Raw genomic sequence first — 115,343 nt, forward strand, 5'->3', positions numbered from 1 at the left:
AGCCAAAGCTGCCCTCATCCGCCCCTTCGGGGCACCTTCTCCCAAACACGGGAGAAGGGATGGCGTCCCCCGTCACGCAGTTCGGCGTCGGCTTCGGCTCCTGAATCGATACTTTGTACATATCAATCCGTACGCAGCAGGTTATGGATCGACCTGTTCTACAGGTTCAAGCTTCCCGCATCTCCAATGAACCGGTGCGGCCTCGACGGCCTTGATGCGATGGAACTCGAACGCAACGGCGCGCCTGCCTGCCGTGAATCTCTTGCCCCGGCCGCCGCACTGACGGTGGTCGCCGAGCAGCCGCATATCCTGCAGGGCACCACCGAATTCCGTCGTGCGGTGCTGGCGTTGTTCATGGCCGGCTTTGCTACTTTCGGCGTGCTGTATTGCGTGCAGTCGCTGCTGCCGGGCTTCAGCCACCACTTCGGCGTGAGTGCCGGCAACAGTGCGCTGGCGTTGTCGGTCAGCACCGGCATGCTGGCAGTGGCAATGCTGGTGGCAGGCATCATTTCCGACCGCATCGGGCGTCGCCCGGTGATGGTGGTTTCGCTGCTCGGTTCGGCGCTGCTCACCCTGGCCACCGCGCTTGTCGACGATTGGAGCACGCTGCTGGTGCTGCGCACGCTGTTGGGCGTCAGCCTGAGCGGCGTGCCGGCGGTGGCGATGACCTGGTTGGTCGAGGAGATGGACAGCCGCTCGCTAGGGTTGGCGATGGGCCTGTACATCGGCGGCAACGCGGTGGGTGGCATGAGTGGTCGTTTGATTGCCGGTGTGGTGGCCGACCACTGGGGCTGGCGCATGGGCATTGCGGCGGTCGGCGTGATCGCGCTGCTGGCAACGGTGATGCTATGGACGCAGTTACCGGCCTCGCGCCACTTCCGTGCCAAGCGGGTCGAACCAGCGCAATTACCTGCGCGGTTCGCCGGCCTGTTCCGCGACGCCGCGCTGCCATGGTTGTTCGCGTGTGGTTTCCTGCTGCTGGGCGTCTTTGTCACGCTTTACAACTATCTCGGTTACTACCTGCTGGCGCCGCCGTACGGCCTGAGCCAGACCGTGGTCGGGCTGATCTTCACCGTGTACCTGGTTGGCAGCGTCAGCTCGGCGTGGATGGGGCAACTGGCCAGCCGCATCGGTCGTGGTCCGGTACTGGCATTGTCGTTCGGGTTGATGCTGTGGGGTGTGGTGCTGCTGATGTTGCCGTGGTTGGCGACGATGGCCTTGGGTATCGCGCTGGCAACGTTTGGTTTCTTCGGCGGGCATTCGGTGGCCAGCAGCTGGGTCGGCGTACGTGCCGGTGGCATGCGTGCCGAAGCGTCAGCGTTGTATCTGTTCTCGTACTACCTGGGCTCCAGCGTGCTGGGTGCGCTGGGTGGCGTGTTCTACACGCATTGGGGCTGGGCCGGAGTCTGCGGTTTCACGCTGGTGCTGGTGCTGCTGGGCGTGGGTGTTGCGTGGCGGCTGTGGCATCAGTTGCAGGTTGGAACGCCGGCACCGTTGGTGGTTGCGGGGCGTTGATTGCAGGGTATCCCATGCTCCTTGCGGGCGGCGGCTCAGCTTTTGGCAACAGGGCCCACTTCCCGCTTCAACAGGCCAATGAACTGCCGCAGCAGCGGTGTCACCGCTTCGCGTCGCCAAGCCAGTTGAATTTCCGATGCCGCGCCGCGGTCGGACAACGCCACAAAGCACGCACCCTCCACTTGGATATGGCTGCACGAGGACGGCAGCACGCACACGCCCAGGCCGGCCGCAACCAGGCTGATCAACGTCGAAGACTCGCCGGCTTCCTGCACGATGCGCGGGCTGAAGCCGGCATTGCGGCACAACGTGATCACATGGTCATGGATGCCAGCGCCGGCATCGCGTGAGAAGCCGACAAACGGGTCCAGTGCGAACTGGCGCAGCGAAAATCGTGCGCTGGCCGGGTCCTTGCCCGCCAGCGCCGGATGCGTGGCGTGCAGCACCAGCGCCAGCGGATCGTCGAGCAATCGCTTGGCCACCAGTTCCGGAGGCAGCACGCGCTTGCGGATGATGCCCACGTCCAGTTCGTCGGCCAGCAATGCATCGATCTGACGCAGGCTGTTCATCTCGCGCAGCTGCAACTGCACCTGCGGATGTTGCTGGCGATAGGCGAAGAAGGCGCGTGGAATCTGCGGCAACAGGGGCGTGGCGCGGGTCAGTCCAATGCGCAGTTCGCCGCTTTCGCCGCGTTGCGAGCGCTGCACCATGTCCATCGCTGTATCGACGCGCTGCAGGATGTCGCGCGCCTGCTCCAGCAGCACCTGCCCCGCCGGGGTGAGCTGCACGCGGCGATGGCTGCGCACGAACAGATGCGCGCCGATCAGGGTTTCGAGCTGGCGGATCTGTTGGCTGAGCGGCGGTTGTGACATGCCCAGGCGCTCGGCAGCGCGACCGAAGTGCAGCGTATCGGCCACGGCGAGGAAGTAGCGCAGATGACGGAGTTCCAGGGCCATGGGGACGTCCGGGAGAGAGTGAACAGATTGTAGTCAGGGCATGGCGCGAGGTGCGGAGCGTTTCCGGGCAGCTCGCAATTCGCCACTCCGCCTATGGACAGGGCAGCGCCGAACAACCAAGCGCCTACCGCTCCGAATGCCCCGTATCGTCGTACTGCCTCGGCGCAAACAGATCCGGTTGGATCAGTTCCACGAACGCCCGCGCCTGCGGTGACAGCACCTTGCCCCGGCGCACCACCACGCCATAACTGCGCGGTGGGAAGTACTCGCTCATTGCGCGCGTGGCCAGCTTGTCGCGGTCGCTGTCATTGAGGCACAGGGCGGTGACGATGGAGATGCCCATGCCCATCGCTACGTACTGCTTGATCACCTCCCAGCCGCCAACCTCCAGTGCCACCGTGTACGGCACGCGGTGCTGCTGGAATACCAGGTCGACCAGACGCCAGGTGATCTGCCGGCGCGGCGGCAGGATCAACGGCCAGGGCGACAGGTCCTCCAGGGTCAGATCCTTCTTCTTCGCCAGCGGGTGATCGGGCGGGGTGATCAGCACCTGCTCGAAGCGGTACACCGGCGCGTAACTGAGGTCGGCGGGCACATCCATCATCGAACCGATCGCCAGGTCGGCCGCGTCGCTGCGCAGCAGGTCGGTGCCGTCGGCGCTAATGGCGTTGTGCAGGGTCAGGCGCACGTCCGGATGCTGGCGACGGAAGTTTTCGACGATCTTCGGCAGCAGATACAGGATGGTTGACGAGTTGGCGGCGATGTTGAGCTCGCCCGCATCCAGTCCACTGATCTTCTCGCGGAACCGCGGCAGCAGCCCGTCCAGGTTTTCCACCAGGGGCTGGGCCATGTCGTACAGCAATTGGCCCTCGCGGCTGGGCACCAGGCGTCGCCCGCTGCGCTCAAGCAGCACCACGCCCAGCTCCCGTTCCAGCGCCTGGAGCTGCAGGCTCACAGCCGGTTGGCTGACAAAAAGTGCCTCCGCTGCCCGTGAAACCGACCCGAGCCGCACCGTCTGGAGGAAGGCGCGCAGTGGCTTGAGCCGGTCAGACTTGTAGGAAAAACGCGGAGTTAGCGAAGTCTTCTTGGGCATTTCAAGGCAATTATTAGCACAACTTATAAATAACATTGCAAAAACTGTTTTGTTAAATAAGTGCCTGCGGACGCACGTTGGAGTCCCACGAGCCCGCAGGAACTGCCCATGTCCGCCGTCGCCCAGGCCATCCCGGCACACACCACTCCCCGCCCGACCCCGGGTATCACCGTCACCACCCAGCTGGCCGGTCAGTCCGGCTTGCTGCCGGCTGGTGCACTGGGGCTGCTCGTGTCGCTGCACCGGGCGGTGGAGCCGGAACGGCAGAAACGGCTGGCGGCGCGCGGCCTGCGCCAGGCCTATTTCGACCAGGGTGGCGCGCCGGATTTCCGCACCGACACCCGCGACATCCGCGAGGGTGACTGGACGGTGGCGCCGATTCCGGCCGCGCTGCAGGACCGCCGCGTCGAAATCACCGGCCCGACCGATCCGAAGATGGTCATCAACGCGCTGAACTCCGGGGCCAAGGTATTCATGGCCGACTTCGAGGATTCGACCTCGCCGACCTGGCGCAACGTGCTGGCAGGCCAGCAGACCATGCGTGCGGCGGTGCGCGGTGACCTGGACTTCACCTCGCCGGCGGCCAACGGCAAGCCGGCCAAGCACTACACGCTGCGCCCGTTCGACGAGCAGGCGGTGTTGATCGTGCGCCCGCGCGGCTGGCACCTGGACGAGAAGCATGTGTTGATCGATGGCCAGCCGATTGCCGGTGGCCTGTTCGATGCGGCGGTGTTTGCCTTCCACAACGCCCGCACGCTGATGGACAACGACCGCGGCCCGTACTTCTACCTGCCCAAGCTGCAGTCGATGGAAGAAGCCGCACTGTGGGAGACCGCGTTGTCGCACATCGAGGGCATGCTGTGCCTGCCGCATGGGCAGATCAAGGTCACCGTGCTGATCGAAGCGCTGCCGGCGGTGTTCGAGATGGACGAGATCCTGCATGCGCTGCGTGACCGCATCGTCGGCCTGAACTGTGGACGCTGGGATTACATCTTTTCGTACCTGAAAACCTTCCGTCGCCACGCCGACAAGGTGTTGCCCGAGCGCAGCCAGGTGACAATGACCCAGCCGTTCCTGAAGGCCTATTCGGAACTGCTGATCAAGACCTGCCACCGCCGTGGTGCCCACGCGATGGGCGGCATGGCCGCACAGATTCCGATCAACCACGACGCCGCCGCCAACGAACAGGCCATGGCGCGCGTGCGTGCCGACAAACTGCGGGAAGTCACCGCCGGCCACGATGGCACCTGGGTCGCCCATCCGGCGTTGATTCCGGTGGCACGCGCCATCTTCGACGAGCACATGCCCACGCCGAACCAGCACCAGGTGCTGCGTCGTGATGTGCAGGTCAGCCGCGAGGAACTGATTGCGCCGTGCAGTGGCACCGTCACCCGTGCCGGCTTCGAGAACAACGTCGAAGTGTGCGTGCGCTACCTGGCCGCGTGGCTGGACGGCAATGGCTGCGTGCCCATCCACAACCTGATGGAAGACGCCGCCACCGCCGAGATCAGCCGCAGCCAGATCTGGCAGTGGCTGCACGCCGGCAACCAGCACCTGGACGATGGCACCGCGATCGACCTCGCCCTGTTGGAAAGCACCCTGCGCGCCTTGCCGGCACGGTTGGGCGACACCACTGCGCTGCCCGGCAGTGGCCGCATCCCCCAGGCCATCGGCCTGCTCGACCAACTCAGCCGGGCCGATGAACTGGCTGACTTCCTGACCCTGCCGGCCTACCGGCAGATCGACTGACCCTCCTTCCCCTTACGCACGCAATCTTCATTCGAGGACGACACGATGAGCACCTACCAGCAACAGATCGATGCCCTGCAGCAGGACTGGGACACCAACCCGCGTTGGAAGGGTTTGCAGCGGACCTACAGCGCCGCCGACGTGGTGCGCCTGCGCGGCAGCGTGCAGCCGGAATACACACTGGCCAAGCGCGGTGCCGAGCGTCTGTGGGAGCTGGTCAATGGCAGCGCGAAGAAGGGCTACGTCAATGCGTTTGGTGCGATCAGCGCCGGCCAGGCGATGCAGCAGGCCAAGGCCGGGCTGGAAGCGGTGTACCTGTCCGGCTGGCAGGTGGCTGCCGACGGCAACACCTCCGAAACCATGTACCCGGACCAGTCGCTGTACGCCTACGATTCGGTGCCGACCATGGTCCGCCGCATCAACAACACGTTCCAGCGCGCCGATGAAATCCAGTGGAAGAACATCATCGACGGCAAGGTGAAGGAAGAGGACGCCATCGATTTCTTCCTGCCCATCGTCGCCGACGGTGAGGCCGGCTTCGGTGGCGTGCTCAACGCCTACGAGCTGATGAAGAACATGATCACCGCCGGCGCCGCCGCGGTGCATTTCGAGGACCAGCTGGCGGCGGTGAAGAAGTGCGGCCACATGGGCGGCAAGGTGCTGGTGCCGACGCAGGAAGCCATCCAGAAGTTGTCGGCGGCGCGTCTGGCGGCCGACGTGCTGGGCGTGCCGACGATCGTGCTGGCGCGTACCGATGCCGAAGCGGCCAACCTGCTGACCAGCGACTTCGACCCGAACGATGCACCGTTCGTCACTGGCCAGCGCACGCCCGAGGGTTTTTACCGGGTCAAGAACGGATTGGAGCAGGCCATCAGCCGCGGCGTGGCCTATGCCCCGCATGCCGACCTGGTGTGGTGCGAAACCGGCACCCCGGATCTGGGCTTCGCCCGCGAATTCGCCCAGGCCGTGCACGCCGCCAGCCCCGGCAAGCTGCTGTCCTACAATTGCTCACCGTCGTTCAACTGGAAGAAGAACCTGGACGACAGGACCATCGCCAGGTTCCAGGATGAGCTGGCCGCGCTGGGCTACAAATACCAGTTCATCACCCTGGCTGGCATCCACATCAACTGGTTCAACACCTTCAAATTCGCCCACGACTACGCCCGTGGCGAAGGCATGCGCCATTACGTGGAGCAGGTGCAGGAACCGGAGTTCGCCGCACGTGAAAAGGGTTACACCTTCGCCTCGCACCAGCAGGAGGTGGGTGCCGGCTATTTCGACGATGTGACCACCGTGATCCAGGGCGGCGCCTCCAGCGTCACCGCCTTGACCGGCTCCACCGAAGAAGAACAGTTCCAGGCCGAAGAAGCTGCTTGAGCGCTTAGTTAAGGTCGTTTCAAAGGGGCTCTTACGAGCCCCTTTTTTTTGCCTGACCCAAAGTGCGGGTTTTCGCTGAAGTTGAGACCCGCATCACCTTATTTTGATGCTAATCTCGCCGGATGACTCGCCAACCATGGCGGGGATCCATGAGGCGAGGGATGAGCGGCATGGGAGTGGGGGGGCTGGCGTTGCAAGCAGAACTTCCTGTGGGCTCGACAGCCACAGGGGGAGCCGTACGCCGTGCGCAGGTTTCTGCCATGGAGTGCGCCCTGTTCGCCCAGTTCGGCCGCCGCCGTATCCTGACCACCGATGAAGTCCTGTTCCAGCGTGGTGACACCGGCTCGTCGATGTTCATCGTCATCAGCGGTGCCATCAGCCTGGATTTCGGCCCCGGCCAGGCACCCAAGCAACTCGGTGCCAACGATTTCTTCGGTGAGCTGGGCCTGCTGATTGACAGCCACTCGCGCTCATCGGCGGCACGGGCGTGTTGCACCACCGAGCTGCTTGAAGTCAGCTGCGCCAGTTTCCATCGCCTGATCGACCAGGATCCGGCGACCGTGGTGTTCTTCCTGCGTCGCACGTTATGGCGTGTGGTCTCCAGTGAACAACGGTTGATCAGCCAGCTCAGCCGTCGCAATGAAGAACTGGAAGTCGCACTCGGTAATCTGTACAGCGCCAGCCATGAGCTGCAGCACACCCGCGAGCTGATCTACACCGACGATCTGACCGGCATGGGCAATCGCCGCGCACTCACGGTGTATCTGCAGAACGCGCACCGCTCCGATCGTCGCCCGCAGGGTCTGCTGCTGATCGACTGTGATGACTTCAAAGGGCTCAATGATTCCCAGGGGCACCTGGCCGGCGACCACATGCTGCAGTGCCTCGGACGGGTATTGACCTCGGTAGCTGGCAAGGACGACATCGCCTGCCGCCTGGGTGGCGACGAGTTCTGCGTGCTGTTGCAGGAGGCGGACCCAGAGCGGCTGGCGCGCGTGGCCGGATTCATCCTTGAAGCCGTGCGCGGGCTGGTGGCCTTCCCCGGTGCGATGCCGGGTGCGTGCTCGGTCAGCATTGGTCTGGTGCTGATGGATGGGCGTGATCACTGGAACGATGCCTACTCGCGTGCCGACAGTGCACTTTACGAGGCCAAGCGGCTGGGCGGCGGCCGCATGCAATGGACACCTGGCTGAGCGGCCACGGGGGCTGACGTGGACGTTGAATCCGACAATCTGCAATCCAACCGTCAATTCAAGACGCTGATCCTCACGGACCTGTGTGACTCGGTGACGCTGGTCGAGCGTATTGGCGATACCGCCGCTGCCGATCTCTTCCGCAGGCTCGACACGCAGGTACTGCAATTGCTGCAGCGCTGGAACGGCCGTCTGATCGATCGCTCCGATGGCATGTTCCTGCTGTTCGATGTGCCGGTGGATGGGCTGGGCTTTGCCTTGGACTACGTCGACGAACTGGACGCGCTGGGCCGTGAGTTGAAGCTGCCGCTGCAGGCGCGCGTCGGTGTGCACGTGGGCTACGTACTGTCCTGGCTCAACAGCGAAGAAGCCGTCGCTGCCGGTGCCAAATCGCTGGAAGTGGAAGGGCTGGCCAAACCCATGGCGGCCCGGTTGATGGCATTGGCGCGCCCGGGCCAGATCCTTATGTCATCGGCCGCCGAGTCGATGATGCGCAGCGGCCAGCGTGAACTGGGTGATCGTGGCACCAACCTGCAATGGAAATCGCATGGTCGCTGGCGCTTCAAGGGCATGCCGACCGGGCACGAAGTATTCGAAGTAGGCCGCAAAGGGCGTGCACCGCTGCGCATGCCGACGGGCTCGGCCAAGGCCCGCCGCGAGCTTCCGCTGTGGCGGCGGCCGGTGGCGTTGATGGCTGAAGTGGCGCTGGTGGTTGCACTGGCAGTGACTGCCTGGGTGATGGTGCGACCGGAGCCGGCGATTGCGTTTGCCGAGCGGGATTGGGTGGTTCTGGCGGATGTCGTTAATGGCACCAATGAAACGGTGTTCGACGCGTCGATCCGACAGGCAATCATGCTTGGACTGGACCAGTCGAAATACGTGAATGTGCTGTCCGAGGGCAAGATCCGCGAAAGTCTTGAGTTGGCAAAAAAGCCGGCCGACAGCCAGCTCGAGCGCAGCTTGGCAGTGGACGTGGCTGTCCGCGAGGGCGCGCGTGCCGTACTGCTGCCGATGGTGACTCAGCAAGGCGCAGGCTATCGGATTGCCATTGGGCTGGTGGCACCCGATTCGGACACCGTGGTGCGGACGTACTACGCCGTTGCCAGCAGTACCGACAAGATGACGGCGGCAGTGGACAACGTTGTAGGCCAACTTCGCGGGGGCTTGGGGGAATCGGTTGCCGAACTGCAGAGATCGGTTCCTTTAGCGCGGGCATCCACCAGCAGTCTACGAGCGTTGAGATCCTATGCTTTGGCGGAAATCGCAATCGGTCAGCGTCGGTTCGAGGAGGCGCGTACCCTTTACCAGACGGCGTTGGAAATAGACCCAGAGTTTGCATTGGCCTATGCCGGTCTGGCGAAGCTGTATGCCCGCACTGGTGACATGCAGCCGGCTCGTGAACAGCTGAAGAAGGCGTTGGCATTGCAGTCGCAATTGCCACACCGCGAACGACTGTACCTGAAGGCTTGGCAAGCCGAACTGGAGCCAGGTGGATGGCCACTGGAGGATTGGCGGGTGTTGGCCACGCTCTATCCGGATTCGTTTGCAGGTCTTTCCAATACTTCCTGGTATCTATTCCAGGACAACCGTTTTGGAGAGGCAGAGGCATATGCTCGCGCAGCGACAGTCCCACAGGATCACCTACGGGTCTATCCGATGGTGCAGCTCGGCCAGATACAGATCGCGCTCAACCAGCCGGAACGTGCCCAGGAAACATTGAAACAAGCACATGAGCTTGGAGGCGGCAGAGGTGTGGACGATGCAGGAATAGACGCGCTGGTTGCGATGCGTCGTTACGAAGAGGCCGAGCAGGTATTGGCCGGGCTCGATGGCGGTGGTGAGTCACTGCAGGGCCTGATGAGTCTGCGAGCGCGTCTGCTGGTGGCTGCGGATCGTGGAGATTGCCGCGCCATGCACGATGCGCTGCGATCAGACCAGACGAAACCTACCGTGACTTATCAGAAGATTCATCTGCAATTGCAACACGTGGTGGCGGGAGTGGTTTGCGACGAAGCTAGTGATGTAAAACTATCTTCGATTGCTGCGACTCTTTCCGTTGTACTGCGCCAGGCCGATGATCCCGCGTGGCGTGACTACAATCTGCAGATGCTGGGCTTGATCTATCTTGCGCAACGACAGGGCCAGGACGCTCTGGCCTCCCGCCTCCTGCGGGAAAATCGTGAAGTATTCGAGTCGCAACGTAGCCCGGTCATTGCCAAGTGGTATCGCCTCGTCCAGGCAATGGAGCGTTTGCAGGAGGGTAGGGCGGATGCAGCGATAGCGATCCTTCAGCCGTTGCTGGACGGTAGCGAGCCTTTGCAGGTCCACGTGTTGTTGTTGAAGGCATATCGCCTGCAGGGCGACGCCGCCGGGGCCGATCGCCAGCAGCAGTGGTTGATTGCCCATCGTGGCCGGGCCATAGGTGAATTGATGGCAATGCAGTTGTTGCAGCCGCTCAATGTGCATGACGTGGCCAAGGCGGCACCGGCAATCAATGCGGGTGCCCCCTGACCCAGGATCAGTCGATTGCGTCGCTGATCTTGCCGGCTTCGAAGCAGAAGACCACGGTCATCGGCATGGTGCATGCGGAGGTGAGGTATGCCTCCAGTTCATCGCGCACCAGCAGCAGCTCTTCCGGCGATGCCAGAACATCGACTTCCAGGCACTTCCTGTGATCAATGGAGAGCCCGATGGAGGCCAGTGCGGCAACCGGGTCTGCGGTTAGCAGAGCACGGAATGTGGCGTCGCCGATTAGGTGATCCAAAAGGGTGGATGCTTCGGCAGGAGTCAACTGGCCTGAGGGCATGGTGATTTTCCAGAGAGAGAGCGTTGTATCGGCTGTTGTCGGTTCGAGTTGAGGGGTTCTTGCAGTGGGCGCGAACAAACCGGAGCATTGAGGTCTTAGCCATCCGTCCGGTGAAGGGTGGGTGGCTGTTCACTGGCCACCGCTGGAACCGGTGCTCATTGTGCCATCCGACAAACTAGAGTTTGAGAATCTCATGCGTGTCCGCCGTTGTATGCACCTGCTGCTGGAGCCAAGTGAGCAGATCTCGTTTGGTATTGCCGCCATCCTGCGTGGCCGGGTCGAGGTTGGGGGCGAGGTGACCTGGGTTGCGCTGGCTGCACACTTGGAGCGCGCGGTTGTCGTAGATGCGGCCGAACGTGCCCTGTTGTCTGAAGTCAGCGCATATCGCTGGCAGGAGCTGAGTCAGGACGTCAGCCGCTCGTCCGCCTGCGTGAAGCTGCTGGAATCAGGGTTGCTGCTGAGCGAGCAGGTCGAACATGCCGAGTATCTGTCCAGGGACCAGGCGGTACGTGAGGTCCACTGGTGGTCACCTGCGGCAATCGTGCATAGGCATTCGCGCTGGCAAGGCGTGGACAGCGTTGGTGACATGCGATCGCAAGGGCTCGTTACCGCCAATGATCTGCGACGCAATCTCGGTCCACCGCCGTCGGCTGTCCAGGAGTACGAGGGTGTTTATGCACCATTGCCAAGGCAGACGGATAGCGCATTCGACGCCATGTTGGCGCGGCGGACAACCTGCAGGAACTTCGATCGTGACCGCGCTTTGCCGCTGCAATTGCTCGCGCAGCTGATGCAGCGGGGAATGATGGCGCAGGCTGGGTTCGAGGCGGCTCCTGATACCGTATTCCTCAAAAAGAATGTCCCATCCGGAGGCGGATTGCACCCGGTGGAAGCTTATCTACTGGTCCAGAACGTGGAGGGGTTGGCGCCTGGCCTTTATCACTACCACCCGCTCGAGCATGCATTGCTCGCGTTGCCATCTCCACCAGCAGGTGAGATGTCCCGGTTGGCATGCACAGCACTTTCCGGTCAGGACTGGTTTGCGGATGCACCGGCGATGATTGTGTTGGCTCCTCGCTTCGAACGCTGTTTCTGGAAGTACCGCAATCACTCAAAGGCCTATCGTGCGGTACTTTTCGACGTGGGCCACCTGTCTCAGCTGTTGTACCTGTGCGCGACCGAGGCGGGTCTCGGTGCGTTCGTCACGGCTGCCATCAATGAGGTAGACGTGGACCGGGCATTAGGGCTGGATGGGATCCAGCAGGGTTCTGTGGCGATCTTCGGCGTCGGCTGGCGCGCGGGGCGGCAGGAGACCACTGAATTCGATCCGGCCCATCGTGTCTGGGCGTAGTTCACCCGCCTCGAAGTCCACCAGCAGCGCACCGTTGAGGCCTCTGCTGCATTCCAGCCACAGTCATCAATGAAGTCCAGCTGGGGCAGCCGTTCGGATTGCCTGCACTGTGGTCGCGATCATCGGTGGATTCCGCTACGCGCAGAGGAACAGGTGATGGCAGAGTTCGACCCCATGCGCACATCTGGTGAACGCATAGCCGCATGTGGGCTGTACCTCATGCGGCTATGCGGGTGACCTGGCTGTGTGATGCGACCGGCATGGCCCATCAGCGGTGGATCGACAGCCTGTCGGATCAGGAAAGTCGGAGGGTATCGTGGCCGTGCAGTGAGTTCGACGACGGTGCGTGGGTTCTGGGCGCTGCCGCCAAGCTGGCACGGCTCACGAAATTCGAACCCGTTGCTGCATTCAACTGGATGGGAATCATCGCCAGCCCTTGAGTGAGCATTTTGCGGATTTCCTCGCGGGACTTAGCGATGCACTCCTTCGTGGCAAGGTGCTCGACCGTAAGACTGGCGCGTAACCAGGCCAGTTCGACAGTAGCATCCTGCTTCGCCGGCACATGGCCAATCTGCAGCAGGGCAGTGGCCGGGTCCTTCTTGAAGGACCGGCGAAAACTGTTGTCCGTGCTCAGCAGGTCAAGGAGCCGATCGGCAATGGTGGGCTCTAGTGCAATTTGCGCTGTGGGCTTTCCGGATTTCGTCGTCATGTTGTCTCCTTCGCTGTAGATTTCAGCTGGATGTTATGTCGGGCGTCACGGATGGCCGTAGCGCCCCGCCCCAATCAGGGGTTCGTCAACTATACGTTTGATGAGAGGGGAGCATGAAGGTAAGACGCTGTTCGATTCTGCACGTTGAGCCGAGGGAGCAGGTGGAGTTCAACCTGGCCGCCCTGCTGTCGGGAGGTGACGGGCTTGCGCGGGGTTGCCGTTGGGTGGCTTTGGCACCCCATCTTGGCCATGAAGTGGTCGTTGATGAGGCCGAGTGCCTGCTGCTAGGCCGGATCAGTCCGGAGGCATGGGTTGAGGCGGGTGCGCTTGGTGACGAGATGGCCAGCGCGTTGCGCTCACTCTTACGGAAAGGTCTGGTTGTCGGGCGGCACGCGCGTTATGTGGAGATGCGCAGGAAGGATGAAGAGGTGCGGGCACGCCATTGGCATCCACTGGCCGCAACCTTCCATGCATTCACCCGCTGGAGTGGCGCCGACGCGGTGCAGGCGATGCAGGAGACCGGAACATCGACTGCGGCCGAGCTGAGGGAGCAACTCGGCACGCCGCCGCCCGAGACGATAAGCCGCGTTGCGGAGAATGACTCCATTCCACTTGCGGAGGATGCATGCAACGACTTCGATCGGTTGCTGGAGCTCCGTGTCACCTGCCGCAACTTCGATACGTCGCGTCGACTGCCGGGGCAGATGCTGTCCCGCCTGATCGGCCGTGTGTTCCGCGCCCGCTCGTGCGTGCGGGTAACGGACGATACCGTCTTCCTCAAGAAGAGCAGTCCGTCGGGGGGAGGGTTGCACCCGATCGAGGCCTATCTGCTGATCCGCAACGTCGATGGGGTTGCGGATGGCCTGTATCACTATCACCCGGTCGCGCATGCGCTTGAGCCACTGCCCGCCCCGGAGCTGCCACTTGACCAGCTGATGCTTGATGCACTGGCGCAGCAGCACTGGTTTGCCGATGCGCACGTGATGGTGGTGCTGTCGCCGCGCTACCTCCGCAATTTCTGGAAGTACAGGCACCACGCCAAGGCCTACCGTGCACTGGTACTGGAAGCCGGCCATCTGTCGCAGACGCTCTACCTTTCCGCGACCGAGATGGGGCTGGGGGCCTACGTTACCTGCGCGGTCAATGAGACCCTGCTTGAGAAGGCATTCGGCCTGGACCCGATGGCGGAGGGCGTGCTGGCCGTCTGTGGTTTCGGCTGGAGGGCACCGGAGATGGTGACGATGGAGCTCGATCCCGCAGAGCGGGTCTGGCAGGCATCGTCCGTCGAAGCCTGAAGAACCGGTCGCTGGGTCCCTAGGGCGTTGCCAACGACCTGTCCTGTTCGGGGATCAGGAAGCCTGGGTGACCTCGAAGTCCACCAACACCGCGCCATCGCCCACCTGATCGCCGGCCTTGGCGCGGAAGCCGTGCACGGTGCCGTCTGCCGGGGCCTGCAGGGTATGTTCCATCTTCATCGCCTCCATCACCAGCAGCGGCGTGCCGCGGGTGACGGTGCTGCCGGGCTCGACCAGCAACGTGACCACGCGACCGGGCATCGGTGCGAGCAGGCTGCCGCCATGGTCGTTGGCGCTATCGGCCTCGGCGACCGGGTCGTGCACGGTGAAGCGCTGCTGTCGCTCATCGCCGAAGACATGCAGGACGTTGCCATCGCGCAATGCGTTGCCGCGATACAGGCGATCGCCGATCTGCAGGGCGTAGCCGTTGGCATCTGCGTGGCCGGTCACTTGCTGCATTTCGTCACCGCTGCGCACCTGCCAGCCTTCGCTGCTGCGGCGTACCTGCAGCACGTGTTGTTGCTGTAGATGTTCCAGTGTGATTGAACGTGCGGCCGGGCCGGTCAGGCGCCAACCGTCGTTGATGGCCCAAGGCGATGCGTTGTCGCTGGCAGCCGCATTCTCGTTGGACGCCAGTACAGCGGCCAATGCCCAATCGGCGGTTGTCGCCACGCTGTGCTGGATGTCCAGCGCAGCGCGCTCGCGCTCGATCAGTGCGGTATCCAGGTTGGCGTGGCGGAACGAATCGGTCATCACCAGGCGTCGCAGGAACGCCGCATTGGTGGTGACACCAACCACCTGGCACTGCGCCAGAGCACGCTGCATGCGCTGCAATGCACTGCCGCGGTCCACGTCCCAGACGATCAATTTGGCGATCATCGGGTCGTAGTACGGGGTGATCGCATCGCCCTGTTCAACGCCGGCATCCACACGCACGTTGGCGTTGGTCTGCGGCAGTTGCAGGTGACGCAGCGTGCCGGTGGAGGGCAGGAAGCCGCGGTCGGCGTCTTCGGCGTACAACCGGGCTTCCAGCGCATGACCGTGAATCCGCAGTTGTTCCTGCGTCTTCGGCAACGGCCCGCCGAAGGCGACACGCAGCTGCCATTCGACCAGGTCGGTGCCGGTGATCATCTCGGTCACCGGATGTTCCACCTGCAGGCGGGTGTTCATTTCCATGAAATAGAAATCGCCATCCGGCCCGGCGATGAACTCCACCGTGCCAGCGCCCACGTAGCCAACCGCACGTGCGGCGTCGGTCGCGGCCTTGCCCATCGCGGCGCGGCGCTCAGGCGTCATGCCGGGAGCGGGGGCTTCTTCCAGCACCTTCTGGTGGCGGCGCTGCACCGAGCAGTCGCGCTCGAACAGATACACCACGTTGCCCTGGCTGTCGCCGAATACCTGGATTTCAATGTGGCGCGGGCGCTCGACGTACTTCTCCACCAGCACATGCGCATTGCCGAACGCCGACTGCGCCTCACGCTGGCAGCTGGCCAGGGCGGCCTCGAAATCCGCGCTGGCCTCGACCTTGCGCATGCCCTTGCCGCCGCCACCGGCGCTGGCCTTGATCAGTACCGGATAGCCGATGGCATCGGCTTGCGCACGCAGGAACTCCGGCTCCTGACGGTCGCCGTGATAGCCCGGCGTCAGCGGCACATTCGCCGCCTGCATCAAGGCCTTTGCCGCGCTCTTGTCACCCATCGCATCGATGGCGTTGGCCGGCGGGCCGATGAACACCACGCCAGCTTCCGCGCAGGCACGCGCGAAGCCGGCATTCTCGGAAAGGAAGCCGTAACCGGGATGGATGGCCTGCGCACCCGTGCGGCGCGCAGCGTCGAGAATCACATCCGCGCGCAGATAACTTTCCGCTGCCGGTGCAGCGCCAATGTGCACGGCTTCGTCGGCCAGCCGCACATGCCGCGCATTGCGGTCCGCATCGGAATACACCGCCACCGTGGCGATGCCGAGGCGCCGGCAGGTGCTGATGACGCGGCAGGCGATTTCACCACGGTTGGCGATCAGGATCTTGTTGAACATGGAAGGTCTCCGGTCGCCGTTACATGCGGAACACGCCGAAGCGTGTTTCCTGCGTAGGTGCATTGAGGCTGGCGGCAAGCGCCAGGCCGAGGACGCGGCGGGTATCGGCGGGGTCGATCACGCCGTCGTCCCACAAGCGCGCACTCGCGTAGTACGGGTGCCCTTGCTGCTCGAACTGGTCGCGGATCGGCTGCTTGAACGCATCTTCTTCCGATGCCGACCACTGCCCGCCCTTGGCTTCGATGCCGTCGCGCTTGACCGTGGCCAGCACGCTGGCGGCCTGCTCTCCACCCATCACGCCGATGCGTGCGTTCGGCCACATCCACAGGAAGTGTGGCGAATAGGCACGGCCGCACATGCCGTAATTGCCGGCACCGAACGAACCACCGATCACCACCGTGTACTTGGGCACGCGCGCGTTGGCTACGGCCATGACCAGCTTGGCGCCGTCTTTGGCGATGCCGCCGTGTTCGTATTTGCGGCCGACCATGAAGCCGGTGATGTTCTGCAGGAACACCAGCGGGATGTTGCGCTGGCAGCACAGCTCGATGAAGTGCGCGCCCTTGAGCGCGGACTCGGAGAACAGGATGCCATTGTTGGCGATGATGCCGACCGGATGGCCGTGCACATGTGCGAAGCCGGTGACCAGCGTGTTGCCGTAGCGCGGTTTGAACTCGTCAAAGCGCGAGCCATCGACCACGCGCATGATCACTTCGCGCACGTCATAAGGCTTGCGCGTATCGCTGGGAATCACGCCGTACAGCTCATGCGCATCGAACAGCGGTGCTTCATCTGCCAGCAGCGCAACGCCCGGCGTGGGCTTGCGCCAGTTGAGGCTGGCGATGATGGCGCGCACCCGCGCCAGCGCCTGCAGGTCGTTGTCGGCCATGTGATCGGCAACGCCGGAAATACGTGTGTGCACATCGGCACCGCCCAGTTCCTCGGCGCTGACCACTTCACCGGTCGCGGCCTTCACCAGCGGCGGACCACCGAGGAAGATGGTGCCCTGTTCCTTGACGATGACTGTCTCGTCGCTCATCGCCGGCACATACGCGCCGCCGGCGGTGCAGCTGCCCATCACGCAGGCGATCTGCGGGATGCCCTGCGCCGACAGGTTGGCCTGGTTGTAGAAGATGCGGCCGAAATGGTCGCGGTCCGGGAACACCTCATCCTGTAACGGCAGGAACGCGCCGCCGGAATCGACCAGATAGATGCACGGCAGGCGGTTCTGCTGGGCGATTTCCTGCGCACGCAGATGCTTCTTTACCGTGACCGGATAGTAGGTGCCGCCCTTGACGGTGGCATCGTTGGCCACGATCAGACATTCCACGCCCGACACGCGGCCAATGCCGGCGACCATGCCCGCGCCCGGAACCGGATCGTCGTACATGCCGTGCGCGGCCAGCGGCGCGACTTCGAGGAAGGGGCTGCCCGGATCGAGCAGGGCGTCGATGCGATCGCGTACCAGCAGCTTGCCGCGCGCGGTGTGCTTGGCCCGCGCTGCATCGCTGCCGCCGCGTGCGGTGGTTTCCAGCGTCGCGCGCAGATCGTCAACCTGCGCCTGCATGGCAGCACGGTTGGCTTCGAAGCTGTCGCTGCCGGGTTGCAGCTGGGTGGTGAGGATGGTCATGGCTGCGGAATCCTGGAGGTTCTGGAGCATGCCCGGGCTCGCAAAGGCGGGAGCAGGGCGGTTGCTTCCCTTCTTCCCGCTTGCGGGAGAAGGTGCCCCGAAGGGGCGGATGAGGGGAGCTTTCGGCTTTCGTTTGCCGTGAGCCTCCCCTCACCCCAACCCCTCTCCCGTTCACGGGAGAGGGGCTTGAGCGGCATCATGCGGTCTTCTGGAACAGCTCACGCCCGATCAGCATGCGGCGGATTTCAGAGGTGCCGGCGCCGATTTCATACAACTTGGCATCGCGCCACAAACGGCCGGCCGGGTATTCGTTGATGTAGCCATTGCCGCCGAGGATCTGGATCGCTTCGCCAGCGGCCCACGTCGCCTTCTCGGCGGAATAGAGAATCGCACCGGCCGCATCCTGGCGCGTGGTACGGCCTTGATCGCAGGCTTTCGCCACGGCATACACATAGGCGCGGCAGGCATTGAAGCCAACGTACATGTCGGCCAGTTTGGCCTGGATCAGCTGGAACGTGCCGATCGCCTCGCCAAACTGCTTGCGCTCATGCACGTAAGGCAGCACGACATCCAGCGCCGCAGCCATCAGGCCGAGCGGGCCGCCAGACAGCACCACGCGTTCGAAATCCAAACCGGACATCAACACCTTCACGCCGCCGCCGACTTCGCCCAGCACGTTTTCGACCGGCACCTCGCAGTCCTGGAACACCAGCTCGCATGTGTTGGACGAACGCATGCCCAGCTTGTCCAGCTTCTGCGCGGTGGAGAAGCCCTTCATGCCTTTTTCGATGATGAAGGCGGTGATGCCACGCGAACCGGCGTTGAGGTCGGTCTTGGCGTAGACGATCAGCACGTCCGCATCCGGGCCGTTGGTGATCCACATCTTGTTGCCGTTGAGCACGTAATGGTCGCCGCGCTTGTCGGCGCGCAGCTTCATCGACACCACGTCCGAGCCGGCACCGGGTTCGCTCATCGCCAATGCACCGACGTGTTCGCCGCTGCACAGCTTGGGCAGGTATTTGTGCTTCTGTGCTTCGCTGGCGTTCTTGCGCAGCTGGTTGAGGCACAGGTTGGAATGCGCACCGTAGGACAGGCCAATGCCGCCGGAGGCGCGGGAGATTTCCTCCATCGCCACCACATGCGCCAGGTAGCCCATGCCGGTGCCGCCGTATTCCTCTTCCACGGTCATGCCCAACAGGCCCTGCTCGCCGAACTGGCGCCACAGTTGATTGGGGAAGTGGTTGGTTGCGTCGGCCTCTTCGGCCAGCGGCGCGATGTGCGCGGCGGCGAACTGGGCCACGCTTTCACGCAGCATGTCGATCTCTTCGCCGAGATCGAAGGTCAGGGAGGGGATGTGCATGGGGCGACTCCAGTACGGCTTGGCGAGGGGGCGCTCCGGGTTGGGGGTGACGGATTGGGCCGTCAGCACGGGCGTTTGCGCGCAGCCTAGCGGGTCATGGCGAAAAAGTGAACACAAATTCAAAAATTGAACATAGAATCAACCCATGGCTTACAAGCGCTCGGAATTGATGGAAAAACGGCTCGCCGGCAACCGCGAGGCAATCCTTGCCGCCGCCCGCCGTCTGGTCGCCGCCGGCGGCTACCGCAACGCGCCGATCACCGCCGTGGCCGCCGAAGCCGGGGTGTCCACCGGGCTGATCTACCGTCACTTCCCCTCCAAGGCCGAGCTGTTCGTGGAGGTGCTCACCGCTGCGGTGGAGCATGAACTGGAAATCCTGTCGGCCATCGCCGAAGAGCCACTGCCGGCGCCGCAGCGCCTGCAGCGGGCGGTGGCCTCGTTCGTGCGCCGCGCGATGGCCGGCCCGGGTCTGGCTTATGCCTTCATCGCCGAACCGGTGGATCCGGAAGTGGAAGCCGAGCGCATCCGCTGCCGGCGGCTGTTCGGCGATGTGTTCAAACGCATCCTTGATGACGGCGTGCGCAGCGGTGAGCTGCCAGCGCAGGATCTGGAGGTGAGCGCGGCCTGCATCGTCGGTGCCTTCACCGAAGCGCTGGTCGGGCCCACTGCACCCAGTCGCGATGGATTGCGCGATGGTGAGCATCTGGTCGATGCGATCGGCGCACTGTGCCTGCGCGCAGCGGGGGCGCCGATCACCGCCTGAGCGCAAACGCTCGGCCATCACAGCACGATGCGGATGCTGCGTTGCCGCACGTTCTGCCGTGTCCGTGCCCATTGCGGGCGGTGGCATTCGCTGGTCTATACTCGCCGGCAGCCATGGTCCACCGACTACTCGCCAGGGGTGTTGAGACGTGCGGAATTACGACCTCGAGTTTCTCAAGCGTTTTTCGATCGTGATCGCCATTCTGGCCATCGTCACGATCGGTTTGATCATCTTCGCCGCCTACCTGCAGCGCACCATTCCCACCGAGGTCTCGCCCACGGCGCTCAAACGCGTTGAAGAACGCATTGCGCCGGTCGGTGCGGTGTACGCCGGCGCCACGGGTGCTTCCGCCCAGGCCGCTGCTGCGGCCGCTGCCACCGCCGCGGCGATGGCCAGTGGTGCCTACGGCGGCACGCTGGATGGCAAGGTGATCTTCGACAACCTCTGCACCGCCTGTCACACCACGGGCGTGGGCAAGGCGCCGACGCTGGATCACTCACATTGGGATGCGCGCCTGGCCCAGGGCAAGGACACGCTCTACAAGCACGCCATGGAGGGTTACACCGGCCCGGATGGCGGGATCATGCCGCCCAAGGGTGGCAATGCCGGGCTCAGCGAGGAGCAGATCCACGCAGCCGTGGATTGGATGCTCGCAAACCTGAAATAGAAAGCCGCCAGACTCGGCAGCGGGCAACCGGCCTGATTGCTGCAGAATATCCAGCGCCGCCTACTTGAGGCGGCGCTTCTGTTTTCGCTTCCCATGTTTCGTTTTCCTTCGGAGTCGTCCATGCGTTGTTCCCCTTCGTTCCTCGCCCTGGCCCTGGCTGCGGCATGCACCGGCCCGGCTCTGGCGGCCTCCCCGGCAACCCCGTTGCCCATCGGCAAGGTGCAGGGCAGCGGTGAGCGCAGCCCGTACGAAGGCAAGCCGGTGACGGTCGAAGCCATGGTCACCGCCGACATGCGCGACGGTCTGGGTGGGGTGTACGTGCAGGACGCCGGTGATGGCGATGCGGCAACGTCGGATGCGCTGTTCGTGCGCCTGCCCGACGGCCAGGCAGTGCAGGTCGGCCAATGGCTGCGCATCAGCGGCACGGTGCAGGAACAGGCCGCCGGCAAGGGTGGTCAATCGCTGACCACGCTGCAGGCCGACAAGGTGACGGCGGTCGCCTCGCGCGCCGCACCGGCAGTGACCGTGATCGAAGCCGTGCCGGCTGACTGGGAAGCGCTGGAAGGCATGCAGGTCCGGATCGTCGCACCGCTGACCCTGGCTGGGCAGGATGGATTGCAGCGCTTTGGCGAACTGACCGCCGCGTTCGGTGACCGTCTGTGGCAGCCCAGTGAAGTGGCCGCTGCCGGCAGCCCGGAGCAGGCCGCCGTGATCGCCGACAACGCCCGCCGCCGTCTGCGCCTGGACGATGGCAGCAGCAAACGCGACCCGGGTGGCGTGTCGTACCTGGCCGAAGGCGTGGTGCTGCGGACCGGCGCGCAGTTGAGCGAGGTGCAGGGCATCGTCGATCAACGCTATGACGGTGATTACCGCCTGCAGCTCACCGCGCCATTGAAGGTGAGTGGCGACCTGCGCCCGCTGCAGCCGCCGACCGTGGCCGGTGGCCTGCGCATCGCGGCGTTCAACCTTGAGAATTATTTCAATGGCGACGGCAAGGGCGGTGGCTATCCCACCCTGCGCGGCGCCAAGACGGCAGAGCAGCAGGCCGCACAGCAGGCCAAGCTGATCACCACCATCCGCAGCCTCGGCGCCGATGTCGCGGCGTTGATGGAACTGGAGAACGACGGCTACGGCCCGGGTTCGGCCATCGACCAGCTGGTGCGTGCACTCAACGAAGGGCAGGGCAAGGATGGCGACTGGAAGTTCGTCGATGCCAAACAGGGCCCCGGCGACAACCCGATCCGCGTCGGCATCATCTATCGCAGCGCGAAGCTGAGCCCGGTCGGCAAGCCGGCGGTGCTGGAGCGCGAACCTTTCGGCGAGCGCAGCCGCGTGCCGCTGGCGCAAGCCTTCCGCATGGGCCGCAATGGCGCACCGTTCGTGGTCGTGGCCAACCACTTCAAGTCCAAGGGTTGCTCCGACGCCAGCGGCGCCGATGCCGACCAGAATGACGGCCAGGGCTGCTGGAATGCCACCCGCGTCGCGTCGGCACGGTTGCTGCACCAGTGGCTGCAGAGTGACCCCACCGGCAGCGGCAGCAAGGACACGGTGTTGCTGGGCGACTTCAACGCCTATGCGATGGAAGACCCGATCCGCACCTTGAATACCGACGGCTGGCAGGATGCGTTCAAGGTCGCAGGCGTGGCGCAGCCGTACAGCTACGTCTACAACGGCCTGACCGGGCGTCTGGACCACGCCCTGCTGAGCCCGGGCATGGCCGCGCGGTTGAAGGGCGCGGCCGAGTGGCACACCAATGCCGATGAGGCTGACGACGCCGGTTACCAGGGGCGCAATGTGCCGGGCCCGTGGCGCAGTTCGGATCACGATCCGCTGCTGCTGGGGTTTGAACCGTAAGCTCTGGAGCTTGAAAGCCCCCTCCCCAAGCGCCCCCTTTGGTCAAAGACGAAGGGGAGGGCGGGAGAGGGGGTAGTTGCTGTTGGAGTCTTCCAACAGAAAGAAACGCTACAACGTCCCGCGTGCGATCAACCCTATCGCCACCACCGCCAGCAGCAGCCCTGCACGATTCAGCCGGCTGGTCTTTTCACCAAACACCAGCACACCGACCAGCGCACCCAGACACACCACGCCGATGTTCATGCCGGCGAAGATCGTCGCCGGACTGTGCGGCATCGCCTGGTGCGCACGCACGTAGAACAGGATGTTGCCGAAGTTGATCACGCCCAGCAGCAACCCAAAGCCGAGGTTGCTCGCCGTGAGTTTCGAGGTGCCGCTGAAGTGCCGCTGCAGCTGCCACGCCAGCATCAGTACGAACGCAATGCCGAAGCTGACCAGCAATGCCGCCGTCGAGGGTGTGCCGGCCAGCGCCACGCGCTTGAGCAGGATGTCGATCAGCGCGAAGCCGACCCAAACGCCCAGCAGCCAGCCCCAGGTACCGCGTGTGCTGCCGCCGGCTTCGCCGTTGCGTGCACTGACACCGACGATGGCCAGCAGTCCCAGCCCCAGGCCGGCCAGCTTCCAGCCGTTGGCATGTTCGCCAAACAGCAGGAACGCCGCGGCCAATGACAGCAGCAGTGACAGCCGTTGCGCCACATCGCTGCGCACGATGCCGGCCTCGCGCACCGCGCGTGCCAGCACCAGGAAAATGCCCGGCAACGCCACGGCCAGGCCCAGCAGTGCCAGCCACGGCGTGTGTCCGCCCTGCAGCGTCTGCAGCGAGGGCCGCAGCACCAGCAACGACAGTACGCTGGCGGCCAGGTAGTTCCAGGTCACCGCCTGGGCGATGTCGATACCGCGACGCGGGGCCAGTTTCAGCAGCACCGACACCAGCACGCTGCAGGCCACGCTCAGGATCAGGAAAAGCATCGTTTCAGCTACCGTGAAGGCGATGGCGGTGGAGCCGCCGGACAGGGCCGGTATTATGGCGGCATGCAAACGCCCTCATTCCCCCACGAATCGGCGACGTTGACCCTGGATGGCCCGGCCGGGCCGCTGGAGCTGAGCGTCGACTTTCCCGATGGTGAAACCGCGCCGCGTCCCATCATCGCGGTCATCTGCCATCCGCTGTCCACCGAAGGTGGCAGCATGCACAACAAGGTGGTGACCATGGTCTCGCGCGCGCTGCGCGACCTGGGCGTCACCACGGTGCGGTTCAATTTCCGGGGCGTCGGCGCTTCGGCCGGCATCTACGACAACGGTGAAGGCGAAGGCGATGACCTGCGAGCGGTGGCCAACTGGGTGCGCAGCCAGCGCCCCGACAGCGCGTTGTGGCTGGCCGGTTTCAGCTTTGGCGCCTATGTCTCGCTGCGTGCGGCCGCCGCATTGCAGCCGCAGGCCTTGATTTCGATTGCGCCGCCGGTGGGTCGTCGCACCTGGGATTTCAGCCAGGTGCAGCCGCCGTCCAACTGGTTGGTGGTGCAGGGCGACGCCGATGAGATCGTCGATGCGCAGGGCGTGTACCAATGGCTGGAGTCGTTGGAAAACCCGCCGCAGCTGGTGCGCATGCCCGATACTTCGCATTTCTTCCATCGCAAGCTGATCGACCTGCGCGGCGCGATCCAGCATGAAGTGCGGCGCTGGCTGCCCGACAGCAGCAGCTGAGGCATGGAAACGATGACCCCCTCACAACGCTACGCCGCCGGCGTGGCCCGTGGCGATTGGCGCGACGATCCCGACCAGCACCCGGCCCTGGCCGAGCTGGACCGCATCCATGAGGCGCTGGTGGATTCGGCGCAGGACGGCTGGCTGGACCGCCTGTCTGCTTTCTGGAAGAAGCCCGAGCCGGTCAAGGGCCTGTATTTCTGGGGTGGCGTGGGCCGCGGCAAGACCTTCCTGGTCGATCTGTTCTATGACGGCCTGCCGATAGAGCAGAAGTACCGCACCCACTTCCATCGCTTCATGCGCGGCATCCACGAGCGCCTGCGTGAGCACCAGGGGCAGAGCGACCCGCTGGCCAAGATCGCCCAGGAATGGCGCAACAACCTGCGCGTGCTGGTGCTGGACGAATTCTTCGTCACCGACATCGGCGACGCCATGCTGCTGGCGCGTCTGCTGGAGCGTTTGTTCGCCGAAGGCATCACCCTGGTGACCACCTCCAACACCGCCGTGGAGAATCTGTACCTCAACGGCCTGCAGCGCGACAGCTTCCTGCCGGCCATCGCACTGCTGCAGAAGCACTGCGTGGAGCTGTATGCCGAAGGCACCGAGGACTACCGCATGCGCGCGCTGACCCGCTCGCCCGTGTATCGCGCGCCGTTGGATGCCGACAGCGAAACGTGGCTGGGCGGACGCTGGAAGGAACTGAGCGGTGGTGAGGATTCGCGCAGCGGCAACATCGCCATCGAGGGGCGCAAGATCCCGGTGCGCGGGCGCGGCAAGAGCATCGTCTGGTTTGATTTCGCTGCCCTGTGCGAAGGTCCGCGCGGGCCGTCGGATTACATCGAGATCGCACGCGAGTTCAACACCGTGCTGCTCGGTGGCATCCCGCATTTCGACCGCATGAACGAAGACGCCGCGCGTCGCTTCGTCAACCTGATCGACGAGCTGTACGACCGCCAGGTCAACCTGGTCTGCACCGCGCAGGACGCCCCGCCGCTGCTGTATTCCGGCACCCGTCTGGCCGGCGCCTTCGAGCGTACCGCCAGCCGCCTGATCGAAATGCAGAGCGCCGAGTACCTGGGTACCGCGCACCGGAACGGGTAGGGCGGGGAGCGGGTGTTCGCTTTTCCCGCGTGCGGGAGAAGGTGCCCGCAGGGCGGATGAGGGGGAGCGGGACGAAGCCCGTTGCCGGGTAAAGCGAAGCCATGTGTCAGCGGGAACGCCCCAGCCGAGCATGGCTCGGCGCGTCGCTTAACCCCACTTCCCATCGCCGCCCGTTCCTGTTCCTGCACGCCGCGACACGCGGCACTCTCACGCACAGGAGCAGGGACCATGAACCACCGGAATGCACCCACATTGAAGCGCCGGCCGGTACGTACCGCCGCCTTTGCTGCAGTGGCGACCCTGCTGGTCGGTTTGCCGGTGGTGACCGCCGCGCGTCTGGGGCCGGCTTCGGCCTCGGTGGTCGAAGGCGACCTGCAGGCACCCTCCTCGTTGCGGGTGCGGCAGACCCGGCCGAACTTCCAGGCACCCACGGCGAGCGCCTGCAGTGATACGCCGGTGCTGCGCGAAGTGGCTGACCCCAATCCTCAGCAGCAACGGCCTCTGAGTACGAGCCGCAGCCGTCGCTCCAGCATCAAGGACAGCGACGCGGCAGTGATGGAAATGGTTGCTCCGCCTGTGATGCCAGCGCCTCCGCCGCCTTCGCCGTTGCCTGCCGACTTGTCGATGGTGGTCGAGGGAAAGAGTTATTCGACAGAGGGCATGCTGCTTCGCACGGAGCCGCTTTCCACGCCACCTGCCAGCGCCCCCATTCGCCAGCAGCAACAAACGCCGGTCACCGCGGGCATGGTCGATGACAATGCTGACTTCGGCGGTTTCCTGCAGTTCCTGCAGGGGCATGAAGAATCCAAGCGGTTGGGTCGCGACATCAGCGTGCGCCAGCGCCTGCGCGTGGTGGATGCGCAAGGCCGCCCGGTGCCCGACGCCGAAGTGGCGGTAAGTGCCAGCAACGGCGCGCGGATGTGGGCGCGCACCGATGCCGGTGGCCAGGTGTGGCTGCACCCCAATGCTTTCGATGACCGTGACTCGGCCAGTTACCAGGTGCAGGTGCGTCGCGGCGGCAGGACGGTGAGCGCGCCGCTGCAGCGCGGGCAGAAGAACACCCTGCAGGTGGTGATGGCCAATGCCGCACTGCCGACGCGGGCGAAACTGGACCTGGTGTTCATGGTCGACGCCACCGGTTCGATGGGCGATGAAATCGACAAGCTGCGCGATTCACTACAGGGCATCGTGCGCGAGATCGGCAAGTTGCCGTCCAACCCGGACATCTGCCTGGGCCTGGTGACCTACCGTGATCGTGGTGATGAGTACTTCGTGCGCGGCTGGGACATGACCCACAACGTGGCCGCGTTCCAGCAGGTGCTCGATGGGGTGCAGGCCAATGGCGGCGGTGACTACCCGGAGGCCATGAACGAAGCGTTCGATCATTCGGTGCAGGCGCTGAACTGGCGCGGCCCGTCTACCACGCGCGTGCTGGTATCGCTGGCCGACGCGCCGCCGCAGATGGGCTATCCGCAGCCGCGTTACGACCAGACCATGCTGGCCGCACTGGGCAAGGGCATCAAGGTGTTCAGCGTGGCCGCGTCCGGCCAGGACACCACTGGCGAGATCGTGCAGCGACAGATCGCCCAGTACACCGGCGGGCGTTTCATCTTCCTCACCTACAAGGATGCCGCCGACCCGAGCAGTGGCCCCGGCAGCGAGACCGTGCACGAGGTGGGCAATTACTCGGTTGATACCCTGGACAAGCTGGTGGTGCGGCTGGTGCGTGAGGAGCTGGCGCAGTTGCCGAAGAGCTGACACGTCACGACGGGTGATTCGAAAACATGGGCGGAAGCCCTGTTCCCTGCGTTGCAGGTGCAGGGAGGGGGCTGGTGGCCGTCTGCGGATAGCCACTGCCGCTGGCGGGGCAAGGCCCCTGACGCGGTTCCCGCCCGGGTTGTGAGATCGGAGCTGGGCTATCTCGGTGGCAACGGGATGCTGTTGTCCTGCCGGTAGTCGCGGGTCGTTGTTGTCGCGGCATTGCCCGTCACGCGCAGCATCTGCAGCGGCTGGCCATCGAGGCGGAACTCCAGCGCCGACTGCAGTCGGTCCAGGGCCTGCACCTGCGTGCACAACGCCTGCGCATGCTGCTCCAGGGCATGGGCGCGGTGCTGTAGACGCTGCTCCAGTTCGGCGTCGAGTTTGTCTGCGCGCGCATCCAGTTTGTCCCCGCCGCCGGAAAACACCGCCCACAGCATGCTGCGTGCGATGGAGCCGCTCAGGGTTTCGGCTGCATCCTGGACCCGGGCTTCGAAGCCTTCATTGAACAGGTCCTGATCCCAGCGGCCGCGGCCGATGGTCTGCTCGACAAAGCGTTCGGCCTCCTTGCGCAGCTTGCGGACCTTGCGTGAGTTGGCGTTGCCGGTCAGGCCTTCGTAAACGGAGTCCAGCGTATCGAAGCTGATGCCCACCGATTCGTTGGCGATGCCGGTGACTGCCGGCATCAGCTGGCGCACGCCATCCTCCAGTGCGCGCAGACGCTGCGCATCCGCGGCCGACACGGTCTGCATCTGGTCGTCGATGCTCAGCTGGCCATCGTGGAACACGATCTCGCGCATCGGCAGCACATCGCGCCGCAACCAGATGCCGCCGCCGTCGACCAGCACGTTGTAGTCGGTGGACACGCCGCATTGGTCTGCGGACAGATCCGGCGTCCTGGCGGGGCCGGCGTGTACCACCAGTGGTAGCAGCAGGGCCAGCAAAGTGGTGATGGGCAGCAGGCGCATGGCGGTGATCGGCTCAACACAAGGATGCGGCCAGCTTGGCGGTCGGCGGCAGCAGTGGCGCCGGCCGGAAGTCACCCTCGAAATTTCATCAGAAATTTACGTCATAAAGACGAGTGGTTTCCCTACAAAAAAAGTCTCCAAACCGCTTGACTGCGCAGTCCGTTCGGGCAGGCGCCGGCGCGCCGAACCGGCCTTGAAAGGCATAAGCCTTGCGCCGCAAGGCCTGACGAAAATTCACCACATTTCGTGTTGACCGTGTCATCTACCCCCACTATCTTGTGGCTCGTCGGTTCTGGTGGGTTTGCGCTCACCGGATTGAAAGGGAAGCTGGTGACGCCTTGACAGGCTATTCCAGCACTGCCCCGCAGCGGTAAATGGGAACGACCCCGTCAATGCACTGAGGCTCAGACCTTGGGAAGCGACGGAGTAGGAGAAGGCCCCCGCCTTCATGCCCATGAGTCCGAAGACCTGCCGACAGCCGCGCGAAGCACACCGCGCGGTGCCGGCTGCGGTGTCTTCGAGGGGAAGATGGCTGGCGACGTGGTGCCGTTGACGCCGACCGATGGTCGGGTGCGTCGCGGTTGCTGCGACGCCGTCCTTCCATGCTCCTGATCCCGCCACCGGCCCCGGTTTCCTGCGAGGGCAGGGGCTTGCGTGCACCACGCCATGAAGGACACACCGTCGTGACCACTTCCGCTACTGAAGTCGCCCCGGCCGAGGCCGGCTTTGAACTGACCCCGCCGCCCACCGCTACCGCCATGAGCGTGACCAAGCGCAATGGCAATACCGAGCCGGTGGACCTGAACAAGATCGTCCGCGCCATCCAGCGTTGCTGCGAGGGCCTGCATTCGGTCGACCCGATGCGCGTGGCCACCCGTACCATCTCCGGCCTGTACAACGGCGCCACCACCCAGGAACTGGACGAGCTGTCCATCCGCACCGCCGCGCTGCTGATCGGTGAAGAACCCGAGTACGGCCGCCTGGCCGCGCGCCTGCTGGCCAACTTCATCGCCAAGGAAGTATCCGGCCAGGAAATCCATGCGTTCTCGCAGTCGGTGGGGCGTGGCCACGAAGTGGGCCTGATCAACGACCGCCTGCTCAACTTCGTGCAGATCAACGCGCGCAAGCTCAACGACGCCATCGACCCGACGTTCGACCTGAATTTCGATTACTTCGGCCTGCGCACGCTGTACGACCGTTACCTGCTGCGCCACCCGCATACGCGCAAGGTCATCGAGAATCCGCAGCAGTTCTTCCTGCGCATCGCCAGCGCACTGAGCGAAGACGTGCCTGAAGCCCTGGCGCTGTACCAGCGGCTGGGCAGCCTGGACTACCTGCCGTCCAGCCCGACCCTGTTCAACGCCGGCACCAGCCATGAGCAGCTGTCCTCGTGCTTCCTGCTCGACTCGCCGCAGGATTCGCTCGAATCCATCTATGCCAAGTACGGCGACATCGCGCAGCTGTCCAAGTTCAGCGGCGGCATCGGCGTGAGCTACACCCGCGTGCGTTCGCGCGGTTCGCTGATCAAGTCCACCAACGGCCACTCCAACGGCATCGTGCCGTGGCTGAAGACGCTGGATTCCTCGGTGGCCGCGGTCAACCAGGGTGGCAAGCGCAAGGGCGCGGCCTGCGTCTACCTGGAAACCTGGCACGCCGACATCGAGGACTTCCTCGAACTGCGCGACAACGCCGGTGACGACTCGCGTCGTACCCACAACCTCAATCTGGCCAACTGGGTGCCGGACCTGTTCATGCAGCGCGTGGAGACCGACCAGGAATGGTCGCTGTTCGATCCGCGCGTGGTGCCGGAATTCACCGATCTGTACGGCCCGGCATTCGAGCAGGCCTATGTGCAGGCCGAAGCCCAGGGCAAGGCATCGCGCACCATCAGCGCACGCAAGCTGTACGGCCGCATGATGCGCACGTTGGCCGAGACCGGCAACGGTTGGATGACCTTCAAGGACAAGTGCAACCTGGCCAGCAACCAGACGCTGCGCCCGGGCAACGTGATCCACCTGTCCAACCTGTGCACCGAGATCCTGGAAGTCTGCTCCAACGACGAAACCGCAGTGTGCAACCTGGGCTCGATCAACCTGGGCAACCACTTCGACGAGCACGGTGATTTCGATTTCGACAAGCTGGCAGAGACCGTGCGCCTTGCCGTGCGCCAGCTCGACCGTGTCATCGACCTGAACTTCTACCCGATTGAAACCGCACGTCGCGGCAACCTGCGCTGGCGCCCGGTCGGCCTGGGCTGCATGGGCCTGCAGGACGTGTTCTTCCGCAAGCGCCTGCCGTTCGATTCGGCCGAAGCGCGCGCGCTGTCGAAGAAGATCGCCGAAACGATCTACTTCCACGCACTGGAAACCTCATGCGAGCTGGCCACCGAACGCGGCAGGCACCCCTCGTTCAGCGACACCCGCGCGGCCCACGGTGAACTGCAGTTCGACGCCTGGAACGTGGTGCCGGAAGACACCGCGCGCTGGGACGCACTGCGCGAGCGCATCAAGCAGCACGGCCTGCGCAACTCGCTGATGATCGCCATCGCACCGACCGCGACCATCGCTTCGATCGCCGGCTGCTACGAGTGCGTGGAGCCGCAGGTGTCCAACCTGTTCAAGCGCGAGACGCTGTCCGGTGACTTCCTGCAGATCAACCGCCACCTGGTCGGCGAGCTGAAGCAGCTGGGCATGTGGACGGCGGAAGTCCGTGACGCGATCAAGCTGGCTGATGGTTCGATCCAGAACGTGCTGCAGATTCCCGAAGCGCTGCGTCACATCTATCGCACCGCATGGGAGCTGCCGATGCGTTCGCTGATCGACATGGCCGCCGAGCGTGGTGCCTTCATCGACCAGTCGGCCTCGCTCAACCTGTTCATGGAAAGCCCGAACATCGGCGCGATGTCCTCCATGTACATGTACGCCTGGAAGCAGGGCGTAAAGACCACTTACTACCTGCGCTCGCGCCCGGCCACCAAGATCGCCAAGACCACGGTCAGCAGCTACACCCCGGTGGAAGCGGTGGCCTGCTCGCTGGAAAACCCGGAAGCCTGCGAGGCCTGCCAGTAACGCTTGAAGCCCCTCTCCCGTTCGCGGGGTGAGAGGGGCCATTTTGCGAACCACCGGTTCGCGGCCCATCGAACGCCCTTGCGCTAGCGCAGGGGCCGGGGTGCGAAGCGGGGGTTGGGGTGAAGGCGCTTTGGTAAGCAAGCGCCGCCCCGCCACCCCTCATACGGCGCTACGCGCCACCTTCTCCCGGCGGGAGAAGGGAAAAGGAGATTTGCCGATGTCTACAAAACCCACCCAGATGCTGCTCGATCCCGGTTTCGAGCTGACGCTGCGGCCGATGCGTTACCCGGATTTCTACGAGATGTACCGCAACGCGATCAAGAACAGCTGGACCGTCGATGAGATCAACTTCCAGATCGACATCACCGACCTGCACCAGAAGATGACGCCGGCCGACCGCCACCTCATCCATCGTCTGGTGGCGTTCTTCGCCACCGGTGATTCCATCGTCTCCAACAACCTGGTGCTGAATCTGTACCAGCACCTCAATGCGCCGGAAGCGCGCATGTACCTGTCGCGCCAGCTGTACGAAGAGGCGCTGCACGTGCAGTTCTACCTGACGTTGCTGGACAACTACCTGCCGGACCCGGAAGAGCGCTTCAAGGCATTTGCCGCGGTGGAGAACATCGACTCGATCAAGAAGAAGGCGGATTTCTGCTTCAAGTGGATCGACTCGCTGCAGGGCATCACCCGCATCGAAACGCGCGAGCAGCGTCGCCAGTTCCTGCTCAACCAGATCTGCTTCGCCGCGTGCATCGAAGGCCTGTTCTTCTTTGCCGCGTTTGCCTACGTGTACTACTACCGTTCGCGTGGTCTGCTGCCGGGTCTGGCCTCGGGCACCAACTGGGTGTTCCGCGACGAAAGCTGCCACATGGATTTCGCCTTCGAATGCGTGCGTACCATCCGCGCCGAGGAGCCGGACCTGTTCGACGCCAGGATGGAGCAGGAGGTCTACGACATGCTGGCTGAAGCGATCGAGTGCGAAGTGCAGTTCGCCGAGGACGTGCTGTCCGGCGGCGTGGCCGGCATTTCCACCCGTGACATGCGCGAGTACCTGCAGCACTGTGCCGACAACCATTTCGTCAAGCTGGGCATGGCGAAGAAGTACAACGTGCGCAACCCGTTGCCGTTCATGGAGCTGCAGGACGTGCAGGAGCTCACCAACTTCTTCGAGCGCCGCGTCTCGGCCTACCAGGTGGGCGTCCAGGGCGAAGTATCGTTCGACATGGCGTTCTAAGCGGTCTGTTGGAGGGCTGTTGCAGGAGCGGCCTTGGCCGCGAAGCAGACAGTCGCTCGGTTGCGACAAAACCAGCAATTGCATGCCCCAACGCCTCGATGCGAAAGCCTCGGGGCGTTGTTGTTCCTGAGCGGCCATGCCGGTCGTGTCCTGGAGGATCGCCAGCTTCACGCGTGAAGGCGCTCCTCGGCGATGACTTCAGGCCGTGGCTGCCTGTTGCAGGAGCGACCTTGGCCGCGAAGCCGGCGGTATCCGGCCAGCGTTATCCACACAGCACTGGCGCCTCATCACCCCGCATACACCGGCTGCACAGGAAGCCGGGCGTATCATCGGCACTCATCTGAAAGCCGGTATCGCCATGACCCCCATTCCCGAAACCAATCCGCCTACCGAAGTCCGCATGGCCGAGATCGTGTTTCCCAACCACACCAACCACATGGGCACGCTGTTCGGTGGGCAGGCATTGGCATGGATGGACAAGGCGGCATTCCTGGCCGCCGCACGCTATTCACGCCGCACGGTGGTGACCGCGCGTTCGGATCAGGTGGATTTCAAGTTGCCGATCCGTGTCGGGCAGATGGTGGAAACCATTGGCCGCGTGGTGCGGGTGGGGCGCAGCTCGATGACCGTGGAAGTGGAACTGGTGACCGAAGACCTGCATTCCGGTGAGCGCAAGCTGTGCACCAAAGGCACCTTCGTGATGATCGCGCTGGATGCCGAAGGCCAGCCGACCACCGTGCCGGCACTGCCGCGGCAGGACTGAAGCACCCGCCGATGAGCACGTCCTGGTCAGCTTCCATCGAGCGCCTGTCGCCAGCGGTGATCACCGAGCTGCCGGAATTCATCGCCCGGCACCGACGCTTGTTCGTGGTGACCGGCGCCGGTTGCAGTACGGATTCCGGCATACCCGACTACCGCGATGCCGACGGACAGTGGAAGCGCACGCCGCCGGTTACCTATCAGGCATTCATGGGCGAGCACGCCACTCGGCAGCGCTACTGGGCGCGTAGCCTGGTGGGCTGGTCGACGTTCGGCCGCGCCCAGCCCAACACCACGCACCATGCGTTGGCGGCACTGGAAGCCGACGGCCGCATCGAACTGCTGCTCACCCAGAACGTGGACTGCCTGCACCAACGTGCGGGCAGTCAGACCGTGATCGACCTGCATGGACGCCTGGACCAGGTGCGCTGCATGGGCTGCGACGCGCGTTCTTCGCGTGAGCTGCTGCAACAGCGCCTGCTCGACGCCAACCCGGGCTGGGGCGCGCTGGATGCGGGCATCGCCCCGGACGGCGATGCCGACCTTGAAACGGACTTTTCCAGTTTCCAGGTGCCCGCTTGCACTCAGTGCGGCGACATCCTCAAACCCGACGTGGTGTTCTTCGGCGAAAACGTGCCGCGTGAGCGGGTGGCAGCGGTGCATGCGCACCTGCAGCGCGCCGATGCGGTGCTGGTGGTGGGGTCGTCCTTGATGGTCTATTCCGGGTTCCGCTTTGTCGATACGGCGGCCAAGGCCGGCCTGCCGGTGGCGGCAGTGAATCTGGGGCGGACACGCGCCGATGCATTGCTGTCACTGAAGGTTGAAATGCCCTGCGCGCAGGCGCTGGCGTTCCTGCTCGACGGCACCAAGACGCAGTGATCCACCACGCCGGTTGAATCGGCGCGGGCAGAGGCGTCGAATGGGCGCATCCACTTTTCCGGATCACCCCACGTGAGCCATCTTTTCTCGCCCCTGTCGCTGGGCCCGCTTTCGCTTTCCAACCGCATCGTCATCGCGCCGATGTGCCAGTACTCGGCAGAAGAGGGTCAGGCCACTGACTGGCACACCATTCATCTGGGGCAGCTGGCCCAATCCGGCGCCGGTCTGTTGATCCTGGAAGCCACCGCGGTGCTGCCGGAAGGACGCATCAGCTGGGCGGACCTGGGGCTGTGGGATGAAGCCACCGAAGCAGCGCTGTCCAAGGTGCTGGCCTCGGTGCGGCGCTGGTCGAAGATGCCGATCGGCGTGCAGCTGGCGCATGCCGGCCGTAAAGCTTCCACCGCCAGGCCGTGGGACGGTGGTCGTGCGATCGCCCCGGAGCAGGAACATGGCTGGCAGGTGATGGCGCCATCGGCGTTGCCGTTCCTCGAAGGTGAGCCGACACCGCAGGCATTGGATGTTGCCGGTATCGATGCGGTGGTCGAAGCCTTCGCCGAAGCAGCACGACGTTCCGTGCGGTTGGGCCTGGACCTGATCGAACTGCATGCGGCGCATGGCTACCTGCTGCATCAATTCCTGTCGCCGCTGAGCAATCATCGAACCGATGAATACGGCGGCTCGCTGGAAAATCGCATGCGGCTGTTGCTGCGCGTGTTCGACGCGGTACGTGCGGCAGTGCCGGCCAAGGTGGCCGTGGGTGTGCGGATTTCCGCGACCGATTGGGTCGACGGTGGTTGGGACGTCGCGCAGAGCATCGAACTGGGCAAGGCGCTTGAAGCGCGCGGCAATGAATTCCTGCATGTCTCCAGTGGCGGGCTGGACCCGCGCCAGCAGATTCCGGTGGGCCCGGGTTATCAGGTGCCGGTCGCTGAAGCGATCAAGGCACAGATCAGCACGCCGGTGATTGCGGTCGGCCTGATCACCGAGCCGGCCCAGGCCGAAGCGATTCTGGTCGAAGGGCGTGCTGATGCCATCGCCCTTGCGCGCGGCATCCTCTACGACCCGCGCTGGCCGTGGCATGCGGCGGCCGCGCTGGGGACGCATATCAGCGCATCGCCGCAGTACCTGCGTTGTGAGCCGCATGAGGCACGCGGTCTGTTCGACGTCGCCCGCTGCGACTGAATCTCGCCGGTGCCGGTGCCAGCTGCCTCAGGCGGCCGATGCTTGCCGGGCAGTGAGGTCGACCCGCCACGCAGCGGGCAGGGCGGCGAGCAGATGCTGGAGCAGCGATCTCACCTTCGGGGTGAGATCGCGGCGGTCGCTCACGCACAGGAACACGCGCATCGGCTCGGGCGCGGCCTGGGCTTCATCAGCAGCGTTGTCTTCAAACAAGGCCTGCAGTTCACCGCGCGCCAGATACGGTGCAGCGACAAACGCCGCCAACCGGGTGATGCCACCGCCCCTGGCCGCCATCGCGGCAAGGGCATCGATGTCGTCACTGACCAGTGACGGCTGCACTTCGGCGTCGAAGCGTAGGCCCTCCCTCACGAAGCCCCAGCGCAGGTAGCGGCCGTCCAGCGGGTAGCGGAACAACAGGCAACGGTGCTCCCGCAGCTGCTCCGGCGTGCGTGGTGTGCCGGCATCGGCAAGGTAGGACGGTGCGGCGCAGAACACAAACGGCACCTGCGCGATCGGGCGTGCGACCAGGCCTTCTTCCAGCTGTGGTTCGATGCGGATGCTGACATCCACGTCCTCGTGCGCGTGGTCCACGCTGCGGTCGGCGAGCAACAATTCGATTTCAAGCCGTGGATAACGCTGCTGCAGCCCCGGCAGCAACGGCGCCAGCACATGCCGGCCGAACGCGGCGCTGCTGGCGATGCGCAGGCGCCCGGCGGGTGTCGCATCGGGGTCGGTCACAGCGGTCTGTGCGCGTTGCAGGTCGCGTTCGATATGCCGCACCTGCGCCAGATACAGCGCACCACGTTCGGTCAGCGCCAGTTGACGGGTGGTGCGGTTGAACAGGCGTACGCCCAGGTGGGCTTCCAGGCGGGCGATGTTCTGGCCCACGGCGGCGGCGCTGATGCCCAAGGTACGCGCGGCGCCGGCAAGGCTGCCCGCGTCGGCGGTACGGATGAAGCTGCGGATGGCGTGGAGGATGTTCATGCCGGGCGGCATTGTCCGGGGTGATTGCAAAGTATTTCTTTATAAAGCGCCAAGCCCGGGCGATCTAGTCGAAACCGGAAGTGCTGCCTATGGTGCCCGGCTCGCCATCGCCGACCGGCAGTTCAAGGAGCACGCACGATGCTGGAACCCCGCACCACCCCCGTCCCCGCCTGGAAGCTGCACGCGCGGGCCACGCCCTTCGTTTTTGCCTTCTTCATGGCCGGGATCATGGCCATGCTGATGTGCCTGGTGATCACCGCCGCCAATGCCGGCATTGATGGCCAGTACCCGATGCGGGTGTTGTCGGCATATTGCCTGGCCATGCCGGTGGCGTTCTGCTGTGTGCTGGTGGTGCGCCCGCTGGTGGTGCGGCTGGTCGGCTTGACGGTGCACCCGCACTGAGCCGGCTGCCGGCAGGGGGTGATTCGTGTCAGCTGCAACTGCTTTTGGTCCGACGCCGCAAGACCGGTTACTGTCCGCGACCCCCCGTGCAATGTTGTCGGCCATGCGCCCTGATTTCATCCTCACCCTGTCCTGCCCGGACCGTACCGGCATCGTCTACCGCGTTTCCGGCCTGCTGTTCGACGCCGGCTGCAACATCCTGGATGCGCAGCAGTTCGGCGATGAGGAAAGCGGCCGCTTCTTCCTGCGCGTGCATTTCGATATCGCCGACAAGGGGGACGTGCCAGGCGTGCGCATGCGGCTGCAGGCACTGGGCGAGGAGTTCGGCATGCAGTGGGAACTGCACGACGCGCGCCGGCGTGCGCGCCTGCTGGTGCTGGTCAGCAAACAGGGCCACTGCCTCAATGATCTGCTGTTCCGCACCCACAGCCGCCAGCTGAAGGTGGATATCGCAGCGGTAGCCTCCAATCACACCGATTTCGGCGCGTTGGCCGGTTCCTATGGCGTGCCGTTCCACCACCTGCCGGTGGACGCGGACAACCGCGAACAGCAGGAGCAGCAGATCATCGATCTGGTCGAGCGTGAACGCATCGACCTGGTGGTGCTGGCGCGCTACATGCAGATTCTGTCACCGCGGTTGTGCCAGGCTTTGGCCGGCCGCGCGATCAACATCCATCACAGTTTCCTGCCCAGCTTCAAGGGCGCACAGCCGTACCACCAGGCGCACGCACGCGGGGTCAAGATCATCGGTGCCACCGCGCACTACGTGACCTCGGATCTGGATGAAGGCCCGATCATCGAACAGGATGTGGCCCGTGTGGACCACGCCATGACACCGCGCGATCTGGTGCAGTTGGGCAGTGACACCGAATCACAGGTGCTGGCCCGCGCGGTACGGCGCCATGTTGAACACCGCATCGTGCTGAATGGCCACCGCACGGTAGTGTTCCGCTGAGGCGGGGAACGGGGGTTTTTATCCCTTCCCCCGCCTGCGGGGGAAGGCGCCCGAAGGGCGGATGGGGGAGCTTCTGCTCCGGCTCTGGCTTGCACCGTCGCCCTCACTCCTGGTCCTCCCTTAACTACAGAACCTCGATGCCACCTTCGCTCAGCGCGATGCGTACGGCCGCATCATTGTTTGCCGACACCGGCCGGGTCAGCTCCCACAGAAAGCGCACACGGAAACCGCTGATCGCGGCATCCTGCGCACTCCACAACACGCAGTAATCACGCGCCAGTCCGCAGACGTGGACTTCGGTGATGCCACGTTCGTGCAACCAACCGGCCAAGCCGGTGGCGGGGCGGTCACCACGTGGCCCGAAGTTCTCCCGGAAGGCGCTGTACGAATCCACCTGACGATCGCTGCCTTTGCGCAGGATGAGATTGGCGGTGTTCCAGTCCACGCGCGGATCCAGGGCGGCGCCGGCGCTGCCCTGCACGCAGTGGTCAGGCCACAGCGTCTGCGATTGGCCATGCAGGGTAATCACCTCCAGCGGCTTGTGACCGCTGTGCTGGCTGGCGAATGAGGCGTGGTCATGGGGATGCCAGTCCTGGGTGGCCACCACCGTTGCGTACTTCCGCGAGGCCAGCAGCGCGGCGATGCCCGGCACGATGGCATCGCCCTGGTGGCATGGCAGGGCGCCGCCAGGCATGAAATCCGGTTGCAGGTCCACCACCAACAGCGCTATGTCTTTTGCGTACATCCACGGCTTCCTGACGCAGGGGTGTGCACAGTTTACGACTACGGGTTGGCAGAGGCCGGACGAAGCGACAGGAACCGGCTTGCGGACAGGAGCGTGGATGATGATTTCATGGTCGGAGTTGGGGTTGCGGTTGTTGCTGGCAGCGGTGCTGGGCGCGGTGATCGGCATCAACCGCGGTCGTCTGGAATGGGCGGCGGGATTGCGCACCCATATGCTGGTCTGCGTGGGCTCCGCGCTGGCCATCATCGTTTCGGCGTTCGGCTTCGACGATGTGCTGGGACGCCCGAACGTCATGCTCGACCCCTCGCGCATCGCCGCGCAGGTGATCAGCGGTGTCGGTTTCCTGGGTGCGGGCACCATTCTGTTCCTGCAACGTGAACAGGTGATCCGTGGGCTGACCACCGCCGCCGGTCTGTGGGCGGTGGCATCGGTGGGGCTTGCCGCCGGCGCGGGGTTGTATCTGGCGGCACTGATGACCACGCTGCTGCTATGGGCGATCCTGGCGTTGCTCAAGCCGCTGGAACAGCGCTATCTGCGCCGCCGCGCACGCACGGGCCGGCTGCGCCTGCGGTTGGCTGAAGGCACCTCGCTGGCCAAGGTGCAGGCCGCTGCCGAGGATGCCGGCCTGCCGGTGAAACGCATCACGCTGCGGCGTCGCGATGAAGGCAATGACATCGTCGATATCGATTGCGACCCACCCCTTGCGCATGAGCAGCTGCTGGCCAAGGCGCAGCGGCTGGGTGCGGTGGAGGGCGTGGTGTCGGTGGAACTGTCCACGCAGGCGCGTGGGCCATGACGCCGCTGCAGCAATGCCCGGCTGCGGGAAGTGGGTGATGCACTGCCTTCGTCCATGGGCGTGGTTCGGGCCAAGGTGCAGGACGCGAGGAGTGAGTGATGCGCAATGCCGCTGCGTCCGCTCACTCCCCGCGCCTGTTCATTCACGACTATGCCGCGGCACGCTCACTGCGCAACGTGCGTGCGGCATCCACCATTGCTTCGAGCGCGGCACGGGTTTCCTCCCAGCCACGGGTTTTCAGGCCGCAGTCCGGGTTCACCCAGAGCTTCTGCGCGGGTAGCACGGCGCTGGCCTTGCGCAGCAGCTCCACCATTTCGGCGGTGTCCGGTACACGCGGCGAATGGATGTCATACACACCCGGACCGACCTGGTTGGGGTAGTCGAAACGGGCGAAGGCATCCAGCAGTTCCATGCGCGAACGTGAGGTCTCGATCGAGATCACATCCGCATCCAATGCCGCCACCGCTTCGATGATGTCGTTGAACTGCGCGTAGCACATGTGGGTGTGGATCTGCGTCGCGTCGGCCACGCCGCTGGCGCTGATGCGGAACGCATCCACCGCCCAGTCCAGATAGGGCTGCCATTCGGCACGCCGCAATGGCAGCCCTTCGCGAAGGGCAGGTTCGTCGATCTGGATGGCGCGGATGCCGGCGGCTTCCAGGTCACAGACTTCATCGCGCAATGCCAGAGCGATCTGGCGGCAGGTGTCGGCGCGCGATTGGTCGTCACGCACGAACGACCATTGCAGGACCGTCACCGGGCCGGTCAGCATGCCCTTCATCGGCTTGTCGGTCAGCGATTGGGCGTATTGCGACCAACGCACCGTCATCGGCGCGGGGCGGCTGACATCGCCATAGATCACCGGCGGCTTCACGCAGCGCGAGCCATAGCTCTGCACCCAGCCATTGCCGGTAAAGGCGAAGCCGTCGAGCTGCTCGCCGAAGTACTCGACCATGTCATTGCGCTCGAACTCGCCATGCACCAGCACATCCAGGCCGATCTGCTCCTGTACGCGCACGCAGTGCTCGGTCTGAGCGGCGAGGAACGTATCGTAGTCGTCGGCGGTGAGCTTGCCGGATTTGTGCCGTGCACGCGCTTCGCGCACTTCCTGTGTCTGCGGGAACGAGCCGATGGTGGTGGTGGGGAAGGCTGGCAGGCGCAGTGCCTGGGCCTGCAGCAACTGACGTTGCGCATGCGGTGTGGCGCGAACGGCATCGGCAGCGGCAAGGGCAGCCAGGCGGCCCTTGACCGTGGCGTTGTGCACGCGTGGCGAACGGCGGCGTGACTCGATGGCCTCGCGTGCCTGCGCCAGCGCGGGCTCGGCGTTGGTGTCGCCGTCCAGTGCATCGGCCAGGGTGCGGAGCTCCTGCAGCTTCTGTCGCGAGAATGCGAGCCAGCTGCGCAGTTCTCCATCCAGCTTCTTTTCCAGAGTGAGGTCCACCGGGCAGTGCAGCAGCGAGCAGGACGGTGCCAGCCACAGTTTGTCCGCTCCACGATGACCCAGGGCATAGCGCGCGAGGATCAGCGCGTTGTCCAGAGGCGCGCGCCAGATGTTTCGACCGTTGACCAGGCCCAGTGACAGCACGCGCGAGGCCGGCAACGCGCGCAGCACGGCGTCGAGCTGTTCGGGTGCACGCACCAGATCCACATGCAGGCCTTCCACCGGCAACGTGGCGGCCAACGACTGGTTGTCGTCCAGCGCGCCGAAGTAGGTGGCCAGCAGGATGTCCGGACGCGGCACGTCGGCCAACACCGCGTAGGCACGCACGAAGGCAGCGCGGGTGGCGTCGTCCAGGTCCTGCACCAGCACCGGCTCATCCAGCTGTACCCAGCTGGCGCCCAGTTGCTTCAGCTCGCCCAGCAGTTGCGCGTATGCCGGCAGCAGGTTGTCGAGCAGGTCCAGCGGATTGCTGCCGTCGGTGGTCTTGGACAGCAGCAGGAGGCTGACCGGCCCGAGCAGCACCGGGCGCGTATCGATGCCCAATGCGCGGGCTTCGCGGTACTCGGACTGCGGCTTGTCACCGCGCAGTGTGAACACCTGGTCGCGCTGCAGCTCGGGCACCAGATAGTGGTAGTTGGTATCGAACCACTTGGTCATTTCCAGTGCATGCAGGTCCACATCATCGCGCTGCAGGCCGCGGGCCATGGCGAAATAGGCGTCCAGCGGTGCACGCTCGGCAAGTTGCCGATAGCGCTGCGGAATCGCATCGAACAGCACGGCGGTATCGAGCACGTGGTCGTACAGGCTGAAGTCGTTGCTGGGTGGCACATCCACGCCGGCATCGCGTTGCAGCTGCCAATGGCGTGCGCGCAATGCAGCGGCGCTGGCCTGCAGCTGCGCGGCATCGCTTTCACCGCGCCAGTAGCCCTCCAGAGCGTGCTTGAGCTCGCGGCGTGCGCCGATCCGGGGGAACCCCAGGTTGGTAACGGTAGTCATGACTCTTTCCTCATTGCATGGGCATTGAGGAACGAAGGAACCGCGCGCCGTGCGCGGCTTTGCAGCCATGCCCGCCACGCCAGCGACCTTCGCCCCCGCGGGCGAACCGGATTCATGGCGTGGACACGGAGCGCCACCCCGCGCACAGGCAGGGACAGCGCCGGCCGCCTCCCCGCGGAGACTCCAGGTCGAAACAGGGGACGGCAGGTCCCCCGGCCGAGGCCGGTATTCGGGCTGATGGACGCGGGTGCGGATGCACCTACCTACTGGCCGTCGCTTCCCGGGCGTTGGCCCAGTGCTGATGACGGCGGTCGTTTCCATTCACCGCTGCGGGGCAGCTCCGGAATGACAGGCCTTGCGGCCGGCTTCACCGGATTCCCGTTTAAATTCATCCTTTCATGCGGATAAAGGGATGGATACCTTCGGCGCGCACAAAATAGGCCGCTTGCCGGCAGCGGTCAAGGGGATTGATGGGGGAGTCTGGAATCGGGGGATCGGGGGCTTTCCCTTCTCCCGCTGGCGGAGGAAGGGGGAAGGCCTGCGTTTTGAATCCCCAATCCTGCAAATTCCTCAATGCGCCGTGGAGCGCGAGAACACGTTGATCACCACCACGCCGGCGCAGATCAAGCCAATGCCGATCAATGCGGGCAGGTCCAGCTTCTGCTTGAACACGAACAGGCCGATCAGCGAGATCAACACGATGCCGACGCCGGACCATATGGCGTAGGCAATGCCGGTGGGTACGGTCTTCATCACGATCGACAACAACCAGAAACACACGCCGTAGCCGAGCATTGCACCGAGCGTCGGCCACAACCGGGTCATGCCGTCGGAAGCTTTCAACAGCGAGGTGGCAAGGACTTCCAGGGCGATGGCGCAGGCCAGCAGTGCGTAGGCATTCATGGGCAGAAAACAGGTTGGCGACGTAATCGGCGCACGTTCGATTCTACTTGGCCTGCTTATCAACGTGTTTCGATGCAATGTTCTGGCGCGGCCTTACGTAAGAGTTGGCGTTGCCCCGTCGAGCGCACGTGCATGGCGAAGACATCCCCTTCACGGCGATGCGTGACTGATGCAGACTCGGCCTTCACCCGACACCCGTCTGCTGATGACTTCATACGAGTTGTTCCAGATGTTCGTGCTGTTGCTGGTTGGCCACGCATTGGCGGACTACCCCTTGCAGGGTGAGTTCCTGGCCAAGGCCAAGAACCGTTTCGCCCCGGTTCCCGGCGTACCGTGGTATCAGGCCTTGGGTGCACATGCGGTGATCCATGGTGGCGCAGTGGGGTGGATCACCGGCAGCATTACCCTCGGCGTGCTGGAAGTGATCTGCCACATGTTGATCGACGATCTCAAGTGTGGGCATCGCATCAGCTACAACGTCGATCAGTTGCTGCACGTCGCCTGCAAGGTGGTTTGGGTGGTGCTGGCTGCCAGCGCGGCATTGCCCTGAGGCTTTCCCATCCGATAGAAAGCAAACACCCCGGACAAGCCGGGGTATTCGCCTTTTGCAGCTGATGACGCGCGCCGCGTGTCAGTCACCCAGCACGCCGCTGACACCAACGTAGGCACCGGAGCCGTCGCCGTTCTTGGAGAAGCCACCTTCCAGACTCCAGCGGCCGCTTTCAGCCGTGTAGCGGCTGCTGATGCCAACCGCACCCTGCGATTTGTAGGTGGCAGTACCAACGGAGTAGGTTACTTTGCCGGCCACATAAGGTGCCTGACGTGCTGCCATCGCGGTGGCGATACCCGCATGCATGCTGCTCTCCAGCTCACCGATGCGGTAAGCCAGGCTGGCGTTGCTGAACTCGTTGTTCCGGTTCATCGTCCAGTCGTACAGCTGTGAGCCGTTGATGGCGTCGGTGCTGTCAGCGCTGACGCGACCACGTGCCACGTTGGACATGGTCACCGGTATGCCCTGATGACCGAGCGTGACATGGCTGTAGTCAGTGCTGCCGTCGGCCTTCTGGTCGTAGCGCACGGTCTGCTTGAGCTGGGCGACGTTCACCGCATCGGTGTCTTCGGTGCCGGCGGCGACATTGGTCAGCTGACGTTCCTGACCCACTGAACCCACCGACACGCTGTTGTCGCGGCTGGCAAGCGACCCGTTGCCCAGAGCTACCGAACTGTTGCCGGTAGCCTGGCTGTTGTTGCCCAATGCGGTGCTGTCTTTGCTGGAGGCCACGGCACCGTTGCCCAGTGCCAATGTGCCCTCACCCGAAGCCAGGGCGAGCTGCTCCGTGCCATCGCCGATGTTGCTGCTGATCATGCCACCAGCACCGAAGCTTCCGTCGGCAATGGTGGTTTCCAGTTGGCTGACACGGTTGTCGAGTTGCCCCACGCTGTTGTTGACGGAATCGATGCGGTCATTGATGCCGGCCACGCTACCGCTGATGTCGCCCATGCCGGCCTTCAGTTCGGTGATGTCGTTGGCATTCTGCGTGGTGCGACCATCGATGTTGGCCACGGCATCGCCGATGGTGCTGACGGTCTTTCCACCCACCGAGTAGCTCGGTGCGGAGATCGAGCCGTCGGCATTGACCGTCGCGCCACCGCCCAGGTGGGTGGCAACGGACTGGCTCACGCCGTGCAGCTGCGCACCGTTGACGGCCTGCAGGCTGGAGGCGCTCACAGAACCATTGGCAACGCCATCCAGCACGCGTGCCCCCTGGGAGCCGGCGAAGTTCACGCTGCTGCCAGCCTTGTCGGCGGCAACAGTGATGTCGCCAGTGGCGGCATCCTGCTTTACCAGGCCGAGCGATCCGTCGCTGAGCTGTGTCGTCAACCCGCCGATCTGGGTGCTGTTGTCAGCTACGCGGTCATCGATGTGGGTGATGGCATCGCCCATGCTGGCCACGGTCGTGGTCGAGCCATCCGCGTTGGTCACGACATAGCTCGGGCCCGTGATCGAGCCATCGGCGTTGACTGCTGCGCCGCCGCCAATGCCCGCCGCGAACGCCTGCAACTGGGCGACGTTCACCGCGTCGAGCGCCTGTCCGCCAGCCTTCACGCCAGTCAGGATGCGTGCGCCGGAGGTGCCTGCGAAACTCACCGATGAGCCACCGGTGGCTGCGGCCACGGTGATTGCTTCCGAATCGGCATCCTGCTTCACCAGGCCAACGCTGCCGTTGTTGATGTTGGTGGTGATGGTGCTGATGTCACCTTGAAGCGAGGTGATGCTGCCTTCGTTGAGAGAAGTGCGGTTGTCCAGGCTGGCAATGTCACCCTGCATGGTGGTGATGTTGGTGCTGATCGAGCTGATATCGCCCTGCACCGTGGTGATGTTGCCCTCGGTGGCGGTGACGCGATCTCCCAGGCTGCCGATATCGCCATTGATCGCGGTGATGTCACCTTCGGCGGCGGTCATGCGACCGTCCAGGCCGGTGATGTTGCCTTCCGCCGTATCCATGCGGCCGCCCAGCGCAGTCACGTTGCTGTTGGTGGCAAACAGCTGCGAGCCGTTGACGGCCTCGGTGCTGTCGGCGGCCAAGGCGCCGGCCTGTACGCCGGTCAGGGCGCGTGCGCCGTCGGTGCCGGCGAAGTTCACCGAGGTGCCGGCGGTGTCGCCGGCCACGCTGATTGCCTTCGAGTCGGCATCCTGCTTCACCAGGCCCACGCTGCCGTTGTTGATGTTGGTGGTGATGGTGCTGATGTCACCCTGAAGCGAGGTGATGCTGCTTTCGTTGAGCATAGTGCGGTTGTCCAGGCTGGTGATGTCCCCCTGCATGGTGGTGATGTTGGTGTTGATCGTGGAGATATCACCCTGCACCGTGGTGATGTTGCCCTCGGCGGTGGTGACACGATCCCCCAGGCTGCCGATATCGCCATTGATCGCGGTGATGTCACCTTCGGCGGTGGTCATGCGACCGTCCAGGCCGGTGATGTTGCCTTCCGCCGTATCCATGCGGCCGCCCAGCGCGGTCACGTTGGTGTTGGTGGTAAACAGCTGCGAGCCATTGACGGCCTCGGTGCTGTCGGCGGCCAAGGCGCCGGCCTGTACGCCGGTCAGGGCGCGTGCGCCGTCGGTGCCGGCGAAGTTCACCGAGGTGCCGGCGGTGTCGCCGGCCACGCTGATTGCCTTCGAGCCGGCATCCTGCCGCACCAGGCCGATGGCGCCGCTGTTGAGATCGGAATTCAGGGTCGCGATGCTGGTCGTGTTTCCGGACGTGCGGCCATCGATGTTGGTGATGGCATCGCCGATGCTGGTGACTGTCTGGTCACCCACGACCATGCTCGGCGCGGTGAACGTGCCGGTGTCAGCGTCATAGACAGCACCGCCACCGATTGCCGCGGCGATGCCGGCAGCTGTTGTGTTCGACTTGCTGGCCTCGGCCTGCAGCTGGCTCACGTTGACAGCGTCGCTGCCTTCGGCGCCGGCTGCGACGTTGGTCACGCGGCGCTTGTCAGTCGCCGAACCCACGGAGACTTCGCCAGCCGCCGTGGCGCCGGCCAGTACGGCGCCCGTCTTGGAGGTGTATGCCACAGCACTCAGATTGGCAGTGGTGGTGCTGGACGAGCCAAGCGCGACGCTGCCTTCGTGGGTGGCACTGGCATTGACGCCAATGGCAACCGCATTCTTGACGGTGACGCTTGCCGCCCGGCCCATGGCGATTGCGTTGTCACCGACGGCGTTGGCCGATGTGCCCACGGCGATGGCATCGGCGCCACCTGCACGGGTCTGGTCGGTGATGTTCTGCTTGGTGTCGGTGGTGTCCGAACCGCCGGTCAACGCCGAACCCAGCGCGATTGCCCGTGCGCCGCTGGCGGTGGACGACGTGCCGATGGCAGTGGCGTCTGTGCCGGTCGCGGTGGCATTGGTGCCGAAGGCGGCGGCACGCGCAGCATTGGCTACAGAGAACGTGCCGAAGGAGATTGCCTGCGTGCCGCTGGCGTGGGAGCCAGAACCATGGGCGATGCTGTTACGACCCAGTGCATTGGCATATACGCCGGTGGCCAATGCGCCCAGGCTAGCAGCCACAGCCCGGCTTCCGATAGCCATGGAACCGCCGTCCTGCGCCTTGGCCGTGTCACCCAATGCGATGCTGCTGGCATCGAGGGTGGCGGCAGAAATGCCGAAGCCAAGCCCATCCAGACGACGATTCCCGAGTGAGCTGATGTTCCATAGTGCGCCTGTCGCTTGCGCGTTGTAGCCAATGGCGGTGTTGCTGGCGCCACTGCCTGTTGCATTCGAGCCCGTGCCGAGTTTGGTGGCGTCTGCATGCGCCACGGAAGCACTCATCAGCGTGGCGACGACCACAGAAAATGTATGTGCCACAAAGCGCTTTCGTGATGCGGTGGCGTTGCGACGCTTGCCCTTGCCCGCTGCGAATTCGCTGGCCACCATGAAGGCACCCAAGGCGGGATTCCACACAAGCTTGTAAATGATGTTCATGAAACTGGTCACCTGATCTATGCCGCAGAGCGGATGCATCTGCAGTAGTTGAATGGGTGGCGCCGAAGTGGCGCGCACGCGGAAAGTGGAATCGCGTGCAATGGGTATCCATGTCCCTTGCAGGCATGGACGCAACGTTAGTTGCCGAAGAAATTGCGATGAATAGGTCAAGTCCGAAAGTGGTTTCGCGCAGCTCTCTCCGACTCTTTTTTTTGAATCTGCTTCGCCGAATTTCGAGAAAAATGCCTGTATTTATGCGGTCGTGAAGTCATCTCGCTTCTTTGCCTTTGATGTCATCGAGTGAGCGTGCTGTTTAACCCTGCGTCAGTTGTAGAGTGCGTTCGCACGATCGGTCCGAACGTCGGTGTCTCTGGCTGAATGCCGGAGCACGCGCTGCAGTTGGCAGGCGTTTCCTTGGTCCGTGTCCTCTTGATCGGGCCGTCTGTGCCGAGTTGGACGACTGACTTGGCCGGGCTGTCTCTGCCAGAAAAGCTGAACGCGAGGGACCAGCGGCATGCAGGTGGGAAGGCCGGTGCGCGTGTACCCTATCGGACCCGGTTTGCCATGACCGCTGATGCCACCCTTGACCAAGTGGCTCGCGGACGCCCCGTCTTTGAAGTCAACCCGAATGGCCGTGAGTGCACATCCCCAGATGACCCTGACCACACCGCTGCACGGTGAAGGCGCCCGCTATGACGCCTCCCTGCGCCTGTCCGTCGCGCCGATGATGGATTGGACCGACCGCCATTGCCGGGTGTTTCACCGCATCCTGGCGCCGGGCGCGCGGCTGTATACCGAGATGGTGCATGCCAATGCGGTGATCCACGGTGACCGGGAGCGCCTGCTGGGTTTCGATGCCGCCGAGCAGCCACTTGCGCTGCAGTTGGGCGGCAGCGAGCCTGCTGCGCTGGCGCAGGCCGCGCGCATTGCCGCGGATTGGGGCTATGCCGAGGTCAACCTCAATTGCGGTTGCCCGTCCGACCGCGTCCAGGCCGGGCGCTTTGGCGCCTGCCTGATGCGCGAGCCGGCGCTGGTGGCCGAGTGCGTGGCAGCGATGGTGGCGGCGGTTGATATCCCGATCACGGTCAAATGCCGGCTGGGTGTGGATGAGGACAACGATTACGACCTGTTCGCCGCCTTTGTGGATGGGCAGGTGCAGGCGGGCGCGGCGATGGTGGTGGTGCATGCCCGCAATGCCTGGCTCAAGGGCCTGTCGCCCAAGGAGAACCGCGAAATCCCACCGTTGCGGTATGACTGGGCTTACCGCCTGAAGCAGGAACGGCCGTCGCTGCCGGTGGTGATCAACGGCGGCATCGCCAGCGTGCAGGCCGCGCAGGCGCACATGCAGCAGCTGGACGGCGTGATGCTCGGCCGCGCTGCCTACCACGACCCTTATGTGCTGCATGCGCTGGAAGCGGCCCAGACCGGCATGGCGCTGCGCTCGCGCGAAGCCCTGCTGGTCGAAATGCGGCCCTACATCGAGGCGCGGCTGGAGGCTGGGCTGGCGCTCAAGCACATCACCCGGCATCTGCTCGGTTTGTTCCACGGTCAGCCAGGCGGACGCGCGTTCCGGCAGATTCTGAGCGAAGGCGCACATCGGCCTGGCGCTGGCTGGGACTTGCTGGAGCAGGCGCTGCAGGTCACCCGCCTGCAGGCGGCCCGGGTTGCCTGAGTCGGGCCGGGACGAGTGTCCTGTATCAGCGCAGTCCTGGGTGGAATGCTGAACAGGAGGATGCCGCAGAGGCAGGTGGTGCGCATTTGTCCGGCCAATTTACTGAACGGGGCGGGTGTACAGTGGCGGAGTTCAGATCGGATTCACCCCTAAAAATCAAGAATTTGCCTTGATTTCACTAGGGCCGACGTAGAGTTTGAACGGCGGCTTTTACGAATTTTGAACGTAGCCTCGCAGTCCGCTAGGATCACTCCCATGCACCCGCTCCAGCACCGCCGTCTGTTCACCGCTCTTGTCGCCACGTTGATCGTGGCTGGCCCAGGCGTGGTTGCAGCCATGGCACAGCAGCAGGCCCGCCCGCAGGAGATCGTGCGGGGGCCGGAACCGAGCGCCGAACGGGTGGCTCGTCAGGAGCAGGGTCGTTCGCTGTCCGACGCGGTACGCCGCGTGCAGCGCGAGACCGGCGGCCGCATCCTGGGCGCCGAGCGCGTGCCCTACGACGGCCGCGACATCAATCGGGTCAAGTACATGGATGACCGGGGACGCGTGCGCTATATGGATGATCCTCAGCCCAGCCGCTCAGGTCCACGCGGCCCCCGGGCAGAGTTGCCACCACGCGGCGATAACTCCTGAACAGCGATAGTTGTTCCGCGTTCCGCATACAAACGCCGGCACACAGCCGGCCCAAGTTACTAGGGAGAGTTCATGCGTATCCTTCTGGTTGAAGACGAAGCCCCGCTGCGGGAAACCCTTGCAGCCCGCCTGAAGCGCGAAGGTTTCGCAGTGGATGCGGCGCAGGATGGCGAGGAAGGTCTGTACATGGGCCGCGAAGTGCCGTTCGACGTGGGCATCATTGACCTGGGCCTGCCGAAGATGTCCGGCATGGAACTGATCAAGGCGCTGCGCGACGAGGGCAAGAAATTCCCGGTGCTGATCCTGACCGCGCGTTCGAGCTGGCAGGACAAGGTCGAGGGCCTGAAGCAGGGCGCCGACGACTACCTGGTCAAGCCGTTCCACGTCGAAGAGCTGCTGGCCCGCGTCAACGCGCTGCTGCGCCGCGCCGCTGGCTGGTCCAAGCCGACCTTGGAATGCGGCCCGGTTGCACTGGACCTTGCCGCGCAGACGGTGAGCGTTGCCGGCAGCAATGTCGACCTGACCAGCTACGAATACAAGGTGCTTGAATACCTGATGATGCATGCCGGTGAACTGGTCTCCAAGGCCGACCTCACCGAGCACATCTATCAACAGGATTTCGATCGCGACTCGAACGTGCTGGAAGTCTTCATTGGCCGCCTGCGCAAGAAGCTCGATCCGGATGGTGAGTTGAAGCCGATCGAAACCGTGCGTGGCCGCGGTTATCGTTTCGCGATTCCGCGCAACGAGGGCTGAGCCCCTTAGGGGCAGTGCGGTATGTCGAGCCGTCAGTGGCTATTGAAGCGTTGGCGGCCCCGCTCCCTGCAGGCACGCCAGCTGCTGGCTGCCTCCGTGGGCCTGGTGGCGTTTCTGGCGTTGGCCGGTTACGCCCTCAATGCGATGTTCGCCGACACCGCGCGCGCCAATCTCAGTGAGCGACTGAAGAATTACGCCACCGCCTATGCCGGTGGCATCGACTTCACCCGCGACCGCTCGTTGTACATCCGCGAGCAGCCACCGGATCCCCGTTTCGATGTTCCCGGCAGCGGCCTGTATCTGCAGGTGGTGATGCCCGGTGGCTACGGCAATTCGATGTCCGCCGAAGGGCCGATGCTGCCCGACGTCAGTGGTCACATGCTCAAGCCGAACGAGGAGGTCTTCGAGGGCCCATTGCCGATCATCCAGATCGACGGCACGCCCGGCGAGGTTTACCGCTACGGCATGGGCCTGATCTGGGGCGGCGACGGCGCGCCCGAGGCCGAGTTCCCCTACACCATCTATGTGCTGGAAGATTCGCGCGCGCTGGGCAAACAGCTGCGCGGGTTCCAGGGAGCGGTGTGGTTCTGGCTGGGCGTGACCGGCTTGATCCTGCTGTTGCTGCAGACCCTGGTGCTGCAGTGGAGCCTGCGCCCGCTCAAACGCGTGATCAACGAGCTGACCAAAGTGCAGCGCGGCGAGCGTGAGCGCATGAGTGAAATGCATCCGCGCGAACTGGAACCGTTGACCGAAAGCATCAACGCCTTCATCGAAAGCGAGCGCGAAAACCTGGAGCGTCAGCGCAATACCCTGGCCGACCTCGCACACAGCCTGAAGACCCCGCTGGCGGTGCTGCGCACGCAGCTGGACAGTGGCACCAGCAGTGACCAGGAGCTGCGCGAGGAAGTGAGTGTGCAGCTGCAGCGCATGAACAACCTGGTGTCCTACCAATTGGCGCGCGCGGCGTCTTCGGGTCACAAGCTGTTCTCCGCGCCGGTGCCGATCGAGGCCAGTGCCGAGGAGATCGTGCGTGGTCTAGAAAAGGTGTATGCCACCAAGGGCGTGCTGTGCGAGTTCGATCTGGCGCCAGGCGTCAATTTCTACGGCGAGCCGGGCGATCTGCAGGAACTGTTGGGCAACCTGCTTGAGAACGCCTTCAAATGGGCCAACCGTCGCGTACTGCTGACCGCCAAGCCGATTTCCAGCACCCCCGGGCGCCGCGCCGGCCTGGTGCTGGCGGTGGATGACGATGGCCCCGGCATTGCCGAGGACAACATCGCCAAGGTGCTGCAGCGTGGCGTGCGCGGTGACGAGCGGGTGCAGGGTCACGGCATTGGCCTGTCGATCGTGCAGGACCTGATCAAGGCCTATCGCGGCGAACTGCAGGTCAAGCGTTCGGCCGAACTGGGTGGCGCGCGTTTTGAAGTGACCTTGCCGCCGGGTATTTGAGGACGGCGGTAGTGCAGCGTCATGCTCCGTTGGAGCTACTCGATGATGTTTCAGCCGAGCGTGGCTTGGCGCTGCATTTCTCTGCCGTGTTTCAGCAGGCAATCAGGGCGTTGAAAGTCCCCGCCCCAACTTTCCCCTTCGCGCAGCGAAGCGGACAGTTGCTGTTGCTTCTACCTCTGCTTCAACTCACTCCCGCGCAGTAAAAGTCCCATACAGCCGCCGCAGATGCGCGGCGATCACCGGCATCTCCTGCTCCAACACATGCGGCGCGGAGAAATGGTATTCACTGACCACGGCGAAGAACTCTTCCGGCGCTTCGGCCGCATAAGGATCGATGGCGGTTTCGTGCCCGGCATCCACCCGTGCGCAGAACTGGTCGTAGTGCTGCTGGAAGTCATGCGCCCATTGCCGCTGCCATTCGCGCGGCAATGGCGGTGTACCGTCCATCGCGCCGTCCAGCGCATCAAGCTTGTGCGCCATTTCATGCACCGCCACGCAGAAGCCGGCATGCGGGTCGGCGATGTCAGCCTGCACATCAGCCCACGACAGGATCAACGGGCCGCTGTCCCAGGATTCGCCGATCAACTCATCGTCCCATTCGTGCAGTACGCCGGCCGCGTCGATATGACTGCGCTGCACGCGGAATGCTTCCGGGTAGACCACCAGTTCCGACCAGCCATGCAGGCCTTCGCGGCCGAACTCAATCAGTGGCAGACAACACAGCGCCGCCAACAGCATGCGCTGGCCGGGATCCAGTTCAAGGCCAGCGACGAGAGTGATGGTCTTCTGCTGAAGGAACCGCGCGGTCAGATCGCGCAGTTTCGCGTGCTGTGTCGGTTGCAGGACATGCAGCCACGGGCAATCACGGCACACGTCGCGCCAGAGGGTTTCGTCGAGTGAAGGCGGGTTGCGCTGCCACCAGCGCAGGAACGACTGGATCAGCGGAACATCCCGGGCAACATGCGGTGCCAGCGTGGAGCACGCAGGCGGGGAATGATGTCGTCGTCGCTGCCACCACCGGTGGTCTGGGTAGGCTTGGCTTTGGCGGGCGGTGCCGCTGGCGCCGAGTTGGCAATACTCACCGAGGCGGCCGGCACGGCCACGCGCTCCACTTCGGCCGGTGCATAGCTGCAACCACTCTGGCCGGCGCCGCCGAGCGCATCCGAAGCCTGCGCTGCAACCGGCACCAGCAGCAGGATCAGGCAATGAGCGAGGTGGCGCATCGTCAACATCCGGGGGCAGGTGAGTTCCCGATTCTAGCCTGCTTTTTTGTCTGAATTGGACGGTCAGCTGGGCGCCCCGCAGGGCATGCCGCATAATTTCGCGGTCTGTTGTGAGGAGCCTGCCTGTGGATGACCGCCAATTGCTGGCCAAGCTGGGTGCCGGTGCGTTGTCCGGTGACGCTCTGGCGCGTGAGCTGGGGCTGACCCGGGCTGCGGTTTGGAAGCGTATTCAAGGCCTGCGCGCGGCCGGCGTGGCGATTGAAGGCCGCGCCGGTGATGGTTATCGGTTGGCGCAACCGCTGGAGCTGCTGGACCAGGAGACCATCTGTTCGGCCTTGAGCGGCGAGGTGCAGGCGCTGCTGGCCGGGCTGGATATCGGCTGGTCGCTGGCTTCCACCAACACCGATTTGCTGCAACGCAGCGCGCCTTTGCGCGGCGTGGAGGTGCTGTTGGCCGAGCGCCAGACCGGCGGCCGTGGCCGTCGTGGCCGACATTGGGCCTCGCCGCTGGCGGCACATATCTACGTGTCACTGTCGCGCGCCTTTGCCGGCGGCCTGTCGCGGATGGGGGGCCTGAGCCTGGCGATGGGCGTGGCCGTGGTCGAGGCGCTGCATGCCCAGGGTTTCCAGGATGTGGGGCTGAAATGGCCCAATGATGTGGTGATCGAAGGCCGCAAGCTGGGGGGGCTGTTGGTGGAGGGCGGCGGAGAGTTCGCCGGGCCTGCGCGGGTGGTGATCGGGCTGGGCTTGAACGTGCGCATGCCGGCCGCCGCCGCTGCCGATATCACCCAGCCATGGACCGACCTGGACTCACTCGCCGGCCGCCAGGTGTCGCGCAATGCCGTTGTCAGCGCCTTGTTGTCGGCGCTGTTGCCGGCGCTGGAACAATTCGAGCAACACGGCCTTGCACCATTCCTGCCGCGTTACGCGGCGATGGATGTGCTGCACGGCCGAGCGGTGCGTGTGGAGGAAGCGGGCGTGATGCATGAAGGTACCGCCTGCGGGCTGGCCGAAGACGGTGCGCTGAAGGTGCGCATCGGTGAGCGCGAAACCTGTTTCCATGCGGGCGAAGTCAGCGTGAGGGCGGCATGAGCGATTGGTTGTTTGACCTGGGCAATTCACGTTTCAAGTTCGCACCGCTGCACGGCAACAACGCCGGCAGCGTGCAGGCATGGGCACATGGTGCCGAAACCATGACCGCCAGCGCGCTGGAAGCCTTGCCGCAGGGCGGCACTGCGTGGGTAGCCAGCGTTGCCGCACCGGCATTGACCGAGGAAGTGATGCGCGTGCTGCGTGAGCGTTTCGTGCAGGTAAGAATGGCGCGTACCCTGCCGCAATGCGCGGGCGTCACGGTGGCTTACGCCCGACCGGAGAAGTTCGGCGTGGATCGCTTTCTCGGCCTGCTTGCCGCGGTGCAATCACGGCAGCCGGTGCTGGTGGTGGGCGTGGGTACCGCGTTGACGATTGATCTGATGGATGCGGGCGGACTGCATCGCGGTGGCCGCATTGGCGCTTCGCCGACGGTGATGCGCGAGGCGCTGCACGCGCGCGCGGTGCAGCTGCCGGCAACCGGTGGCGACTACACCGAATTCGCCAACGACACCGCCGATGCATTGGCATCCGGTTGCGATGGTGCGGCGGTTGCGTTGGTCGAGCGCAGTCTGCGCCAGGCCGGCGAACTGCTCGGTGCGGTGCCGCAGCTGCTGGTGCATGGCGGCGGCGCGGTGCCGTTGCTGCCGTTGTTGCCGCAGGCCGAACACCGGCCGGCGTTGGTGCTCGATGGCCTGGCGCGCTGGGCAGTGCACCATCGCATCGCAGAGCGGTAGGATCACCCCATGCTGACCCGCTTACTGATCGTCATCCTTGCCGTCCTCAATGTCGGTGTCGCGTTGTGGTGGATGACATCCCGTCCGGCCGAACCGGTTGTTGCAGCCCGCGCCGAGCCGGGCGTGGCCACGCTGGAACTGCTGCAACCGTCACCGGGCAAGCCCGCGCTTGCCCCTGTCGCCACACCCGCGCCGGTAGCAGCCCCCGCCACACCGCTGGTTGCGGAGGAGGAGAACAAGGGAGCCATGACAGTTGCCGCGCCGGCGGAAGCCAAACCGGAGCCGCCGCCAGCCGCCGCCGCGGTTGTCCCCCCGCTACCTGAGCAGTGCAGCAGCCTGGGGCCGTTCGCCGACCAAGCCGCCGCGCAGGCCGCGCTTGCCAGGCTGGGCAGTGACGTGCGGCGCCAGCATCTGCGTGAAACTCCGGGCAAGGCGGCCAGCAGCTACCGCGTGATGATTCCCCCCGCAGCCTCGCGCGAAGAAGCGCAGGCCACCGCCAAGCGCATCGTCGAAGCCGGGTTCAGTGATTACTTCATCGTCTCCCAAGGCGAGGAAGCCCACGCCGTGGCGCTGGGCCAGTACCGCAACCGTGAGGGCGCCGAGCGCCGGCTGTCGACCCTGGTGGCGGCAGGCTTCCCGGCCAAGCTGGTGGTCAACGGTAGCGAGACCCCCGCCAGCTGGTGGCTGGACGTGGCCAGCAGTGCCGACCCGGCCGTGCTGAAGCAGCGTGCCAGCGCCGCGCAGCAACAATCGCTGAACTGCGCGCGTCTGCGCTAGAATGGCGCCCGCGTCGCGTTGCACCACCGACCCGATGCCGGCGAGCCAAGGCTCCGCCCGCAATACCCATGCCGCTTTAGCTCAGTTGGTAGAGCAACTGTCTTGTAAACAGTAGGTCATCCGTTCGATTCGGATAAGCGGCACCATCGCCTGGCGTCCAGGTAAGTTCTGAATTCAAAAGAGGCTCGCAGAAACGCGGGCTTTTTTGTGCGTCCTGCTCCGAGCTTGTGGCCTCGAAAAAGTTGTTTGATCGAACGGCCCGTCTCTTGGAAAAACACTTTGCTGCTGCCTGACAGCTCTTCTTCTAAAGGGCTGGAAGCAGCAGTCGTAGCCAAGCCCTCTGACGCTGGGAGGGGGATCGTGAACTTGCGGTCATGCCCGGCTGTCGGCATGTAGTCGCCATACAGCCATCTTGTCGGGGAAGGTGGATATTTCCCGGACGTAAAAGCATGTGTGATTTGCAAATCTCACATCGCTTTTTATGAGGTGGTGAGAAAAAAGCCCCGGGGGCGGGCTCGACCGCAGCCCCGGGGGACGGGCGTCATCACGACGTTCGCGCAGTCCATGGGACTGCTGGTCTCCTTGGCCGGGGAGATGACCAAGGAGATATCTCTGCCGAAGGAGAGTCAGCGGGAGATAGGGGGCAGCGACATGAGCTTCAACCGCTGTGCCACTGATGACGGAGTAGAGGCCAAAATCATTGGCTATTGGGAAACAAACAGCGGTATTGGTACTTCTGTCAGGAGGGTCTTGGTGACACCGCCGAATAGCGATTCACTCAACTTGGGGCGGCTATAAGCACCGAACACCACCATGTCGCATTGGCTGGCCTTCGCGTGCGAGACGATGACCTCCGCGACCGGGAGACCACCGGAGATCACGCGCTTGAGTTCGACTTTGACGTGGTGTCTTGCAAGATAGGCGGCCATATCCGTGCCGGGCGCATCGCCATGCAATTCAGCAGTACGTTCGGGATCGATGAGTAGCAGGGTGACCTCCTTTGCACTCATCAGCATTGGCATGGCATCTGCGATCGCGCGCCGCGATTGTCTGCTTCCATTCCACGCCACCAACACTCTTTTCCCCACCGGCCGGTCACGCCAACCAAACGGGATAATCAGAATGGGAACCCCGGATTGCCGCAGGATCTGCGGTGCAGACCAGCTCAACGGTGACCCCGCTATGTCCGGGTGGCTGACTACAAGCAGGTCGCAATAAAGCGCATGCAGGGAGGATTCACTGCTGGATTCTGCATGCGAGATAACGCGGAATTCTCCACTCGCGTCGTGCCGATGCAATGCCCGGGTCAAGCTCTGCCCTAGTTGAACCGCATGTGCGGCCATGGCCGATTGCTGCCGGACGATCACCTCATGAATGGCGCTCCCCTTCGCAAAGCCTGCCTGTATCGGTGCAGGTTCCTGGGTCAGTGCCGTGATGCCAATCAGATGTGATTTGTGACTGCCGGCGAGTCGCGAGGCAATCTCAAGTACGTGTTGGCCCGGTTCACTGGCATCGAAGAGAACGGCGATGTCTTTCAGCAGGGTGGTCATGGGGGATCCTTCGGCGCACTTGCCCCAAAGACAGGCAGGAAATTCTGAATGCGGCAAGAAATAGAATGATCGTTCTAGTTAGAATGATCGTACTACATCAAGCGCTTGCCGTCATGCCTCCACGAAGCCCTATCCCCCCAAAGGTCCACCCTATGAGTTCCGTCACGAACACTCTGCCGGCCACCGAAAAAGGCGAGGCCCGGCGTCAACAGGTGCTGGATGCGGCAACGAAGTGCTTCCGTCGCAGTGGATTTCACGGCACCAGCATCGCGCGGATCTGCAAGGTCGCCGGGATGAGTCCCGGCCACATCTATCACTACTTCGAGAACAAGGAAGCCATCGTCGAGGCGATTGCCAAGCGTGAGGAGCAGGACATCTTCGAGCTCGCACGCAAGGTCCAGGAGGATGAAAGCGGCGGTAATCTGGCCGCTCGGGTGGCACGCCAGGTGCCGGATTCCGTGGACAGGTGTCTGGACCCTGCCTATCTTGAACTGCAGTTGGAGTTGGCAGCAGAAGCCGCGCGCAATCCCACAATCCGGCGCATTCTGAGGCAATCGGACGCTGTGGTGACCAGCGAATTCATGGCCCTGTCCAATCGGGTTGGCTTGCCCCACGGATTGGACGAAGCCGAGGTGGAGTTGCGGATGAAGATGATCTCCGCGATTTTCAACGGGCTGATGGTGCGTGGCGCGGTTGGCGAGAGTATTGACCGGGAACAGATGATCCGCCTGGTCGAAAAACTCATCAGATTCCTGCTTGACGATGCGCCCTGACCGCCGAACACGTTGAGGCATGGCTGCGAGATGTCCATGGCCCTGCAGCACTCGATGTACAGTTCCACCCCGCTCTTGGAGCTGGTCGTCACTTCGCTCGTTCAGTCATTGCTGTCGTGGGGCTTGGCGAATAGCGCCCGCAATACCTGTGTGTTGCAGAGCGATGGCTACTGAAAGGCTGGACGTGATCCCGCTAGAGCGCTTGGCGATATTCTGAACACGACAAAGAGCCGCCATCATGCCTGCATGATTGATGCTGCGAACGTTGTTGCTGAGTTGATGCGCGTAGTCCATCTCCAGAAGCACCGGTTTTTTGGCTCCCGAATCAAGCTGCTTATGCGTGGGGGGCCAGCCGTAGGACTCTGCGGCGAGAATGTCGTGGTATCGAATGCAGCGGATAGGGCACGAGCCAAGGGCATCGCCGGCCCTGCCGCTAGATGCTGTGATACTCACAAGGACTTGGTGGCGTTGAGCGGTGCGTGACGACGTCAGTCGTTCGGGGACATTGCGTAGCCGATGTTACGGAGCGTCGTGATTGGGAGGTGCTCACCGGCCAGATCAACTACCTTTTTGCGTAGTCGATGCACGACGACTTCCAGGCGGTGAGGATCAAAGCCCTTCATGTCGGCAGTGAGGGATTCGATGAGCACCTCACGGCGTACGGGCTTTCCCTGTGATGACCAGAGGTGTTGAACGATAATCCGCTCGGCGGAATTGAGCCAGATTCTGATTCCCTTTGGGGAAAGCATCTGCCAGGAAATGTGATCTAGATGCCAGCCCATTCCTGGATTCTGACTGGCAGCATGTTCGATATCAGTGGTGTTGATGCGTGAAGCGAATCGGCCATGTCGAATAATGGAGCTATGCAACGTGGCGATCAAGCTTGTGGCATCGACGCTCTTGGGTAGATAGGCATCCGCTCCATTCTCCAGACCCAAGAACAGATCATCCAGGGAATATCGATCTGCCAACATGATTATCGGGTACTTCCCCACGCGTTTGAGGTGCTTCAGAGCACTGAAGCCGCTCTCGTCTGGAAGGCTGACATCCATGAGTACCAGCGAGGGCTCGGTTACGAGTAGTTCGCGATACATCTCGCGGATGTTGGTGGCGCGTAGAACCTTGAAGCCTGCATCGCTGAGACGAGGGGTCAGGACCTCCTCGCGAAACACAATGTCGTCTTCGACGACCAGAATTTCCATGGCCCGTGTGCGCTTAGGCATGTGATCGGCTGAGTCGGTAAATTCGGAGGAGATGCGCCAGAGGTTGCGAGCACAACTATCTTCTTTCTGCATATTTCCAGCTTACAACACGAAATCACTCATGAGCGTTTCATTCAATGTGAGCTTCTGAGAGCGGGGTGTGGCTTCTTTCGTGCAATCCATGGTTGGGCGATAAGCCTGCTGGCCATCAACTATTCTTGTTCTGTTCTTTTTGTGGCGGTCCGGCTAATTGCCGTGAATGCTTAGGGAAATTCTTTTCGGTCAGTTGGATCATTGGTCGAAGTGTGCTGACTGGTTGGGAGCATCCTGGCAGCGGCTTGTACTAGCAGGTATCCAACAGATCAGCTCTCGTGCGGTCTCTTGTGCAAGATGAGTTCACTCCCGCAAATCGGGCTTCGTCACGGCACTGATTCGAGCTGTAGCCAAGACTCGATACGGGAATGCAGCGCTAGAGGTAGCTCTGCAGATGTCCTTGGTCGCTGCATGCACCGCTTGTCCTTGCGTTCGGTCATTAAGGGTAAAAACAAAAGGGGGCGCTTGCGCCCCCTTTTGTTCACAGCAGTGGATCAGAAGTCGTAAGTCACACCAAGGCGCATGCTGCGCGGAGCCTGCCAGGACATGACCTGACGGTAGGTGCCCGGACTGTAATCCGGATCCAGGCGGGTAGCCTTCTGTTCGTTGAACACGTTCAACACGTCAACGGTGAAAGCCAGCTTGCCGTCGGCGAACGAGGGGCGGTACTCGCCACTGAGGTTGAGGTTCTTGATCCAGGGCGTTTCACCGGCGTCGCCCATCTTGGCAGGCTTGCCTCCACACCAGTGGTAGTAGTTGCCCGGATAGGCCGGATAGGTTTCATCGGGACCATAGGCACCCTGACAGGAGTTGGGCGTGCCGCTCATGACCTGGAGCGTGCCGCTGATGCTCCATTCCGGGTTGATCTGCCACATGCCCATTGCCTTGAGCTGGTGGGTCCGATCATTCGGAAGGCGGCCACTGCCGTATTCCATCAGGTATGGGTAGTCCCAGTCCTGTGTAGCAGAGATGTCGCCTTGGCCGATGTCAGACTTCACCTGACCTTCGGTGTTGCCGAGGCTGCGGGCATAGGTATAGGTCATGCGCCCCCACAGCTTGCCGTCGAACGGATACTCGATGTAAGCATCCAGCGCGGTGTAAGTGCGCTTCACGGCCGGATAACCGAGGTCCGCGTTGGTGAGCGTCAGTTCGCTGTAACCGCCCTGGCCATTTGGCAGGTTGAACACCGCAGTCTCACCGGGGTTGAAGAAGTAGCAGCCGCGCAGGCCGGTGGTGTCAATGCCTTGAGCAGCGGCCACTTCCTCGAACTTCTCGATGTAGCAAGTATCGTCGATGGCGTTGTTCAACTTGCGGTACGTCAGCTTGGCACCGTAGTTCCAGTTTTCGTTGAAGACCTTGTCAAAGCCCACGATGAACTCATCCTGGGATTGGGCCTTGAGGTTCTTCGCCGTAACCGTCTTGGGATCTGGCGACTGGCCGTATTCGCGATTGGCCGAGTAGGGGGCACCCGGTCCGTTGATGGTGTCGATCGCGGTCAGCCCGGTCGGGTTGCCGTTCGCATCGATACCGGTGTAGGTGTAGTACTCGTTGGTGTAGATGGAGCCTGCCGCACCACGTGCAGCCAGCGAGGTCGGCAGCGCGAGGTAGTAGCGCCCAGCGTTACCGTACACCTTGAACGTGCCATCGCCATTGACGTCCCAGGCGAAGCCCAGTCGCGGCGCCCACTGTGGCTTGGTCTGCTTGATGTAGGCCTGTCCTTCCGGGTTGTAGTTGATGAACTGGTCATTGCGCAGGCCAAGCTTGACCAGCCAACGGTCGTTGACCTGCCAGTTGTCCTCGATGTATTGAGCACGCTGCATGACCTTGACCGAGGCACGGGTTTCCTGGATGTACTTGGAAACGTAGTAGCCCTTCTCGCCGCCCGGGTAATTGCCGGGAGCGTCGACTTCGCCTTCGCTGATCTCCGTCATCGCGTTCGACTTGCGGCCATAGAGCCAATAGAACCCGGCATCCGGCGCCATGATGGTGCTGTCGTTGCGATCTTCGGTCCGCTGATTGTCAATGCCGGCGGTGATCGCGTGATCACCCAGATGGTAGGTCACGTCCAAGCGGTAGTTCGCACCGAAGGTCTGATGCTTGGGGTCGCTGATCTGTGCCAGCTTGTTCGCATTGGTAATCGGAATCCCGCCGTTCAAGTCCGGGTTCTGGTTTGTGCTGCCACCGACCGGAATCAGATCGGAGTACTTGTTGTCCGGATTGGACTTCAGGTCCGTCGTCTGTTCGCCGTACTGAGCGTTGACCGTCAGGTTATCCGTCAGGTAGCCGGTGTACTTGGCGATCCACATCAGCGCCTTGGTGTCCGTCGCGGTCATATCGCCGAGGTAGTCACCACGGCTGAAGATGTTGTAGTCGTACTGGTAGTTCTTGCCCGAGACCTTGTGCTGCGTTGATGCCCCAGTGAGTTCCAGCACGTGGTCGTTGGTGATGTTCCAGTCAACCTTGGCATACCACTTCGGGTCCTTGAAGGTGCGCTCGGCGACCTGGGAAGACGAAGACTTCGTACCCACCAGCGAATCTTCGGATCGGGCACCCTCGACAGAGGCAAAGAAATACAGTTTGTCCTGGATGACCGGGCCGCCGACGTAGGCGCTCTGCACCGTCGACCAGCCCACATTGTCCTCGCGGTACTGATACAGGTCCTTGCTGCCAACGGAGCCCGGCAGCGCATCGGAGTAATAGGTGTTGCGTGGCGCGCCCTTGCCCCACTCGGGAGTCCACTGCAGCTGTCCGCCGAATTTCCACTCATTCGTGCCGCGCTTACCAATCTGGTTGATCACACCGCCCGTGGTGCGTCCGTAGGCAGCTCCGTAGCCGCCGGTCAGCACTTCCTGCTGCTCGATTGAGCCATAGGGCAGTTCGATGCCACCGAAACCCTTCAGCGGGTCGGTAACGTTCATGCCGTTGATGTAGTAGGCGTTCTCGGAGACAGAGGCACCACCGAAGGAAGACAGACGCTGACCGTTCGAGGCATTTACAAAGTCGTTGGACCCTTGAATGACGCCAGGAGCCAATTGTGCGATGGCATCGGCGCTACGAGCGATCGGCAGCTTGGCCAACTGTTCGGCTGTGATGACCATGCGCGAATCGACCTGGGTCACATCGATAGGCTGCATTCGGGATCCCACAACTTCGACAACCGACAACGTCGTGGCATCGAATGAGGCGTCCGAGGTGGACGACACCGCAACGGTGATGTTGCGGGTGCCGACGGTAGCGCCATCCTTTATCTGCTTCACGGTATAGCTGCCTACCGGGAGGCTGCCAACGTTGTAGCGACCATTGGCATCTACCACCACGGAGCGAGAGAGGCCTGAGGTGCTCTCGATAACGATAGTACTTCCGGCGTCGGCCGACCCGCTGATGGCGCCGGATGTGGACTGCGCATTTGCACCGAAGCTCATCACCGCGCCCATCAGGGCAACTGCCAGAGCGGAACGGGTCAGTACCTTAACTGTCTTCATTAGTGTTCTCTCTCCTGCTTAAGAATGCGCTTCGCTCGGGGATGAACGGGAAACGGCTGGATCGTTACATGTGTACCTAAGTTGAACGAAGCCACCGGACTGTAATGGAAGATTCAGTTTTGGTCACCGAAATGAGGCAGGAAATAAACTACGAAACCGCTTGGTGGATGAAATGTGTGACATCAAATGAAATACGTTGATATCTAGCTTTCTGCGGTCGGGTATCTGGGTATGAGCACATGCATTTGCATCGAGTATCTGATTCGGATGAGCGACACCGATCACCTGATCGCATGGCATCAAGGCAAGTTCTGGATTCAAAAGGAACCCGCGGAAATGCGGGCTTTTTTTTGCGCCTTCATCGAGGTTCCACGTGCCTCCCGCTCCAATGGACGTACCTGGGGGCGTCCATGAAACATGGAGTTCAACGAAGAAGATTGGCCGGTCCTGCTTCCCGCAGAACGGCATCAGGGTCGGTCCCGGGTGATGTCCTGCCCGTGGTTCTTCCGTCGTCTCATGGGCAAGGGACTTCATCGACGGGATAGCCACGATCGATCAGCAGCACTGCCCGGCCCGGCGTGGCATGCAGGAATCTGGACACTGAGGTTGCGTCATGGCCGCGTCGGATTCCCTGCATGCAGTCAACCGGTGTCGGGGCCATGCGGCATGGAGTACGTGCAGGGGTACCCACCCTCTCGTACGGCGCAAATCAGAACCGGTGCATACCAGCGCCAGACAGCACAACTCAGGAGAAGAACATGTCCGCACGCAGTCTCAAAGACAAAGTAGCCGTGATCGCAGGGGGTGGAAAAAACCTCGGTGCGCTGATCGCGAAGGATTTCTCGGCAGCGGGTGCCTCGGGCCTGCTTCTGCACTACAACAGCGATGCCTCGAAGGCCGAGACGGAAGCCACAGCTGCCGCGCTCAAGGAGCGCGGGACGAACGTGATCACGTTCCAGGGGGATCTGGCGGTCGTCGACAACAACATCAAGATGTTCGACCTGGCCAAGTCGCATTTCGGGAAGGTCGATATCGGCGTCAACACCGCGGGCGTCGTGATAAAGAAGCCGATCTCCGACATCACTGAAGCCGACTACGACAGGAGCTTCGACGCAAACGCCAAGGCCGCGTTCTTCTTCATTCAGCAGGCCGGCCGTGTGCTGGAGGAAAAGGGGGGAATCATCACCATCGTCAGCTCCCTGCTGGCGGCGTACACGCCGTTCTACGCAATTTATCCAGGCAGCAAGGCCGCAGTCGAGCACTACACCCGCGCGGCATCCAAAGAGTTGGGCGAACGTGGGATCAACGTCAACGCGATCGGGCCCGGTCCGATGGATACCTCATTCTTCTACGGGCAGGAGAGCGACGAGGCCGTGGCGTACCACCAATCGGCGGCCGCGCTGGGGAAGTACAGCAAGACGGGCCTGACCGACATCGAGGACATCGCGCCGATAGTTCGGTTTCTGCTTACGGAGGGCTGGTGGATTACCGGTCAGACCATCTTTGCCAATGGCGGTTACACCACACGCTGAGTGTGAGCACATACGTAGAAGGGGTTTCCCCCGGGACCTCCACCGGGGGTGCCATCCGAACCCTGCCTCAGGGCATCGGTGGCGGGTAGCGAATGGCCCAGTTTGCTGTCCTTCCAATTCGGGCTGATGGATCCTGGTACGGCATACCCCGTGATTTGCCTTGGCCGCAACGGCACCCACCCCGTGCGGCAGGCATCGTGATTGGCAACTGGCTGGTCGTCTGGGTCTTTACCCACTGCTATCGCGGCGTGTGAGTGCACGCCGCGGTGGCCTGCCTGGAATCAGTGGCGGGAAACATGCGAGGCGCTACCTGGGGTTGCTGACACGTCGGGCAATTCGTCGATCAGGGGATCGATCCGCTTTATCCATGCATCGTTGTTGGCCGCAACGGCGACCTTCCGTGCCGCCGCAAACGATGCACGGGCGGCAGGGATATCGCCGGCATCCCGTAGCACGCCGCCTTTCGTCATGAGCGTCGAGAATTCGATTGCCCGTGCGTAGAGTGAGTCAACCGAACGGGCGTCAGTGACAAGCTGGTTCATCACGGGCAGCAGGTCTTCCTGGCTGCCATTGGCAATCTTCACGTCGATTTCGCTGCTGCGGACGTGCAGCATCTCTTCGCTATCAGCGCCGTACTGCCGCACGGCATCGCGTTTCGCGATCGCAATCTGCTCCTGTGCCTCGATCCCTCGCCCGGACTCGGCCAGCAGGTCGGAGTAGGCGATGCGATGCAGCGCGGGGACCTCTCCATTGCGTTTCTGATAGAGCGCGATGGAGTCATCCATCAATGCCATCGCCGTGGACAGTGCGGAAGGGGTGACTCTGGACTGCCACCAGTACTGATTGGCCAGCAGGAAGCGCGCATCCAACGCCAGTTCGTGGGCTTTCCCGTAGTTTTCTTCAAGGATTGCCAATGCCCTCTGCGTACAGCGCACGGCTTCATCCAACCGGGAGGAAAACGTCATGAGATGAGCCTGTGCGACCAGCACTCTTGCATAGGCGGGATGCTGGATGCCCACCGTCGATCGCAGAATGCGTTCAGCGTTGTCGGTCGATGTCTGTGCCGCTGCGTACTGCTGGTCAAGCATCTGCATGAAGGCCAACTCGCCCCAGGCGACGCCGGTCAGCGGATGCTCTGCGCCAAGCGTCGTGCTGCGGCTCTGCAGAAGCGTATTGGCAATCGCCATTGCGCGTGCCTCGCTCTGCGGAACCTTCGACAAACGCGTCGTACGGATGAGCAACTCGCGGGCATCATCGACGATGCGTGGTTCCGTCTGGCTGGCCAGTTCGATCGCGCGATTGAGGTCCTGCTCGGCCTCCTCCAGCCTCAGACGCCGCCGGTACCAGTTGCCACGTACGATGAGCATCTGTGCGAGCGCCAGATCGCCTGCCGACGTCTTCAGGCCTGATGCTTCTTCGATCGCGGCGTTCAATGTGGCCATCGCGGGTTGTGCCTCGTCCCGACCTTCCTGGGCGATGGCCAACTGCATGCGCAGTTGAAGCTGTGCCACCTTCTCCTGATCTGTGAAGGAGTACCGCAGCTTTTCCAGGCCAATGCGAGCGTCGCGCTCGGCGATGTCGTGATGTGCGCGGAGATTGTGCAGGCGCGCGATCGTGACCTGGTTGAAGGCAAACTGCAGTGATGTGCCGGATCCGAGGCGGAGCGACTCGGACGCCAGCGCCTCGGCTTTGGCGTAGTTGCCGGCGTCGGTCTGACTGCGTGCAAGGATGGACAGGCCACGCGCCAGAACATTGGTGGAGTCCTTCGATGCGAATCGCCGCAGATTGGATTCGGTGCGTTCCAGCAGGGCGGTGGCCGTGAGCGGGAGCGTCTGCGTCTGTGACAATGCAGCGGCACCCAGTGACTGGCTGAAGATCTGGTCCGCCCGCGTGGATATGTCCTGTTCCTGCTTGACTTCGTACTGCTGCCAGAGCGCAGCGGCGCCGAGCAGAGCGACGATTGTCGCGGCAATCAGCGCGAACGTGGTCTGCAGCGCATTGCGGCGGAAGAACCGCTTCAGCCTGTAGGCACTGCCGGTTCGTATCGAAATGGGTCGGCCCTGCAGCCATCGGTCAAGGTCATCGCGTACCGCCTGGATGGTTGGATAGCGTTCGTCCGGATCCGGCGCGGTGCAACGCTGGACGATCGCATCCAGGTCGCCTTTGAGTTGCCGTTGCAAGGCGCGCGCCGACGTGCAGTTCCTTCGACGCAACGCATCGGGGGAAGCATCCTGCGCAAGTTCGCTGGGGAGTTGCACCAGGCGCGTGTCCTTCAGCAGCAGCGGCGTGGAATAGGCCGAGGTGGCCGATGTCCTGCCGCAAAGCAGGAAGCAGAGCAGGGCGCCGATGCCGAATACATCGATCGCCGCCGATGGGCGTGCACCTGCCAGAAGCTCGGGGGCGCCGAAGCCCGGGCTGTAGGCATGCTGGCGGGGGCTGTCGGCCGGCAACGGTGTGCTGCTTGTGATGTCGGCCAGTCCGAAATCAAGCAGCTTCGGATTTCCATCCGCGTCGATCAGTACTGCCGATGGCTTGATGTCCTGGTGCAGGACACCACGCGAGTGCGCATAGGCCAGTGCCTCGCAGACGGCGCTGATCAACCGGATCCTCGCCCGGATGTCGCTTCGATGAGCGTCGCACCATTGATCGATGGTGCTGCCTTCGATGAAGGGCATGACGAACCAGGGAGTGCCATCGACGTCGACGCCTCCGTCCAGGATCGGGACGATGTCGCGATGGTTCAGTCGCGCCAATGCGTTCCGTTCCGTCATGAAGGCATTGAGCGCGGCAGGGGTCGTCAGGGCGTGCTGTATGAACTTCAGCGCCACTTCGCGCTCATAGGTGCCGTCGTTGCGGCTGGCCCGGTACACCGTCCCCATTCCGCCCATGCCCACGAGCGCGGTGATCTTCCACGGGCCGATGTGCTGACCGATGCGTCGTTCGGCATTGCCAACTGCCGCCGTATCGGCGCCGGGCGGGTGGGGAGTGATCAGTGTCTGCGGCGGATGTTCAAGAATGCTGATGGAGGTGTCGCTGGCCTGCAGCATCGCGCGTGCGATATCCGCAGCAGCTCTGCTGCGAATGGAAAGCAAGCCCAGCAAGCCACGGCGCAGGGGCTGCGGCATGCTGATCAGCCGCCGAACCCAGCGCAGTGCCAGGCGTTCATCGCGTGTCGACTTCATGGTGCACCGGCCTCGGTCATGTCCAGCCGTTGCAGCAGGAAGCTGCGCGCTGCCTGCCAGTCGCGGCGCACGGTGCGGACGTGGACATCCAGCAGGTTGGCGATCTCCTCTTCGGAAAGCCCGCCGAAATAGCGCCATTCGACCACGCGTGCCAGGCGCGGCATGTGCTGCGAAAGATCAGTGAGGGCCGCATCCAGGCTTACCAGTTGCTCCATGCGATCGGCGTCACCGGAATCCCAGCCATCGGACAGGGACAACACCTTTACGCCGGCGCCGCGCTTCTCGGTCATCTTGCGTTTCACCTCATCCAGGATCACCGAGCGCATCGCGGTGACGAAGAGTGCAACGAGTTGGCGGCGGCTTTCGGCGTTGATCTTCGCGCGCGACAGCTTGATCCAGGTTTCGCTGACAAGGGCGGTCGGCGAGAGCGTCTGATCTGACTTTCGCCAGAGCTGCGAACGGGCAAGGCGATGCAGATCGCTGTAGAGCAGTGTGTAGATCTGGTCCCAGGCGTTCGCCTTTCCGGCATGCGCATCCATCAGCAACTGCGTGACTGCGCCCACGGTATCCTGGGCAGGCAGCGCCTCGGTGTTGATGGCCTCCATCTGTTTCCTTTCTTGCCGGGTTTCGTTGGTCAGGCAGAGAGCGATCCGTTCGTCCCGCATAGTTCGGCATACCCGCCGAGGGTAAGTCAATCAAAGCGGTATGACGGGGCGGTTCCAGGCACCCGGGCAGGCCTGTGGCGAGTATTTTCATGGGGCGATGTCCTGTTCTGGCCGCATCCATCGTCTCTGACTTCTCGGCCTCGGGATTCCTGGGGGCGAAGGGCGATGGCAGGCCCGCCTGGCCGATGTCCTGTCCAGCGCCCGAAGTTCGTCTCGGTAAGTACATATGTCTGGAACTGCTGGGTGATGGGGCGCTGATCCGTTCCACCCGCGAAAGTCGAAAACAGCCACAGGGGATTGGTGTGCATTGCTTTGAACGATGCAGGTGCGCGTGGGGGAGATTGCTGGAGCGGGAGGGCCGAACGCGGCGGTGCGCCGTTCCGGCCGTGCCGAACAGCCGCGCCTTGCTGCTTTCGCTACTTGTTGGCCAGTAGTGCCTCACCGTCCGCCAGTTGCGGACTTGTCCAAAACTTTCTGGTTCTGTCTGGAATGCCGCATCCACAACTGATCGTACTGACCGAGTTCGTCGAATCGTTGGAAAGGGAAATGCGTTTCCTGTCACCTCTGCAGCGCTGTGACCGGCTTGCATCGCTGCTCCACGCTACCGCGCGGCTGGATGCGGATGCCGAGGACGACGTTCTGATTGATCGCCTGGTATTGCGGGCATGTGACAGCGCGCTTTCCGCCGAGCACTCGGTTGAGGCAGCCGTGGACATGGTTGGCAGGCATCAATGGGATGCGGAAGCAGGAATTCTGTAGTCAGGAGGAAGCCGATTCCTTTCCTCGATTGTGTTGCATGGCGATCAAATTCTCAGGGGAACTGCGGAAGCTCCGCATAGTCGCTCATATGTTCAAATACGCAGTGCGGACCAAGATCGATTGGGCAGCGGTGACCGTTTCATTGGTCGACTGGCCTGAAGTGTCGACGGTTGTGCGGAAGGATCCGGTAGCAGAGCTGAGAGGCGTTCTGTTGCGCGCGATAGCCGGCCGGGTTCGATCACGGGAACCAGTCCCCCTGCCCAAGGCGAAGCCTTGTGCGGAGTTCTTCGTTCCGCTCTCGTCGCGAGAGGCGATGAAGGTGATGACTTTCAACGAGATGATCCAAGCTCGGCTCGGGATGGAAGACGTCGCTCTCAGACTGTCGGTGAGCCATCAGCTGATACGACAGATGCTGGACCTTGATCATCCCGCGGACCTGGACCTCATCGAGAGGGTCATGAACCTGGCCGGGAAGCGCATTGTTGCCTATCCGGTGAGTTCATGAGGTTTCCGTTTCCCGGTCGCGCTGGAAGGCCCCAGCCCTCGTCGGCCTGAGTGGTGCGGTGCTTGCTGTGACGGGGGGAGGGGCACTCCGGGAGCAGTCCGTGTGGTAGGTGTTTGCTACGATTGGGCTCTCAGTCAACGGGGTCATCCGATGCGCCGTGTCCTCCTCCTTCCGATCATCGCGGTCTGTGGCCTCGTCGGCTTTTCCCAGGCCGCCACCGCTGCCGTTCCCCTTCTCAATGGCACCTGCCCGGGGAACATCGAAGTACATGCCGACCAGGGTGGGCCGGTGTACATCAACGGACGCGAAACCACGCTCAAGCCGTTCAACGAGAACTACTACGAAGCGCGGGATGCGCAGAGCGGTGTCACGGTGTCGATCAGTCGCAAGCCGGATGGCGGGTTCGATCTTTCCTATACCGGCAATGGCGGCGCCAATGGTGTCTGCACGGTCAACGGAACGGGCGGACAGGCCGACGGACCGCAGGGCCACGCTGATGCCATGTCCGGCACGAGTTCGGCTACCGAGGTGACCTGTGAATCGCGCGGCAAAGAACAGGCCGAGTGCAGCATGGATACCCGTGGTGAGGTGAAGCTCGTCCGCCAGCTGAGTCACAGTTCGTGCGTTGAAGGGCAGAGCTGGGGCTTGAGTCGCCACTCCGTGTGGGTCAGAGAGGGTTGCCGTGCCGTGTTCCGCAATACCTCGCATGACCGCCATGGCAGCGCAGGGTCACCGCATGCGAGCAGCGGTGGCGTCCTGCTCGGTGCCTGCAACCTGCGAGCGGATGCGGACGGTGCGCTGGTGACGCGTGTTCCCGTCAACGACACCGTGGACGAACTGATCGTGGACTATCCGGATGGCCGCTATCTGTGCATGGTCACCAAGGAAGGGCAGGTTCAGTCGTTGACCCGCCTCAAAGCCCGGTGAATGGCGGCGGGGGGCTGCTTTCCAGCCGCCTGCGGGCATCTGCAAGGTACAACTCCGCTTCCGGCGCAGCCGTGGTTTGGCCGGCTGCCCGATGACCGGGCATGGTGGCCCTGCACCCGGCAACCGGGTTGCAACCCCCTCAGCGTGGATGCGGGCACCGTAGCCCGTAACGGCAGCACTGCACCGGTTCAGCAACGGCTTCCTGCTGCGCTGCCGCGAGTTGTTTCAGCCCTTGCTGGCTAAACTGCTTTCACTTGCAACGGAGGTGGTATGGCCGGTTTTCGTCCTGTTTCATTGATTGGTGTGCCGACTGACGTGGGCGCGGGCCACCGGGGCGCCAGCCTCGGCCCGGAGGCGCTGCGTGTTGCCGGTTTGCCGGAGGCATTGGTCGCGCGTGGTGTGGATGTGCGCGACATCGGCAACCTGGCGGGGCCGCGCAATCCGTGGACCGGGCCGGTGCAGGGCTACCGTCACCTGGATGAAGTGGTGGCGTGGAACCACGCGCTGATGGAAGCCACCTACGCCGAACTGAGCGATGGGCGCATGCCGATCATGCTTGGCGGTGACCACTGCCTGGGCATCGGTTCCATCACCGCGGTGGCGCGCTGGTGTCGCGAGCAGGGCAAGCAGTTGCGGGTGTTGTGGTTGGATGCGCACTCGGACTTCAATACCTCCGATGTCACGCCCTCGGGCAACATCCACGGCATGCCGGTGGCCTGCCTGTGTGGCCTGGGCCCGGACGTGCTGACCCGGCTCGGTGGCAGTGCGCCGGCGATCTCGCCCAGCCAGGTGCACCAGATCGGCATCCGCTCCGTGGACCCGGAAGAGAAGCGGCTGATCAAGCACCACCAGGTGGATGTCTATGACATGCGCCATATCGACGAAGCAGGCATGAAGCGCACCATGGAGGCAGCGCTGGAAGGCGTTGATGCCAACACCCACCTGCATGTCAGTTTCGACGTGGATTTCCTTGACCCAAGCATCGCACCGGGCGTGGGCACCACCGTGCCGGGCGGGGTGAACTACCGCGAGGCGCAGCTGGTGATGGAGATGATCGCCGACACCGGTTTGATGGGCTCGTTGGACATCGTCGAGCTGAACCCGCTGCTGGATCACCAGAACCGCACGGCCGAGCTGGCGGTGGACCTGGTGGAGAGCCTGTTCGGCAAATCCACCCTGATGCGGGATTGACGGCACCGCCACCTGGCTGAACGCCAGTGGCCGGTGTTCACGCGCGCTGCACACCCCAGTCGCCAGATTCGTCTTCACACGCGGCACGCAGGTTTCGGTTTCTCCGGGGTCTGCGGTTGCCAAGCGAAGAAGGGAGACGCCTGATGAAGCGAATACTGATGTTGGCCCTGCTGGGCATGTTCTCGGTGGGGATGCTCAGCGGCTGCAACACCGTTGCCGGTGCGGGCAAAGACATGCAAAAGGCCGGCGAGAAGGTTGAAGACAAGGCCAAAGACTGCAACGACGGCAAGTGCTGATGATCGCCGTGGCTCCGCTGGAGCCGCGTTACTCGTGAACCACCACAGGAGAAAAACATGAAGCGTTTGGTTTCCTTGATGCTGCTGTCGCTGTTCTCAATTGCCGTGTTGGCGGGCTGCAACACCATTGCCGGTGCCGGCAAGGATGTGCAGAAGGCGGGTGAGAAAGTAGAGGGCGCCGCCAAGAAGTGACGCGCTCACGGCGGAATCAGGAAAAGGCCGGCATTGCCGGCCTTTTTCGTAGCCGATGGCATGAACCTGAAGATGTGTTCAAGATCGTCAGTGCCATCCAACGGAATCTGGACCCTGCAGCAACACCACCGGACGCATGCTGGCCCCACGCGGATCCACCGCGTTTCCCGAAAGGAGAAAACGGATGAACAAAGACATCATTTCCGGCAAGTGGAGCCAGCTGAAGGGCAAGGCGCAGGCCAAGTGGGGTGACCTGACCGATGATGATTTCAAGGTCGCCGAAGGCAATGCCGAGTATCTATCCGGGCGTCTGCAGGAACGCTATGGCTGGGCCAAGGATCGCGCTGAAACCGAGGTGCGCGATTTCCAGAAAACCCTGCACAAGGACTATCCGGATTTCCACTGATCATGCGTAGGTAATTCAATTGCATGAGCAATGGGCCGCAGCGATGCGGCCCATTGTCGTTCTGCGTATCAGCGACCGTACGGCGGGTCGGGGACGAAGCCGCCGGGGAACGCCTGCGGCGGTCGGCTGTTGCCGGGGCGCTGCCGCGGAATCACACCCAGTGCCAGCAACCGTGAACGCGTGTCGTAGCGCAGTTCGCTGACCTGTGCCGGTGCACGACTGGCGCGTTCGAAGCGGGTCGATGACGATTGCGACCACTCACGCTCCCCATGGCCGGTGCCCAGCTGTTGACGGCTTTCCGCCTTGCCGTAGGCCGCGGTCGCATCGGCGGCACGGTTGCTGGCGCTGGACTCGGCCTGTGGCGCCGCGGCGCGTGGCATGGGGTAGGGCGCGGGCCGCGGGCGCACGTCGTACACCGGGCGACGCAGCTCGTTGAACACCGCGACACCGATCACCCCGACGTTGGCCGGGCGCCCGGTGCGGCTGGCGTAGCTGTCACCGTGGTCGGTGAACACGAACTGCGCCACCTCGGCGTTGGATTTGCGCCAGCCGGTGATCTCGCTGCTCTGCCACGGCTCCAGCACGTAGCCGGATTGCTCGGGCGAGGCGGTCTGGCCGGTGATGGCGTTGACGCCGTCCACCGACAACACCACCAGCACGCGCTCACCGCTGCGGTTTTCCATGCGCACGCTGTAGCGGTGGCCCGGCGCACCGGCCACCCAGCGCTGGCCCCGATGCGGGTACTGGTCGAGGTCCTCGTCCGCATCGCGGTCGATGATGGACAGCGCCACCGGGCCCTGCACAGGCGGTGGCATGGGGCGGAACCCGCACAGGGCGATGACCAACAACACACTGGCTGAAATGCGGTACATGGCAGGCTCCTGCACGGGGGACGCTGCAGTGAACGGCCGGGCGTGCAAAGCGGGGTTGGCCCATGGCGGTTACACTGGCCCGGTTAATCCGTCCGTCACAATTGCGTACATGACTACCCGCGTCCTTACCGGCATCACCCCCTCCGGCACTCCCCACCTGGGCAACTACGTCGGCGCCATCCGCCCGGCCATTGCCGCCAGCCGTGCTGCGCATATCGAGAGTTTCTTCTTCCTGGCCGACCTGCACAGCCTGATCAAGTCACAGGAACCCGAGCGTACCCAGCGCTCGACCCTGGAGATCGCGGCCAGCTGGCTGGCCTGCGGCCTGGACCCGGAGACGGTGTGGTTCTACCGGCAGAGCGACATTCCGGAGACCACCGAGCTGATGTGGTTCCTGACCGCGGTGGCCAGCAAGGGCATCCTCAACCGTGCCCACGCCTACAAGGCGGCGGTGGACAAGAACCGCGAAGAACAGCTGGATGATGATGCAGGCGTCACCGCCGGACTGTTCATGTACCCGGTGCTGATGGCCGCGGACATCCTGATCTTCAACGCCCACAAGGTGCCGGTGGGCCGCGACCAGATCCAGCACATCGAGATGGCGCGCGATTTCGCGCAGCGTTTCAACCATGTCTACGGCAAGGAGTATTTCGCCCTGCCGGAAGTGGTCATCGACGAACAGGTGGCCACCCTGGCCGGCCTGGACGGCCGCAAGATGAGCAAGAGCTACAGCAACACCATCCCGCTGTTCGTCCCGCGCGATGAGCTGAAGAAGCTGGTGTTCTCGATCCTCACCGACTCGCGCCTGCCCGGCGAGCCGAAGGACACCGAAGGCTCGCCCCTGTTCCAGATGTACCAGGCGTTCGCCACGCCGGAGCAGACCGCAGCCTTCGCCCAGGCCTTCGCCGACGGCATCGGCTGGGGTGATGCCAAGCAGCAGTTGTTCGAGCGCATTGATACCGAACTGTCGCCGCTGCGCGAGCGCTACAACGCGCTGATGGCCGAGCCGGAGAAGATCGAGGCGATCCTGCGCAGGCGTGGCCAGCAGCTGCGTGAGCAGTTCGCCATCCCGCTGCTGAAGGAGCTGCGCCACGCGGTGGGCCTGCGTGATCTGTCTGCCGCAGGTGACAAGCCCAAGGTTGAAGCCGTGGCCAAGGCGGCGTTGCCGCTGTTCAAGCAGTACCGCGAAAAGGATGGCCGCTTCTACTTCAAGCTGCTCGACGGTGAAGGCGAGCTGTTGATCCAGAGCGAGGGCTTTGATTCGCCGCGCGATGCCGGCCAGCTGATCGCCGTGATCAAGCAGGCCGAGCAGGGCGATGCGCTGCAGAGCGAGCTGTTCAAGATCGAAGGCGAAATCGAGCCGGTGCTGGCTGCGTTGCAGGCACTGCGCGAGGCTGCCGCCAAGGATTGATTGCCACCCGAAGGAGCACGTCGATGGCCTGGTTGTCGTTGTTGTTGTTTCTTCCGTGGTTTGGCGTGATGGGCGCGCTGTACTGGTGGTTTCCACGCCAGCCACGGCACCGCGCCCGCACCCTGTTTGACACCGTCATGCTGGTGCTGGCCTTGCTGGTCAGCATCGGCCTGATGCACTGGGGCTACCGCGTTGGTGCGGCCGAAGTGGCCGATGGCCTGTGGAAGCAGATCATGGCGGTGCTGTACGCCTATGGCGGCTTCCTGGCGGTGATGGTGCTGGCCCTGCTGCTGCGCCCGCGGGTGCTGCAGTACTGATCCCGTACGTCTGCGACCAAGGTGCAATGTGACGTTGACGGGGCGGCTGGCAGGATCGAAGCTCGCCCACGAAGGAGTTGCGCCGATGTCCGTTGACCATGGCATCCACACCATCGATACCGCGTTCCAGCGCGATCATTTCGATGCGGCCTACCTCATCGTGCAGGACGGGCGCGGTGCCTTCGTCGATTGCGGCACCAGCCATTCATTGCCCAACCTGCTGGCCTGCGTGCAGCGGGCCGGCCTGCAACCTGCCGACATTGATTGGCTGATCGTCACCCATGTGCATCTGGATCACGCCGGTGGTGCCGGTGCGTTGATGCAACAGCTGCCCAATGCCCGGCTGGTGGTGCACCCGCGCGGCGCGCAACACATGATCGATCCGACGCGGCTGATTGCCGGTGCCACCGCGGTTTACGGCGAGGCGGAAATCGCGCGCAGCTACGGGCGGATCGTGCCGGTGCCGGCCGAGCGCGTGGTGGTGGCCGAGGAGGGGCATCGCGTCCTGCTGGCCGGGCGGGAACTGCTGTGCATCGATACGCCGGGACATGCGCGCCATCACTTCTGCGTGTGGGATCAAGCCAGCCGCAGCTGGTTCACCGGCGATACGTTTGGGCTGTCCTACCGCGAACTGGATGGCGGCGCCGGTGCCTTCATCATTCCGACCTCCTCGCCGGTGCAGTTCGAGCCCGATGCGATGCATGCATCCATCGACCGTTTGATGGCGCGCAGCCCGCAGGCGATGTATCTCACCCACTACGGGCGCGTGGAGGACACCGCACGCCTGGCCGGCGACCTGCACGAACAGATCGACGCGATGGTGGCCATTGCCCGCCAATGCGCGGCTCTGCCGGAGCGGCATCACGTATTGGTGGAGGCATTGAGTGCGTTGTATGTGGCGCGCGCCCGCAGGCACGACAGTGCGCTGGTCGACGCCGAGGTGCTGCGGGTGTTGAAGATGGATATTGAGCTCAATGCGCAGGGTTTGGCGTGCTGGCTGGATCGAGACAAGCGCTGAGGTCCGCCCCCCGCCTTGCAGTCGCCGCGAGTGCCGGATTTTCATCTCGGCCTGCGCCGCCGTTGTTCCCGCGCTTGATTCACTCTTCCCGGTCTTTCCTCCGTAGAATCTGCAGCTCTGTCTGCTTGTTGGTATCTGCCGTGAACCCGATGCGCATCCTGTTGCTGTCCTCCTGCCTGTTCGTCGGTGGTATCGCCAATGCGGCGAATGATCTGCCGGGCGGCGGCATCGATCCGGAAGCGTTGTCGCGGCATGTGCGCATCCTGGCATCGGATGAATTCGAAGGCCGTGCACCGGCAACGAATGGTGAGCAGCGCACCGTCGATTACCTGATCGAAGAGTTCCGCAAGGCGGGCCTGCAACCGGGCGGCAAGGACGGCAGCTGGGTGCAGGAAGTGCCGCTGGTGCGCGCCACCGTCGATGGCAAGGTCGCCGCGCACCTGACGCTCGGCGGCAAGATGCTGCCGCTGGTCAACGGCGAGGACATCACCCTGCAGAGCCTGAGCCCGTTTGGCGTGGTCGACCAGCAGGATGTGCCGTTGGTGTTCATCGGTTATGGCATCTCCGCACCGGAGCGTCATTGGGACGATTACAAGGGCGTGGACCTGGCCGGCAAGATCGCCGTGGTGCTGATCAACGACGCCGACTTCGAGGCGGATGCCCCGGGTGCGTTCGATGGCAAGGCGGTGACCTACTACGGCCGCTGGACCTACAAGTTCGAAGAAGCCGCGCGGCGTGGCGCCGAGGGCGTGCTGATCGTGCACGAGACGGCCGGCGCGGCGTATCCGTGGGCGACGGTGAAGGCATCTGGCACCTCGGCGCTGTTCGATATCGAACGCAGCCAGGAAGAAGCGCTGGCTGCGCACACGCCGGTGCGTGGCTGGGTGCAGCGTGCATTGGCCGAGCGCATCTTCAGCGCGGCCGGCCTGGATTTTGAAGCGGAAAAACGCAAGGCGATGACAACCGAGTTCCGTCCGGTGGAACTGGGCGATGCACGTTTGTCGACGAGTTTCTGGGTCAATCGCGAGCGCGTGGTGACCCGCAACGTGGTTGCCAAGCTGGAAGGCGCCACCCACCCGGAGGAGTCGGTGATCTTCTCCGCGCACTGGGACGCCTTCGGCATCGGTGAGCCCGACGCCAGTGGCCAGAACGTTCGCCACGGCGCCATCGACAACGCCACCGGTATCGCTTCGGTGCTGGAACTGGGGCGCGTGTTCGCTGCCGGCCCGCGCCCGCAGCGCAGCCTGTACTTCCTGGCACTCACCGCCGAGGAAAAGGGCCTTCTCGGTGCCAGTTACTACGCCGCGCACCCGCTGGCGCCGCTGGAAACCACCGCAGCGGTGTTGAACATCGAGATGTTCAGTCCGGACGGTGAAACCGCCGATATCGCGACCTGGGGCAAAGGGCGTGTCTCGTTGGAGGGCGACGTGGACCGTGTGGCCAAGGCACGTGGCCGCCGCTGGTCACCGGACCCGAATCTGGAGGCCGGCTTCTTCTACCGCGCCGATCATTTCGCCTTTGCCCGCAAGGGTGTGCCGGCGATCACCGTCGGCGCCGGCCTGGACAAGCTCGACGGTGGCGTAGCTGCCGGTCGCGCGCTGCGTGATGCCTACTTCGCCAAGTGCTATCACCAGGCCTGCGATGCATGGTCGCCGCAATGGGATGCACGCGGATTGGCCGCTGACACGCTGCTGGTCTATGACCTGGGTCTGGAGCTGGCCAATGGCCGGCAGTGGCCGCAATGGGACAAGGGCGCGGAGTTTGAAGCCGCCCGCGAAGCCAGTGACGCACTGCGCCGATGAACTGATGGCGATGCTGCTGGGCTGAGCATCACGTCGATATAGAGCGGAGCCTCGCTCCGCTGGGGCTTTATCGAGAAGACCTTGCCAATCCTCCCTTTCGCTGTGCGAAAGGGAGGGGCCGAAGCGATCCTGGCTGCCGGAGCAGCTTTGCTGCGAGGGCGCCTTGTTCGTCATTCCCGCCGGGGTGGAAATGACGCGCAAGCGCAAAAGCAAAAACGTGCGAACTGAAGATCCGAGCGGTGCTACTGCCGCGTGCCATCCAGCCAGTTCGGACCTTTGTTCTTAAGGAAGAACACGTACACCACCAGTGACACCGCGATCACGGCGGTGACATAGAGCGCGAACGTGTTGACGTGGTCGGTCTTCAACGCGGCCTGGTACAGCAGCGGTGCGGTGCCACCAAACAACGAGTTGGCCAGCGCATAGCCAAAGCCAACACCGAGTGCGCGTACATGGGTGGGGAACAACTCGGCCTTCACCACGGCATTGATCGAGGTGTAGCCGGTAAGGATGACGAAGCCCACCGCCAGGATCAGGAAGGCCATCAGTGCGTCATGTTGCTTGGGCAGCGCGGTCACCATGTACCAGGTGTAGAGCACGCCGCCGATGCCGAAGAACACCAGCAGGCTCTTGCGGCCGACGATGTCCGACAGCCAGCCACCGAGTGGCTGCAGCACCATCAGGAAGGTCAATACGCCGAGGTTGATCAGCGTGCCGGTCATCACGTCATCACCGGCGAAGGCGCTCTGGATCATCTTCGGCCCATTGACCGAGTACGTGTAGAACGCCACCGTGCCGCCGGCGGTGATCAGGAAGCACAGCAGCAAGGGACGCCATTGGTGGACGAACAGTTCGTACATCGAACCGGATGCCTTGGCACGTCCTTCCCTGGCGGCCTCGATGGAGGATTCCTGCAGCGATTCGTCCATGCTCCGGCGCAGCCAGAACACCACCAGCGCGGCGATGCCACCGATGCCGAAGGCGATGCGCCAGCCCCAGGCGGAGATCTCGGGCTTGTCCCAGAAACTGAGCATGGCCAGCAACGTCAGCTGTGCCAGCACGTGGCCGCCAACCAACGTGACGTAATGGAACGAAGACAGAAAGCCGCGTCGCCCGGGAATGGCGGCTTCGGACATGTAGGTGGCGCTGGTGCCGTACTCACCACCGGTGGCGAAGCCCTGCAGCAGGCGCGCCAGCAACAGGATGATCGCCGCCCAGATGCCGATCTGCGAGGCCGTGGGGGTGATGGCGATCAGGAACGAACAGCCGGCCATCACCGACACCGATACCGTCAGCGCCCGCCGCCGCCCGAAGCGGTCGGCGAAGCGGCCGAAGTACCACGCACCGATCGGGCGCATCAGGAAGGTGGCCGCGAAGATCGCCCACACATACATCGTGGAGTTTTTGTCAGCGGCCGAGAAGAACTGCGATTCAAAGTAGAGCGCAAACACCGAGTAGACGTAAACGTCGTACCACTCGACCAGATTGCCGGCCGAGCCCTTCAGCGTGTTGGAGATGGAACGGCGCAGCGCGGCGCGTTCGGGGTGTGCCGATAGGGCGGTGCTCATGCGGAAGCGTCTCCTGCAAGTGAAGCGGGAACGTGCGCGCCTGGCCGGGAGCATTCTGCCGCCGGCCCGAGATTCACCGTACTCCAGCCGGGTGTTGGGCGATGTAATGACTTCGTAGGGGGGAGGTGCTGAGGTCAGCTCAGAAGGGGGGGGCGTTGCTTCCTGAGCCTGGGTTGGGGCTGACCTTCGGTGAGGGGTGTTGACCTGAGCGGGTTTCGTTGGCCCTCATCACGCCCCTCTCCCGTGGACGGGAGAGGGGCTCTTGTTGCTGGCAGAGGGGGCGATGCATCTTTCAGCCCTTTGGTTGCCCGCGTAGACACCGCGTTGATGGGCCATCAACGCCAGGCGAAAACAGCATGCCGTTTTCCGTACTGATAACCCGTGCCTCACTGGCCTAGAATTCGCGTTCCCCTGATGGTGGTGTCCGCCCCATGTCTTCCCCCCCACTTTCGCCGGCTGCTCCCAAGAGCGGCCTTGTCGTACTGGCCTTGTTCCTGGTCTATGTGGTCTGGGGGTCGACCTACCTCGGTATTCATCTGGCGCTGGAAAGCGGCCTGCCGCCGCTGTCGGTGATCTCCGGCACGCGATTCGTGATTGCCGGTGGCGTGCTCTACGCCTTCCTGCGCTGGCGTGGCATGGCCGCGCCCACGCGTGCGCAATGGCCAACCCTGGCAGTGATGGGCCTGTGTCTGCTGTTCTTCGGCAACGGCATGGTGGTGATGGCCGAGCGTGATGTGTCCTCAGGGCTGGCTGCCGTGGCAGTGGCATCGGTACCGTTGTGGATGGCGCTGTTTTCCGCCTTCCGTGGTGACAAGGTCACGCGCGGTGAGTGGTGGGGCATCGGCATCGGCTTCCTGGGTGTGCTGTGGCTCAATGCCGGCAGCAGCCTGACCGCGACCCCGAAGGGCCTGGTGTTTCTGTTGATCGCACCGTTGGGCTGGGCCGCCGGTTCGATCTGGTCGCGCGGCCGCGATCTGCCTTCGCCATTCATGACCGCCGCCGGACAGATGCTGTGTGGTGGCGCGATCCTGGTGGCTGTCGGCCTGCTGCGCGGTGAGCGCGTGGACGGCTGGCCGGGCATGCAGGGCGTGCTGTCGGTCGGCTACCTGACCGTTTTCGGCTCCATCATCGCGTTCACGGCATATGTGTGGCTGCTGCAGAACGTGCGGCCGGTGCTGGCGGGCAGCTACGCCTATGTGAACCCGGTAATCGCCGTGGCGCTGGGCACCTGGATCGCGCACGAGCGCTTCAGTACGTCGGATATCGGAGCGATGGTGGTCATCCTGGCCGGCGTCGTGGTCATCACCCTGGCACGGATACGTCGCGCATGAACCCTGCTACCGAACATCGCAACGGTCTACTCGCCGCCACATTGGCCTTCGTCATGTGGGGGCTGTTTCCGCTGTACTGGCATCTGCTGGCCGAAGTGCCGTCCTCGCAGATCATCGCCCACCGCATCGTGTGGAGCGCGGTGCTGCTGATCGGTGGGCTGGCCATTGCACGCGGCTGGGGCTGGCTGCATGAGGTGTGGCTCACGCCGCGTCGGTTCTGGCTGCTGGGGCTGTCGAGCCTGCTGATCAGTGCCAACTGGAGCCTGTACATCTGGGCGGTGAATGCCGGCCATGTGATCGAAACCAGCCTGGGCTACTTCATCAACCCGTTGCTGAGCGTGGTGCTGGGTGTGGTGGTGCTGGGCGAGCGCCTGGGCAAGTTGCAGTGGGTTGCGGTCGGATTGGCCGCGCTGGGCGTGGCATGGCTGACCTGGCAGAGCGGGCGTCCGCCGTGGATCGCCATCGGCCTGTCGATCACCTTTGGCTTGTACGGCCTGCTGCGCAAGCTGGTGGCCGTGGAGGCGGTGACCGGGCTGGGCGTGGAAAGCCTGTTCATGGTGCTGCCGGCGCTGCTGTACGTGCTGTGGGCAGAAAGCGGCCACGGCGGGGGCTTCATTTCCGGTTGGGGCTGGGGCAACGACGTGCTGCTGGTACTGGCCGGCGTGGTCAGCGCGGTGCCGTTGATCGCGTTCGCCTACGGCGTGCGGCGGATACCGTTGTCGGTGGTGGGCCTGCTGCAGTACATCGGGCCGACACTGCAGTTTCTGGTCGGCGTGCTGATCCTGCGCGAGCCGTTCAATGCGAATCAGCTGGTGGGCTTCTGTCTGATCTGGTCGGGCCTGGTGGTGTTTGCGGTAGCGGGTGTGCGTGCGGCACGGAAGGCCCGGCTTGCGCGTGCGTGAGTAAAGCTCTCGCTTCCGCTCCACTGACTAAACCGCGGCAGCATCCACCGCGGGGCAATGCGCGTTGTCACCGGATTCGGCGAACCAGTGGTTGATCACGCCGGAGAGGCGGTCCAGTCGCATCGGCAGGGTCAGGTGATCCTCGCCTGCCACTTCCAGATAACGCGCATGCGGGGCAGCGGCCGCCAGTGCACGGCCCTGGCTGACCGGAATGTGCTCATCGTCGCGACCGTGTACGAGCAGCACGCAGGCCGGTACCTGCGCCAACGCCTGGCCGACATCCACGCGGTCCAGATCAATGCCGAGCTTGCGGTCGGTCGCGGCGATGGCGTCGTCCAGGCCGCTGCCGCCGTATTGCCAGCGGGCAAGTGGCAGGGCGAGGTAGTCGCTCAGGCGTTCGGGCGGGCGCGACAGCATGTGCGGCACCATCGTGCGGATTGCCTGACCGGCGTTGTCGAAGGATTCCATCGCCACCACGCTGCGTAGCTGTGGGCCGAGTTCGCGCGCAGCGAAGATGGCCGTCGCCGCGCCATAAGAGACGCCGAGCAGGTGCACCGGGCCGCTGATCCGGCCTTCGGCCTTCAAGGCCTGCAGTGCGGCCACCACGTCCTCGCCTTCACGCGTGCCGTAGCCTGACGGTGCATGCCCGGAGCGGCCGTGGTTGCGCAGATCCAGTGCGATGGTGCGATAGCCGTTCTGTGCCAGCTCCAGCGCCCAGGGCAGCAGTGAGCCGCCATCCATCATCCAGCCATGCAGCAGGATCACCGTGCCGCGTGGTGCGATGTCGGACGTTGCCGGCGACGAGGCTTCCATCGAGAACTCGGGAAACTGCTGGCCCTTGCCGAGATAGCGGTAGTCCAACCGATAGTCGCCGGGATCAAACGCAACCCAATGCAGCGCGACGCCATCGGTGCCGGCAACGCTGCCCTGTTGATGAGGCAGCTGCGCCAACAGCGCGTCGATGCGCTCGGTGGGAACCAGCGGAGAGGTACCGCCGGGCGCGGCAAGGCGCTCGCTGAGCGACAGCGATGGAACGGGAGGGGAGAGGGCAAAGCCGGCCAGCATCACGCAGACGCCAGCCAGCGCCAGCGAACGAAGCATGGCGGGAACCGATGTAGGGAGAGCGTCACCGTAGCCACAAGCAAGCGCCGCATCTACCGCGTGGTGATGACAGGAAGATGACCGTTGTGTGGTGTTCGGGTTGCAGGAGGGGCTTGTCGCCTCCGGCTGCTGTGCGAGCGTTGCGCTCGTTCAAGCTTTTCCGCGGGAAAAGCGCGTAGCGAGGTGGTGAGGGTAGCCCCAAAGGGGTTGCCCTCACCCCAACCCCTCTCCCGCGAACGGGAGAGGGGCTTTCAATCATGCAATCACGACGCGTTGAATCCGCACCGTTGCGGCGTCTGGATCAGAAGCGCTGCTGGTACTTCATGTACATGAAACGACCGATGTCGAAGCCACCGTAGTAGGTGAAGCTGCTGTTCGGCTGGCTGTACATGATCGGGCCTTCGTGCTTGAACACGTTGTTGATGCCCAGCGACACGGTACCGTCCCACGGCAACGCGTAACGCACCTGCAGGTCATGGAACGTGTTGGAACCCAGCTTGCGGCTCGGCTGCATGTCCGTGTACGGCGACTGGAAGTTCGGCATGTTGCACTCCGGGCCGCCTTCCAGATCGTACGAGCACTTCTCCTTCATGCTGGAGGTGTAACGGGTGGTCCAGCTCGCGCCGAAGTTGCCGTTCTGCCAATCCATCGTCAGGTTGGAGCGGACGCGGAAGTTGCCTTCCCAGCCGGTGAACTGCTCGACCGGGGTGGTGTCCACGTTGTCGCTCTTGCGCGACCGGTAGTCCACGTAGGTGGTGTTCCAGCGCAGCGACAGCTGGCCGAACGCCATTTCCGGTAGGCGGTAACGCACGCCGAGGTCATAGCCTGCGGTCTCTTCGTAGCCGGCATTGTTCAACGAACGATTCATGTCGCTGACCTGGCCCTTGTTGGTGCCGGAGGCGTAGCGGGTGAAGCGGTCGCAGGCCGATGCGATGCCCTGCACGTAGCACTGGTTGAGGATGTCGGTGGCCGACTCGCCAACGATCACGTTGTCGATGCGGATCTTCCACCAGTCCAGGCTCAGGTCCAGGCCGGTGACGAAGTCAGGGCTGTAGACCAGGCCCACGGTCCAGGTCTTGGCGGTTTCCGGCTCCAGGTTCGGGTTGGAGCCCGAGGTGAAGTCGGTGACGGCCTGGACGCCGGAGGTGGTGGCCAGTTCGCCGTCGCCGGTCTTCTGGCGGAAACCGGCGCCCATGCCGGCGGCGGTGCAGCGTGCGGCCACTTCACTGTTGCGTGCGGCGGCGCCGAAGGAGCGGTCACACGGATCGGTGATGCGGTCACGGGTGGTGACGGTGCCGCCGTACAGATCGTCCACGGTCGGTGCACGGAAACCGGTGCCGTAGGTGGCGCGGACCAGCAACGTGTCGATCGGCTTCCACTTCAGGCCGAACTTGCCGTTGGTGGTGCCACCGAAGTTGTTGTAGTCCGAGTAGCGGCCAGCCACATCCAGCGACAGTTCGCGCACGAACGGCAGGTCGGCCAGCAACGGCACCTGCAGTTCCATGTACACCTCGTCCAGCTTGTAGTCACCCTGGGTCGGCTTGCCGCTGGTGCCGGCGATCTGGCCGTTCTGCACCATCATGTCCGGGGTGTAGCTGGCTTCTTCGGTGCGGTGTTCCACGCCCATCGCGGCCATGATGTCGCCGGCCGGCAGGGTGAACAGCGAACCGGAGATGTTCGCGCTGACCACCTTGGTGGTGCTGCGGATTTCATCGACGAAGCTCTTGAACAGATAGTCGCGCACGGCGGGGTCGCCGCTGAGCGAGCCCGGGCTGTTGCTGCCCATCGGCGCCAGCGGATTCCACGGCACGCAGCCTTCGATCACGTTGCCAACGCTGCCGCAGCGGGCCACGCCGTTGCCGTCGATGAAGGACGGGCCCACGGCCAGGTTCACGTTCGGCTGGTACATGCTCTGCAGGGTGCGACGCTCGCCCTCATTGCGGTTGTACATGTAGCTGACGTTCCAGTCCCAGAAATGCGAACCGGTTTCGAAGCTGCCTTCCAGGCCCAGGCTGGCGCGCTTGGTGGTCAGGCTGTTGTTGGTCGCACGCGGGAACTCCTCGGTGCGATGCGAGAACAGCACGTCCTTGCCCCAGTGGTTGAACGCACTGTCCTTGGACAGTGCCGCGCGCGCACCGCTGTTGGCCTGCGCCTGGGAAACAGAATACGGGTAACCGGCCAGCTGCTTGACCGACTCACGCTCGCTGTACAGCACGTCGGCGACCACGCGCAGATCGTCGGTGATCTGGAAACCACCATTGGCAAACGCGGACTTGCGCTCCAGCGAGGAGAGCAGGGTCATGTTGGTCTTGGTGTTGGCGTAGGTGGCCGGGTCACGCGGCTTGAAGTTCTCCACCTTCGACGGATCGCCGCCCGGGCCGACGCTGAGCACCTTGCCGTCCACGGTGACCGAGCCCCATGCGGTGGTGCCGTTGAGGCCATCACCGGGGTGATACGGGCCGTTCGGGTACGCGGTGAACTCACGCGCGCCGCCCAGCACCGGATCTTCCTTGGACTTCTCGGCGCCCACGCTGAACCAGCCGCGGTCGAAGGTCTTGCCGAAGTTGGCGCTGTAGGAGCGCTTCTGGCCATCGCCTTCGCTGTACTGGCCGACGTAGGCACTGGCGTTGCCGCCGTCGAAATTCTTGCGGGTGATGACGTTGATCACGCCGGCGATGGCGTCCGAGCCGTACAGCGCGGAGGCGCCGTCGGTCAGCACTTCAACGCGTTCGACGATGGCCGAGGGGATCGAGCCGACGTCGGAGTAGCCGCCGGCGCTGACGCCCATGCGGCGGCCGTCGATCAGCACCAGGGTGCGTTCCGGGCCAAGGTTGCGCAGGCTGACGAACATGCCGCCGTAGTCGCGGCCGGAGGACAGCGCAGAGGCACGGCTCAGCGACGGCGCGCCGGCAGCGGTGACATCCTGCAGGATGTCGGCGACGTTGACGTAGCCCTTCTTCTCGATTTCTGCGCGGCTCAGGGCGATCACCGGCTGTGCGGTCTCGACGTTGGCCTGGCGGATGCGCGAACCGGTGATCTCGATGCGGTCCAGCGTGGTGGTGGAATCGTTGGCGTCCTGCGCGAACGCGGTGACACTGCAGCTGCTGGCCAACGCGAGGGTGATCGCGGAGCACAGCGGGGTCGACTTCAAAGACATCTCTTTCGGTTTTCCTTTATACCTACTACGAAAAAAGCGCCCTTATAGGGGCGCTGTGACAGATGCATCACCGTTGGGGGAGGGACGCAGCATCCGCCATCACAGCTCCGCTGGCCGCCGGGACTTGGGCGGGCGCGCATGATGAACCAATCGGATAGATGCGTGAAGGGATAACTTCCGCCGGCCCACCCGCTGCGTGCGGGTGGGCTGTTCATTCTGCGGACAGCTTTGGTGGACTCAGGTTTCGCGCAGTGCCGTGGTGATCGGCAGGCGTGCTGCACGCAGTGCCGGGAACAGGCCACCGACCAGGCCGATGCCCAGTGCCCATTTCAGCCCGCTCCATAGCAGCGGTGGCGAGACCTTGAACTGGAACACCACCTGGCTGAAGTTGTTGCCCAGCGTGGATACGGTGAAGTTGTTGAATGCCAGCCACGCGATCACGCCGCCGAGCAGGCCGCCGAGCAACGCCAGCAACATGGTCTCCAGCATCACCGCGGTCACGACCGGCACGCCACGGAAGCCGATGGCACGCAGCGTGGCAATCTCACGCGCACGCGTGGCCACCGCTGCATACATCGTGTTGAGCGCGCCAAACACCGCACCCACCGCCATGATCGCGCCGATCACCGTGCCCAGCACCTTCAGCAGCTTGTTCAAGCCGCCGCCCTGCTTGCGGTAGTACTCGGCGGTGGTTTCCACATCCAGTTTCAGCCGTGGGTCTGCGGCCACGGCTGCCTTGAACGCCTCGAAGCCCTGTTTGCCGTCGGTCCGTATGCTGATCGACTGCCACGCACTGCGGTCGTAGGTGCTGGCCAGCGTCTGCGCATCGGTCCACAGTTCCGATTCGTGCGCATCACCGGATTCAAAGATGCCCACTACTGTCCACGCCTGGTTGCCCAAGGTGAGCGTCTTGCCCACCTCCAACCCCTGGAACTGCTTCTGCGCGCCGCGCCCCGCCACGATCTCGCGCAGGCCGGCGCCGAACTTGCGGCCTTCGACGATGCGCACCTTGTCGTGTACCGCCCAGGCCTGCTCACCGACGCCACGGAACTGCGCGTTGACGTCGGTGCCATCCCCATGGGAAGTCAGGTTGACCACCTGCGAGACTTCGGCCGATACCAGCGGGCGGCCGTTGTCACCGCGCGCCACGCCGGGCAGGGTTTCCAGCAGCGGTACCTGCTCGCGGGTGATGACCGAGTTGGTCTCGGCCTGCGAGCCGCCGCGTAGCACGATGGCGGTGCTGTCATCGCCGGTGCTCTCCAGCGTTGCCTGGAAGCCCTGGCCCATCGCCAGCATTGCCACCAGCACCCCGACCACCCCGGCAATGCCGATCACGATCACGGAAGAGGCACCCCAGCGCTGCGGCAGGCTGGCCAGACCAATGCGTGTTGCCGCCAGCGCCAAGCGGCCGCTGCGGGTGAGCAGCAACCACAGCGCGATGATCACGACCATCGCGAGTACGCCGTACCAGGGCAGCGCCACCCAGATGCCCAGGCCCACGGCCAACAACACGATCATCAGCGCGTTTGAAAGAAATGTCTTCATGTCGTTCTCCGTTAGCGCCCGGCCAGTGCATCGACGATCCGCAGGCGTTTGGCGCGCAGCGCCGGCAACACGCCCACCACCAGCCCGATCACCACGATCAGGACCGCCCCCATCGCCCAGGTCTGCAGTGGAACCTGCGGCGGCAGCATTCCGCGTGCCTGCGTGGCCATGCCTGGCAATATCAGCGCGGCCAGGCCCAGCCCGATGACGCCACCAAGACCGACCAGCAGCACCGCTTCCACCATGACCAGCATCAGCACCGTGCCGTCCTTGAAGCCCAGCGTCTTCAGCACTGCCAGTTCCGGGATGCGCTCGCGTACCGCCTGCGCCATCGTGTTGCCGGTGAGCAGCAGCAGGGTGAAGAACACCGCACCCATGATCGAGGTGACGATCATGCCGATGTCAGCGAACTGTTTGACGAAAGCCTGTTGAAACGCCGATTCGGACTGGCTCTTGGTTTCGTGGTCGGAGTTGGCCGAGATCGCATCGATCGCCTGCGCAACCCGGGAAGCATGATCCGGGTTGTCCAGCGTCACCGTGTACCAGCTGACCTGGTTCTTGATGTAGTCGTTGGATTCGTCGAAGTACTTCCAGTTCATCATCAACTGGCGTTCCTCGTTGTTGGCCACGGCACGGTCCTTGGAGCGGAACGTTCCCACCATCTGCAGCGGCCAGTCATTGCTGCCGCCGCGCGGGAAGATGGTGGCCTGCAACGGGATCGTGTCACCGATCTTCCAGCCGAACTCCTTGGCCAGCGTTTCACCGACGATGGCGCCGGTGCGGGTAGTGCGGAAGGCTTCCAGCTGCGCCTTGGGAATCTCGAATTCGCTGTAGACGTCGAAATAGTTCGGTGCGACCGAGAAGTTGGCGAAGAAGTTCTTCGGATCCTGATAGATGCCGCCGAACCACATGCCGTAGGTGATGTCGCGAACGCCTTCCACCTGACGGATCTGTGATTCCAGGCGGATGGGAAGCGACTGGGTGATCGACAAGCGCGAGGAGACGATCAGGCGATTGGCGCCGGCCACGCTGCTACCGCCGCTGTTGAAGGCCACGCGCACCGAATCCAGCATGCCGAACAGCAGAAAGGCCGTGACGATGGATAGCAGCGTGAACAACGTGCGTGTGCGGCTGCGGAACAGCTGCGCCCATACCAGTGAAAAATATTTCATGGTCGCGCTCCTCAGTGCACGGGGGCGTCGACCAGCTCGCCCTTGTCCAGATGCACGGTGTGGGTGGCGTACTCGGCGGCCTTCGGATCATGGGTGACCATGATGATGGTCTTGCCGTGTTCGCGATTGAGCAGCTGCAGCAGGCCCAGCACTTCTTCCGCGCTCTGGCGGTCGAGATCACCGGTGGGCTCGTCGCAGATCAGGAAGGTGGGGTCGGAGACGATGGCGCGGGCAATGGCCACGCGCTGCTGTTGTCCGCCGGACAGTTCGTTGGGGCGGTGGTCACGGCGATCAGCCAGGCCGACCAGGGTCAGTGCGATCTGTGCCCGGCGCTTGCGGTCGGCAGCGCTGAGGTTGGTCAGCAGCAGAGGCAGTTCCACGTTCTTCTGCGCGGTGAGCATCGGCATCAGGTTGTAGAACTGGAACACGAAGCCGACGTGGTGGCTGCGCCAGGTGGACAGCTGCCCGGCACCGAGCTGGTCGATACGCTGGTCTTCGATGTTGATCTCACCGCCCGTGGGGGTATCCAGTCCGCCGATGAGATTGAGCAGGGTGGTCTTGCCGGAGCCGGAAGGCCCCATCAGCGCGACGAAGTCGCCGCGGGTGATATCCAGGTCGATGCCGTGCAGCACCTGTACTTTTTCCGGGCCACGCTGATAGGTCTTGGTGATGTTGCGCAGGGAGACGAGGGTGCTCATGGGTGGTCCTCAGCGGTGGAGTGGATGTCGGCAACAGCGGAGTGGGTTGGGTCAGCGTTGGTGATTGGCATCCCCTCTCCCGTCCTGCGGGAGAGGGGTAGGGGTGAGGGCAGCTGTTGCAGTTGCAGTTGCCGTTGCTGTTGCTTCGGCGGTTGCTGTACCGGGTTCCCTTCCGCAGCGGCGGAGCTGGCAGACAAGACCCCGAATGGGGCGACGCACAAGGATGTGCGTCGTTTTTCGACGGGACAGGGATGTTCCGTCGAAAAATCCTGCCGGCGGAGTGGACCCGCGTCGCGTAGCGGCGTGGGCGCGAAGGCAGGGTGTGTTTTCTTTGGGCCACGTTTCTTTGCACAAGCAAAGAAAGGTGTGCTCGCACTCCGTAGGAGGGCGAAAGCCCTTGCTCTTGCTGATACCTGTTGAAACAACAACAGCAAGAGCTTTCACTCCCATCCGGGGAGCGAGTTACTTTTCTTTGCTTGTGCAAAGAAAAGCTAACCAAAAGAAAGCACACCCTGCCTGCGCGCCTTCCGCGCTGCGCGCTACAGGTTCACTACGCTGCCGGGATTTTTCGACGAGACATCCCTGTCTCGTCGAAAAACGACGTGCATCCATGCACGCCGCCCCTGCGGGGTCCTATCCGTCAGCTCCGTCGCTGCGGAAGGGTACCCGGTAAGTCAGAGGCTTTGAAGCAAGAGCAACAGCAATAAGCCAAAGAGCCAAAGAGCCAAAGAGCCAAAGAGCCAAAGAGCTAAAACAAAGAGCTAAGAGCTAAGAGCTAAGAGCTAAGAGCAACAACAGTGAAGCGCTTACTTGTCGGCGCCCGCCAGCGTTACTTTGTCACCGTCCTTCAGTTCTTCCGGCGGATTGATCACTACCGTCTGCCCGGCGCTCAGGCCCGACAACACCTGCTTGTCCTTGCCCAATGTGGCGCCGGTCTCCAGTGCCTGCAGCTGCACCTTGTCGTCGGCCTGCAGCACGAAGGCCGACGGCTTGCCGTCACGCTGCACGATGGCCGTGGCGGGGATGCGCACGCCCTTCGGCGCCTCGGCCCCGACGGGGGCGGCCTTCTCCAGGAAGCTCACGCGCACGCCCATCTCCGGCACGATGCGCGGGTCCTTCACGCCCAGTGCGACACGCACTTTCACCGTGGCCTTGCCGCGGTCGGCGGTGGGGATGATCGCGATCACTTCGCCGGGAATCTTCCAGTCTGGATAGGCATTGAGTACGGTCTCCACCGCCATCTTCGGCTGCACGCGACCGATGAAGGCCTCGCCGACTTCCACTTCCACTTCCAGCGAATCCATGTCGACGATGGTGCCGATGCCGGTACGGGTGAAGCCACCACCGGCCGACAGCGGCGACACGATCTCGCCCGGCTGCGCGGCCTTGGCGGTGACCACGCCGGAGAACGGCGCACGCACGATGTTGTTGTCCACGCCCAGGTCGGCGATGGACAGTGCGTCCTGCGCCACCTTGGCGTTGTGCTGTGCGGTCAACAGCTGAGCACGCAGGCTGTCGCGTGCGGCCACGGCCTGGTCGTACTGCGAGCGTGAAACCAGTTGCTGGCCGACCAGTGACTGCAGGCGCGATGCCTCGGCCTCGGTCTGGCGCAGCTGCGCCTGCAGGCCGCCGATCTGGCTGCGTGCGGCGTCCAGTTGTGCGGCGTTGAGGCTGCGCTGTGCGTTGGCGTCGATCGGGTCCAGCGTGGCCATTACCTGGCCTTCTTCCACGCGCATGCCTTCCTCGATCATCACCTCGCGCACCTTGCCGGTGATCTTGGCCGACACCGTGGCCATGCGCCTTGCGACCACGTAACCACTGGCATCCAGCACCGCGGTGCTGCCACCGCCGGCCTGGGCCATGGCCACGACCGGTGCGGTTTCCACGGTGATGGTTGGCTTGCGGCTGACCAGCGCGCCGATGACCAGCGCCAGCAGCAGTGCCAGTACCAGCCCGATCACCACCCACAACCAGCGGCGTGAAGAGGACGGACCGCGCGGCGGCGGTGCGGCCGAGCGGTCGATGCGGAGTTCCTTCAGCAGTTCAGCAGATGCATTCATGTGGGAAAGGACGGCGCAAGAGGGGAAATGTGACCGAAAGGTACCGCAAACCCGTGTTCCAGGTGGTCTGCAACGGAACGGATGATAGGCATGCCGTGCGCGGGAAGCAGGTGACGGTTGTCACCCGCTTCGCCTGACCGCCGTGACTGTCGGCTACCTGGCCGCTGCTCTACCTTGACGCCATTCCCCGCGGGAGGTGACGACGATGGTGCAGGGCAATGAAGTACTGGCCAGCCTGCGTGGCGTATACAAGCGCTATGGCACGCTCACCGCGCTCGATGGCGTGGATATGGATCTGCATGCTGGCCAGGTGTTGGCATTGCTTGGCCCCAACGGGGCCGGCAAGACCACGGCCATCGGCCTGCTGCTGGGCCTGCTGCGCGCCGATGCCGGCCAGGTGAGGCTGTTCGGCAATGATCCGCAGCAACTGCCCGCGCGGCGTGGCATCGGGGTGATGCTGCAGGACGCACAGCTGCCGGAGACACTCACCGTGCAGGAATTGCTGCGGCTGATCGCCAGTTACTATCCGACGCCGCGCGCGCTGGCCGAAACCGCGGCGCTGGCCGGCGTTGAGGACCTGCTGCGGCGCCCCTACGGAAAGCTCTCCGGTGGCCAGCAGCGGCGGGTGCAGTTCGCCATCGCCATCTGTGGCCGCCCACGCTTGCTGTTCCTTGATGAGCCGACCGTCGGGCTCGACCTGGCTGCGCGCCGGCGCTTGTGGACCAGCGTGCGCACGCTGGTGGGCGAAGGCTGTGCTGTCGTACTGACTACCCATTACCTGGAAGAGGCCGAACAGCTGGCCGATCGCATCTGCGTGATGCTGCGTGGCCGGATCGTCAGCGATGGCAGCGTCGATGCCCTGCGTGCACGGGTGCTGGTCCGTGCGGTGCGCTGCCAGTCGCAGTTGGATGTGATGCAGGTCGAACGTTGGCCGGGCGTACGCCAGGCGCTGCGCGAAGGTGCGCATCTGCACCTGGCCTGTGACCAGGTGGAAGCGGTGGTGCGACGGCTGCTGGAAGCCGACCCCGCGCTGTCGGCGCTGGAGGTCAAACCAGCCGGCCTGGAAGAAGCGTTCTGTGATCTCACCAATCCACAACAGCAGGCTGCCTGATGAACATTTCGACTCCGCTTCTGGATGGTGCCCGCGCCGCCACACGCATGCCGGGCCTGCGCCTGTTGGGCGCCTACGCGCAGGAAGCGCGTGCCGAATGCCTGCGCTATCTGCGCAGCCCGGGTTTCGTGCTGCCCACGATGCTGTTCCCCGCCACCTTCTATCTGATGTTCGCGGTGATGCTGGGCATGGGCAATTCGGTCGATGCGCCGCGCTTTCTGCTCGGTACCTATTCCACGTTCGGGGTGATGGGGCCGGGCCTGTTTGGCTTCGGCGTGTCGCTGGCACTTGAGCGTGGCAACGGCCTGCTCACGCTCAAGCGTGCATTGCCGATGCCTCCTGCGGCGTACCTGCTGGGGAAGATGGTGATGGCGATGCTGATGGCATTGATGATCGTCGTGCTGTTGCAGAGCCTGGCGGTGATGGTTGCCGGTGTGCAGCTGACGCCGCTGCAGATGCTGCGCCTGACCACAACCTGCGTGCTGGGGGCATTGCCGTTCAGCGCGCTCGGCCTGCTGCTGGGGACGCTGGTCAAGGGCGATGCCGCGCCGGCGCTGGTGAACCTGGTGTATCTGCCGATGGCGTTGCTGTCGGGGTTGTGGTTCCCGCTTTCGGTGCTGCCGCCGCTGCTACGCAACCTTGCACCGGTCTGGCCCAGCCATCACCTGAACATGCTCGCGCAATCGGCCGTTGGTTTTGACACCAGCAGTCCCTGGCCGCACGTGCTGTGGCTGGCCGCATTCACCGGGGTGACCGTCGCATTGGCCGGCTGGCGCCTGCGCCGCTTTGGCTGATGGCATCATGGGCCGCACTGGAACAGGAGTTCTCCACTGATGTCGCGCCATCTTCCCGCCTGGCTGAAACCGGCACCGGATTCGGTGGTCGCCGACAACATCAAGCTCGGCAAGTGGCCGTGGCTGGATGCCATCCATCTGCTGTGGACGGTGTGGGTGTTCATCACGCCGATGTTCGCCGGTGGCTACACCCTGCGCTGGATGTGGATAACGCTGCTCTCGTACCCGGTGTTCGTGTTGCTGTATGCGCTGACGCTGCTGTCCTCACGGCGCAATGTGTCCATCTACGCCGTCGGCATGGTGGTATTGGGGATATCGCTGCTCAGCGTTTATCCCTCGGCGTTCAGTTACTTCGTCTTCGGCTGCGTGGCACTGCGCATCAATCGCTGCATCTCCACGGTGCGTTATCTGTGCGAGCTGGCGGCATTGAACACGGTGTTCGTGGTGCAGGCAGTGTGGGTGGGCTATCCATGGCAGGCCATCGCCTGGGTGCCGGTGTTGTCGACCATCATCGGCCTGATCGTCAGCGGCGAGCGCGCCGGCCAGGAGAAGGATGCAGCGCTGCGCCTGTCGCACGAGGAAGTGCGGCGCCTGGCCGCGTCGGCCGAGCGCGAACGCATCGGCCGTGACCTGCATGATCTGCTCGGCCACACGCTCTCGCTGATCACGCTGAAGCTGGAGCTGTCACGCAAGCTGTTCGACCGCGATGCGGAGCGGTCACGCAACGAGCTGGCCGAGGCCGAACAGATTGCCCGTGACGCGCTGGCACAGGTGCGCAGCGCGGTCACCGGCTTCCGCGCCGCCGACCTGGCTGCCGAGTTGGCCTCGGCGCATCTGCTGCTGGAATCCTCGCGCGTGCACCTGCGTTACGGCGTGCCGCCGCCGATGCCGGCGTGGATCGAGTCCGGGCTGGCGATGATCCTGCGCGAGGCGGTCACCAACATCGCGCGTCATGCACAGGCCAGCGAGGCGATGATCGGTATTCACTGCGATGCAAGCGCGGTAATGCTGGAAGTGGCGGACGACGGCCGTGGTGGGGTGGCGGTCAACGGAAACGGGCTGGCCGGCATGCGCGAACGGGTGGATGCGCTGGGCGGCACCCTGGAGATCGATTCCCCGCGCGAGCGCGGTACGCGGCTGAAAGTGCGCATCCCGATCAACGCCACGACGACGGCACCCACCGAATGGTTGGCCGCAGCGATGCAGGACAGCATCGCGCCACGCGAGGCACGCGCATGATCCGCATCCTGCTGGCCGAAGATCAGGCGATGGTGCGCGGTGCGCTGTCGGCCCTGCTCAATCTGGAAACCGATCTGGAAGTGGTCGGCGCGGCCGCCGATGGCGAAGTGGCATGGCGCGAGCTGCAACGCCTGAAACCCGACGTGCTGGTCACCGATATCGAAATGCCGAACCTCACCGGCCTGGAACTGGCCCAGCGCGTGCAGCGCCACCAGTTGCCGGTGAAGGTGGTGATCGTGACCACCTTCGCCCGCAGCGGTTTCCTGAGGCGTGCGCTGGATGCCGGCGTGCAGGGTTATCTGCTCAAGGACTCACCGGCCGAAAAGCTCGCTGAAGCACTGCGTCAGGTGCAGCGCGGCGGCCGTGCGATCGACCCGCAGCTGGCGATCGAAGCATGGTCCGAAGCCGATCCGCTCAACGACCGCGAGCGCCAGGTGCTGCGGCTGGCCGGCGAAGGCCGCTCGGCCAACGAGATTGCCGAGCAGCTCGGTCTGTCGCACGGCACCGTACGCAACTACCTGTCCGAATGCATCGGCAAGCTGGGCGTGGTCAACCGCATCGAGGCGTACCGGCTGGCGCGCCAGAAAGGCTGGCTGTAAGCGAACAACCGGTGTGCCGAGCCATGCGCGGCACCGCCAGTAGGGCCTCAGCGGAGCATGACTCCGCTCTCTACCGGCTTTAGCGGGCGTCGTCGTATTTCGGTCCCTTTGCCATCGCCTGGAACACGCCATCGCGGCGTACCCACAGGTGGAACAGCGCCGCCGACAGATGCCCGATCACGGTGGCGAACAACAGGTAGGCCAGCAGGCTGTGCGCGTTGCGCAGCGTGGCGTACAGCGCCGGATCGTGCGGCGCGATCGGCGGCAGGTTCAGGCCCGACCACATCACGATCGGGTAGCCGCCCGCCGACAGCATCGACCAGCCGATCAACGGCATCGCCAGCATCAACCCGTACAACAGCCAATGCGAGGCATGCGCGGCGGCGGCCTGCCACGCCGGCACGTCTGCCGGCAGCGGCGGCGGCCGGTGGCGCAGGCGGTTGTACAGGCGCACCAGCACCAGCAGCAGGATCGCGATGCCGAGCGGGCGGTGCAGGTCGATCAGCACCGGACGCCAATGCAGCGAGGCGACCATGCTCACGCCGACGAACAACATGGTCAGGATCATCGCCGCCATCAGCCAGTGCAGGACGCGGGCGGTGAGATTGAAGTGGCCTGCATCGCGGCTCATCGTGCACCTTCCTTGCCGGTGGCGTCGGCTGCCTTGCCGCTGGCGATCTCGCGCTCGCGGCGGTTGAATGACTGCGAATACACCGCTGAGCGCGCGGCCAGGATCGGGTCGTTCGAGCCCTTGATGCCACGGGGCAGGATCAACGGGTCGTAGTTGACGTCGCGGCAGGCGCCGTCGGCCTGCGCCTGCATCGAGGTCAGGCTGAGCGTGCCGACCTTGATCTGACGGCGCTGCTCGGGCCACACCTGCGAGGGGTCGTCGACCGGGTCGCCGGCTTCGGCCAGGGTCACCCACATGTCCCAGCGCACCGGGCCCTGCGCCAGCCGTTGCTGGAATTCGTCGGCCAGGTAATCCAGCCCGGCCTGTGCGCGTTGTTCCGGTGTCATCTCCACGAACGGCGCCTGCGGGCGCATGCTCCAGCGCACGAAGCGCTCGCTGCCGTCGGCGGCAATGAAGCGGAAGCTGTTGATCCCGTTGTAGTCGGTATTGGCCCAGCTGTTTGACCACGGCGCGGTCTTGGCCCACTGCCCGAACGCACGCGCCGACGGATATTTCGCCTGCACCGCGGCCATCTTCGCCGGATCCGGTTTGCCGGTGGCGGGGTCGGGGATGCCGGCGCGGGTCTGTTCGAGGAAGGCCTCGGTGGTGGGCACGGCGAAGAACGGGAAGCTGTTCATCGCGGTGCGCCACTCCTGCCCGTCATCGCTGATCAGCTGCAACGCCATGCTGCGTACGCGCGCATTGGCATCGGCGCCGTGCGGGTCGCCACCACCGATCGACAGGCGGCCCATTACCGGCACCTGCGGTTGCTGGAACACGCGCGCCGAACTCAGCGCCGCACCCTCCGGCGTACCCTGGAAGCTGCCACTAACGCACACGCCCTTGCTATGGGCACGACGGAAGCCGGGATGCGCCGCGCCGGTGGCTTCGATGCTGTCGGTGAAGGTCTGGGCGGTGGCACGGTCGCGACCGATCCAACCGGCCAGCCAGGCGAAGGCCAGCACCAGCAGGCCGGCGATCGATGCGATCAGCGTGATCCATAACAGCGGCGAACGGGCGGCGCGTGGTTCCTGGCCGGAGCGGGTATGGCCGAAAAGCGACATGACGGGATTCCTGCCTTCACGATGCGTGTGGGTGGGCGACGCAGGGATGCTGTCAGAAAAGCTGTCAGCCCGATATTCACTTTTTCGACAACATTTGCCGAAACGACAGATCCCCGCCGGAGCGGGGATCTATGGGTTCAACCGGAGGCCGGGTAATGCCCGGCTCCAGATCAGGCGTAGCGCGCCTTCAACATCGCCCACGCCGAGCGCAGCGCCAGGGCTTCGCCACCGGCCGGACGGCCCGGACGCTCGCCATCGTTCCAGGCATACACGTCCAGATGTGCCCACACCTGGCCTTCATTGATGAAGCGTTCCAGGTACAACGCGGCGGTGACCGAGCCGGCCATGCGCGAGCCGGAGTTGGCCAGGTCGGCAATGCCGCTGTTGAGGTAGCGCAGGTACGGACGCCACAGCGGCATGCGCCACAGCGGATCGCGGGTGGCATCGCCGGCCTGCAGCCACTGGTTGGCCAGCTCGTCATTGTTGGAGAACAGCGCTGGCAGGTCCGGGCCCAGCGCGATGCGGGCGGCACCGGTGAGCGTGGCGAAATCGATGATCGTTTCCGGCTGCTGTTCGCTGGCGTAGGTCAGCGCATCGCACAGGATCAGACGACCCTCGGCGTCGGTGTTGTCGATCTCCACCGTGATGCCCTTGCGCGTGGTGATCACTTCGCCCGGACGGAACGCATCGGGACCGACTGCGTTTTCCACCGCCGGCACGATCAGGGTCAGGCGTACCGGCAGCTGCTGTGCCATCACCAGCCCGGCCAGCGCCAGCGCGTGCGCGGCACCGCCCATGTCCTTCTTCATGTTGCGCATGCCGTCGGCCGGCTTCAGGTCCAGGCCGCCGGTATCGAAGCACACGCCCTTGCCGACCAGGGCCAGATGCGGTGCGTCTTCCTTGCCCCAGCGCAGCACGATCAGGCGCGGCGCACGGTGCGAGGCGCGGCCTACCGCGTGGATGGTGGGGAAGTTCAGTTCCAGCAGCTCGTCGCCGGCAATGACTTCCAGCGCGCCGCCGTGGGCGTTGACCAGCTCGCGTGCGGCATCTTCCAGCTGCTGCGGGCCCATGTCTTCGGTCGGCGTGTTCACCCAGTCGCGCACGCGCAGACAGGCGGTGACCACGTCGAGCACTTCCTGCGACGGGCTGGCCAACAACTGCGCCGGTGCGCGCAGCGGTTTGCGGTAACGGGCGAAGCGGTAGCTGCCCAGGCCCCAGCCCAGCTGCAGGTTGGTGGCGCTGATCGGATCCAGCGGGTTGGCGACCTTCCAGGTGGTGCCGGCCGGCAGCGCGAACGGCGCATGCGCGTAGGCGTAGGCATCGGCGTGGTCGCCCACACCCAGCACCGCGCCGGCAATGCCGTCGGCACCCGGCAGCAGTGCTACCGAGGTATGGGTTGCGGTGAACTGCTGCGCGGCCAACCAGGCCTGTACGGCGGCCGGCTGCTGTGCGTTCCACGCGGCAAAGCCGTCGCGGTCCAGTACGTACAGCGGCAGGGTGTTGTTGGCGTCGGAGGTGAAACCGTTGAGGGGCGTCATGATCTGCATCTCGTATCTGAAGGTGGCCGTTGGTTCAGCGCTGCGTCGATGCGTTGGCATCGAGCCAGTCGGCCAACCCGGTCAGGGTGTCGAACTGCAGGTCAGGCTGCAGTGCTGGGTCGGTCCATGTGTGTGATTCGCGGTTGATCCAGCAACCGCGCAGGCCCGCGCGCATCGCGCCGGCAACGTCCATTTCGGCGTGGTCGCCGACATGCAGGACGTGTGTGTGCGCCACGCCCAGGCGTTCGCAGGCAGCATGGAAAATACCCGGGTCCGGCTTGGCTGCGCCAAATTCGCGTGAGCCCAGCTGGAAGGCGAACAGCTCGCCGATACCAATGCGCTGCAGGTCGGCATTGCCGTTGCTCACCGCCGCCACCGGCACGCGCGATGCGATGCGGTGCAGTGCTTCCAGCGCATCCGGGTAGAACTCCACCTGGTTGCGCGCGGCATAGAACGCTTCATACGCCGGCTCCAGCAGGCCGCTGTCCGCGCCGCTGTTTTCCAGCGCTTCGGCCAGTGTCAACCGGCGCAGGGCGCTGAGGTCATAGTGCAGGTGCGGGTTGTCGCGGAACGAGCGTTCGCGTAGTTCACGCATGGCCGCCACCGGGTACATCGTTGCGGTGGCGGGGCTGTGCTCGAGCATCCAGTCGTGCAACACCTGGTCAATGCGGGCGCCGATGGGCGCGAATGGCCAGAGGGTGTCGTCCAGGTCGAGGGTGATGGCTAGGACAGGAAAATTCACCCGGCCATTTTACGGCAAGCCGCCGCTGGCCTGTTGACGGCCGTTGGCGTGCGTGTGGTCAACGTGAACGGCATGGCCTATTCCAGCAGCTTGGCCCAGCCGTGCATGCCGTCCAGCCGGGTCAGCACCAGCTTGACGCAGACCAGCAAGGGCACCGCCAGCAGCAGGCCGACCATGCCCCACAGCCAGCCGAACAGCATCAGCGCCAGGATCAGCATCAACGGCGATATCGCCATGCTGCGGCCCAGCACGATGGGCGTGACCAGCTGGCCTTCCAGTGTGTGCAGGGCCAGGTAGCACAGCGCCGGCAAGGTGGCGGTGAGCGGGTCGCGGAACTCGACAAAGCCCACCAGCAGCATCAGCACGATGCCGATCAATGGCCCGACATATGGCGCGAAATTCAGCAGCGCCGCCACCGTGCCCCACAGCAGGGCGTCGGGCAGCTCGATGCCCAGCAGCAACAGCACACCCACCAGTACCAGCCCCAGCACGGTGTTGATCACGGTGATGGTGAGTACATAACGCGATATCTCGCGCTCCATCGAACGCAGGATCTCGGTGGTGAAGCGCTTCTGCTGGCGGTTGGGTATCAGTGCAATCACGTTCCGCTGCAGGCTGTCGCCATAGATCATGAAGAACAGCGTCAGCAGCACCACCGCCAACACCGATGCCGCCAGTTTGGGCGTGCGCACCAGCGCCTTGTAGGGATCGTCGAGCTGGGTGCGCACCACCTGCACCTTGCGGTTGTCCTCGCCACCGGCGGCGCGGGCAAAGCTCTCGGCGGCCAGATTGGCCTGTTGCATCGGCTTCACCAGCGCCTGCACCTGGCGCGATATCTGCCGCATCTGCTGAGGTGCCTGCTGTACCCACTCGGTGGCCGGGCCGGCCAGTTGCACCGCCAGCGCGCCGGAGGCGGCCAGCCCGCCCAGCACCACCAGCAGCGCAGCCAGCAGGCGCGGCAGATGCAGTTTCTGCAGCAGGCGGATGATGGGGTTGCCGACCAGCGCGAAGAACATCGCCAGCAGCACCGGCAGGATCACGCTCTGCGCGGCCCACAGTGTGTAACCCACGGCCAGCGTGGCCAGCACCACCAATGCCATCGGTGCGCGCGGCCGTGGCGGTAGCGGGGTCGGTTCGGCAGGTTGCGGGGATGTTTCAGGCAGCGGCGAGGACATGCGGATGGTGCCCCGGATGACGGAAGGCGCGTGCTCGCGCCGTGCTCAGGATTCTGACAGTTCCGTGGCGGCTTCGGCCGCGCGGGGCGGCATGGGATTGGCGGTCGTGGTGTCGCGTGCCGGTGCCTGCGCGGCTTCTGCGGCCTGCTCGGCGCCTTCGGCCGCGTCGCCCGCCGCTTCAGCGGCCATGCCGGCAGCAGCGGCGGCGAACGAGGCCACCGATGCCTGGGCCGAGGCCACCAGCCCGGAAACCGAACCGATCATCTGCAGCCAACGGGCGCCGCTGAACGCGCCGCCCGGTTCCAGCTTGCCGGCCAGGAAGCCACCGGCCAGGCCGGCGATGACGATGCGGCCGGGTGTCCAGGCACTGCGCCACACACTGTTGAGCGCGCCCCATTGCCGGGTGGTTTCCTCGCTGCGGACCTGCACCACGGCTTCGGCACGGCGCACGCGGCGTTGCAGTGCGTCGAAATTCATGGCGTTTCCTTCTCTGGAATCTTCACGTCGGCGTCCGGATCTTCCGTACCGGGTTCATCGAACAGGCCCAGCCGCGACAGCTGCCTGCGGGTGGCATGCATGCCGGTGTGGTGGAAGAAGTAGGAAACCCGCCATACCGCGTAACCGGTGATGGCCAGGCTGGTGACCGTGGTGATCAGCAGCGCGACGAAAAGTGACAGGCCGATGTACTGCAGGAAGGCGATCAACGTGGCCGCCATCAACAGCCACGCCGATGCACCGAACACGATGGCCACGCCACTCCAGGCCAGTGCGCGGCCGAAAGCGCTGCGTGCCAGGGCGATATCGGCCGAGGCCAGACGCCGCAGCGAGCGCAGCGTGTGGCTGGCCGAATCCAGCGTCTGGCGGCCGGCCGCGCCAACCTGGCGGATGCTTTCTTCCAGCCCCGGCGCGTTGTCCGGGGTGGAATCGTCGTCGACGGGCGGTGTCGCGTTTTCGCTCACGCCGATCAGTCGTTGCTGCGGGCGAGCTTGGCGATGATCCAGCCGGCCGCGAAGGCCACACCGAACGAAGCCAGCGGACGCTCACGGATAAGCTCGGCGGCGCTGTCGATCAGGTCCTTGCTCTTGTCCATCAGGGCATCCACCTGCTCCTTGGCGGCAGCGCCGGAGAGTTCGGCGGCGGCCAGGCCGGACAGCGCGCTGTCGGACAGTTCGGCCTTCAGGTTGGCCTTGCCCAGGCGCAGTTCATCGGCGGCGGCACCGCTGGCGCCCTTGACGGCGCTACCGGCAGCGGAGGCGGCGGACTTCAAATGCGCGCCAGCCTCGCCCAGATGTTCCTTCAGATTGTCGGTGTTGGTGGGGCTCATCGTGATCTCCTGGTTTCAGCTATATGCGCCGATGTGCGGCGCGCGGGTAACAGCAAGAACGACATCAATAGCAGTTGTCGGGTGTAAGGATCGTTAGAGCGCATTCACCGTGACAACACAAGCGCATCCGGAACGTACCTGGAAATGCGGATGAACACGTTGCTGCGCGCGTTGCATCATCGCATCACCAACTGGCCACGGACGTTGCCACGCAGGATGCTCAGCACCAGTTGCTGCGGGCGCGGGCTGAAACTTGCACGCCAGCTGGCCAGGTCGGTGAACTCGCCGCTGCTCGCGGCCAGAATCACGTCGCCACCGGCCAATCCCGACTGTGCGGCACGGCTGCCGCGCGCCACGTCGTTGACCAGCACGCCGTTGATGCCGGCCTGGCGCAGTGATTCGGGCAGATCGGCAAAGGTGGCGCCACCCAGGCGCGGGTCCAGCGAGTCACCGGCGACCGCGCGCGGCTGTTCCTTCAGCGTGGCCTTGAGTTGCAGCGGCTTGCCGTCGCGGCGCACGTCAAGATCGACGCTGCGGCCCACCGTGGAAAGCCCTTCGAAGTTGTGCAGCGCCTGCGCGTTGTCCACGCGTTGGCCATTGATGGCCAGTACCACGTCGCCGGCCTTCAGTCCCGCGCCTGCGGCACCGGAGTTGGGCAGCACGCGGGTGATCAGTGCGCCCCGGGTTTCGCTCAGGCCCAGCCCACTGGCCATCTGCGGGGTCAGATTCTGGGTTTCCACGCCCAGCGTGCCGCGTACCACCACGCCCTTGGTCACCAGCTGCTCGACCACGTCGCGTGCCAGATTGGAGGGAATGGCCAGGCCCAGGCCGATGTTGCCGGCCATGCTGCCCTGCGGGTTGAAGCTGGCGGTATTGATGCCGACCAGCTGGCCGGACAGGTTGACCAGCGCGCCGCCGGAGTTGCCCGGGTTGATCGAGGCGTCGGTCTGGATGAAGTTCTGATAGCCCAGCCCACGGATGCCGCTGCGGCCCACGGCGGAAACGATGCCCGAGGTCACCGTCTGGCTGAAGCCGAACGGGTTGCCGATGGCCACCACGAAGTCACCCACGCGCAGCTGGTCACTGTTGCCCAGCGGCAGCGCGGTGAGCTTTTCTGCCGGGATGCGGATCAGTGCGATGTCGGTGTCCGGATCCGAACCGATGAACTCGGCCTGCACGGTGCGGCCATCGGCCAGGGTCACGCGCACGTCGTCGGCGTTGTCGATGACGTGGTGGTTGGTCAGCACCAGGCCCTTGGCCGCGTCGATGATGACGCCCGAGCCCAGCGACTCGTTGATGCGCTCCTGCGGCACCTGCGGGAACAGGCGGCGGAAGAACGGGTCGTCGAAGAACGGGTTGCGCACCCGCACGACCTGTTTGGTGTTGACGCTGACCACCGCCGGCATGGCCTGTTCCAGCATCGGCGCCAGCGACGGCACTGCCTGCCCGGCGACGGCGGCAGGCAGGGCGGCCGTGGTGGGCAGCACCGCCGAGGCGTTGGCGGCCTCGGCACGGTTGTCCAGATGGGCATTGATGGCGCTGGCAGTAAAGCCGCCAAAGGCTGCGGCCAGGGCCAGGGTAAGCAGTGTGGGGAGCGGTCGCATAAGCCGAGAGATTCCATGCAGGGGCGCCGACGGCGGCCCGGGGCGGGGCGGATTGCTGAACGCGAGTGTGGCCGGTGGTGCCTAAATCGACAATGAAATTCTCTTCCGCACCGCAATCCCAAGGCCGGCGCGCCCTGCACGAAATGCAATAGTCCAGATGCAGATTTTTTGTTTGACTTCACCCCGGCGGTGGGTAAGCTTGGTCTCGCCATCACCCACTAGATGTTGGGTTGATGTGAAAAACGTCCCCAAGCAGTAGGGTTATCGCTCGGGGTGCAAGCACCCCAACGGAAGGCGTGCAATGACCGCGACAGTGATGCAGAAAACCGGTAGTCCCCGGATTCCTCCCATCCCGCCAGCAGGCGCGTAATCACGCGCCTGCGCGTCGTCGTCGTTGCAGCTCTGCCAGCAGGGAAAAGTAGATCGCACCGCAAGGTGCCCCAGGAGAATTCCCACAATCATGAGTACGGTGCGTCTGGAAGTGGTCAGCAATCAAACCAAGTCGGACCTGATTCCCCTGCAGCCTGCCTCGCAGGACATCTGGGAGAAGAAGTACCGCCTTACGTCCAAGGCAGGTGAAGCGCTGGATGCCGATATCGACGGCACCTACCAGCGTGTCGCGCGTGCCCTGGCCGATGCCGAAGCCACCGACGAGAAACGCGCTTACTGGTATGAGCGTTTCCTGTGGGCGCTGCGCCGCGGGGCCATCCCCGCCGGCCGCATCACCTCCAACGCCGGTGCGCAGGAACACAAGCCGGCCACCAGCACCATCAACTGCACCGTGTCGGGCACCATCACCGACTCGATGGACGGCATCCTGGAAAAGGTCCACGAAGCGGGCCTGACCCTGAAGGCCGGCTGTGGCATCGGCTACGAGTTCAGCACCCTGCGTCCGCGCGGTGCCTTCGTCGCCGGCGCCGGTGCCTACACCTCCGGGCCGATGTCCTTCATGGATATCTACGACAAGATGTGCTTCACCGTGTCCTCGGCCGGTGGCCGTCGTGGCGCGCAGATGGGCACCTTCGACGTGTCGCACCCGGACGTGAAGGATTTCATCCGCGCCAAGCGCGAGGACGGCCGCCTGCGCCAGTTCAACCTGTCGCTGCTGATCACCGACGGCTTCATGGACGCGGTCAAGAACGACGCCGACTGGCAGCTGGTGTTCCCGATCAACATCAAGGAACAGGCCGAAGTCGACCAGAACTCGGCCGATGTGGTCTGGCGCGAATGGCCGACCCACGACAACTACATCGTGCGCGACGACGGCCTGGTGGCCTGCAAGGTGTACGGGCACATCCGTGCCCGCCACCTGTGGGACATGATCATGGTGTCCACCTATGACTATGCCGAGCCGGGTTTCATCCTGATCGACCGCGTCAACGAGATGAACAACAACTGGTGGTGCGAGAACATCCGCGCGACCAACCCGTGTGGCGAACAGCCGCTGCCGCCGTACGGCGCCTGCCTGCTGGGTTCGGTCAACCTGACCAAGTTCGTGCAGGACCCGTTCACCGACAAGGCCTCGTTCGACTGGGACGAGTACAAGGAAGTGGTGCGCGTGTTCACCCGCATGCTCGACAACGTGGTCGAGGTCAACGGCCTGCCGCTGGAGCAGCAGCGCCAGGAAATCATGCGCAAGCGCCGCCACGGCATGGGCTTCCTGGGCCTGGGCAGCACCATGACCATGCTCAAGATGAAGTACGGCTCGGCGCAGTCCTGCGAATTCACCGACGCCATCGCCCGTGACATGGCCGTGGCCGGCTGGGAAACCGGCCTGGAGCTGGCCCGCGAAAAGGGCGCCGCGCCGATCATGGACGAAGAGTTCAAGGTCACCGCCGCCATGCTGCGCCAGCGCCCGGAAATGAAGAAGGACGGCTGGAAGCTCGGCCAGAAGATCACTGGCAAGGTGCTGCACGCCCGCTACAGCCGCTACATGCAGCGCGTGGCCACGGTGGCCCCGGAGCTGGTGGAAGCCCTGGCCGAAACCGGCGCGCGCTTCACCCACCACAGCTCCATCGCCCCGACCGGCACCATCAGCCTGTCGCTGGCCAACAACGCTTCCAACGGCATCGAGCCCTCGTTCGCGCACCACTACAGCCGCAACGTGATCCGCGAAGGCAAGAAGTCCAAGGAAAAGGTGGACGTGTTCTCCTTCGAGCTGCTGGCCTACCGCGCGCTGGTCAACCAGAAGGCCATGCCCTTCAGCGACGAGCCCGGCGCGCAGCTGCCGGACTACTTCATCAGCGCCGACGACATCTCGCCCAAGGAACACGTGGACGTGCAGGCCGCCGCGCAGAAGTGGGTGGACAGCTCCATCTCCAAGACCGCCAACGTACCCACCGATTACCCGTACGAGCAGTTCAAGGACATCTACCGCTACGCCCACGAGCAGGGTTTGAAGGGCTGCACGACGTTCCGCTTCAACCCGGCCGCCTTCCAGGGCGTGCTGGTGAAGGAAGCCGACCTTGAGAACACCACCTACCGTTTCGAGCTGGACGACGGCCAGGTAGTGGAGGTCAAGGGCAACGAGCAGATCGAGTACGACGGCGAAATGCACACCGCCGCCAACCTGTTCGACGCGCTCAAGGAAGGCTACTACGGCAAGTTCTAAAAGCTTCCAACGCTGCCCCGCGGACTACGCGGGGTGGCACGACGGTGGTCGCCGCCACCGGGTTTTTGTTGTGCGTTTGTTTCCCGTCGCATCCGCTTCGATATAGCATCGCCAGCATTACAGACCCGACGCCCTTAGGAGGGCAACATGAGCAATGGTAATGGTGTAACGGCGACCGTCTCCCAGGTTGCTGAAAACGTGAAAGAAACTGCAACTCACCTGGGCGAAACCATCGCTGCCACCGCCACTGAAGCCGTTGCCGTGGTGAAAACCCGCGCGCGCAAAGTTGAAGCCGGCGCCAAGAAGCAGGTGGCCAAGGTCAAGAAGGCCGTCGTGAAGGCGGAGAAGGTTGTGGCCAAGAAGGCCGCCACCGCCAAGAAGGAAGTGAAGAAGACGGTGACCTCCGTGCGCAAGAAGCTGGAGACCGCCAAGGCCAACGCCAAGGCTGAAGCCGCCGAGCTGACCAAGAAGGGCGCCGGTAAGCGCGCCGCGACCAAGAAGGCCATCGCCAAGGTCGAGAAGAAGGCTGCCACCAAGGTTGCTGCCGCCAAGAAGTCGGTCAAGGCGACCGAGAAGAAGGTGGTCAAGGCCGTCAGCAAGAAGGCTGCCGCCGCCAAGAAGTCGGTGAAGGCCGTCGAGAAGAAGGTCGCCAAGGTTGTCGGCAAGAAGGCCGCCGCAGCCAAGAAGTCGGTGAAGGCTGCCGAGAAGAAGGTTGCCAAGGTCGTCGGCAAGAAGACCGCCGCCGCCAAGAAGACGGTGAAGGCTGCCCAGAAGAAGGTTGCCAAGGTCATCGGCAAGAAGACCGTCGCCGCCAAAAAGGCAGTGAAGAAGGTCGAGAAGAAGGCCGGCAAGAAGGTCGCCGCCGTCAAGAAGACGGTGAAGGCCACCGAGAAGAAGGTTGCCCGTAAGGCCACGGTTGCCAAGAAGACTGTCGCCAAGAAGGCAGCTTCGGCCAAGAAGACCGTTGCCAAGAAAGCCACCGCAGTAAAGAAGGCCGCCAAGAAGGCTGCCCGCAAGTAAGCCTAAGCCGCACCGCGCACCCCGTCCCGTCAGGGGCGGGGTTGCTGCCGCAATCCGTACGCAACGCATAACCAGGACTCGCACCATGGCCGTCAAGATCGACAAGAAAATCAAGGGCTACTCCGTCATTACTCCGGACGACAAAGCCCGCGAAACAGCTGCAGCGGCCAAGGCCGCGCTGACGGTGGCCCCGGTCGAGTCCCCGGCGGACAACATCGTTCACATGCACGAGCGCATCGAGCGCCCGGAAATGCTGATCGGCAGCACCTACAAGATCAAATCACCGCTGGTGGAGCACGCGTTCTACGTGACCATCAACGACATCGTGCTCAACCAGGACACCGAGCACGAGCTGCGTCGCCCGTTCGAGATCTTCATCAATTCCAAGTCGATGGAGCATTTCCAGTGGATCGTGGCGCTGACCCGCATCATGTCCGCCGTGTTCCGCAAGGGCGGCGACGTCACCTTCATCGTCGATGAAATGAAGGCCGTGTTCGACCCGAAGGGCGGCTACTTCAAGGCCGGTGGCGTGTACATGCCGTCGCTGGTCGCCGAGCTGGGCTCCATCGTCGAAGACCACATGAAGTCCATCGGCCTGCTGCACGACCCGGAAATGAGCGTGCACCAGCGCGCCCTGATCGCCGAAAAGCGCAAGCAGTTCGAAGAGCGCTCAAAAAAAAACAGTGAAGTAATCGCAGCGCCGGTTGCTGCACCGGCCGACGACGAAGAGCTGGTAATCATCGACAGCGCCGACAACGGCAGTTTCCCGGCCAGTGCCACCATGTGCCACAAGTGCAACACCAAGGCGCTGGTGATCATGGACGGCTGCCAGACCTGCTTGAATTGTGGGTATAGCAAGTGCGGTTGATTTGAAAGGACAGGCGGTAAGAGAAACCCGGCGAAAGCCGGGTTTTTTCTTGCCCGCTTGTTTGGGCTAGTATCGGGTTTCTTGAAGCTCACGAGGGTGATATGGACTTTACCAATAGTCTGGCCGGCTTAAGTGTGAAAGTTGCTCAACAGGCCTCGGCGATCCAAACGGAAGAGGCGACAAAGAATGCATTCGTGATGCCCTTCATACATTCAGTTCTTGGGTACGACGTTTTCGATCCTTCTGAAGTGATTCCGGAATATGTGTGTGACGTCGGAACAAAGAAGGGAGAAAAGATTGACTACGCCATTCTGAAGGGTGGTGAAGTTCAAATCCTCATTGAGTGCAAGAAAATTGGCGAGCCGCTCAGTATCAATCATGCAAGTCAGTTGTTTAGGTACTTTCATGTGACCAGCGCCAGGGTCGCGATTCTTACCAATGGGCGCTTCTATAGCTTTTTCACTGATCTGGATGCTCCGAATAAAATGGATGAGAAGCCATTCATGGAGCTTGATCTACTTGACGTAGATGAGCATGTGATCCCTGAGTTGGTGAAGCTTACAAAGGCCGCGTTTGATGTTGAATCCATAGTCAATGCGGCAGGTGAACTGAAATACGTGAGCAGAATTAAGAAGCTGCTGACGGGTTTACTCAACAGCCCGGACGAAGACTTCGTAAGGTTCGTGGCGACGCGCGTATATGACGGAACGATTACTCAGAAGGTCAGGGAGTTGTTCTCTGAGTTGACGCGAAAGGCGGCCGTGCAATTCTTGAATGATCAGGCCAATGACCGGTTGAAATCAGCGATTGTCGGTCCTGGGAGTGTCGCTGCACCGGCGATTGAGGTGGTTCAATCGACGTTGTCGCAGGCTGAAGATTCGCTCGAGAAAGTTGTAACAACTGAAGAGGAGCGTGAGGGGTTTATGGTTGTTCGTGCAATTCTGAGATCCGTGGTTGACGTTAAACGGATCGTGATGCGCGACAACCAAAGCTACTGCGCCATCCTTCTTGATGACAATAATAGAAAGACCATATGCAGGCTTCATTTTAATAGGGCGCAGAAATACTTGGGACTGCTGGATCAATCGAGAGCCGAGTTGAGAATTCCGATTGACGGTGTTGATGATATATATGCCAATTCCGAAGGTTTGATTGAGTCGGTCAAGCTATTTGAGGCGCAGGGCGCGGCGGTGTAGTCCCTGTTGTGGTCCAGAAAGGATGGTGATGGAGAGCGGTTGGAATGAGGTCAGATTCGGTTATCCGCCCTGACCTTATTCTTGAGGGGAAGTAGCGCACAGAGATCAGGCTTAATTTTTGAGCTCTTGCGAAACTCCACTCTGCGCCGTTCTCTCGTTCTTTGTTAATTAATGAGGCTGGAGGGGGTGTGTCGAATAAGGTGTCTTTATCTAACGCGCAGATATTGGCATGGGGGTCTGTGTTGTTGGGTTTTGGGCTTGTTCAAGGTGTCATTTACCTCAAGGCATATTGGGGGCGCTTTGGTCTGAATCCCTTTCAGTTTGGTGGCGTAAGTGACTTGGCCTTGGTCGGAATGACTGGGGTTGGGGTAACGATTGCAATGATGTTCGCGGTCGCTCTAGTCGCCGCCTCTTTAGGAGGATCGCTTAGCAACCATCTGGAGAAGAGAAAGCTCTTGGTCGTTGTCGTAATCGTAGCCCTCGTAGGGTCACTTGTTGCACTTTTTCTCCTGGTCGACTTTGGGGGGTATCTAGCTGTCGGAGTTGTGGCAACGTGGATCTCGATATGGGGGGCGTATCGTTCGCCTCGGATCTTGCAGATCATTGGTGATGCAGAATTACTACCTTATGTTGCGTTTTCAATTTTCTACGTTTCTCTTGCGGCTCACTACCTTGGGATGCGTGAGGCCAATGACGTTGTTATGGGTAAAAGAGGGGCTCTACTCATTGCCCCCTCGCCTGAACTGGAAGGGCATAATCTCGCGGGGAGAATTGGAGACGTCTATGTGTTCTTTAATCCTACGGACGGCGGCGTTTCGTTAGTTCAAGCGTCCGATATTGGGCGGTTCACTTTGGGGGTGCATAAGTGAGGAAAAGCAGAGGGCAGAGTCGGGTTTCTGCTCTGACCTTTGCGTTGTTTGCTGTAGAGAATGATGGGCGGAGTCGCGCTTCCGTTTTGGCCTTGAACGCTGTGGCTATTACGATTTGTCAGGCTTTGCCTCTGCTGAGGCGCGCCGATGGATTTTGAGCGCGAACGAGTGTGAGTTGAAGGGGCGAGGCAAAGGTCAATCCAGCTGCGGCCTTCCTGCTCTGGTGGCTTACTCGACGTTCTCCTGCCGGTGCCGTAGCGCAGCATCCTGCTGCTGATCGCTATCATTGACGACTTTGGTGGTACTACGGCCAGGATGTCATGAAGAGCGCATTGGTGATGTTGGCGGGAATGGTAGTGGTGGTGGCGTCGGCTGCCGCGCAACTCTCCGGCCCGCAGCGGTTGCGGGCTGCCCGCCAGGAAACGTTCGAGCGGCTGCGATTTCCGTCGCGCGATGGCGTTGTCCTCACCGGTGCGCAGGTGCGGGTGGTGAAACAGCGGCACGGGCGGTTCGATGGTATGCAGCAACCGGAGCCGCGCTGGATGGGGCAGGCCGCGGACGATGCATTCTGGTACTGCGTGGGCCCCGGGCCGAGCTGGTATCTGGCCATTCCGGTTTCAAGGCGCAATGGCTTCCAATGGGATGTCGAATGGGTGGTGCGCCCGCTGGACGAGAGCCGCATGCGTGCCGCGCTGAATGGCGACACCGAAGCATTACGGTTGGCCTTTGGCGAGGAAACTGCAGGGGGATGACCGGCAGTCGAGCACGGACGAAACAGGCGTCAGAGTCGAGTTTCCGCTCCGGCCTTTCGTTTCGAATGATTCTTGGGCGGTGGGGAAAGCACGACGTCGGACCGTGTTTCAGCCTCCCACTGTTCCCATGAACTGGCTTAGGCTTGAAGCTCCATCGAAAGGAGTTCAGATGAAGATTCCCGTTGTCGTGCTTCTGGCTGCGTGGGCCTCAGTGGGGTTGGCGGCCGATGGCGGGACGTATCAAGAGCTGGCGGCGATCTACCTCGCTGACAAAGATCATGGCCCCATCGAAAATCTGGAACGGCCGGGAAGCGTGCGCAGCCATCTTCCCGGCGTAGAGACATTCGATCTGCTTGAAGCGCCCAGGCGCGAGGGTGCGGGTTGCGTGAGGCAGCGCTGGCATGTGTCTGTGCCTGATGGTCGCCGTGCCGGCCTGCAACCAGTGAGGGTGCATTCCTCAGGCGAAGTTGCTTTGAGCCAAGGAGCATGCCCCCTAGTCGGCTATGCGGGCATCAATCCGGGGATGTCGTCCATCCAGGCCATCGCGGTACTTGAACGACTACGCGAGCCGATCGTTCTGTCCACGCGTGTAAGGCTGGCCTGCGCTCAGGAATTCGGCGATCAACAGTGCAATCGTGATCATTCCCTCGCAGAGGTAGTCGGCGACCTTCGTCCGTGGCAAGTCGGCCGGCAGGGGCAAGAGGTTTATGTCTGGCTGGGAACCCCAGGACAGTTGGTAACAGAGATTCGCTACAACGCGCAGGGCCCACAGTCCCTTCAAGTGAGCAGGCGAATTCCAGCGCCGTTCTGATCTCGGATGAAGCCAAGGGTCGGAGTCGGGCTTTCGCTCTGGCCTTTTGCCTTGTCTGGTGCAGAGGAATATTGGGCGCAGTCGCGTTTCCGCTTTGGCCTGGAACGCTGCAGCTGACGCAGGTCGTCAGGCTTGGCCGCTGCTCAGATGCGCCGGTAGATTCCCAACGTGGACGGGCGCGCGTTGATGGGAATGATCAAGCCGATCATGCCGGTGCCGCTGTCTACGCGCTTGAGCGCAAGGTCGTTGTGTTGTGTGCAGGACAGTTCGACCTGCCAGGAGCGGCATTCCACGCCGGTCTCGGCAAAGCGGCAGGAGGATGGATTGTCGATGATGAGGGCGGGGCCTTTCGCTTCGTACGACAGTTCGATGGTGGCTTTCTCGCCAACCAATAGGCTGACTCAGGGCTTGCCTTCCCCGCAGTGGAGGCTAGGGAGCCAGATCCTGCGACGAGTAGCACGGCACAGGAGAGTCCACGTTGATGGCGTCCTCCCCGCGGAACTCTCTTTCGAACGTTCCCTGCGCCCAACGGTCAGCGCTCTGAATGTCGGATGGTGAAAGAATCCCCGTTGTACCGAACGCAGATAGCTGGAGTTCTATGACAGCGCGTTGGACAGGGAGTGCGCGTAACGATGCCAGGCGGGCACCACGCCACGTCAGCGCTGGATCGGGCTTTGGCAACCCATCTGTCCACGAGGCATGTCCGGTAGGTGACTGCACGTAGCTGTGCAGCGCTCTCACGGCTACGCGTGGGTCCGCTCGCTGCAAGGCCTTCTGTGTAAATTCGGGAGCGTGCTGGGAATAGCGTCCGATCTCTGCGGCTCCTGCGGGGATCGGCCCGCTCCCTTGCCAGGACGATGGTCCCATCAAAAGAGTGCAGGCCTGTGCGTCTGGATCCCCCTTGAGGGCGGCATCGAAGACGGCATTGGAGAACACCCGGGCCAACTGACTCTTGTCGGATCCCTTGCAGAACGCTTCCAGCCGCTCAACCAGCGATACATTTCTGGAGCTTGCCGTGTCCATGGCGCGAAGGGTTTCCAATGTCTCGTCTGAAAGATCTTCGAGCCGTTCATCCTCCAACATGGAACGAACCTCGCTAACGGCTTCATGATAGGCAAGACAGTCGGTGGCTTGCTTGAATGTGAGAACGGTAGAGCCCGAATCGCCGTGGCCTCTCGTTGCCTCCCGATGGCGAGCCGATTCGTTGGGCCGTTGGGATGCGTCACCAGTCCCGGCGCCGCTCAACTGCCCTGATTCGTTCGACGTGACTTGCGATGAAGCGGATCGATTCGATTCGCTATCTTGCCCACCCCACAGGTATGCACTGCCTCCAGCGACAAGCAGTAACGCTGTCAGGATTTTGTACTTGTGCCGCATTATTCAATGCCTCCTGCATTCGCGAGCAACAGAACCACTACACGCCAGCCGAAGTTTAGGGAAAAGCAACGGAAACAGGGGCATGGTCGATGTTGGATGCTTGACGTCAAAAACAGGCTAAGGGTTGAGCTTCCGCCTCGCTCCCGACAGTGCGCTACGTCGATTGGCGCCGGGTGCGGGGACGCGAAAGCAGGAGGTAGGGTCGCGCTTCCGCTCTGATCGTTTTTCCTTCCCGTGAGTGAGAGCTTCATCGTCCGCTCGTCGCAGAAACATCACCTTCCGTGCTCGCTGGTTACAATCCTGCCCCGACGCGCGCTATTTCGGCGAAGCATCGGGATATCGCGTTGGTGGACAGGGCTGCGAAACAGGGGAGAAGAGTAGGGTTGCCAATCGACCTTCCTCAATGCGGGATCGTTGTGCGGCCAGCTCTACACGCAGCGAGCGCGCTCCGTATCACCGAGCAGCATATGCTCATCCGTCAGCCAAACTCCAATAGTCGGAACTGTCCTCGTCCATCTTGGCAGTCGCATCAAAGCGTGATGTGCCATCGCCGAGCGAGTAGGTCTTGAACTTTCCGCTGTCCGGGTACTCGGCGATATCTGCAGGCGGGTTGGTGCCAATGGCGATGTAGCGCAGCTCGGACGCGCCGGTGTTGCGGATCTGGTGCGCGGCTTCAGGGCCGCCGGCATGGCAGGCAATGAAGTCTCCTTCGCGCAGCGGATGGATATGCTCGCCGAAGCGAAGCTCTCCTGCTCCGGAGACGATGTAGAAGAGTTCATCGCTCACCCGGTGCGAATGAAAGGGAAACGCACACTTTCCCGGTGCAAGCGCCACCAGGTTGGCGCCCAGTTGTGGGCTGCCAGGAATGCCGGCAAGCCGGGCCAACAATGGCGCGTGGGTTTCCGCCGCGCGACCGGTGGGCGCATATGGCGCGGGAAGCGGATGAACCTGGACTTCATGGACATTGACGATTGACGACACAGTGCAGGCCCGTTGGATGAGAGGGAGGCTCATGGTGGCGTGAAGTGCAGTCGGTTGAAATTGATAGAATTGGCCAACTTACTGAACACATTTGTTCACCATGACCACGCCTCAATGGGATGACCAACGCATCCTGCTGGCTGTGCTGCGGGAAGGGAGCCTGCTGGGGGCCGCGCGGATAATGGGGGTGAGCCAGCCCACCATTCGGCGTCGCATCGAGGCCCTGGAGGATGCACTGGGTACTGTGCTCTTTACCCGGACTGCGGCAACCGTTGTACCCACGCAATCCGTCCTTGATCTGCTGCCTCATCTGGAGGCGATGGAGCAGGCAGCAGCTGCCTTCCAGCGCGGCGCCAGCGCGAACGTCAATGAACTTGGCGGGACCGTCCGGATTGCGGCCAGTGAACTATGGGGCGGGGAGCTGTTACCGCCGTTGCTGCTGTCGTTGCGGACTCGTCATCCCAATCTTCAGCTTGAGCTGGCCGTGTCGAATGACGTTGAGAGCCTGATCGATCATCATGCGGACATCGCGATACGGACGGTGAAGCCCGCTCATGACGCGCTGGTTGCACGGCGCCTTGGAAGCTCGACGGTGGGTTTGTATGCCACGCAGGAGTTTCTTGAGCACCATGGAACACCGTCGAATCTCGAGCAGCTCGCTGATTGGCCACTGATCACGCCCGACAGATCAACGCGGGATTGGGCCGTACTCGCTCAACTTGGATACCCCCTGTATCAAATCAGGTCGGCGCTCAGGGTCGACAATCATCTGGCACAGCTGGCGGCAATTCGCGCGGGTCTCGGCATCGGCCCCTGCCACAGTGTCATGGCCCGGCGTCAGAGACTGGTTCGAGTATTGAAAAAGGATTTCGACTTTCGGACGGACGTGTGGATTGCCATGCCGGAAAGCCTGCGAGGCGTTGCACGGGTGAGCACGGTCTTCCGCTATCTGGGGGACACCATCGCCGAGTTGCTTAGCACTCCGTCGAAGATGTAGAGGCAACGCTCTCAGATAGCGAACGTCGAAACTGGGGTCAGAGTCGGGCTTCCACCTTTTCTCCCAGCTGCGCGGGGCACCGATCGTCGTCCCCGCCCGATAGCAGGGATCAGCGGGAAGCTTCACTGAGGTTTGCAAGTGGAACCCATCCAGACTCCGAGGTGGTGGAGTTTTCGCACCAAACCCAGCCGTTGAGGGTCTTCATGCCAAGCAGCAGGTCCCCTTCCTGTACGTTCAATTCTCTGGCGGTGTAGTCCTCAAGCGCTCGCGCGGTGTTGCCATCGATGATTTCGATGATCTGCGCTGGTACCCAGCCGCTTATTTGCCCTGGCGTGTCACAGAACAGCCAGTTGTCCCAGCCTTCAGGGCCTTCATACGTCTCGCCTACAACAAGCGGCGCGCCTTTCGCGAAGGAAATTGGCGTGGGGAACTCGCTGGTATGTTCTTGAATGACGAGGTACTGCTTGGCTTCCATTTCCATATCCTGCGAATTGCGTCGAAGTTGAGCTGGGCTGTAGAGCGGCGCCTTGCAATGAGGCGTCAGGGCTCAGCTTAGGGTGGATGCCGGAGTCCGGGAACAATAGAAGCGGGGAGGGCACTCTTCGCTCTGGCCTTGGGGCTTGAGGGACGGCCGGGAAGTGGGTGAAAGGTGAGGGTTTCCTTCGATGGGTGGGCGCCAAATTTTTGGCGCAAGTGTTGTGGATCAATGGCAATTCCATGTTTGACAGCGATCACATGCGGCTTGATGATTCGGCCCACGCCTGCGATCCCGGAGGCTGTTTCAAGGCGGGCCGCAGTTATCACTCACTGCGTTACCGGTGACTAAGAACAACGTTTTTGCAACCAATGTAAGGGGAAGAATGAAGAAGTTTCTGAAATGGATTTTGATTGCTTTTGTCGGTCTGCTCGCGCTTGGCATGATCATCGAAGCAACCAAGTCGCCGGAGCAGAAGGCCGCTGATGCTGCTGCGCGCGAGCAGAAGGCCGCCGAGCGCGCCGAGGCAAAGAAGCAAGAAGCCGCACGCGTTGAAGAGAAGAAGGAAGAAGCCGCGCCGGTCGAAGCAAAGAAAGAAGAGGCAGCGGCAGCGGCAGCGGCAGCGGCACCCAGCCTGACCGGGCCACAGAAGAATGCGATCAGGTCCGCCGAGCAGTACCTCAGCATGGGTGGCTTTTCGCGGAACGGGCTGATCAATCAGCTTTCGGCGGATGCTGGCGAGGGTTTCAGCGTTGCCGATGCCACC

99 protein-coding genes, 1 tRNA gene and 2 riboswitches (1 of these 102 running past the window's edge) are annotated in these 115,343 nt (G+C 63.4%); of the genes, 58 read left to right on the forward strand and 42 right to left on the reverse strand.

The genetic code is table 11. From position 1 onward, the window contains the following. The first annotated feature begins 186 nt into the window (after positions 1-186). Positions 187-1,515: an MFS transporter gene (locus tag ABB26_RS02675; RefSeq protein WP_245626121.1), complete on the forward strand. Its 1,329-nt coding sequence runs from the start codon at positions 187-189 to the stop codon at positions 1,513-1,515. A gap of 35 nt (positions 1,516-1,550) precedes the next feature. Here the strand turns inward: ABB26_RS02675 and ABB26_RS02680 are convergent, their stop codons facing one another. After that, positions 1,551-2,471, reverse strand: coding sequence for a LysR substrate-binding domain-containing protein (locus ABB26_RS02680; RefSeq protein WP_057632043.1), 921 nt, complete (start codon positions 2,469-2,471; stop codon positions 1,551-1,553). Positions 2,472-2,595: 124 nt separating this feature from the next. Beyond that, entirely contained in the window at positions 2,596-3,564 is a 969-nt protein-coding gene (locus ABB26_RS02685) for a LysR family transcriptional regulator (protein ID WP_057632044.1), read from the reverse strand. A gap of 108 nt (positions 3,565-3,672) precedes the next feature. On the opposite strand from ABB26_RS02685, the gene aceB reads away from it, so the two are divergent. The 4 genes from aceB (at position 3,673) to ABB26_RS02705 (ending at position 10,394) form a co-directional block, all read left to right on the forward strand. Continuing rightward, on the forward strand, positions 3,673-5,313 hold the full coding sequence (gene aceB, locus ABB26_RS02690) for a malate synthase A (protein ID WP_057632045.1): 1,641 nt from the start codon (positions 3,673-3,675) through the stop codon (positions 5,311-5,313). Positions 5,314-5,358: 45 nt separating this feature from the next. Then, on the forward strand, positions 5,359-6,690 hold the full coding sequence (aceA, locus tag ABB26_RS02695) for an isocitrate lyase (RefSeq protein ID WP_057632046.1): 1,332 nt from the start codon (positions 5,359-5,361) through the stop codon (positions 6,688-6,690). Positions 6,691-6,950: 260 nt separating this feature from the next. Beyond that, positions 6,951-7,883, forward strand: coding sequence for a GGDEF domain-containing protein (locus ABB26_RS02700; protein WP_245626122.1), 933 nt, complete (start codon positions 6,951-6,953; stop codon positions 7,881-7,883). Between the two features lie 18 nt (positions 7,884-7,901). After that, positions 7,902-10,394, forward strand: coding sequence for a putative peptide modification system cyclase (locus ABB26_RS02705; protein WP_057632048.1), 2,493 nt, complete (start codon positions 7,902-7,904; stop codon positions 10,392-10,394). A gap of 7 nt (positions 10,395-10,401) precedes the next feature. Here the strand turns inward: ABB26_RS02705 and ABB26_RS02710 are convergent, their stop codons facing one another. Continuing rightward, positions 10,402-10,689 (reverse strand): NHLP-related RiPP peptide, encoded by a 288-nt coding sequence (locus tag ABB26_RS02710; RefSeq protein WP_057632049.1) that lies wholly within the window; start codon positions 10,687-10,689, stop codon positions 10,402-10,404. 193 nt (positions 10,690-10,882) lie between these two features. Here ABB26_RS02710 and ABB26_RS02715 point away from each other — a divergent pair, with 193 nt between their 5' ends. Beyond that, a complete protein-coding gene (locus tag ABB26_RS02715) occupies positions 10,883-12,040 on the forward strand; it encodes a putative peptide maturation dehydrogenase (RefSeq protein ID WP_057632050.1) in 1,158 nt (385 codons plus the stop codon). A 295-nt stretch (positions 12,041-12,335) separates the two neighbouring features. Here the strand turns inward: ABB26_RS02715 and ABB26_RS02720 are convergent, their stop codons facing one another. Next, complete coding sequence (locus tag ABB26_RS02720; protein WP_057632051.1) at positions 12,336-12,749, reverse strand: NHLP-related RiPP peptide; 414 nt, start codon at positions 12,747-12,749, stop codon at positions 12,336-12,338. A gap of 113 nt (positions 12,750-12,862) precedes the next feature. Here ABB26_RS02720 and ABB26_RS02725 point away from each other — a divergent pair, with 113 nt between their 5' ends. Next, positions 12,863-14,044: a putative peptide maturation dehydrogenase gene (locus ABB26_RS02725; RefSeq protein ID WP_057632052.1), complete on the forward strand. Its 1,182-nt coding sequence runs from the start codon at positions 12,863-12,865 to the stop codon at positions 14,042-14,044. A gap of 54 nt (positions 14,045-14,098) precedes the next feature. On the opposite strand, the gene ABB26_RS02730 is transcribed toward ABB26_RS02725, so the two are convergent. From ABB26_RS02730 to ABB26_RS02740, 3 genes are all read right to left on the reverse strand, one after another. Next, complete coding sequence (locus tag ABB26_RS02730; RefSeq protein ID WP_057632053.1) at positions 14,099-16,078, reverse strand: acetyl/propionyl/methylcrotonyl-CoA carboxylase subunit alpha; 1,980 nt, start codon at positions 16,076-16,078, stop codon at positions 14,099-14,101. Between the two features lie 19 nt (positions 16,079-16,097). Further along, positions 16,098-17,708 carry a carboxyl transferase domain-containing protein gene (locus ABB26_RS02735; protein ID WP_057632054.1) on the reverse strand — a complete coding sequence of 537 codons (1,611 nt, stop codon included), beginning with the start codon at positions 17,706-17,708 and terminating at the stop codon, positions 16,098-16,100. A gap of 196 nt (positions 17,709-17,904) precedes the next feature. Beyond that, positions 17,905-19,068 carry an isovaleryl-CoA dehydrogenase gene (locus ABB26_RS02740; protein ID WP_057632055.1) on the reverse strand — a complete coding sequence of 388 codons (1,164 nt, stop codon included), beginning with the start codon at positions 19,066-19,068 and terminating at the stop codon, positions 17,905-17,907. Positions 19,069-19,213: 145 nt separating this feature from the next. On the opposite strand from ABB26_RS02740, the gene ABB26_RS02745 reads away from it, so the two are divergent. The 3 genes from ABB26_RS02745 to ABB26_RS02755 all read left to right on the forward strand — a co-directional run bounded on the left by ABB26_RS02745 (position 19,214) and on the right by ABB26_RS02755 (position 22,352). Then, positions 19,214-19,831, forward strand: a complete 618-nt coding sequence (locus tag ABB26_RS02745) for a TetR/AcrR family transcriptional regulator (protein WP_057632056.1) — start codon at positions 19,214-19,216, stop codon at positions 19,829-19,831. 148 nt (positions 19,832-19,979) lie between these two features. Continuing rightward, positions 19,980-20,498, forward strand: coding sequence for a c-type cytochrome (locus ABB26_RS02750; RefSeq protein WP_057632057.1), 519 nt, complete (start codon positions 19,980-19,982; stop codon positions 20,496-20,498). 120 nt (positions 20,499-20,618) lie between these two features. Next, positions 20,619-22,352: an ExeM/NucH family extracellular endonuclease gene (locus ABB26_RS02755; protein WP_152982519.1), complete on the forward strand. Its 1,734-nt coding sequence runs from the start codon at positions 20,619-20,621 to the stop codon at positions 22,350-22,352. Between the two features lie 108 nt (positions 22,353-22,460). Here ABB26_RS02755 and ABB26_RS02760 read toward each other — a convergent pair whose 3' ends face one another. Continuing rightward, positions 22,461-23,321, reverse strand: a complete 861-nt coding sequence (locus ABB26_RS02760; protein ID WP_057632229.1) for an EamA family transporter — start codon at positions 23,319-23,321, stop codon at positions 22,461-22,463. Between the two features lie 63 nt (positions 23,322-23,384). Between ABB26_RS02760 and ABB26_RS02765 the strand changes: the two genes are divergently transcribed. From ABB26_RS02765 to ABB26_RS02775, 3 genes are all read left to right on the forward strand, one after another. Beyond that, positions 23,385-24,056, forward strand: a complete 672-nt coding sequence (locus tag ABB26_RS02765) for an alpha/beta hydrolase (RefSeq protein WP_057632058.1) — start codon at positions 23,385-23,387, stop codon at positions 24,054-24,056. Positions 24,057-24,059: 3 nt separating this feature from the next. Beyond that, positions 24,060-25,157: a cell division protein ZapE gene (gene zapE, locus ABB26_RS02770; protein WP_057632059.1), complete on the forward strand. Its 1,098-nt coding sequence runs from the start codon at positions 24,060-24,062 to the stop codon at positions 25,155-25,157. 228 nt (positions 25,158-25,385) lie between these two features. Then, positions 25,386-26,915: a VWA domain-containing protein gene (locus tag ABB26_RS02775; RefSeq protein WP_083490657.1), complete on the forward strand. Its 1,530-nt coding sequence runs from the start codon at positions 25,386-25,388 to the stop codon at positions 26,913-26,915. Between the two features lie 158 nt (positions 26,916-27,073). On the opposite strand, the gene ABB26_RS02780 is transcribed toward ABB26_RS02775, so the two are convergent. Continuing rightward, entirely contained in the window at positions 27,074-27,883 is an 810-nt protein-coding gene (locus ABB26_RS02780; RefSeq protein ID WP_057632061.1) for a DUF2884 family protein, read from the reverse strand. A 270-nt stretch (positions 27,884-28,153) separates the two neighbouring features. After that, positions 28,154-28,373: riboswitch (cobalamin riboswitch) on the forward strand. Between the two features lie 268 nt (positions 28,374-28,641). Here ABB26_RS02780 and ABB26_RS02785 point away from each other — a divergent pair. The 5 genes from ABB26_RS02785 to ABB26_RS02805 all read left to right on the forward strand — a co-directional run bounded on the left by ABB26_RS02785 (position 28,642) and on the right by ABB26_RS02805 (position 35,008). After that, the gene (locus tag ABB26_RS02785) at positions 28,642-30,951 is read left to right on the forward strand and encodes a ribonucleoside-diphosphate reductase subunit alpha (RefSeq protein WP_245626126.1); all 2,310 of its coding nucleotides are present in this window, start codon (positions 28,642-28,644) and stop codon (positions 30,949-30,951) included. Positions 30,952-31,168: 217 nt separating this feature from the next. Further along, entirely contained in the window at positions 31,169-32,188 is a 1,020-nt protein-coding gene (locus tag ABB26_RS02790) for a ribonucleotide-diphosphate reductase subunit beta (protein WP_057632062.1), read from the forward strand. Positions 32,189-32,546: 358 nt separating this feature from the next. Beyond that, positions 32,547-32,951: an acyl-CoA thioesterase gene (locus tag ABB26_RS02795; protein WP_057632063.1), complete on the forward strand. Its 405-nt coding sequence runs from the start codon at positions 32,547-32,549 to the stop codon at positions 32,949-32,951. A gap of 11 nt (positions 32,952-32,962) precedes the next feature. Beyond that, on the forward strand, positions 32,963-33,826 hold the full coding sequence (locus tag ABB26_RS02800) for an NAD-dependent protein deacetylase (RefSeq protein WP_057632064.1): 864 nt from the start codon (positions 32,963-32,965) through the stop codon (positions 33,824-33,826). Positions 33,827-33,898: 72 nt separating this feature from the next. After that, positions 33,899-35,008, forward strand: a complete 1,110-nt coding sequence (locus tag ABB26_RS02805; protein WP_057632065.1) for an NADH:flavin oxidoreductase/NADH oxidase — start codon at positions 33,899-33,901, stop codon at positions 35,006-35,008. 27 nt (positions 35,009-35,035) lie between these two features. Here ABB26_RS02805 and ABB26_RS02810 read toward each other — a convergent pair whose 3' ends face one another. Continuing rightward, entirely contained in the window at positions 35,036-35,989 is a 954-nt protein-coding gene (locus tag ABB26_RS02810; RefSeq protein ID WP_057632231.1) for a LysR family transcriptional regulator, read from the reverse strand. Positions 35,990-36,127: 138 nt separating this feature from the next. Between ABB26_RS02810 and ABB26_RS02815 the strand changes: the two genes are divergently transcribed. After that, on the forward strand, positions 36,128-36,391 hold the full coding sequence (locus ABB26_RS02815; RefSeq protein ID WP_057632066.1) for a DUF2798 domain-containing protein: 264 nt from the start codon (positions 36,128-36,130) through the stop codon (positions 36,389-36,391). Positions 36,392-36,494: 103 nt separating this feature from the next. Continuing rightward, positions 36,495-37,346, forward strand: coding sequence for a formyltetrahydrofolate deformylase (gene purU, locus ABB26_RS02820; RefSeq protein ID WP_057632232.1), 852 nt, complete (start codon positions 36,495-36,497; stop codon positions 37,344-37,346). Positions 37,347-37,470: 124 nt separating this feature from the next. On the opposite strand, the gene pncA is transcribed toward purU, so the two are convergent. Next, on the reverse strand, positions 37,471-38,091 hold the full coding sequence (gene pncA, locus ABB26_RS02825; RefSeq protein ID WP_057632067.1) for a bifunctional nicotinamidase/pyrazinamidase: 621 nt from the start codon (positions 38,089-38,091) through the stop codon (positions 37,471-37,473). Between the two features lie 100 nt (positions 38,092-38,191). Between pncA and ABB26_RS02830 the strand changes: the two genes are divergently transcribed. Continuing rightward, positions 38,192-38,887 carry an MgtC/SapB family protein gene (locus ABB26_RS02830; protein ID WP_057632233.1) on the forward strand — a complete coding sequence of 232 codons (696 nt, stop codon included), beginning with the start codon at positions 38,192-38,194 and terminating at the stop codon, positions 38,885-38,887. Positions 38,888-39,035: 148 nt separating this feature from the next. On the opposite strand, the gene metE is transcribed toward ABB26_RS02830, so the two are convergent. Next, complete coding sequence (gene metE, locus ABB26_RS02835) at positions 39,036-41,324, reverse strand: 5-methyltetrahydropteroyltriglutamate--homocysteine S-methyltransferase (protein ID WP_057632068.1); 2,289 nt, start codon at positions 41,322-41,324, stop codon at positions 39,036-39,038. A 203-nt stretch (positions 41,325-41,527) separates the two neighbouring features. Next, positions 41,528-41,764: riboswitch (cobalamin riboswitch) on the reverse strand. Positions 41,765-41,894: 130 nt separating this feature from the next. Beyond that, entirely contained in the window at positions 41,895-42,227 is a 333-nt protein-coding gene (locus ABB26_RS02840) for an SMR family transporter (RefSeq protein ID WP_057632069.1), read from the reverse strand. A 169-nt stretch (positions 42,228-42,396) separates the two neighbouring features. On the opposite strand from ABB26_RS02840, the gene ABB26_RS02845 reads away from it, so the two are divergent. After that, the gene (locus tag ABB26_RS02845) at positions 42,397-42,777 is read left to right on the forward strand and encodes a DUF3307 domain-containing protein (protein WP_211261932.1); all 381 of its coding nucleotides are present in this window, start codon (positions 42,397-42,399) and stop codon (positions 42,775-42,777) included. A gap of 81 nt (positions 42,778-42,858) precedes the next feature. Here ABB26_RS02845 and ABB26_RS02850 read toward each other — a convergent pair whose 3' ends face one another. Then, positions 42,859-46,716 (reverse strand): YadA family autotransporter adhesin, encoded by a 3,858-nt coding sequence (locus ABB26_RS02850; RefSeq protein ID WP_161809003.1) that lies wholly within the window; start codon positions 46,714-46,716, stop codon positions 42,859-42,861. A gap of 652 nt (positions 46,717-47,368) precedes the next feature. Here ABB26_RS02850 and dusA point away from each other — a divergent pair. From dusA to ABB26_RS02870, 4 genes are all read left to right on the forward strand, one after another. Beyond that, positions 47,369-48,388 (forward strand): tRNA dihydrouridine(20/20a) synthase DusA, encoded by a 1,020-nt coding sequence (dusA, locus tag ABB26_RS02855; RefSeq protein WP_083490673.1) that lies wholly within the window; start codon positions 47,369-47,371, stop codon positions 48,386-48,388. A 255-nt stretch (positions 48,389-48,643) separates the two neighbouring features. Continuing rightward, positions 48,644-49,021 (forward strand): PepSY domain-containing protein, encoded by a 378-nt coding sequence (locus ABB26_RS19265; protein ID WP_057632072.1) that lies wholly within the window; start codon positions 48,644-48,646, stop codon positions 49,019-49,021. A 72-nt stretch (positions 49,022-49,093) separates the two neighbouring features. Beyond that, on the forward strand, positions 49,094-49,777 hold the full coding sequence (locus tag ABB26_RS02865; RefSeq protein WP_004136763.1) for a response regulator transcription factor: 684 nt from the start codon (positions 49,094-49,096) through the stop codon (positions 49,775-49,777). 21 nt (positions 49,778-49,798) lie between these two features. After that, entirely contained in the window at positions 49,799-51,226 is a 1,428-nt protein-coding gene (locus ABB26_RS02870) for an ATP-binding protein (RefSeq protein ID WP_057632073.1), read from the forward strand. Between the two features lie 186 nt (positions 51,227-51,412). Here ABB26_RS02870 and ABB26_RS02880 read toward each other — a convergent pair whose 3' ends face one another. Continuing rightward, positions 51,413-52,198: a M90 family metallopeptidase gene (locus ABB26_RS02880; protein ID WP_057632235.1), complete on the reverse strand. Its 786-nt coding sequence runs from the start codon at positions 52,196-52,198 to the stop codon at positions 51,413-51,415. Then, on the reverse strand, positions 52,165-52,449 hold the full coding sequence (locus tag ABB26_RS19400) for a hypothetical protein (protein WP_338062611.1): 285 nt from the start codon (positions 52,447-52,449) through the stop codon (positions 52,165-52,167). The genes ABB26_RS02880 and ABB26_RS19400 overlap by 34 nt, the downstream gene beginning before the upstream one ends. Positions 52,450-52,574: 125 nt before the next feature. On the opposite strand from ABB26_RS19400, the gene birA reads away from it, so the two are divergent. The 4 genes from birA (at position 52,575) to ABB26_RS02905 (ending at position 55,197) form a co-directional block, all read left to right on the forward strand. Then, entirely contained in the window at positions 52,575-53,540 is a 966-nt protein-coding gene (birA, locus tag ABB26_RS02890) for a bifunctional biotin--[acetyl-CoA-carboxylase] ligase/biotin operon repressor BirA (protein ID WP_057632076.1), read from the forward strand. Next, entirely contained in the window at positions 53,537-54,274 is a 738-nt protein-coding gene (locus tag ABB26_RS02895) for a type III pantothenate kinase (RefSeq protein ID WP_057632077.1), read from the forward strand. The genes birA and ABB26_RS02895 overlap by 4 nt, the downstream gene beginning before the upstream one ends. Positions 54,275-54,283: 9 nt before the next feature. Next, positions 54,284-55,051 (forward strand): SPOR domain-containing protein, encoded by a 768-nt coding sequence (locus tag ABB26_RS02900; RefSeq protein WP_057632078.1) that lies wholly within the window; start codon positions 54,284-54,286, stop codon positions 55,049-55,051. Positions 55,052-55,121: 70 nt separating this feature from the next. Beyond that, positions 55,122-55,197: transfer RNA gene (locus ABB26_RS02905), tRNA-Thr, on the forward strand. Between the two features lie 558 nt (positions 55,198-55,755). Here the strand turns inward: ABB26_RS02905 and ABB26_RS02910 are convergent. Next, a complete protein-coding gene (locus ABB26_RS02910; RefSeq protein ID WP_057632079.1) occupies positions 55,756-56,601 on the reverse strand; it encodes a universal stress protein in 846 nt (281 codons plus the stop codon). 152 nt (positions 56,602-56,753) lie between these two features. Here ABB26_RS02910 and ABB26_RS02915 point away from each other — a divergent pair, with 152 nt between their 5' ends. Further along, on the forward strand, positions 56,754-57,374 hold the full coding sequence (locus ABB26_RS02915) for a TetR/AcrR family transcriptional regulator (RefSeq protein ID WP_057632080.1): 621 nt from the start codon (positions 56,754-56,756) through the stop codon (positions 57,372-57,374). 488 nt (positions 57,375-57,862) lie between these two features. On the opposite strand, the gene ABB26_RS02920 is transcribed toward ABB26_RS02915, so the two are convergent. From ABB26_RS02920 to ABB26_RS18825, 3 genes are all read right to left on the reverse strand, one after another. Then, positions 57,863-58,669, reverse strand: coding sequence for a response regulator transcription factor (locus tag ABB26_RS02920; RefSeq protein WP_057632081.1), 807 nt, complete (start codon positions 58,667-58,669; stop codon positions 57,863-57,865). 494 nt (positions 58,670-59,163) lie between these two features. Further along, a complete protein-coding gene (locus ABB26_RS02925) occupies positions 59,164-62,151 on the reverse strand; it encodes a TonB-dependent receptor (RefSeq protein WP_057632082.1) in 2,988 nt (995 codons plus the stop codon). A 123-nt stretch (positions 62,152-62,274) separates the two neighbouring features. After that, entirely contained in the window at positions 62,275-62,685 is a 411-nt protein-coding gene (locus tag ABB26_RS18825; RefSeq protein WP_152982520.1) for a hypothetical protein, read from the reverse strand. Between the two features lie 224 nt (positions 62,686-62,909). On the opposite strand from ABB26_RS18825, the gene ABB26_RS02930 reads away from it, so the two are divergent. Beyond that, positions 62,910-63,683, forward strand: a complete 774-nt coding sequence (locus tag ABB26_RS02930; RefSeq protein WP_057632083.1) for an SDR family oxidoreductase — start codon at positions 62,910-62,912, stop codon at positions 63,681-63,683. A gap of 281 nt (positions 63,684-63,964) precedes the next feature. On the opposite strand, the gene ABB26_RS02935 is transcribed toward ABB26_RS02930, so the two are convergent. Further along, on the reverse strand, positions 63,965-66,865 hold the full coding sequence (locus ABB26_RS02935) for a protein kinase domain-containing protein (RefSeq protein ID WP_057632084.1): 2,901 nt from the start codon (positions 66,863-66,865) through the stop codon (positions 63,965-63,967). Beyond that, the gene (locus tag ABB26_RS02940) at positions 66,862-67,530 is read right to left on the reverse strand and encodes an ECF-type sigma factor (protein ID WP_057632085.1); all 669 of its coding nucleotides are present in this window, start codon (positions 67,528-67,530) and stop codon (positions 66,862-66,864) included. The genes ABB26_RS02935 and ABB26_RS02940 overlap by 4 nt, the downstream gene beginning before the upstream one ends. A gap of 489 nt (positions 67,531-68,019) precedes the next feature. On the opposite strand from ABB26_RS02940, the gene ABB26_RS02945 reads away from it, so the two are divergent. The 7 genes from ABB26_RS02945 (at position 68,020) to ABB26_RS02975 (ending at position 71,806) form a co-directional block, all read left to right on the forward strand. After that, positions 68,020-68,289: a hypothetical protein gene (locus tag ABB26_RS02945; RefSeq protein WP_057632086.1), complete on the forward strand. Its 270-nt coding sequence runs from the start codon at positions 68,020-68,022 to the stop codon at positions 68,287-68,289. Positions 68,290-68,326: 37 nt separating this feature from the next. Next, the gene (locus ABB26_RS02950; RefSeq protein ID WP_057632087.1) at positions 68,327-68,794 is read left to right on the forward strand and encodes a hypothetical protein; all 468 of its coding nucleotides are present in this window, start codon (positions 68,327-68,329) and stop codon (positions 68,792-68,794) included. Between the two features lie 150 nt (positions 68,795-68,944). Beyond that, positions 68,945-69,721, forward strand: coding sequence for a DUF3011 domain-containing protein (locus tag ABB26_RS19660; protein WP_057632088.1), 777 nt, complete (start codon positions 68,945-68,947; stop codon positions 69,719-69,721). 270 nt (positions 69,722-69,991) lie between these two features. Then, entirely contained in the window at positions 69,992-70,912 is a 921-nt protein-coding gene (rocF, locus tag ABB26_RS02960) for an arginase (RefSeq protein ID WP_057632089.1), read from the forward strand. A 143-nt stretch (positions 70,913-71,055) separates the two neighbouring features. Then, positions 71,056-71,208: an entericidin A/B family lipoprotein gene (locus ABB26_RS02965; protein WP_057632090.1), complete on the forward strand. Its 153-nt coding sequence runs from the start codon at positions 71,056-71,058 to the stop codon at positions 71,206-71,208. A gap of 57 nt (positions 71,209-71,265) precedes the next feature. Then, on the forward strand, positions 71,266-71,400 hold the full coding sequence (locus ABB26_RS02970) for an entericidin A/B family lipoprotein (RefSeq protein WP_057632091.1): 135 nt from the start codon (positions 71,266-71,268) through the stop codon (positions 71,398-71,400). Between the two features lie 184 nt (positions 71,401-71,584). Next, on the forward strand, positions 71,585-71,806 hold the full coding sequence (locus ABB26_RS02975) for a CsbD family protein (RefSeq protein WP_057632092.1): 222 nt from the start codon (positions 71,585-71,587) through the stop codon (positions 71,804-71,806). Between the two features lie 68 nt (positions 71,807-71,874). Here the strand turns inward: ABB26_RS02975 and ABB26_RS02980 are convergent, their stop codons facing one another. After that, positions 71,875-72,678 (reverse strand): hypothetical protein, encoded by an 804-nt coding sequence (locus tag ABB26_RS02980; protein ID WP_057632093.1) that lies wholly within the window; start codon positions 72,676-72,678, stop codon positions 71,875-71,877. Between the two features lie 109 nt (positions 72,679-72,787). Here ABB26_RS02980 and ABB26_RS02985 point away from each other — a divergent pair, with 109 nt between their 5' ends. From ABB26_RS02985 to ABB26_RS03000, 4 genes are all read left to right on the forward strand, one after another. Continuing rightward, the gene (locus ABB26_RS02985; RefSeq protein WP_057632094.1) at positions 72,788-74,089 is read left to right on the forward strand and encodes a tryptophan--tRNA ligase; all 1,302 of its coding nucleotides are present in this window, start codon (positions 72,788-72,790) and stop codon (positions 74,087-74,089) included. A 23-nt stretch (positions 74,090-74,112) separates the two neighbouring features. Continuing rightward, positions 74,113-74,406 carry a hypothetical protein gene (locus tag ABB26_RS02990; RefSeq protein ID WP_057632095.1) on the forward strand — a complete coding sequence of 98 codons (294 nt, stop codon included), beginning with the start codon at positions 74,113-74,115 and terminating at the stop codon, positions 74,404-74,406. An 85-nt stretch (positions 74,407-74,491) separates the two neighbouring features. Beyond that, positions 74,492-75,424, forward strand: a complete 933-nt coding sequence (locus tag ABB26_RS02995; RefSeq protein ID WP_057632096.1) for an MBL fold metallo-hydrolase — start codon at positions 74,492-74,494, stop codon at positions 75,422-75,424. A gap of 149 nt (positions 75,425-75,573) precedes the next feature. Continuing rightward, entirely contained in the window at positions 75,574-77,226 is a 1,653-nt protein-coding gene (locus tag ABB26_RS03000) for a M28 family metallopeptidase (RefSeq protein ID WP_057632097.1), read from the forward strand. Between the two features lie 242 nt (positions 77,227-77,468). Here the strand turns inward: ABB26_RS03000 and ABB26_RS03005 are convergent, their stop codons facing one another. Further along, complete coding sequence (locus ABB26_RS03005) at positions 77,469-78,794, reverse strand: MFS transporter (RefSeq protein WP_057632098.1); 1,326 nt, start codon at positions 78,792-78,794, stop codon at positions 77,469-77,471. A 431-nt stretch (positions 78,795-79,225) separates the two neighbouring features. On the opposite strand from ABB26_RS03005, the gene yedA reads away from it, so the two are divergent. Beyond that, a complete protein-coding gene (gene yedA / locus ABB26_RS03010) occupies positions 79,226-80,125 on the forward strand; it encodes a drug/metabolite exporter YedA (RefSeq protein WP_057632099.1) in 900 nt (299 codons plus the stop codon). Next, positions 80,122-81,027, forward strand: a complete 906-nt coding sequence (rarD, locus tag ABB26_RS03015; protein WP_057632100.1) for an EamA family transporter RarD — start codon at positions 80,122-80,124, stop codon at positions 81,025-81,027. Before yedA ends, rarD begins: the two co-directional genes overlap by 4 nt. A 27-nt stretch (positions 81,028-81,054) precedes the next feature. Here the strand turns inward: rarD and ABB26_RS03020 are convergent, their stop codons facing one another. The 6 genes from ABB26_RS03020 to ABB26_RS03045 form a co-directional block, all read right to left on the reverse strand. Further along, positions 81,055-82,128, reverse strand: coding sequence for an alpha/beta fold hydrolase (locus ABB26_RS03020; protein ID WP_057632101.1), 1,074 nt, complete (start codon positions 82,126-82,128; stop codon positions 81,055-81,057). Between the two features lie 301 nt (positions 82,129-82,429). Continuing rightward, on the reverse strand, positions 82,430-85,285 hold the full coding sequence (locus tag ABB26_RS03025; RefSeq protein ID WP_057632102.1) for a TonB-dependent receptor: 2,856 nt from the start codon (positions 85,283-85,285) through the stop codon (positions 82,430-82,432). 237 nt (positions 85,286-85,522) lie between these two features. Continuing rightward, a complete protein-coding gene (locus ABB26_RS03030; RefSeq protein ID WP_057632103.1) occupies positions 85,523-86,830 on the reverse strand; it encodes an ABC transporter permease in 1,308 nt (435 codons plus the stop codon). An 11-nt stretch (positions 86,831-86,841) separates the two neighbouring features. Next, entirely contained in the window at positions 86,842-88,002 is a 1,161-nt protein-coding gene (locus ABB26_RS03035) for an ABC transporter permease (protein WP_057632104.1), read from the reverse strand. 11 nt (positions 88,003-88,013) lie between these two features. Next, positions 88,014-88,700, reverse strand: coding sequence for an ABC transporter ATP-binding protein (locus ABB26_RS03040; RefSeq protein WP_057632105.1), 687 nt, complete (start codon positions 88,698-88,700; stop codon positions 88,014-88,016). 806 nt (positions 88,701-89,506) lie between these two features. Then, a complete protein-coding gene (locus ABB26_RS03045) occupies positions 89,507-90,760 on the reverse strand; it encodes an efflux RND transporter periplasmic adaptor subunit (RefSeq protein ID WP_057632106.1) in 1,254 nt (417 codons plus the stop codon). A 205-nt stretch (positions 90,761-90,965) separates the two neighbouring features. Here ABB26_RS03045 and ABB26_RS03050 point away from each other — a divergent pair, with 205 nt between their 5' ends. From ABB26_RS03050 to ABB26_RS03065, 4 genes are read left to right on the forward strand one after another with little or no spacing between them, the layout of a single operon-like run. After that, positions 90,966-91,871: an ABC transporter ATP-binding protein gene (locus tag ABB26_RS03050; RefSeq protein WP_057632107.1), complete on the forward strand. Its 906-nt coding sequence runs from the start codon at positions 90,966-90,968 to the stop codon at positions 91,869-91,871. After that, positions 91,871-92,665: an ABC transporter permease gene (locus tag ABB26_RS03055; RefSeq protein ID WP_057632108.1), complete on the forward strand. Its 795-nt coding sequence runs from the start codon at positions 91,871-91,873 to the stop codon at positions 92,663-92,665. The genes ABB26_RS03050 and ABB26_RS03055 overlap by 1 nt, the downstream gene beginning before the upstream one ends. A 39-nt stretch (positions 92,666-92,704) precedes the next feature. Continuing rightward, the gene (locus tag ABB26_RS03060; RefSeq protein ID WP_057632109.1) at positions 92,705-93,904 is read left to right on the forward strand and encodes a sensor histidine kinase; all 1,200 of its coding nucleotides are present in this window, start codon (positions 92,705-92,707) and stop codon (positions 93,902-93,904) included. After that, positions 93,901-94,503 carry a response regulator transcription factor gene (locus ABB26_RS03065; RefSeq protein WP_057632236.1) on the forward strand — a complete coding sequence of 201 codons (603 nt, stop codon included), beginning with the start codon at positions 93,901-93,903 and terminating at the stop codon, positions 94,501-94,503. The genes ABB26_RS03060 and ABB26_RS03065 overlap by 4 nt, the downstream gene beginning before the upstream one ends. Positions 94,504-94,582: 79 nt before the next feature. Here ABB26_RS03065 and ABB26_RS03070 read toward each other — a convergent pair whose 3' ends face one another. The 9 genes from ABB26_RS03070 to ABB26_RS03110 all read right to left on the reverse strand — a co-directional run bounded on the left by ABB26_RS03070 (position 94,583) and on the right by ABB26_RS03110 (position 102,620). Next, positions 94,583-95,134 (reverse strand): cytochrome b, encoded by a 552-nt coding sequence (locus ABB26_RS03070; protein ID WP_057632110.1) that lies wholly within the window; start codon positions 95,132-95,134, stop codon positions 94,583-94,585. Next, entirely contained in the window at positions 95,131-96,237 is a 1,107-nt protein-coding gene (locus ABB26_RS03075; protein WP_057632111.1) for a catalase family peroxidase, read from the reverse strand. The genes ABB26_RS03070 and ABB26_RS03075 overlap by 4 nt, the downstream gene beginning before the upstream one ends. Positions 96,238-96,407: 170 nt before the next feature. Beyond that, positions 96,408-97,775: a leucyl aminopeptidase family protein gene (locus tag ABB26_RS03080; RefSeq protein ID WP_057632237.1), complete on the reverse strand. Its 1,368-nt coding sequence runs from the start codon at positions 97,773-97,775 to the stop codon at positions 96,408-96,410. A gap of 34 nt (positions 97,776-97,809) precedes the next feature. Next, positions 97,810-98,517 (reverse strand): HAD family hydrolase, encoded by a 708-nt coding sequence (locus ABB26_RS03085; protein ID WP_057632112.1) that lies wholly within the window; start codon positions 98,515-98,517, stop codon positions 97,810-97,812. A 77-nt stretch (positions 98,518-98,594) separates the two neighbouring features. After that, complete coding sequence (locus ABB26_RS03090; protein WP_057632113.1) at positions 98,595-99,692, reverse strand: AI-2E family transporter; 1,098 nt, start codon at positions 99,690-99,692, stop codon at positions 98,595-98,597. Positions 99,693-99,737: 45 nt separating this feature from the next. Continuing rightward, complete coding sequence (locus ABB26_RS03095) at positions 99,738-100,169, reverse strand: hypothetical protein (RefSeq protein WP_057632114.1); 432 nt, start codon at positions 100,167-100,169, stop codon at positions 99,738-99,740. Continuing rightward, entirely contained in the window at positions 100,166-100,651 is a 486-nt protein-coding gene (locus ABB26_RS03100) for a phage holin family protein (RefSeq protein ID WP_057632115.1), read from the reverse strand. Before ABB26_RS03100 ends, ABB26_RS03095 begins: the two co-directional genes overlap by 4 nt. Before the next feature lie 5 nt (positions 100,652-100,656). Continuing rightward, on the reverse strand, positions 100,657-101,016 hold the full coding sequence (locus ABB26_RS03105; RefSeq protein ID WP_057632116.1) for a hypothetical protein: 360 nt from the start codon (positions 101,014-101,016) through the stop codon (positions 100,657-100,659). A 176-nt stretch (positions 101,017-101,192) separates the two neighbouring features. Continuing rightward, positions 101,193-102,620, reverse strand: a complete 1,428-nt coding sequence (locus ABB26_RS03110) for a Do family serine endopeptidase (RefSeq protein ID WP_057632117.1) — start codon at positions 102,618-102,620, stop codon at positions 101,193-101,195. Positions 102,621-103,080: 460 nt separating this feature from the next. Here ABB26_RS03110 and ABB26_RS03115 point away from each other — a divergent pair, with 460 nt between their 5' ends. The 7 genes from ABB26_RS03115 to ABB26_RS18835 all read left to right on the forward strand — a co-directional run bounded on the left by ABB26_RS03115 (position 103,081) and on the right by ABB26_RS18835 (position 110,747). Next, complete coding sequence (locus ABB26_RS03115; RefSeq protein ID WP_057632118.1) at positions 103,081-105,231, forward strand: adenosylcobalamin-dependent ribonucleoside-diphosphate reductase; 2,151 nt, start codon at positions 103,081-103,083, stop codon at positions 105,229-105,231. Positions 105,232-105,378: 147 nt separating this feature from the next. Then, positions 105,379-106,251, forward strand: coding sequence for a hypothetical protein (locus ABB26_RS03120; protein ID WP_057632119.1), 873 nt, complete (start codon positions 105,379-105,381; stop codon positions 106,249-106,251). 85 nt (positions 106,252-106,336) lie between these two features. After that, entirely contained in the window at positions 106,337-107,119 is a 783-nt protein-coding gene (locus ABB26_RS03125) for a TSCPD domain-containing protein (RefSeq protein ID WP_057632120.1), read from the forward strand. A 101-nt stretch (positions 107,120-107,220) separates the two neighbouring features. Further along, complete coding sequence (locus tag ABB26_RS03130; protein WP_057632121.1) at positions 107,221-108,315, forward strand: type I restriction endonuclease; 1,095 nt, start codon at positions 107,221-107,223, stop codon at positions 108,313-108,315. Between the two features lie 188 nt (positions 108,316-108,503). Further along, complete coding sequence (locus ABB26_RS03135; RefSeq protein WP_152982522.1) at positions 108,504-109,184, forward strand: hypothetical protein; 681 nt, start codon at positions 108,504-108,506, stop codon at positions 109,182-109,184. A 320-nt stretch (positions 109,185-109,504) separates the two neighbouring features. After that, positions 109,505-109,936 (forward strand): hypothetical protein, encoded by a 432-nt coding sequence (locus ABB26_RS03140; protein ID WP_057632123.1) that lies wholly within the window; start codon positions 109,505-109,507, stop codon positions 109,934-109,936. Between the two features lie 169 nt (positions 109,937-110,105). Beyond that, positions 110,106-110,747 (forward strand): hypothetical protein, encoded by a 642-nt coding sequence (locus tag ABB26_RS18835; protein WP_152982523.1) that lies wholly within the window; start codon positions 110,106-110,108, stop codon positions 110,745-110,747. 143 nt (positions 110,748-110,890) lie between these two features. Here the strand turns inward: ABB26_RS18835 and ABB26_RS03155 are convergent, their stop codons facing one another. Both ABB26_RS03155 and ABB26_RS18520 read right to left on the reverse strand, forming a co-directional pair. Then, entirely contained in the window at positions 110,891-111,139 is a 249-nt protein-coding gene (locus ABB26_RS03155; protein WP_057632126.1) for a hypothetical protein, read from the reverse strand. 1,456 nt (positions 111,140-112,595) lie between these two features. Then, entirely contained in the window at positions 112,596-113,138 is a 543-nt protein-coding gene (locus ABB26_RS18520; protein ID WP_083490660.1) for a cupin domain-containing protein, read from the reverse strand. 67 nt (positions 113,139-113,205) lie between these two features. Between ABB26_RS18520 and ABB26_RS03175 the strand changes: the two genes are divergently transcribed. Continuing rightward, positions 113,206-114,102, forward strand: a complete 897-nt coding sequence (locus ABB26_RS03175; protein ID WP_057632238.1) for a LysR family transcriptional regulator — start codon at positions 113,206-113,208, stop codon at positions 114,100-114,102. 109 nt (positions 114,103-114,211) lie between these two features. Here ABB26_RS03175 and ABB26_RS03180 read toward each other — a convergent pair whose 3' ends face one another. Continuing rightward, positions 114,212-114,577, reverse strand: a complete 366-nt coding sequence (locus ABB26_RS03180; protein WP_057632239.1) for an SH3 domain-containing protein — start codon at positions 114,575-114,577, stop codon at positions 114,212-114,214. Between the two features lie 385 nt (positions 114,578-114,962). Between ABB26_RS03180 and ABB26_RS03185 the strand changes: the two genes are divergently transcribed. Further along, positions 114,963-115,343: the 5' portion of an Ltp family lipoprotein gene (locus tag ABB26_RS03185; protein ID WP_057632130.1), read on the forward strand. Its footprint extends 183 nt past the window's final position; 381 of the gene's 564 nt are visible here — the first part of the coding sequence; the start codon lies at positions 114,963-114,965; the stop codon falls past the right edge of the window.

Source organism: Stenotrophomonas humi (assembly GCF_001431415.1).
GTDB classification, from domain to species: domain Bacteria; phylum Pseudomonadota; class Gammaproteobacteria; order Xanthomonadales; family Xanthomonadaceae; genus Stenotrophomonas; species Stenotrophomonas humi.

Bases quoted from the DNA above. Each gene is read 5' to 3' on its own strand.
- ABB26_RS02675 (WP_245626121.1), top strand. From the start codon at position 187: ATGAACCGGTGCGGCCTCGACGGCCTTGATGCGATGGAACTCGAACGC.
- ABB26_RS02680 (WP_057632043.1), bottom strand. From the start codon at position 2,471: ATGGCCCTGGAACTCCGTCATCTGCGCTACTTCCTCGCCGTGGCCGAT.
- ABB26_RS02685 (WP_057632044.1), bottom strand. From the start codon at position 3,564: ATGCCCAAGAAGACTTCGCTAACTCCGCGTTTTTCCTACAAGTCTGAC.
- aceB (WP_057632045.1), top strand. From the start codon at position 3,673: ATGTCCGCCGTCGCCCAGGCCATCCCGGCACACACCACTCCCCGCCCG.
- aceA (WP_057632046.1), top strand. From the start codon at position 5,359: ATGAGCACCTACCAGCAACAGATCGATGCCCTGCAGCAGGACTGGGAC.
- ABB26_RS02700 (WP_245626122.1), top strand. From the start codon at position 6,951: ATGGAGTGCGCCCTGTTCGCCCAGTTCGGCCGCCGCCGTATCCTGACC.
- ABB26_RS02710 (WP_057632049.1), bottom strand. From the start codon at position 10,689: ATGCCCTCAGGCCAGTTGACTCCTGCCGAAGCATCCACCCTTTTGGAT.
- ABB26_RS02715 (WP_057632050.1), top strand. From the start codon at position 10,883: ATGCGTGTCCGCCGTTGTATGCACCTGCTGCTGGAGCCAAGTGAGCAG.
- ABB26_RS02720 (WP_057632051.1), bottom strand. From the start codon at position 12,749: ATGACGACGAAATCCGGAAAGCCCACAGCGCAAATTGCACTAGAGCCC.
- ABB26_RS02725 (WP_057632052.1), top strand. From the start codon at position 12,863: ATGAAGGTAAGACGCTGTTCGATTCTGCACGTTGAGCCGAGGGAGCAG.
- ABB26_RS02730 (WP_057632053.1), bottom strand. From the start codon at position 16,078: ATGTTCAACAAGATCCTGATCGCCAACCGTGGTGAAATCGCCTGCCGC.
- ABB26_RS02735 (WP_057632054.1), bottom strand. From the start codon at position 17,708: ATGACCATCCTCACCACCCAGCTGCAACCCGGCAGCGACAGCTTCGAA.
- ABB26_RS02740 (WP_057632055.1), bottom strand. From the start codon at position 19,068: ATGCACATCCCCTCCCTGACCTTCGATCTCGGCGAAGAGATCGACATG.
- ABB26_RS02745 (WP_057632056.1), top strand. From the start codon at position 19,214: ATGGCTTACAAGCGCTCGGAATTGATGGAAAAACGGCTCGCCGGCAAC.
- ABB26_RS02755 (WP_152982519.1), top strand. From the start codon at position 20,619: ATGCGTTGTTCCCCTTCGTTCCTCGCCCTGGCCCTGGCTGCGGCATGC.
- ABB26_RS02760 (WP_057632229.1), bottom strand. From the start codon at position 23,321: ATGCTTTTCCTGATCCTGAGCGTGGCCTGCAGCGTGCTGGTGTCGGTG.
- ABB26_RS02765 (WP_057632058.1), top strand. From the start codon at position 23,385: ATGCAAACGCCCTCATTCCCCCACGAATCGGCGACGTTGACCCTGGAT.
- zapE (WP_057632059.1), top strand. From the start codon at position 24,060: ATGGAAACGATGACCCCCTCACAACGCTACGCCGCCGGCGTGGCCCGT.
- ABB26_RS02775 (WP_083490657.1), top strand. From the start codon at position 25,386: ATGAACCACCGGAATGCACCCACATTGAAGCGCCGGCCGGTACGTACC.
- ABB26_RS02780 (WP_057632061.1), bottom strand. From the start codon at position 27,883: ATGCGCCTGCTGCCCATCACCACTTTGCTGGCCCTGCTGCTACCACTG.
- ABB26_RS02785 (WP_245626126.1), top strand. From the start codon at position 28,642: ATGAGCGTGACCAAGCGCAATGGCAATACCGAGCCGGTGGACCTGAAC.
- ABB26_RS02790 (WP_057632062.1), top strand. From the start codon at position 31,169: ATGTCTACAAAACCCACCCAGATGCTGCTCGATCCCGGTTTCGAGCTG.
- ABB26_RS02795 (WP_057632063.1), top strand. From the start codon at position 32,547: ATGACCCCCATTCCCGAAACCAATCCGCCTACCGAAGTCCGCATGGCC.
- ABB26_RS02800 (WP_057632064.1), top strand. From the start codon at position 32,963: ATGAGCACGTCCTGGTCAGCTTCCATCGAGCGCCTGTCGCCAGCGGTG.
- ABB26_RS02810 (WP_057632231.1), bottom strand. From the start codon at position 35,989: ATGAACATCCTCCACGCCATCCGCAGCTTCATCCGTACCGCCGACGCG.
- ABB26_RS02815 (WP_057632066.1), top strand. From the start codon at position 36,128: ATGCTGGAACCCCGCACCACCCCCGTCCCCGCCTGGAAGCTGCACGCG.
- purU (WP_057632232.1), top strand. From the start codon at position 36,495: ATGCGCCCTGATTTCATCCTCACCCTGTCCTGCCCGGACCGTACCGGC.
- pncA (WP_057632067.1), bottom strand. From the start codon at position 38,091: ATGTACGCAAAAGACATAGCGCTGTTGGTGGTGGACCTGCAACCGGAT.
- ABB26_RS02830 (WP_057632233.1), top strand. From the start codon at position 38,192: ATGATTTCATGGTCGGAGTTGGGGTTGCGGTTGTTGCTGGCAGCGGTG.
- metE (WP_057632068.1), bottom strand. From the start codon at position 41,324: ATGACTACCGTTACCAACCTGGGGTTCCCCCGGATCGGCGCACGCCGC.
- ABB26_RS02840 (WP_057632069.1), bottom strand. From the start codon at position 42,227: ATGAATGCCTACGCACTGCTGGCCTGCGCCATCGCCCTGGAAGTCCTT.
- ABB26_RS02845 (WP_211261932.1), top strand. From the start codon at position 42,397: ATGCAGACTCGGCCTTCACCCGACACCCGTCTGCTGATGACTTCATAC.
- ABB26_RS02850 (WP_161809003.1), bottom strand. From the start codon at position 46,716: ATGAACATCATTTACAAGCTTGTGTGGAATCCCGCCTTGGGTGCCTTC.
- dusA (WP_083490673.1), top strand. From the start codon at position 47,369: ATGACCCTGACCACACCGCTGCACGGTGAAGGCGCCCGCTATGACGCC.
- ABB26_RS19265 (WP_057632072.1), top strand. From the start codon at position 48,644: ATGCACCCGCTCCAGCACCGCCGTCTGTTCACCGCTCTTGTCGCCACG.
- ABB26_RS02865 (WP_004136763.1), top strand. From the start codon at position 49,094: ATGCGTATCCTTCTGGTTGAAGACGAAGCCCCGCTGCGGGAAACCCTT.
- ABB26_RS02870 (WP_057632073.1), top strand. From the start codon at position 49,799: ATGTCGAGCCGTCAGTGGCTATTGAAGCGTTGGCGGCCCCGCTCCCTG.
- ABB26_RS19400 (WP_338062611.1), bottom strand. From the start codon at position 52,449: ATGCGCCACCTCGCTCATTGCCTGATCCTGCTGCTGGTGCCGGTTGCA.
- ABB26_RS02895 (WP_057632077.1), top strand. From the start codon at position 53,537: ATGAGCGATTGGTTGTTTGACCTGGGCAATTCACGTTTCAAGTTCGCA.
- ABB26_RS02900 (WP_057632078.1), top strand. From the start codon at position 54,284: ATGCTGACCCGCTTACTGATCGTCATCCTTGCCGTCCTCAATGTCGGT.
- ABB26_RS02910 (WP_057632079.1), bottom strand. From the start codon at position 56,601: ATGACCACCCTGCTGAAAGACATCGCCGTTCTCTTCGATGCCAGTGAA.
- ABB26_RS02915 (WP_057632080.1), top strand. From the start codon at position 56,754: ATGAGTTCCGTCACGAACACTCTGCCGGCCACCGAAAAAGGCGAGGCC.
- ABB26_RS02920 (WP_057632081.1), bottom strand. From the start codon at position 58,669: ATGCAGAAAGAAGATAGTTGTGCTCGCAACCTCTGGCGCATCTCCTCC.
- ABB26_RS02925 (WP_057632082.1), bottom strand. From the start codon at position 62,151: ATGAAGACAGTTAAGGTACTGACCCGTTCCGCTCTGGCAGTTGCCCTG.
- ABB26_RS18825 (WP_152982520.1), bottom strand. From the start codon at position 62,685: ATGAAGTCCCTTGCCCATGAGACGACGGAAGAACCACGGGCAGGACAT.
- ABB26_RS02930 (WP_057632083.1), top strand. From the start codon at position 62,910: ATGTCCGCACGCAGTCTCAAAGACAAAGTAGCCGTGATCGCAGGGGGT.
- ABB26_RS02935 (WP_057632084.1), bottom strand. From the start codon at position 66,865: ATGAAGTCGACACGCGATGAACGCCTGGCACTGCGCTGGGTTCGGCGG.
- ABB26_RS02940 (WP_057632085.1), bottom strand. From the start codon at position 67,530: ATGCGGGACGAACGGATCGCTCTCTGCCTGACCAACGAAACCCGGCAA.
- ABB26_RS02945 (WP_057632086.1), top strand. From the start codon at position 68,020: ATGCCGCATCCACAACTGATCGTACTGACCGAGTTCGTCGAATCGTTG.
- ABB26_RS02950 (WP_057632087.1), top strand. From the start codon at position 68,327: ATGGCGATCAAATTCTCAGGGGAACTGCGGAAGCTCCGCATAGTCGCT.
- ABB26_RS19660 (WP_057632088.1), top strand. From the start codon at position 68,945: ATGCGCCGTGTCCTCCTCCTTCCGATCATCGCGGTCTGTGGCCTCGTC.
- rocF (WP_057632089.1), top strand. From the start codon at position 69,992: ATGGCCGGTTTTCGTCCTGTTTCATTGATTGGTGTGCCGACTGACGTG.
- ABB26_RS02965 (WP_057632090.1), top strand. From the start codon at position 71,056: ATGAAGCGAATACTGATGTTGGCCCTGCTGGGCATGTTCTCGGTGGGG.
- ABB26_RS02970 (WP_057632091.1), top strand. From the start codon at position 71,266: ATGAAGCGTTTGGTTTCCTTGATGCTGCTGTCGCTGTTCTCAATTGCC.
- ABB26_RS02975 (WP_057632092.1), top strand. From the start codon at position 71,585: ATGAACAAAGACATCATTTCCGGCAAGTGGAGCCAGCTGAAGGGCAAG.
- ABB26_RS02980 (WP_057632093.1), bottom strand. From the start codon at position 72,678: ATGTACCGCATTTCAGCCAGTGTGTTGTTGGTCATCGCCCTGTGCGGG.
- ABB26_RS02985 (WP_057632094.1), top strand. From the start codon at position 72,788: ATGACTACCCGCGTCCTTACCGGCATCACCCCCTCCGGCACTCCCCAC.
- ABB26_RS02990 (WP_057632095.1), top strand. From the start codon at position 74,113: ATGGCCTGGTTGTCGTTGTTGTTGTTTCTTCCGTGGTTTGGCGTGATG.
- ABB26_RS02995 (WP_057632096.1), top strand. From the start codon at position 74,492: ATGTCCGTTGACCATGGCATCCACACCATCGATACCGCGTTCCAGCGC.
- ABB26_RS03000 (WP_057632097.1), top strand. From the start codon at position 75,574: ATGCGCATCCTGTTGCTGTCCTCCTGCCTGTTCGTCGGTGGTATCGCC.
- ABB26_RS03005 (WP_057632098.1), bottom strand. From the start codon at position 78,794: ATGAGCACCGCCCTATCGGCACACCCCGAACGCGCCGCGCTGCGCCGT.
- yedA (WP_057632099.1), top strand. From the start codon at position 79,226: ATGTCTTCCCCCCCACTTTCGCCGGCTGCTCCCAAGAGCGGCCTTGTC.
- rarD (WP_057632100.1), top strand. From the start codon at position 80,122: ATGAACCCTGCTACCGAACATCGCAACGGTCTACTCGCCGCCACATTG.
- ABB26_RS03020 (WP_057632101.1), bottom strand. From the start codon at position 82,128: ATGCTTCGTTCGCTGGCGCTGGCTGGCGTCTGCGTGATGCTGGCCGGC.
- ABB26_RS03025 (WP_057632102.1), bottom strand. From the start codon at position 85,285: ATGTCTTTGAAGTCGACCCCGCTGTGCTCCGCGATCACCCTCGCGTTG.
- ABB26_RS03030 (WP_057632103.1), bottom strand. From the start codon at position 86,830: ATGAAGACATTTCTTTCAAACGCGCTGATGATCGTGTTGTTGGCCGTG.
- ABB26_RS03035 (WP_057632104.1), bottom strand. From the start codon at position 88,002: ATGAAATATTTTTCACTGGTATGGGCGCAGCTGTTCCGCAGCCGCACA.
- ABB26_RS03040 (WP_057632105.1), bottom strand. From the start codon at position 88,700: ATGAGCACCCTCGTCTCCCTGCGCAACATCACCAAGACCTATCAGCGT.
- ABB26_RS03045 (WP_057632106.1), bottom strand. From the start codon at position 90,760: ATGAATGCATCTGCTGAACTGCTGAAGGAACTCCGCATCGACCGCTCG.
- ABB26_RS03050 (WP_057632107.1), top strand. From the start codon at position 90,966: ATGGTGCAGGGCAATGAAGTACTGGCCAGCCTGCGTGGCGTATACAAG.
- ABB26_RS03055 (WP_057632108.1), top strand. From the start codon at position 91,871: ATGAACATTTCGACTCCGCTTCTGGATGGTGCCCGCGCCGCCACACGC.
- ABB26_RS03060 (WP_057632109.1), top strand. From the start codon at position 92,705: ATGTCGCGCCATCTTCCCGCCTGGCTGAAACCGGCACCGGATTCGGTG.
- ABB26_RS03065 (WP_057632236.1), top strand. From the start codon at position 93,901: ATGATCCGCATCCTGCTGGCCGAAGATCAGGCGATGGTGCGCGGTGCG.
- ABB26_RS03070 (WP_057632110.1), bottom strand. From the start codon at position 95,134: ATGAGCCGCGATGCAGGCCACTTCAATCTCACCGCCCGCGTCCTGCAC.
- ABB26_RS03075 (WP_057632111.1), bottom strand. From the start codon at position 96,237: ATGTCGCTTTTCGGCCATACCCGCTCCGGCCAGGAACCACGCGCCGCC.
- ABB26_RS03080 (WP_057632237.1), bottom strand. From the start codon at position 97,775: ATGACGCCCCTCAACGGTTTCACCTCCGACGCCAACAACACCCTGCCG.
- ABB26_RS03090 (WP_057632113.1), bottom strand. From the start codon at position 99,692: ATGTCCTCGCCGCTGCCTGAAACATCCCCGCAACCTGCCGAACCGACC.
- ABB26_RS03095 (WP_057632114.1), bottom strand. From the start codon at position 100,169: ATGAATTTCGACGCACTGCAACGCCGCGTGCGCCGTGCCGAAGCCGTG.
- ABB26_RS03105 (WP_057632116.1), bottom strand. From the start codon at position 101,016: ATGAGCCCCACCAACACCGACAATCTGAAGGAACATCTGGGCGAGGCT.
- ABB26_RS03110 (WP_057632117.1), bottom strand. From the start codon at position 102,620: ATGCGACCGCTCCCCACACTGCTTACCCTGGCCCTGGCCGCAGCCTTT.
- ABB26_RS03115 (WP_057632118.1), top strand. From the start codon at position 103,081: ATGAGTACGGTGCGTCTGGAAGTGGTCAGCAATCAAACCAAGTCGGAC.
- ABB26_RS03120 (WP_057632119.1), top strand. From the start codon at position 105,379: ATGAGCAATGGTAATGGTGTAACGGCGACCGTCTCCCAGGTTGCTGAA.
- ABB26_RS03125 (WP_057632120.1), top strand. From the start codon at position 106,337: ATGGCCGTCAAGATCGACAAGAAAATCAAGGGCTACTCCGTCATTACT.
- ABB26_RS03130 (WP_057632121.1), top strand. From the start codon at position 107,221: ATGGACTTTACCAATAGTCTGGCCGGCTTAAGTGTGAAAGTTGCTCAA.
- ABB26_RS03140 (WP_057632123.1), top strand. From the start codon at position 109,505: ATGAAGAGCGCATTGGTGATGTTGGCGGGAATGGTAGTGGTGGTGGCG.
- ABB26_RS18835 (WP_152982523.1), top strand. From the start codon at position 110,106: ATGAAGATTCCCGTTGTCGTGCTTCTGGCTGCGTGGGCCTCAGTGGGG.
- ABB26_RS18520 (WP_083490660.1), bottom strand. From the start codon at position 113,138: ATGAGCCTCCCTCTCATCCAACGGGCCTGCACTGTGTCGTCAATCGTC.
- ABB26_RS03175 (WP_057632238.1), top strand. From the start codon at position 113,206: ATGACCACGCCTCAATGGGATGACCAACGCATCCTGCTGGCTGTGCTG.
- ABB26_RS03180 (WP_057632239.1), bottom strand. From the start codon at position 114,577: ATGGAAGCCAAGCAGTACCTCGTCATTCAAGAACATACCAGCGAGTTC.